Origin of the sequence: Streptomyces sp. TBY4, from assembly GCF_024213195.1 — a bacterium.
Classification (GTDB): Bacteria; Actinomycetota; Actinomycetes; order Streptomycetales; family Streptomycetaceae; genus Streptomyces.
In genome coordinates, this window is record NZ_JANAVF010000002.1 from 1 (window position 1) to 115,343 (window position 115,343).

General features: G+C 72.2%; 96 protein-coding genes, 1 pseudogene and 1 riboswitch (1 of these 98 running past the window's edge). Of the genes and pseudogenes, 50 read left to right on the top strand and 47 right to left on the bottom strand.

Features of this window, described 5'->3' with window-relative positions; genetic code table 11:
- Positions 1-191 precede the first annotated feature (191 nt).
- The gene (locus NLX94_RS04360) at positions 192-488 is read right to left on the bottom strand and encodes a dsRBD fold-containing protein (protein ID WP_254381240.1); all 297 of its coding nucleotides are present in this window, start codon (positions 486-488) and stop codon (positions 192-194) included.
- 242 nt (positions 489-730) lie between these two features.
- On the opposite strand from NLX94_RS04360, the gene NLX94_RS04365 reads away from it, so the two are divergent.
- On the top strand, positions 731-4,696 hold the full coding sequence (locus NLX94_RS04365; RefSeq protein ID WP_254381241.1) for a Pls/PosA family non-ribosomal peptide synthetase: 3,966 nt from the start codon (positions 731-733) through the stop codon (positions 4,694-4,696).
- Positions 4,697-4,772: 76 nt separating this feature from the next.
- Complete coding sequence (locus tag NLX94_RS04370) at positions 4,773-6,119, top strand: M1 family metallopeptidase (protein ID WP_254381242.1); 1,347 nt, start codon at positions 4,773-4,775, stop codon at positions 6,117-6,119.
- On the opposite strand, the gene NLX94_RS04375 is transcribed toward NLX94_RS04370, so the two are convergent.
- The 4 genes from NLX94_RS04375 to NLX94_RS04390 form a co-directional block, all read right to left on the bottom strand.
- Positions 6,116-6,460 carry a hypothetical protein gene (locus NLX94_RS04375; RefSeq protein ID WP_254381243.1) on the bottom strand — a complete coding sequence of 115 codons (345 nt, stop codon included), beginning with the start codon at positions 6,458-6,460 and terminating at the stop codon, positions 6,116-6,118. The genes NLX94_RS04370 and NLX94_RS04375 overlap by 4 nt on opposite strands.
- Positions 6,461-7,050: 590 nt before the next feature.
- Positions 7,051-7,536, bottom strand: a complete 486-nt coding sequence (locus NLX94_RS04380; protein ID WP_254381244.1) for an FxLYD domain-containing protein — start codon at positions 7,534-7,536, stop codon at positions 7,051-7,053.
- Positions 7,533-7,964: a hypothetical protein gene (locus NLX94_RS04385; RefSeq protein ID WP_254381245.1), complete on the bottom strand. Its 432-nt coding sequence runs from the start codon at positions 7,962-7,964 to the stop codon at positions 7,533-7,535. Before NLX94_RS04385 ends, NLX94_RS04380 begins: the two co-directional genes overlap by 4 nt.
- 86 nt (positions 7,965-8,050) lie before the next feature.
- Positions 8,051-8,542, bottom strand: coding sequence for a DUF1269 domain-containing protein (locus NLX94_RS04390; protein WP_254381246.1), 492 nt, complete (start codon positions 8,540-8,542; stop codon positions 8,051-8,053).
- Positions 8,543-8,756: 214 nt separating this feature from the next.
- Here NLX94_RS04390 and NLX94_RS04395 point away from each other — a divergent pair, with 214 nt between their 5' ends.
- Positions 8,757-9,179: a hypothetical protein gene (locus tag NLX94_RS04395; RefSeq protein ID WP_254381247.1), complete on the top strand. Its 423-nt coding sequence runs from the start codon at positions 8,757-8,759 to the stop codon at positions 9,177-9,179.
- 59 nt (positions 9,180-9,238) lie between these two features.
- On the opposite strand, the gene NLX94_RS04400 is transcribed toward NLX94_RS04395, so the two are convergent.
- Positions 9,239-10,795, bottom strand: coding sequence for an aldehyde dehydrogenase family protein (locus NLX94_RS04400; protein WP_254381248.1), 1,557 nt, complete (start codon positions 10,793-10,795; stop codon positions 9,239-9,241).
- 266 nt (positions 10,796-11,061) lie between these two features.
- Between NLX94_RS04400 and NLX94_RS04405 the strand changes: the two genes are divergently transcribed.
- From NLX94_RS04405 to NLX94_RS04415, 3 genes are all read left to right on the top strand, one after another.
- Positions 11,062-12,405 (top strand): OFA family MFS transporter, encoded by a 1,344-nt coding sequence (locus NLX94_RS04405; RefSeq protein WP_254381249.1) that lies wholly within the window; start codon positions 11,062-11,064, stop codon positions 12,403-12,405.
- A 92-nt stretch (positions 12,406-12,497) separates the two neighbouring features.
- Entirely contained in the window at positions 12,498-13,730 is a 1,233-nt protein-coding gene (frc, locus tag NLX94_RS04410) for a formyl-CoA transferase (RefSeq protein WP_254381851.1), read from the top strand.
- A 3-nt stretch (positions 13,731-13,733) separates the two neighbouring features.
- Positions 13,734-14,273 (top strand): carbonic anhydrase, encoded by a 540-nt coding sequence (locus NLX94_RS04415; protein WP_254381250.1) that lies wholly within the window; start codon positions 13,734-13,736, stop codon positions 14,271-14,273.
- A gap of 10 nt (positions 14,274-14,283) precedes the next feature.
- Here NLX94_RS04415 and NLX94_RS04420 read toward each other — a convergent pair whose 3' ends face one another.
- On the bottom strand, positions 14,284-14,973 hold the full coding sequence (locus NLX94_RS04420) for a GntR family transcriptional regulator (protein WP_254381251.1): 690 nt from the start codon (positions 14,971-14,973) through the stop codon (positions 14,284-14,286).
- A 198-nt stretch (positions 14,974-15,171) separates the two neighbouring features.
- Between NLX94_RS04420 and NLX94_RS04425 the strand changes: the two genes are divergently transcribed.
- From NLX94_RS04425 to NLX94_RS04445, 5 genes are all read left to right on the top strand, one after another.
- Positions 15,172-15,630, top strand: a complete 459-nt coding sequence (locus NLX94_RS04425) for a formate dehydrogenase subunit gamma (protein WP_254381252.1) — start codon at positions 15,172-15,174, stop codon at positions 15,628-15,630.
- Complete coding sequence (locus NLX94_RS04430; protein WP_254381253.1) at positions 15,627-17,237, top strand: NADH-quinone oxidoreductase subunit NuoF; 1,611 nt, start codon at positions 15,627-15,629, stop codon at positions 17,235-17,237. The genes NLX94_RS04425 and NLX94_RS04430 overlap by 4 nt, the downstream gene beginning before the upstream one ends.
- Positions 17,234-20,035 (top strand): formate dehydrogenase subunit alpha, encoded by a 2,802-nt coding sequence (fdhF, locus tag NLX94_RS04435; RefSeq protein WP_254381254.1) that lies wholly within the window; start codon positions 17,234-17,236, stop codon positions 20,033-20,035. Before NLX94_RS04430 ends, fdhF begins: the two co-directional genes overlap by 4 nt.
- Position 20,036: 1 nt before the next feature.
- Positions 20,037-20,249 carry a formate dehydrogenase subunit delta gene (locus NLX94_RS04440; RefSeq protein WP_254381255.1) on the top strand — a complete coding sequence of 71 codons (213 nt, stop codon included), beginning with the start codon at positions 20,037-20,039 and terminating at the stop codon, positions 20,247-20,249.
- Positions 20,250-20,322: 73 nt separating this feature from the next.
- Entirely contained in the window at positions 20,323-21,258 is a 936-nt protein-coding gene (locus NLX94_RS04445; protein ID WP_254381256.1) for a LysR family transcriptional regulator, read from the top strand.
- A 19-nt stretch (positions 21,259-21,277) separates the two neighbouring features.
- Here NLX94_RS04445 and NLX94_RS04450 read toward each other — a convergent pair whose 3' ends face one another.
- On the bottom strand, positions 21,278-22,882 hold the full coding sequence (locus NLX94_RS04450) for a FadD7 family fatty acid--CoA ligase (protein WP_254381257.1): 1,605 nt from the start codon (positions 22,880-22,882) through the stop codon (positions 21,278-21,280).
- Positions 22,883-23,147: 265 nt separating this feature from the next.
- Here NLX94_RS04450 and oxc point away from each other — a divergent pair, with 265 nt between their 5' ends.
- Positions 23,148-24,896: an oxalyl-CoA decarboxylase gene (gene oxc, locus NLX94_RS04455; RefSeq protein WP_254381258.1), complete on the top strand. Its 1,749-nt coding sequence runs from the start codon at positions 23,148-23,150 to the stop codon at positions 24,894-24,896.
- A 27-nt stretch (positions 24,897-24,923) separates the two neighbouring features.
- Positions 24,924-26,180, top strand: a complete 1,257-nt coding sequence (gene frc, locus NLX94_RS04460) for a formyl-CoA transferase (RefSeq protein WP_254381259.1) — start codon at positions 24,924-24,926, stop codon at positions 26,178-26,180.
- A gap of 74 nt (positions 26,181-26,254) precedes the next feature.
- Here frc (NLX94_RS04460) and NLX94_RS04465 read toward each other — a convergent pair whose 3' ends face one another.
- The 3 genes from NLX94_RS04465 to NLX94_RS04475 form a co-directional block, all read right to left on the bottom strand.
- Positions 26,255-26,692 carry a PAS domain-containing protein gene (locus NLX94_RS04465; RefSeq protein WP_254381260.1) on the bottom strand — a complete coding sequence of 146 codons (438 nt, stop codon included), beginning with the start codon at positions 26,690-26,692 and terminating at the stop codon, positions 26,255-26,257.
- 107 nt (positions 26,693-26,799) lie between these two features.
- Positions 26,800-27,648 (bottom strand): formate dehydrogenase accessory sulfurtransferase FdhD, encoded by an 849-nt coding sequence (gene fdhD, locus NLX94_RS04470; RefSeq protein WP_254381261.1) that lies wholly within the window; start codon positions 27,646-27,648, stop codon positions 26,800-26,802.
- Between the two features lie 5 nt (positions 27,649-27,653).
- A complete protein-coding gene (locus NLX94_RS04475) occupies positions 27,654-28,622 on the bottom strand; it encodes a 2-dehydropantoate 2-reductase (RefSeq protein WP_254381262.1) in 969 nt (322 codons plus the stop codon).
- A gap of 225 nt (positions 28,623-28,847) precedes the next feature.
- Between NLX94_RS04475 and NLX94_RS04480 the strand changes: the two genes are divergently transcribed.
- Both NLX94_RS04480 and metE read left to right on the top strand, forming a co-directional pair.
- On the top strand, positions 28,848-29,522 hold the full coding sequence (locus NLX94_RS04480) for a GntR family transcriptional regulator (RefSeq protein WP_254381263.1): 675 nt from the start codon (positions 28,848-28,850) through the stop codon (positions 29,520-29,522).
- A 96-nt stretch (positions 29,523-29,618) separates the two neighbouring features.
- A riboswitch (cobalamin riboswitch) is annotated at positions 29,619-29,845 on the top strand.
- A gap of 177 nt (positions 29,846-30,022) precedes the next feature.
- Positions 30,023-32,335 carry a 5-methyltetrahydropteroyltriglutamate--homocysteine S-methyltransferase gene (gene metE, locus NLX94_RS04485; protein WP_254381264.1) on the top strand — a complete coding sequence of 771 codons (2,313 nt, stop codon included), beginning with the start codon at positions 30,023-30,025 and terminating at the stop codon, positions 32,333-32,335.
- Between the two features lie 81 nt (positions 32,336-32,416).
- Here metE and NLX94_RS04490 read toward each other — a convergent pair whose 3' ends face one another.
- Together NLX94_RS04490 and NLX94_RS04495 are read right to left on the bottom strand one after the other, a co-directional pair.
- The gene (locus NLX94_RS04490; RefSeq protein WP_254381265.1) at positions 32,417-33,817 is read right to left on the bottom strand and encodes a nucleobase:cation symporter-2 family protein; all 1,401 of its coding nucleotides are present in this window, start codon (positions 33,815-33,817) and stop codon (positions 32,417-32,419) included.
- Positions 33,818-34,148: 331 nt separating this feature from the next.
- The gene (locus NLX94_RS04495) at positions 34,149-34,868 is read right to left on the bottom strand and encodes a helix-turn-helix transcriptional regulator (protein ID WP_254381266.1); all 720 of its coding nucleotides are present in this window, start codon (positions 34,866-34,868) and stop codon (positions 34,149-34,151) included.
- Positions 34,869-35,198: 330 nt separating this feature from the next.
- Between NLX94_RS04495 and NLX94_RS04500 the strand changes: the two genes are divergently transcribed.
- Positions 35,199-36,626: a nucleobase:cation symporter-2 family protein gene (locus tag NLX94_RS04500; RefSeq protein ID WP_254381267.1), complete on the top strand. Its 1,428-nt coding sequence runs from the start codon at positions 35,199-35,201 to the stop codon at positions 36,624-36,626.
- Here NLX94_RS04500 and NLX94_RS04505 read toward each other — a convergent pair.
- The gene (locus tag NLX94_RS04505; protein ID WP_254381268.1) at positions 36,592-37,797 is read right to left on the bottom strand and encodes a DUF2254 family protein; all 1,206 of its coding nucleotides are present in this window, start codon (positions 37,795-37,797) and stop codon (positions 36,592-36,594) included. The two genes, NLX94_RS04500 and NLX94_RS04505, sit on opposite strands and share 35 nt — an antisense overlap.
- A 203-nt stretch (positions 37,798-38,000) precedes the next feature.
- Here NLX94_RS04505 and NLX94_RS04510 point away from each other — a divergent pair, with 203 nt between their 5' ends.
- The 3 genes from NLX94_RS04510 to NLX94_RS04520 all read left to right on the top strand — a co-directional run bounded on the left by NLX94_RS04510 (position 38,001) and on the right by NLX94_RS04520 (position 40,332).
- A complete protein-coding gene (locus NLX94_RS04510) occupies positions 38,001-38,471 on the top strand; it encodes a hypothetical protein (RefSeq protein WP_254381269.1) in 471 nt (156 codons plus the stop codon).
- Between the two features lie 112 nt (positions 38,472-38,583).
- Complete coding sequence (locus NLX94_RS04515; RefSeq protein ID WP_254381270.1) at positions 38,584-39,318, top strand: hypothetical protein; 735 nt, start codon at positions 38,584-38,586, stop codon at positions 39,316-39,318.
- 138 nt (positions 39,319-39,456) lie between these two features.
- Positions 39,457-40,332, top strand: a complete 876-nt coding sequence (locus tag NLX94_RS04520) for a 2OG-Fe(II) oxygenase (protein ID WP_254381271.1) — start codon at positions 39,457-39,459, stop codon at positions 40,330-40,332.
- Positions 40,333-40,414: 82 nt separating this feature from the next.
- On the opposite strand, the gene NLX94_RS04525 is transcribed toward NLX94_RS04520, so the two are convergent.
- The gene (locus tag NLX94_RS04525; RefSeq protein ID WP_254381272.1) at positions 40,415-41,362 is read right to left on the bottom strand and encodes a glycoside hydrolase family 16 protein; all 948 of its coding nucleotides are present in this window, start codon (positions 41,360-41,362) and stop codon (positions 40,415-40,417) included.
- 406 nt (positions 41,363-41,768) lie between these two features.
- Here NLX94_RS04525 and NLX94_RS04530 point away from each other — a divergent pair, with 406 nt between their 5' ends.
- The 3 genes from NLX94_RS04530 to NLX94_RS04540 all read left to right on the top strand — a co-directional run bounded on the left by NLX94_RS04530 (position 41,769) and on the right by NLX94_RS04540 (position 45,773).
- The gene (locus NLX94_RS04530; RefSeq protein WP_254381273.1) at positions 41,769-42,296 is read left to right on the top strand and encodes a hypothetical protein; all 528 of its coding nucleotides are present in this window, start codon (positions 41,769-41,771) and stop codon (positions 42,294-42,296) included.
- Positions 42,297-42,327: 31 nt separating this feature from the next.
- Complete coding sequence (locus tag NLX94_RS04535; protein ID WP_374683900.1) at positions 42,328-44,484, top strand: bifunctional polysaccharide deacetylase/glycosyltransferase family 2 protein; 2,157 nt, start codon at positions 42,328-42,330, stop codon at positions 44,482-44,484.
- A gap of 89 nt (positions 44,485-44,573) precedes the next feature.
- Entirely contained in the window at positions 44,574-45,773 is a 1,200-nt protein-coding gene (locus tag NLX94_RS04540; protein WP_374683916.1) for an acyltransferase, read from the top strand.
- A gap of 33 nt (positions 45,774-45,806) precedes the next feature.
- Here NLX94_RS04540 and NLX94_RS04545 read toward each other — a convergent pair whose 3' ends face one another.
- The 3 genes from NLX94_RS04545 to NLX94_RS04560 form a co-directional block, all read right to left on the bottom strand.
- On the bottom strand, positions 45,807-46,745 hold the full coding sequence (locus NLX94_RS04545) for an alpha/beta hydrolase (RefSeq protein WP_254381275.1): 939 nt from the start codon (positions 46,743-46,745) through the stop codon (positions 45,807-45,809).
- Between the two features lie 119 nt (positions 46,746-46,864).
- Positions 46,865-48,886, bottom strand: coding sequence for a calcium-binding protein (locus tag NLX94_RS04555; RefSeq protein WP_302168817.1), 2,022 nt, complete (start codon positions 48,884-48,886; stop codon positions 46,865-46,867).
- Positions 48,887-49,292: 406 nt separating this feature from the next.
- Positions 49,293-50,174 (bottom strand): hypothetical protein, encoded by an 882-nt coding sequence (locus tag NLX94_RS04560; RefSeq protein ID WP_254381276.1) that lies wholly within the window; start codon positions 50,172-50,174, stop codon positions 49,293-49,295.
- Positions 50,175-50,525: 351 nt separating this feature from the next.
- Here NLX94_RS04560 and NLX94_RS04565 point away from each other — a divergent pair, with 351 nt between their 5' ends.
- The gene (locus NLX94_RS04565; RefSeq protein ID WP_254381277.1) at positions 50,526-51,176 is read left to right on the top strand and encodes a sortase domain-bontaining protein; all 651 of its coding nucleotides are present in this window, start codon (positions 50,526-50,528) and stop codon (positions 51,174-51,176) included.
- A 457-nt stretch (positions 51,177-51,633) separates the two neighbouring features.
- On the opposite strand, the gene NLX94_RS04570 is transcribed toward NLX94_RS04565, so the two are convergent.
- Together NLX94_RS04570 and NLX94_RS04575 are read right to left on the bottom strand one after the other, a co-directional pair.
- A complete protein-coding gene (locus tag NLX94_RS04570; RefSeq protein WP_302168819.1) occupies positions 51,634-52,041 on the bottom strand; it encodes an FKBP-type peptidyl-prolyl cis-trans isomerase in 408 nt (135 codons plus the stop codon).
- A 38-nt stretch (positions 52,042-52,079) separates the two neighbouring features.
- Positions 52,080-54,674: an AMP-binding protein gene (locus NLX94_RS04575; RefSeq protein ID WP_254381278.1), complete on the bottom strand. Its 2,595-nt coding sequence runs from the start codon at positions 54,672-54,674 to the stop codon at positions 52,080-52,082.
- A 214-nt stretch (positions 54,675-54,888) separates the two neighbouring features.
- Here NLX94_RS04575 and NLX94_RS04580 point away from each other — a divergent pair, with 214 nt between their 5' ends.
- The 3 genes from NLX94_RS04580 to NLX94_RS04590 all read left to right on the top strand — a co-directional run bounded on the left by NLX94_RS04580 (position 54,889) and on the right by NLX94_RS04590 (position 58,624).
- Complete coding sequence (locus tag NLX94_RS04580; RefSeq protein ID WP_254381279.1) at positions 54,889-55,908, top strand: iron ABC transporter substrate-binding protein; 1,020 nt, start codon at positions 54,889-54,891, stop codon at positions 55,906-55,908.
- Between the two features lie 197 nt (positions 55,909-56,105).
- Positions 56,106-57,593: an iron ABC transporter permease gene (locus tag NLX94_RS04585; protein ID WP_254381280.1), complete on the top strand. Its 1,488-nt coding sequence runs from the start codon at positions 56,106-56,108 to the stop codon at positions 57,591-57,593.
- On the top strand, positions 57,590-58,624 hold the full coding sequence (locus NLX94_RS04590; RefSeq protein WP_254381281.1) for an ABC transporter ATP-binding protein: 1,035 nt from the start codon (positions 57,590-57,592) through the stop codon (positions 58,622-58,624). The genes NLX94_RS04585 and NLX94_RS04590 overlap by 4 nt, the downstream gene beginning before the upstream one ends.
- 110 nt (positions 58,625-58,734) lie before the next feature.
- On the opposite strand, the gene NLX94_RS04595 is transcribed toward NLX94_RS04590, so the two are convergent.
- Positions 58,735-59,013: a hypothetical protein gene (locus NLX94_RS04595; protein WP_254381282.1), complete on the bottom strand. Its 279-nt coding sequence runs from the start codon at positions 59,011-59,013 to the stop codon at positions 58,735-58,737.
- Positions 59,014-59,133: 120 nt separating this feature from the next.
- Here NLX94_RS04595 and NLX94_RS04600 point away from each other — a divergent pair, with 120 nt between their 5' ends.
- From NLX94_RS04600 to NLX94_RS04630, 6 genes are all read left to right on the top strand, one after another.
- Positions 59,134-60,117, top strand: a complete 984-nt coding sequence (locus tag NLX94_RS04600) for a hypothetical protein (RefSeq protein ID WP_374683917.1) — start codon at positions 59,134-59,136, stop codon at positions 60,115-60,117.
- A gap of 485 nt (positions 60,118-60,602) precedes the next feature.
- Positions 60,603-62,000 carry an FG-GAP-like repeat-containing protein gene (locus NLX94_RS04605; RefSeq protein ID WP_254381284.1) on the top strand — a complete coding sequence of 466 codons (1,398 nt, stop codon included), beginning with the start codon at positions 60,603-60,605 and terminating at the stop codon, positions 61,998-62,000.
- Positions 62,001-62,101: 101 nt separating this feature from the next.
- Positions 62,102-63,409 carry a VCBS repeat domain-containing M23 family metallopeptidase gene (locus NLX94_RS04610; protein ID WP_254381285.1) on the top strand — a complete coding sequence of 436 codons (1,308 nt, stop codon included), beginning with the start codon at positions 62,102-62,104 and terminating at the stop codon, positions 63,407-63,409.
- Positions 63,410-63,602: 193 nt separating this feature from the next.
- The gene (locus NLX94_RS04620) at positions 63,603-64,778 is read left to right on the top strand and encodes an FG-GAP-like repeat-containing protein (RefSeq protein ID WP_302168820.1); all 1,176 of its coding nucleotides are present in this window, start codon (positions 63,603-63,605) and stop codon (positions 64,776-64,778) included.
- Complete coding sequence (locus tag NLX94_RS39270; protein ID WP_254381286.1) at positions 64,775-66,838, top strand: VCBS repeat-containing protein; 2,064 nt, start codon at positions 64,775-64,777, stop codon at positions 66,836-66,838. Before NLX94_RS04620 ends, NLX94_RS39270 begins: the two co-directional genes overlap by 4 nt.
- Positions 66,839-66,975: 137 nt before the next feature.
- The gene (locus NLX94_RS04630; protein WP_254381287.1) at positions 66,976-67,785 is read left to right on the top strand and encodes a CPBP family intramembrane glutamic endopeptidase; all 810 of its coding nucleotides are present in this window, start codon (positions 66,976-66,978) and stop codon (positions 67,783-67,785) included.
- A 134-nt stretch (positions 67,786-67,919) separates the two neighbouring features.
- On the opposite strand, the gene NLX94_RS04635 is transcribed toward NLX94_RS04630, so the two are convergent.
- Positions 67,920-68,492, bottom strand: coding sequence for a hypothetical protein (locus tag NLX94_RS04635; protein WP_254381288.1), 573 nt, complete (start codon positions 68,490-68,492; stop codon positions 67,920-67,922).
- Between the two features lie 327 nt (positions 68,493-68,819).
- Between NLX94_RS04635 and NLX94_RS04640 the strand changes: the two genes are divergently transcribed.
- The 5 genes from NLX94_RS04640 (at position 68,820) to NLX94_RS04660 (ending at position 73,542) form a co-directional block, all read left to right on the top strand.
- The gene (locus NLX94_RS04640) at positions 68,820-69,494 is read left to right on the top strand and encodes a hypothetical protein (RefSeq protein WP_254381289.1); all 675 of its coding nucleotides are present in this window, start codon (positions 68,820-68,822) and stop codon (positions 69,492-69,494) included.
- Between the two features lie 249 nt (positions 69,495-69,743).
- Positions 69,744-70,352 carry a copper resistance CopC family protein gene (locus NLX94_RS04645; RefSeq protein WP_254381290.1) on the top strand — a complete coding sequence of 203 codons (609 nt, stop codon included), beginning with the start codon at positions 69,744-69,746 and terminating at the stop codon, positions 70,350-70,352.
- Positions 70,342-72,375: a cytochrome c oxidase assembly protein gene (locus NLX94_RS04650; protein ID WP_254381291.1), complete on the top strand. Its 2,034-nt coding sequence runs from the start codon at positions 70,342-70,344 to the stop codon at positions 72,373-72,375. Before NLX94_RS04645 ends, NLX94_RS04650 begins: the two co-directional genes overlap by 11 nt.
- Before the next feature lie 7 nt (positions 72,376-72,382).
- Entirely contained in the window at positions 72,383-73,051 is a 669-nt protein-coding gene (locus NLX94_RS04655) for a thioredoxin domain-containing protein (protein ID WP_254381292.1), read from the top strand.
- Between the two features lie 29 nt (positions 73,052-73,080).
- On the top strand, positions 73,081-73,542 hold the full coding sequence (locus NLX94_RS04660) for a DUF3093 domain-containing protein (protein WP_254381293.1): 462 nt from the start codon (positions 73,081-73,083) through the stop codon (positions 73,540-73,542).
- A 26-nt stretch (positions 73,543-73,568) separates the two neighbouring features.
- Here NLX94_RS04660 and NLX94_RS04665 read toward each other — a convergent pair whose 3' ends face one another.
- The 7 genes from NLX94_RS04665 to NLX94_RS04695 form a co-directional block, all read right to left on the bottom strand.
- The gene (locus NLX94_RS04665) at positions 73,569-74,312 is read right to left on the bottom strand and encodes a DUF1775 domain-containing protein (protein WP_254381294.1); all 744 of its coding nucleotides are present in this window, start codon (positions 74,310-74,312) and stop codon (positions 73,569-73,571) included.
- Between the two features lie 68 nt (positions 74,313-74,380).
- A complete protein-coding gene (locus NLX94_RS04670; protein ID WP_254381295.1) occupies positions 74,381-75,352 on the bottom strand; it encodes an antibiotic biosynthesis monooxygenase in 972 nt (323 codons plus the stop codon).
- The gene (locus NLX94_RS04675; protein WP_254381296.1) at positions 75,349-78,075 is read right to left on the bottom strand and encodes a molybdopterin-dependent oxidoreductase; all 2,727 of its coding nucleotides are present in this window, start codon (positions 78,073-78,075) and stop codon (positions 75,349-75,351) included. Before NLX94_RS04675 ends, NLX94_RS04670 begins: the two co-directional genes overlap by 4 nt.
- Positions 78,072-78,899 (bottom strand): FAD binding domain-containing protein, encoded by an 828-nt coding sequence (locus NLX94_RS04680; protein WP_254381297.1) that lies wholly within the window; start codon positions 78,897-78,899, stop codon positions 78,072-78,074. The genes NLX94_RS04675 and NLX94_RS04680 overlap by 4 nt, the downstream gene beginning before the upstream one ends.
- 116 nt (positions 78,900-79,015) lie before the next feature.
- A complete protein-coding gene (locus tag NLX94_RS04685) occupies positions 79,016-80,827 on the bottom strand; it encodes an NAD-binding protein (RefSeq protein WP_374683901.1) in 1,812 nt (603 codons plus the stop codon).
- A gap of 183 nt (positions 80,828-81,010) precedes the next feature.
- On the bottom strand, positions 81,011-81,676 hold the full coding sequence (locus tag NLX94_RS04690) for a response regulator transcription factor (RefSeq protein ID WP_254381298.1): 666 nt from the start codon (positions 81,674-81,676) through the stop codon (positions 81,011-81,013).
- Entirely contained in the window at positions 81,673-82,626 is a 954-nt protein-coding gene (locus NLX94_RS04695) for a sensor histidine kinase (protein ID WP_254381856.1), read from the bottom strand. Before NLX94_RS04695 ends, NLX94_RS04690 begins: the two co-directional genes overlap by 4 nt.
- Positions 82,627-82,905: 279 nt before the next feature.
- Here NLX94_RS04695 and NLX94_RS04700 point away from each other — a divergent pair, with 279 nt between their 5' ends.
- Positions 82,906-83,376, top strand: a complete 471-nt coding sequence (locus tag NLX94_RS04700) for a cation:proton antiporter regulatory subunit (protein ID WP_254381299.1) — start codon at positions 82,906-82,908, stop codon at positions 83,374-83,376.
- Between the two features lie 5 nt (positions 83,377-83,381).
- Positions 83,382-84,636, top strand: a pseudogene (locus NLX94_RS04705) (cation:proton antiporter).
- Positions 84,637-84,692: 56 nt separating this feature from the next.
- Here the strand turns inward: NLX94_RS04705 and NLX94_RS04710 are convergent.
- The 7 genes from NLX94_RS04710 to NLX94_RS04740 form a co-directional block, all read right to left on the bottom strand.
- A complete protein-coding gene (locus NLX94_RS04710; RefSeq protein ID WP_254381300.1) occupies positions 84,693-84,974 on the bottom strand; it encodes a DUF3040 domain-containing protein in 282 nt (93 codons plus the stop codon).
- A gap of 23 nt (positions 84,975-84,997) precedes the next feature.
- Positions 84,998-86,296, bottom strand: coding sequence for an ArsB/NhaD family transporter (locus tag NLX94_RS04715; protein WP_254381301.1), 1,299 nt, complete (start codon positions 86,294-86,296; stop codon positions 84,998-85,000).
- Between the two features lie 137 nt (positions 86,297-86,433).
- Positions 86,434-86,721, bottom strand: coding sequence for a hypothetical protein (locus tag NLX94_RS04720; RefSeq protein WP_254381302.1), 288 nt, complete (start codon positions 86,719-86,721; stop codon positions 86,434-86,436).
- A 109-nt stretch (positions 86,722-86,830) separates the two neighbouring features.
- Positions 86,831-88,354, bottom strand: a complete 1,524-nt coding sequence (locus NLX94_RS04725; protein WP_254381303.1) for an aldehyde dehydrogenase family protein — start codon at positions 88,352-88,354, stop codon at positions 86,831-86,833.
- Between the two features lie 55 nt (positions 88,355-88,409).
- Complete coding sequence (locus NLX94_RS04730) at positions 88,410-89,783, bottom strand: GAF domain-containing protein (RefSeq protein ID WP_254381304.1); 1,374 nt, start codon at positions 89,781-89,783, stop codon at positions 88,410-88,412.
- Between the two features lie 181 nt (positions 89,784-89,964).
- Positions 89,965-91,257, bottom strand: coding sequence for an SWF or SNF family helicase (locus tag NLX94_RS04735; protein WP_254381857.1), 1,293 nt, complete (start codon positions 91,255-91,257; stop codon positions 89,965-89,967).
- Complete coding sequence (locus NLX94_RS04740; protein WP_254381305.1) at positions 91,257-94,229, bottom strand: DEAD/DEAH box helicase; 2,973 nt, start codon at positions 94,227-94,229, stop codon at positions 91,257-91,259. Before NLX94_RS04740 ends, NLX94_RS04735 begins: the two co-directional genes overlap by 1 nt.
- 212 nt (positions 94,230-94,441) lie before the next feature.
- Between NLX94_RS04740 and NLX94_RS04745 the strand changes: the two genes are divergently transcribed.
- Positions 94,442-94,624 (top strand): hypothetical protein, encoded by a 183-nt coding sequence (locus NLX94_RS04745; RefSeq protein WP_254381306.1) that lies wholly within the window; start codon positions 94,442-94,444, stop codon positions 94,622-94,624.
- 20 nt (positions 94,625-94,644) lie between these two features.
- Complete coding sequence (locus NLX94_RS04750) at positions 94,645-95,199, top strand: MOSC domain-containing protein (RefSeq protein WP_254381307.1); 555 nt, start codon at positions 94,645-94,647, stop codon at positions 95,197-95,199.
- A gap of 85 nt (positions 95,200-95,284) precedes the next feature.
- Here the strand turns inward: NLX94_RS04750 and NLX94_RS04755 are convergent, their stop codons facing one another.
- The 4 genes from NLX94_RS04755 to NLX94_RS04770 form a co-directional block, all read right to left on the bottom strand.
- Positions 95,285-95,671, bottom strand: coding sequence for a hypothetical protein (locus NLX94_RS04755; RefSeq protein WP_254381308.1), 387 nt, complete (start codon positions 95,669-95,671; stop codon positions 95,285-95,287).
- 111 nt (positions 95,672-95,782) lie between these two features.
- Positions 95,783-96,262 carry an SAM-dependent methyltransferase gene (locus NLX94_RS04760; protein ID WP_254381309.1) on the bottom strand — a complete coding sequence of 160 codons (480 nt, stop codon included), beginning with the start codon at positions 96,260-96,262 and terminating at the stop codon, positions 95,783-95,785.
- A 39-nt stretch (positions 96,263-96,301) separates the two neighbouring features.
- A complete protein-coding gene (locus NLX94_RS04765; protein ID WP_254381310.1) occupies positions 96,302-97,090 on the bottom strand; it encodes a hypothetical protein in 789 nt (262 codons plus the stop codon).
- 139 nt (positions 97,091-97,229) lie between these two features.
- A complete protein-coding gene (locus NLX94_RS04770) occupies positions 97,230-97,853 on the bottom strand; it encodes a class I SAM-dependent methyltransferase (RefSeq protein WP_254381311.1) in 624 nt (207 codons plus the stop codon).
- A 167-nt stretch (positions 97,854-98,020) separates the two neighbouring features.
- Between NLX94_RS04770 and NLX94_RS04775 the strand changes: the two genes are divergently transcribed.
- The 5 genes from NLX94_RS04775 (at position 98,021) to NLX94_RS04795 (ending at position 103,097) form a co-directional block, all read left to right on the top strand.
- Positions 98,021-98,839, top strand: coding sequence for an MHYT domain-containing protein (locus NLX94_RS04775; protein WP_254381312.1), 819 nt, complete (start codon positions 98,021-98,023; stop codon positions 98,837-98,839).
- Between the two features lie 76 nt (positions 98,840-98,915).
- Positions 98,916-101,618, top strand: coding sequence for a nitrate- and nitrite sensing domain-containing protein (locus tag NLX94_RS04780; protein WP_254381313.1), 2,703 nt, complete (start codon positions 98,916-98,918; stop codon positions 101,616-101,618).
- The gene (locus tag NLX94_RS04785; protein ID WP_243340590.1) at positions 101,618-102,061 is read left to right on the top strand and encodes a roadblock/LC7 domain-containing protein; all 444 of its coding nucleotides are present in this window, start codon (positions 101,618-101,620) and stop codon (positions 102,059-102,061) included. The genes NLX94_RS04780 and NLX94_RS04785 overlap by 1 nt, the downstream gene beginning before the upstream one ends.
- A gap of 11 nt (positions 102,062-102,072) precedes the next feature.
- Positions 102,073-102,459 (top strand): DUF742 domain-containing protein, encoded by a 387-nt coding sequence (locus NLX94_RS04790; RefSeq protein WP_267757296.1) that lies wholly within the window; start codon positions 102,073-102,075, stop codon positions 102,457-102,459.
- Entirely contained in the window at positions 102,459-103,097 is a 639-nt protein-coding gene (locus NLX94_RS04795) for an ATP/GTP-binding protein (protein ID WP_254381314.1), read from the top strand. Before NLX94_RS04790 ends, NLX94_RS04795 begins: the two co-directional genes overlap by 1 nt.
- An 18-nt stretch (positions 103,098-103,115) precedes the next feature.
- Here the strand turns inward: NLX94_RS04795 and NLX94_RS04800 are convergent, their stop codons facing one another.
- Positions 103,116-103,544: a PPOX class F420-dependent oxidoreductase gene (locus tag NLX94_RS04800; protein ID WP_254381315.1), complete on the bottom strand. Its 429-nt coding sequence runs from the start codon at positions 103,542-103,544 to the stop codon at positions 103,116-103,118.
- 106 nt (positions 103,545-103,650) lie between these two features.
- Here NLX94_RS04800 and NLX94_RS04805 point away from each other — a divergent pair, with 106 nt between their 5' ends.
- Together NLX94_RS04805 and NLX94_RS04810 are read left to right on the top strand one after the other, a co-directional pair.
- The gene (locus tag NLX94_RS04805; protein ID WP_243340556.1) at positions 103,651-104,049 is read left to right on the top strand and encodes a roadblock/LC7 domain-containing protein; all 399 of its coding nucleotides are present in this window, start codon (positions 103,651-103,653) and stop codon (positions 104,047-104,049) included.
- A 107-nt stretch (positions 104,050-104,156) separates the two neighbouring features.
- Positions 104,157-104,975, top strand: a complete 819-nt coding sequence (locus NLX94_RS04810) for a DUF6397 family protein (RefSeq protein WP_254381316.1) — start codon at positions 104,157-104,159, stop codon at positions 104,973-104,975.
- Here NLX94_RS04810 and NLX94_RS04815 read toward each other — a convergent pair.
- The 3 genes from NLX94_RS04815 to NLX94_RS04825 form a co-directional block, all read right to left on the bottom strand.
- Complete coding sequence (locus NLX94_RS04815) at positions 104,939-105,340, bottom strand: YchJ family protein (RefSeq protein ID WP_254381317.1); 402 nt, start codon at positions 105,338-105,340, stop codon at positions 104,939-104,941. The two genes, NLX94_RS04810 and NLX94_RS04815, sit on opposite strands and share 37 nt — an antisense overlap.
- A 35-nt stretch (positions 105,341-105,375) precedes the next feature.
- Positions 105,376-106,278, bottom strand: coding sequence for an acyl-CoA thioesterase II (locus NLX94_RS04820; RefSeq protein ID WP_254381318.1), 903 nt, complete (start codon positions 106,276-106,278; stop codon positions 105,376-105,378).
- A 106-nt stretch (positions 106,279-106,384) separates the two neighbouring features.
- Complete coding sequence (locus NLX94_RS04825; protein WP_254381319.1) at positions 106,385-108,907, bottom strand: DEAD/DEAH box helicase; 2,523 nt, start codon at positions 108,905-108,907, stop codon at positions 106,385-106,387.
- Positions 108,908-109,052: 145 nt separating this feature from the next.
- On the opposite strand from NLX94_RS04825, the gene NLX94_RS04830 reads away from it, so the two are divergent.
- The gene (locus NLX94_RS04830) at positions 109,053-109,844 is read left to right on the top strand and encodes a metal-dependent hydrolase (RefSeq protein WP_254381320.1); all 792 of its coding nucleotides are present in this window, start codon (positions 109,053-109,055) and stop codon (positions 109,842-109,844) included.
- Positions 109,845-109,888: 44 nt separating this feature from the next.
- Here the strand turns inward: NLX94_RS04830 and NLX94_RS04835 are convergent, their stop codons facing one another.
- The gene (locus tag NLX94_RS04835; protein ID WP_254381321.1) at positions 109,889-111,670 is read right to left on the bottom strand and encodes an ABC transporter ATP-binding protein; all 1,782 of its coding nucleotides are present in this window, start codon (positions 111,668-111,670) and stop codon (positions 109,889-109,891) included.
- Positions 111,667-113,577, bottom strand: a complete 1,911-nt coding sequence (locus tag NLX94_RS04840) for an ABC transporter ATP-binding protein (protein ID WP_254381322.1) — start codon at positions 113,575-113,577, stop codon at positions 111,667-111,669. The genes NLX94_RS04835 and NLX94_RS04840 overlap by 4 nt, the downstream gene beginning before the upstream one ends.
- Positions 113,578-113,813: 236 nt before the next feature.
- Between NLX94_RS04840 and NLX94_RS04845 the strand changes: the two genes are divergently transcribed.
- Positions 113,814-115,094, top strand: coding sequence for a sulfite oxidase (locus tag NLX94_RS04845; RefSeq protein ID WP_254381323.1), 1,281 nt, complete (start codon positions 113,814-113,816; stop codon positions 115,092-115,094).
- A gap of 25 nt (positions 115,095-115,119) precedes the next feature.
- Here the strand turns inward: NLX94_RS04845 and NLX94_RS04850 are convergent, their stop codons facing one another.
- A protein-coding gene (locus tag NLX94_RS04850; RefSeq protein WP_254381324.1) for an FAD-binding and (Fe-S)-binding domain-containing protein crosses the window boundary here: on the bottom strand, positions 115,120-115,343 show its 3' end. Its footprint extends 2,713 nt past the window's final position; the window shows 224 of its 2,937 coding nt (coding positions 2,714-2,937); the start codon falls outside the window, past its right edge — the gene reads right to left on this strand; the stop codon is at positions 115,120-115,122.

Below are 115,343 nucleotides of genomic sequence, written 5' to 3' on the forward strand. Positions count from 1 at the left end.
CGGGAGCCCCGGCAGCACGGCGAGGCACGGCACCGGACGACGCGGGCCTGACCGGCAAGATCCGAAAGAGACGGCCTAGCCGCCCGCGTCACCGCTCACGGGGCAGTCAGCATGGACCGTCCGGGTGGCCGTTCGCACCTGGTTCAGCTAATCCTTGGTTAACAACTATGTGGAAAATAGGGGTAGTTGGCTCACTGTGCGGAGTCTTCCGGCCATCCGTAGGCCGTGCGGGGCGCGGGGGGTACGGCGCCCGCCGCGGCCAGATCCCGGTCCGCGGCGCGCATCAGCTGGCCGGCGAGGTCGCGCATCGCCCGGCTCGCGGCGAGCTCGTCGCCGATCGCGGGGACCTCCACGTCCTGCGGATTGCAGCGCGCCCTGCCGCGGCCCACCATCATCGACTTGCCGTCGTCGAGCACCGCCCGCGCCTTGGTCGTTCCGTCCTCTTCGATCAGGTAGAGGCCGACCTTCCACTCCTCGGCGTGTGTCATGACAGCCCTCCTCACACCCCGGTGCCGTGCTGTCTCCAGGATCCGTCCGCGTGTCGGCCGCCGCACCCCGTACCGGCGCGGCCTTGTACCGTCCCTTCCCGGCCACGCGCAAGCCTTGAACCGGAAAATCCTCGATGTCGCACTAGACTGGCGGGCTGTTTGGCGCTGGACCGGAACAACCTGGGCAGACCCGGGCTCCGCCCGGCGACCCGGAGGCTTCCGGGAACACGACGCGAGGGCCGATGGCAGCCACACCAGAGCACGGTGAAGTCACTCTGCTCGACGACGGGACCGGACTGGGCGACGGGGCCGGACCGTTCGGCGAAGTGCCGGCCCCCGACGCGGGGGAGGGGCCCGGGGACTCCGGGAAGTCGGCCCTGTTCTCCGCCGGGCCCGCCGCCCCGACCCGTACCCTCCTCGACGTCTTCGAGGCCTCCGTACGGGCCCACCCCGACGAGCTCGCCCTGGACGACGGCGCCACCCGGCTGACCTACCGGGCGCTCGCCGCCGAGGTGGAGCGCCGGCGCCAGGCCCTCGCGGCCGCCGGGGTGGGGCTCGGGGACCGGGTCGGTGTACGGGTGCCGTCCGGTACCAACGAGCTGTACGCGGGCATCCTGGCCGTCCTCGCGGCGGGCGCCGCCTACGTGCCGGTCGACGCCGAGGACCCGGACGAGCGGGCCGACCTGGTCTTCGCCGAGGCCGGAGTACGGGCCGTACTGGGCGCGGGCCAGCGCATCGAGGCCGCCGCACCGAGCGGGAGCGCCGCCGCCCCCGCCGCCCGCCCCGGCCCCGAGCACGACGCGTGGATCATCTTCACCTCCGGCTCCACCGGCAAGCCCAAGGGCGTCGCCGTCAGCCACCGCAGCGCCGCGGCCTTCGTGGACGCCGAGGCCGCGCTGTTCCTCACCGAGGACCCGATCGGCCCCGGCGACCGGGTCATGGCCGGACTGTCCGTGGCCTTCGACGCCTCCTGCGAGGAGATGTGGCTGGCCTGGCGCTACGGCGCCTGCCTCGTGCCCGTCCCGCGCTCCCAGGTCCGCAGCGGCGCCGACCTCGGCCCCTGGCTGGCCGAGCAGGAGATCACCGTGGTCTCCACGGTGCCGACCCTCGCCGCGCTGTGGGAGCCCGAGACCCTCAACGAGGTCCGGCTGCTGATCTTCGGCGGCGAGGCCTGCCCGCCCGAGCTCACCCAGCGCCTGGTCACCGAGGGCCGCGAGGTCTGGAACACCTACGGCCCCACCGAAGCCACCGTCGTCGCCTGCGCCTCCCTCCTCACCGGAGAGGAACCGATCCGGATCGGCCTCCCCCTGAACGGCTGGGAACTGGCCGTCGTCGACGAATCCGGCGAACCGGTGCCCATGGGCGGCAGCGGCCAGCTCGTCATCGGCGGCGTCGGCCTGGCCCGCTACCTGGACCCCGAGAAGGACGCGGAGAAGTACGCCCCGCTGGAATCCCTCGGCTGGGAGCGCGCCTACCGCAGCGGCGACCTGGTCCGCGCGGAACCCGAAGGCCTGGTCTTCCTGGGCCGCGGCGACGAGCAGATCAAGCTCGGCGGCCGCCGGATCGAGCTGGGCGAGGTGGACGCGGCCCTGCAGGCCCTGCCCGGGGTCGCCGGCGCGGCCGCCGCCGTCCGCACGGCGCGCAGCGGCAACCAGCTCCTCGTCGGCTACCTGGTCACCCAGGACGGCTGGGACCACGCTGCGGCCGTGACCCGGCTGCGCGCCGAGCTCCCCGCGGCCCTCGTACCGCTGCTCGCGCCGGTCGAGGAGCTGCCCACCCGCACCTCCGGGAAGGTGGACCGGGCCGCCCTGCCCTGGCCGCTCCCCGAGCTGGAGACCAGCGGCCCCGCCGAGCAGCTCTACGGGACCGAGGCCTGGCTCGCCGAGCAGTGGAGCGAGACCCTGGGCGTGGCCGTCACCGCAGCCGCCGACGACTTCTTCGCGATCGGCGGCAACAGCCTCGCCGCCGCCCAGCTCACCACCCGGCTGCGCACCCGCTACCCGAGCGCGGCCGTCCTCGACATCTACCAGCAGCCCACCCTGCGCAAGCTGGCCCGGCACCTGGAGAAGTCCGCGCAGGACGACGGCGCGGTCCGCACCATCGCGCCCGTCCCGGCGCGGACCAAGGTGATCCAGTCCCTGCTGCTGCTCCCGCTCTTCACCCTGGTCGGCCTGCGCTGGACGGTGGCCGTGCTCGCGCTGGGCAACGTACTGCACTGGTTCGGCGCCTATCCGTGGGCGCCGGCCGCCTCCTGGTGGCTCGTGGCCGCCGGCGCCGCCCTGCTCTTCAGCCCGCCCGGCCGCCTCGCGATCGCCGCGGGCGGGGCCCGGCTGCTGCTGCGCGGGGTGAAGGCGGGGCGCCACCCGCGCGGAGGAAACGTTCACCTGCGGCTGTGGACCGCCGAGCGGCTCGCCGAGTACTCCGGCGCGACCTCGCTCACCGGCTCCTGGCTGGAGCGCTACGCGCGCGCCCTGGGCGCCAAGATCGGCCCCGAGGTGGACCTGCACTCGCTGCCGCCCGTCACGGGCATGCTCAAGCTCGGCCGGGGCTGCGCCGTGGAGTCCGAGGTGGACCTCTCCGGCCACTGGCTGGACGGCGACCGGCTGGAGATCGGCGCCGTGAAGGTCGGCGCGGGCGCCGTGGTCGGCACCCGCAGCATCCTCTTCCCCGGCGCCCGCGTCGGAAAGCGCGCCGAGGTGGCCCCCGGCTCCGCCGTCGTCGGGCAGATCCCGACCGGCCAGCGCTGGGCCGGAGCCCCCGCCGGAAAACTCGGCAAGGCCAAGCGGAACTGGCCCAAGGAGCGCCCGCCGCGCGGCCTGCCCTGGCGCGCCGCCTACGGGGCGGCCGGCTTCTGCCTCACCGCCCTGCCCGTGCTCGCGGCCCTGCCCGCCCTCCTGGTGGCCGGCCGGTTCGTGCCCGCCGACGCCGGGCTCGGCCGGGCCCTGGCCGGAGCCCTGCTCGCCGTGGTGCCGGGGGCGCTCGCCTTCGGATTCGCGTACGCCGCCCTGATCCTGGTCTCCGTACGGCTCCTCAGCCTCGGGCTGCGCACGGGCACCCATCCGACGCACAGCAGGATCGGCTGGCAGGCCTGGACCGTCACCCAGCTGATGGACCTCTCCCGGGAAACCCTCTTCCCCCTGTACGCGGGCCTGATCACCCCCGTGTGGCTGCGGCTCCTCGGCATGAAGATCGGCCGGGGCGCCGAGGTGTCCACGGTGCTCGCCCTGCCGAGCCTCACCACCGTCGGCGAGGGCGCCTTCCTCGCCGACGACACCCTGACCGCCCCCTACGAGCTCGGCGGCGGCTGGCTGCGCATCGGCCACTCCGAGATCGGCCGCCGGGCCTTCCTCGGCAACTCCGGCATGACCGCCCCGGGCCGCTCCGTACCCGACGACGGGCTGGTCGGCGTCCTGTCCGCCACCCCGAAGAAGGCCAAGAAGGGCAGCTCCTACCTGGGCCTGCCGCCGGTCCGGCTGCCGCGGTCCGCCGCCGATGCCGACCAGAGCCGGACGTACGACCCGCCCGCGCGGCTGCTGTGGGCCCGCGGGCTGGTCGAGCTGTGCCGGCTCGTCCCGGTGTTCTGCTCGGCCGCGCTGGCCGTGCTGACCGTGGCGGCGTTCTGCGCGCTGGCCGCGGGGGACGGCCCCGGGCCGTGGGGGACCGCGCTGCTGTCCGGAGCGGTGCTGCTCGCCGCCGGGGCTGCCGCATGCGTGGTCGCGGCGGCCGCGAAGTGGCTGCTGGTCGGCCGGCACCGGACGGGCGAGCACCCGCTGTGGAGCGGCTTCGTGTGGCGCAACGAACTGGCCGACACCTTCGTCGAGGTCCTGGCCGTGCCCTGGCTGATCGGCTCGGTGCCCGGCACCCCGGTGCTGTCCCTGTGGCTGCGCGCGCTCGGCGCCCGGATCGGCCGGGGCGTGTGGTGCGAGAGCTACTGGCTGCCCGAGACCGACCTGGTCACCCTGGGCGACGCGGTCAGCGTGAACCGGGGCTGCGTGTTGCAGACGCACCTCTTCCACGACCGGATCTTGAGGACGGATACTGTGGTCCTGCGTGAGGGCGCCACCCTGGGCCCGGGCGGAATCGTCCTGCCCGGGAGCACGGTCGGGGCCCGCAGCACACTGGGTCCCGCCTCCCTCGTGATGGCCGGGGAATCCGTTCCCGCCGACACCCGCTGGCTGGGCAACCCGATCGAGGCGTGGCGGTCCTGAAGGGCGGGTCCGGCGGTACGGGGGCCCGGCACCACCAGCACGTCGTACGAGCACAACGCAGGGAGCGGAAGCGGCAGTGAACGGCCAGAAGACAGCGGTGTCGGACCCGTACTTTCCGGCCAACGGCGACCCCCGTTACCGCGTGCACCGGTACGAACTCGCTCTGGAGTACCGTCCCGGCCCCAACCGGCTCGCCGGGACGGCCCGGCTCAGCGCGATCGCCGGCCGGGCGCCGCTCACGGAGTTCCACCTCAACCTGGCCGATTTCAAAATAGGCCGGGTCCTGGTCAACGGCAGGGCGCCGCACTACAGCCACCGGGGCGGCAAGCTCCGGATCCGCCCGCCCAAGCCGCTGCCCGCCGGCGCCGCCTTCACCGTGGACGTGCACTGGGCGGGCAATCCCACACCCGTCCGCAGCCCCTGGGGCGGCCTCGGCTGGGAGGAACTGACCGACGGCGCGCTGGTGGCCAGCCAGCCCGTCGGCGCGCCCTCCTGGTACCCGTGCAACGACCGGCCCGCGGACAAGGCCTCGTACCACATCTCGGTCAACACCCCCTCCGCCTACACCGTGGTGGCCGGCGGCCGGCTGCTCACGCGGACGACCCGGGCCTCCACGACGACCTGGGTGTACGAGCAGCCCGCGCCGACCTCCACCTACCTGGTCGGCCTGTCCATCGGCATGTACCAGACGGTGCTGCTCGGCGACCCCGGGCTCGGCGGAGTCCCGCAGAGCGCCCACGTACCGGCGCACCTGCTGCCCCGCTTCTCCCGCGACTTCGCCCGGCAGCCCGCCATGATGCAGCTCTTCGAGGAGCTGTTCGGCCCCTACCCCTTCGGCGAGTACGCGGTGGTCGTCGCCGACGAGGAACTGGACGTGCCGGTGGAGGCCCAGGGCCTCTCCCTGTTCGGCGCCAACCACGTGGACGGCGTACGTGGATCCGAGCGGCTCATCGCCCACGAACTCGCGCACCAGTGGTTCGGCAACAGCGTGACCATCGCCGACTGGCGGCACATCTGGCTCAACGAGGGCTTCGCCAAGTACGCGGAATGGCTCTGGTCGGAGCGCTCCGGCGGCCGCACCGCGCACGAACTGGCGGCCGCCGCACACCGCTTGCTGTCCGGGCAGCCGCAGGACCTCCTGCTGGCCGACCCGGGACGCAAGCTGATGTTCGACGACCGCCTCTACCAGCGCGGAGGCCTCGCCGTGCACGCGATCCGCTGCGCACTGGGGGACGGCCCGTTCTTCCGCATGCTGCGGGAGTGGGGCACCGTGCACCGCCACGGCGTGGTCACCACGGCGGGCTTCACCGCCCACGCGTCCCACTACGCGCTCGAACCGCTGGACGACCTCTTCAGGGCCTGGCTCTTCGAGCCCTCCCTGCCGCCGCTGCCCGCGCCGGGGCCTTCGGTCCCGCCGGCCTAGAGCCACCCCTTCTTCTTGACGAAGGCGAAGGTGCCCAGCGACGCGGCGAGGACGGTCCCGAGGAGGACCGGCAGGGCGAAGAAGTTGTCGAAGCCGTACTCGTTGAGGTGCTCGAAGTTGGCACCCGGGATCGCGGCGAAGGTGGACGGAATGACGAACATCAGGGTCAGCGCCGTCAGCTTGCGGTTCTCGACGGTGGACTTGACCTGATCCTCGGTCAGGGCGTTCAGGCGGTCCATGTCCTTGTTGAAATCGCGCAGTTCGTCGCGGATCTCGTGCAGGACGGCCAGGGCCCGGTCCTGGTCGGTGGTCGTGGTGTTGGTGTTGGTGCTGATGGTCATGACAGTGCTTCCTTCTGGAAAAGGGGTACGGGGCATGGCTGTGCGTGCAAGGTCCGCGACATAGGAGTGCGCGGACAGGACAGAGCGGCCATGGGGCGCCCTGGAAAAGGGGTGGGTGGAAGAGCCCGGAGCATGCCGGAGGAGCCCGCCGGAAGGGCTGGGCGCGTGGCTGCCGGGACGGGGAGGGGGAGCTCGGGCTACGAGGGGACGCGGCTCAGAGCGCGGCGGAGGACGAGGCGGTGCGGCGCGGCTGGGTCAGTGGACTCGGACTGTGATCCATGGGGCGATCGCCTCCTCTCGGCAGGGCGTAGGTCATACGCGGTCGCGGCCATCAGCGGTCAGTCATCGGACGGACGGGCGGGCACAGTGCACTCGCGGGCGGCGACACCTCAACGCTAACAGCAGCTCAGGGGCACTCTCCGGGCCCTTGGTCCCATCGGCAGGGCCGAAGGTCCCGGCGGCCCCGGTGCCGGGCACGCCTTCGCGGCAGGCCCGGCACGGCGGACGCCCCGCCCGGCCCGCTGCTCCCGGACCGGAATCCGGTGGGGCGCGCGGGGTCGGACGGGGCGTGTGGTGGCGGGACTCGGGGCTCAGTGGCGCAGGGCGGCGGCGACGGTGGTGCGCACCTCGCCCGAGAGCTTGTGGGTGCTGCGCGCCGTCGCGTCCTCGGACTGCCCGGCGGGCACGTCGGAGACGGTGACGACCACCGTGTCCAGCAGGTTGCCGGAGGCGTCCTTGTAGTCGACCTGGACGGCGAAGGACTTCGCCGAGCCGTCGGTGTTGCGGGCGGTGACGGTCACGGCCGACAGCCCGTCGCCGTCGGTGCTGACGCTGCCCAGCGTCACCGCGTCCTTGGCGTCGACCCCGTCCTTGACCTCGTCGAGCTGCTTCTTCGCGGCCGCGGTGGCCGAGTCGACCGCGTCGGCGGCCTGCGACTGGACCGAGGCGGCGGCCGAGGCCGCCTTGGAGACCCCGTCCGAGACCTTGCCGTCGGAGTCCGAGCAGCCGGCCGTCGCGGCGAGCACCGCCACCGTCAGCAGTGCGCCGCAGGCCCCGCGGATCCGCGTACGGGTCACGGGCACGTGACGCCGACCGAGGCCGCGACGAGGGTCTCGTCGAGCTTCTGGATCTGGGGCTTCAGCTGGGTCAGGGCATCGGATCCCGTGGTGTCGCCCGGCAGGTTCCCGAATCCGGACTTCAGATCGCCGGCGGCGGAACCCACCGCCGACCGCTTCGCGGAATCCAGGTCCTTGAGGGAGGAGGAGACCTTGTCCCAGTCCGACTGGACCGCATCGACGGCGTCCTTGACCTGGTCCTTCGTCGCGGAAGCCGGGTCCAGCGCCGCCAGCTTGGCCTGGTCCGCCTTCAGGGTGGAGAGACCGGTGCAGAGCTCCGAGGCGGCCTGGGTCGCCTGCGCCTTGGGGCACGGGTCGTCCGAGGAGCAGGACGTGAGGAACAGGGCCGCAGCCGCACCCAGGGCAGCGGTGATCGGGAGACGCTTCATGGAAATCCTTCTGATGTCGGAACGCCCGGGACCGGGGGAGGACACCACCGGTCCCGGGCCACGGAGTCCACTCGGGCCGTGCGTGCTCAGGCCGCGAAGACCTCGCGGAGCTGCTGCTCCTGCGCGCCGGAGAGGTTGGAGCGGACCAGCTGCGCCTGGCCGCCCGGGAAGGCGCCGCGGACCCGCTCGACCACCGCGTCGGAGGAGAGCAGGAACAGGGCGGAAGTGCCGGGCTTCACCTCGGCCTTCACCTCGTCGATGAACTGGTCGTCGATGCCGACGTCGGACAGCGATCCGCCGATGGCCCCGGCCGCCGCACCCACGGCGGCGCCGAGCAGCGGCACGAAGAACAGGAGCCCGAAGAGCATGCCCCAGAAGGTTCCGGAGAGCGCGCCCGCTCCCGTGAGGCTGTTCAGCTGCTGGGTCTTCGGCTTCTTGGCGTCCTCGCGCCAGGTGACGACCGCCGCGTCGTGCACCTGTATCAGCTGTTCCTTCTGCAGGGCGAGCAGGACGGATTCCGCCTGCTGCGCTCCCTCGGGAGTGGGGAACTTCCAGACGGTGAGAGTGGTGGATGCCACGTAACGCTCCAGTTCCTGGACGGTGTTGCTGGCGTCCAGTACAACCCACAATCGGACAATCCACCACAATTAGCATTAAACTAACCCTGCGTTATCTGTTGGGTCGTCAGCGTGATTCGCCCGTTCGGCCCACTCCGCTGTCCGGGCGGGCGGATCCGCCCCAAGGGTGGGGAGGGCGCGGCGCACCGAGCCCCGCTGGACGAAGGAGTTCTCCATGGCACGGACCACAACCCCGACGGGCGCCGGGAGCGCATGGGCCGCGGGCGGCACGATGTTCGCCGGAGTCGTCCTGCTCGTCGACGGGGTCATCGCCGTCCTCAAGGGGATCGCCGGGATCGCGGAGAACGACGTCTACGCCACCGTGGGCAGCTACGTCTTCGCGTTCGACGCCACGGCCTGGGGCTGGATCCACCTGCTCCTCGGCATCGTCCTCGGCGTCGTCGGATGGGGCATCCTCAAGAACGCCCCGTGGGCACGGGCGACGGGCGTCGTCCTGGCCGGACTCAGCGTCGTCGTCAACTTCGTGTGGCTGCCCTACGCCCCGGTCTGGGCCCTCGTCTCGATCGCCCTCGGCGTCTTCGTCATCTGGGCCCTGTGCACTGCGAGTTCGTCCCCGTCGGGGGACTCCGTCCTCTGAGACCGCGGTGCCCGGCGGGTGGCGCCCCCACGGCGGGGCGCCACCCGCCTTCGCTCAGTTCACGGCATGAGGTGGTAGTCGGGGAAGTTGCCCGGCAGCCGTTCGCCCGCCGGCCCCAGGGTCACCGCGCGGACCAGCAAGTCACCGCCCACGAACGCGCCGCGCCACGAGGCGCCGAAGCCGCCGAACAGCTCCTCGCGGTCCCCGCGGGAGCGGGGCGCGCCGTGCCCGACCTTGAATGCGCGGATCTGCGGCGCCAGCCGGTCGTACGTGGCCCTGTCGTCCGTCGACAGGGTGGCGACGAGCGCGCCGTTCGAGGCGTTCATGGCGGCGAGCAGCTCGGCCTCGGTGTCGACCAGGACGACGGAGTCCACCGGGCCGAAGGGCTCCGCGTGGTGCAGCGGTGAGGACGGGGGAGGGTTCAGGATCGTGACGGGCTGGACGTACGCCGAGGTGTCCTGGCCCGGCAGGAACCGGGCGTCCTCGACCCGGCCGCGGTGCAGCGGGACGGCGCCCCGGTCGATCGCCTCGGCCACCTGGTCGTGCAGCTCCTTGGCCTTGGCCGCGTTGATGAGCGGGCCGAAGTCCAGTTCCGGGTACGGGTCGTCGGGGTGCTCGACCGCGAGCGGGTGCCCGACGCGCAGGGTGCGGGCCGCCGGCAGGTAGGCCGTCAGGAACGCGTCGAACAGGGAACGCTGGACGACGAACCGCGGGTAGGCCGTGCAGCGCTGCTTGCCGTAGTCGAAGAGTTTGGGGATCACCGCCGCCAGGGAGTCCCAGTCGGTGTGGTTCCAGATGCCCCAGGTGTTGAGGCCCTCCTGCTCCAGGATGTGCCGTTTGCCGAGGTCGGCGACGGCGGTGGCCACCGCGGCGCCCGTGTCGCGCCCGCCGACGAAGGAGACGCAGCCGATCTCGGGCGCGCGGACGAGCGCCTGCGACAGCTCGCCGCCGCTCCCGCTGACCAGGGTGAGGGGGATCCCCTCGCGGGCGGCGAGCGCGCAGGCCAGGGTGAGGCAGGCGACGCCCCCGTCCGTCGGGGTCTTGGCGACGACCGCGTTGCCCGCCAGCGCCTGCACGAGCATCGCGTGCACGAGCACGCTCATCGGGTAGTTCCAGCTGGCGATGTTGGACACGGGACCGTCGAGCGGCGACCGGCCCGCCACCATCGGCTCGATGCCGTCGACGTACCAGCGCACCTCGTCGATGGCCCGGTCGACGTCGGCGAGGGCGAGCCGCCACGGTTTGCCGATCTCCCAGACCAGCAGGAGCGCCAGCAGCTCGCGGTGGGCCGCCAGTGCGTCGAGGGTGGCCGCGACGCGGGAGCGGCGCTCGGCGAGCGGCACGTGGCGCCAGGCGCGGTGCTGATCGAGGGAGGCGCGTACGGCCTGCCGGGCCGTGGCGCCGTCCAGGCGCGGCGGGCCCGCGACGGGACTGCCGTCGACGGGGCTGGTGGCGGGCAGCGCCAGGCCGTCCGCCTGCCAGGAGGAACCCCAGAGGTTCAGGACGCGGTCGTCCCGGAACGCCTCGGGTGCGACCCGGAGGCAGCGTTGCCATGCCTCGGCCCAGCTCGTACCGGATTTCACGACGAGGTGGGCGGGATTGCGGGTGGTTGCCATTCGGTCTCTCCGCTCTCGGTGCACGGTCGGGGGCGGGGCGCCGACCTCAAGTCTCCTTTCGTTAAAAGTTGTTGCACGCCCCCTGGACATCACCCATGGGATACGGGATAACAATCCTTCATACAGTATTCGTCGACTGTATGCAATGTACAGATGCCGGGAGGCGGGTCCATGACCTGAGGCCGCGCAGGACCGCGAGCGCACGGAAAGGCACGGGGCAGGGGGCGCTGTCCAGATCCTTCGAACGCAAGGGGTGCTCGACACACATGACAACCACCGACTACGCAACGCCCGTCGCCTACAGGGAGGTGACGGACGCCGGAGGCCGCCTCTACCGCATCGGGGAGACCGATCGCGACATCATGGGGCGCCCGCGCTGGACGATGGTGCTCTTCCCCTGGATGGGCATGATGGGCATCAGTTCCTCGGAGTACGCGTTCACTTCGGCCGAGGAGACGCTCAGCGAGGCCCATCTCTGGTCGAGCGGCCACATCTTCTGGCTGATGGGCGTCTGGGTCTTCTTCCAGGCCGCCGTCGCCTTCCCCGCCGGCCAACTGCGCGAGAGCGGACGGCTGCCCGCGCGGTACGCCATGATGCTGGGCGCCCTCGGCACGGTGCTGGGCTATCTCTCCCTCGCGTTCGCGCCGCACGTGATCGCGGCCTACATCGGCTTCGGCATGTTCAGCGGCATCGGCGCCGGCCTGGTCTACGCGACCTGCGTGAACATGGTCGGCAAGTGGTACCCGGAGCGCAAGGGCGGCAAGACCGGCCTGGTCAACGGCGGTTTCGCCTACGGTTCGGTGCCGTTCGTCTTCCTGTTCACCCAGGTGCTGGACCTGCACAACTACCAGGTGCTCTTCGTCTGCGTGGGCTTCGGCCTGTGCGCGCTGGTGGCGGGGGCGGGCTGGTTCTTCAAGGACCCGCCCAAGGGCTGGTGGCCCGCCCACGTGGACCCGCTGAAGGTGTCCGACGACCCGCGGATCCGGCGGGCCCTGGCAGTGAACCCGCCCGCGGTGAAGCAGTACACGCCGAGGGAGGCCGCGCGCACCCCGCTGCTGTGGATGATGTGGTTCTGCCTGCTCTGCACGGCCGGCATCAACATCTTCGGGATCGCCTTCCAGGTGCCGTTCGGCAAGGACATGGGCTTCGCGGGAGGCATCGTCGCCACGGCGATGTCGCTGAAGGCCATCGTGAACGGCACGGGCCGCGGGGTGATCGGGTGGATATCCGACCGCTACGGCAGACGCAACACGCTGATCATCGTCTGCCTGGTGCTCGGCACCGCCCAGTTCGGGGTGCTGGTGTCGGGAACGATGGGCAGCATGCCGTTCTTCCTGTTCTGCTCGATGGTCTCCGGATTCGGCGGCGGGGCGATCTTCCCGCTCTTCGCCGCCATGACCGCCGACTACTTCGGAGAGAACAACAACGCCTCCAACTACGGGATCGTCTACAGCTCGAAGCTGATCTCGGGCCTGGTGGGCTCCGGCGTGGGCGCGGTGGTGGTCGCGGCGTGGGGCTACGAAGGAGCCTTCGTGATCGCCGGATGCGTCGGACTGATGTCGGCCGTACTGGCGGTGTTCCTCAAGTCCCCCGGCCGGCCGCGGGGATGACCTGAACGACGGTCCTGACGCCGCCGCCGGCGTCAGGACCGGGCCCGTACGAGCAGTCCCGCACAAGAGACGACCCCGCAACCGAGGTGGCGATCATGAAGAAGGCCCTTGAAGGCGTCCGCGTCCTGGACATGACGCACGTGCAGTCCGGCCCCTCCGCGACCCAGATCCTCGCGTGGCTCGGTGCCGACGTGGTCAAGGTCGAGCCCCCGGGCGGCGACATCACCCGGCGCCAGCTGCGCGATCTCCCCGACGTGGACAGCCTCTACTTCACGATGCTCAACAGCAACAAGCGCAGCGTCACCCTCAACGCCAAGACCGCGCGCGGGAAGGAGATCCTGACCGGGCTGATCCGCCGCTCCGACGTCATGGTCGAGAACTTCGGGCCGGGCGCGCTCGACCGGATGGGCTTCACCTGGGACCGCGTCCGCGAGATCAACCCGCGCCTCGTGTACGCCTCCATCAAGGGCTTCGGCGAGGGCCCGTACACCGACTACAAGGCGTACGAGGTGGTCGCCCAGGCCATGGGCGGCTCGATGTCCACCACCGGGTTCGAGGACGGCCCGCGGCTCGCCACCGGCGCTCAGATCGGTGACTCCGGCACCGGGATGCACGCCGTCGCCGGCATCCTCGCCGCCCTCCTCCAGCGCACGCACACCGGCCGCGGCCAGCGGGTCAACGTGGCCATGCAGCACGCCGTGCTCAATCTCTGCCGGGTGAAGCTGCGCGATCAGCAGCGGCTCGCGCACGGACCGCTCGCGGAGTTCCCGAACGAGGACTTCGGCGACGCGGTCCCGCGCTCGGGCAACGCGAGCGGGGGCGGCCAGCCGGGGTGGGCGGTGCGGTGCGCGCCGGGAGGGCCGAACGACTACGTGTACGTGATCGTGCAGCCCGCCGGCTGGCAGCCGATCAGCGAGCTCATCGGCAGGCCCGAGCTGGCCGGGGATCCCGAATGGGCCACGCCCGAGGCCCGGCTGCCCCAGCTCGGCAAGATGTTCCAACTCATCGAGGAGTGGACGAGCACCCTCCCCAAGATGCGGGTGCTGGAGGCCCTCAACGCCCACGGCATCCCCTGCGGGCCGGTCCTGTCCACCAAGGAGATCATCGAGGACGCCTCCCTCAGGGCCAACGAGATCGTCGTCGAGGTCGAGCACCCGGAGCGCGGCTCGTACGTGACGGTCGGCAGCCCGCTGAAGCTGTCCGACTCCCCGGTGGAGGTGCAGCGCTCCCCGCTGCTCGGCGAGCACAACGAAGAGGTCTACCTCGGGGAGCTGGGCCTCCCGCCGGAAGAGCTGCCGCTGCTGAAGAGCCAGGGGGTGATCTGACCGGTGGCCGCCCCGCGCACACCTGCCCCGCGCACACCTGCCGCCAGGACGGCCACCGACCGGCTCGTGGAGTCCAACCGGGCGTACGCCGCCGGATTCGCCGGCCCCGGCAGGGGAGCCCGGCCGGTCCTCGGCGTCGCCGTGGTGACCTGCATGGACGCCCGGATCGACCCGCACGCCGCGCTGGGGCTGGAGCTGGGGGACTGCCACACCATCCGCAACGCGGGCGGTGTGGTCACCGACGACACCATCCGCTCCCTGACGATCAGCCAGCGCGCCCTCGGGACGGGCGGCATCGTCCTGATCCACCACACCGGCTGCGGTCTGCAGAGCCTGACCGAGGACTTCCGGCTCGATCTGGAGGCCGAGGTCGGCCAGCGGCCCGCCTGGGCCGTCGACGCCTTCCGGGACGTGGACCAGAACGTACGGCAGTCGATGCGGCGGGTGCGCAGCTCCCCGTTCCTGCCCCGTACCGACGACGTGCGCGGCTTCGTCCTCGACGTGGAGACGGGACTGCTGCGCGAAGTGGCCCCGGAGTCCTAGACCGGGGGCGTCAGCCCTGGGCGGCCCGGGCGGCCAGCTGCTTGCGGTAGAAGCCGGTGGTGCGCTCGGTGTGCTTGCGCATGACCTCGCTCGCGCGCTCCGCGTCCCCGGCGGCGATCGCCTTGATCAGCTGGGCGTGCTCGTTCCAGGCCTCCTTGCCGCGGGGCTGCGCGATGGGGGCGTAGTACCAGCGCACCTTCTGGCTGACCACCGAGATCAGCTCGGCGAGCACGGCGTTGCCGCCCATCGCGGTGATCGCCGTATGCAGCGCGGTGTTGGCCGCGACCAGGCGCGCGACATCGCCCTGGGCGAGCGCCTCGACCCCTTCCCGCTGCAACTCCCGGAGGCCTTCCACCTCTTCGGGCTTCGCGTTCTCGGCGGCGAGCCGGGCCGAGTAGGTCTCCAGCACGGCGCGGACGCTGAGCAGCTGGATCGCCTCCTCGTCGGTGGGGGAGTGGACGAAGGCGCCCTGGGCGGGGCGGAGGTCCACCCAGCCGTCGGTCTGCAGCCGCTGCAGGGCCTCCCGGACCGGCTGGCGGCTGACGCCCAGGTACTCGGCGAGCTCGGCCTCGACCAGGTGCTGGCCGGGCTTGAGGGAGCCGCTGACGATCAGCTCGGTCAGCGCCTCGTAGACGGCCTGGCGCAGCGGTGCCGGGCGGGTGACCCGCAGGGAGGCGGCGGCGGTGAGTGCCTCGCGCATGATTGCCCCTCGTGTGGAGACCGCCGGGAGGGTTGCCGACGGGCGGCTTAGCATACAGGTTTTGGTATGCAAAATGGCGGGGAAGGGGGGAGGGGGCGGGAAGCGGTGCCCCATCCTGAATGAAGACTGTATACAGAAGCCTGTATGGGGTATGTTCACACTCCCCTGCACGCAGCGGCATCGACCAGCGGGAGTGACGTGACAGTCGAGAACGTGGTCCGGAGAGTGGCGGCCGGTCATCGGGGTGAGCGGGGGGCGCTGCTGCCCGTACTGCACGCCGTCCAGGCCGAGTTGGGGTTCATCCCGCAAGAGGCGATCCCGGTGCTCGCCGACGAGTTCAACCTCTCCCGCGCGGACGTCCACGGAGTCGTGACCTTCTACCACGACTTCCGGCGCGAGCCTGCCGGCCGCACCGTGGTGCGGATCTGCCGCGCCGAGGCCTGCCAGGCCCTGGGCGCCGCGGAGTTGGTGGAGTACGCCCGCGCGGCCGGACTCTCCCTCGGGGAGACGACCCCGGACGGGGCGCTGACGCTGGAGCAGGTCTTCTGCCTCGGCAACTGCGCGCTGGGGCCCGCGCTGGAGATCGACGGACGACTGCACGGACGGGTCGGCCCGGCCGAACTGGGCGCACTCCTGGAAGGAGCGGTCTCGCCGTGAACGGATCCCCGGTGAAGGTGAAGGTCTACGTCCCCCGCGACTCGGCGGCCCGGTCCGTCGGCGCGGACGCGGTGGCGGACGCCCTGCGCCAGGCCGCAGCCGCTAGCGGCGCCGCCGTCGAGCTGGTGCGCAACGGTTCGCGCGGCATGCTCTGGCTGGAACCGCTGGTCGAGGTGGTGACCCCGCAGGGCCGGGTCGGGTACGGACCGGTCTCCCCCTCCGACGTGCCGGGCCTGCTCGCGGCCGGCCTGCTCGACGGCGCCGCACACCCGCTGCGGCTCGGCATCGTGGACGAACTGCCCTGGCTGGCCCGCCAGACGCGGGTCACCTTCGCCCGGATCGGCGTCACCGATCCCCTGTCGGTGGCGGACTACCTGGCCCACGGCGGCCTGGTGGGGCTGCGGACGGCCCTGGAGCGCGATCCCGCCGACGTGGTCGAGGAGGTCACCGCCTCGGGACTGCGCGGCCGCGGCGGCGCAGGCTTCCCGGCCGGCATCAAGTGGAAGACCGTACTCGGCTGCGCCGGCCCGCTGAAGTTCGTCTGCTGCAACGCCGACGAGGGCGACAGCGGCACCTTCGCCGACCGCATGGTCATGGAGGGCGACCCGTTCATGCTCATCGAGGGCATGACCATCGCGGCCCACGCCGTGGGCGCCACCGAGGGCTACCTCTACATCCGCTCGGAGTACCCCGAGGCCGTGGCCACCATGCGCGCCGCGATCGGCATCGCCCGCGAGCAGGGCTGGCTCGGCAGGGCCGTCCTCGGCTCCGCCCTCGACTTCGACCTGCACGTACGCGTCGGCGCCGGGGCGTACATCTGCGGCGAGGAGACCTCCATGCTCGAAAGCCTGGAGGGCAAGCGCGGCACCGTCCGCCCGAAGCCGCCGATCCCCGCGATCGAGGGACTGTTCGGCAGGCCGACCGTGGTGAACAACGTCCTCACCCTGGCCACCGTCCCCGTCGTCCTCGCGGCCGGGGCCGCGGCGTACCAGGAGCTCGGCGTCGAACGCTCCCGCGGCACCCAGGTGTTCCAGCTCGGCGGCAACATCGCGCACGGCGGCATCGTGGAGACCGCCTTCGGCGTCACCCTGCGCGAGCTGGTCGAGGAGTACGGCGGCGGCACCTACTCCGGGCGCCCGGTGCGCACCGTCCAGGTCGGCGGCCCGCTCGGCGCCTACCTCCCGACCTCGATGTTCGACCTGCCGATGGACTACGAGGCCTTCGCGGCGGCCGGAGCCATGGTCGGCCACGGCGGCGTGGTCGTCTTCGACGACCGCGTGGACATGGCCGCCCAGGCACGCTTCGCGATGGAGTTCTGCGCAGAGGAGTCCTGCGGCAAGTGCACGCCCTGCCGGGTGGGTTCCGTACGCGGTGTCGAGGTGATCGACAAGATCGTCGCCGGTGAGCACCGCGACGAGAACCTGGCCCTGCTCGAGGACCTGTGCGACCTGATGACCGAAGGCTCCCTGTGCGCGATGGGCGGGCTGACGCCCCTGCCCGTACGCAGTGCCCTCGCGCACTTCCCCGACGACTTCCTCGGCGGCCGCCGGAGCCTGCAGATCCACCCCGTACGCCCGACCGGCACGAAGGCGGAGGACCCGGCATGACCCTGCTCAAGGAACCCGACTACGGCACCCCGGAACGCCCCGGCGCGGCGACCGTCTCGCTGGAGGTCGACGGGATGCCGGTGTGCGTCCCGGAGGGCACCTCGGTGATGCGCGCCGCCGCGCAGGCCGGGATCGACATCCCGAAACTGTGCGCCACCGACAGCCTGGAGCCGTTCGGCTCGTGCCGGCTGTGCGTGGTGGAGATCGACGGCAGGCGGGGCACCCCGGCGTCCTGCACCACCCCGGTGGCGGAGGGGATGCGGGTGAGCACGCAGACCCCGAAGGTGGAGAAGCTCCGCCAGGGCGTCATGGAGCTCTACATCTCCGACCATCCGCTGGACTGCCTGACCTGCCCGGCCAACGGCGACTGCGAACTGCAGGACATGGCCGGCGTGGTCGGCCTGCGGCAGGTGCGCTACGGCTACGAGGGCGAGAACCACCTCGACGCCGAGAAGGACACCTCCAACCCGTACTTCGACTTCGACCCGGCCAAGTGCATCAGCTGCTCCCGCTGCGTCCGGGCCTGCGGCGAGGTGCAGGGCACCTTCGCGCTGACCATCGAGGGGCGCGGCTTCGCGTCCAAGGTCTCGGCGGGGGCCGGCGAGACCTTCATGGACTCCGAGTGTGTCTCCTGCGGGGCCTGCGTACAGGCCTGCCCGACCTCCACGCTGCAGGAGAAGTCCGTCGTCGAACTCGGCATGCCCACCCGCTCGGTCATCACCACCTGCGCCTACTGCGGCGTCGGCTGCTCCTTCAAGGCCGAACTGCGCGGGGACCAGGTGGTGCGGATGGTCCCCCACAAGGACGGCGGCGCGAACGAGGGCCATTCCTGCGTGAAGGGCCGCTTCGCCTTCGGCTACGCCTCGCACCCCGACCGGATCCTGAAGCCCATGGTCCGCGAGCGGATCACCGACCCCTGGCGCGAGGTGGAGTGGGACGAGGCGATCGGCACGGTCGCCCGGGGGATGCGCGCGCTCCAGGAGCGGTACGGGCCGAGCTCGATCGGGGCCATCTCCTCCTCGCGCTGCACCAACGAAGAGGTCTACGTCGTCCAGAAGATGGTGCGCGCGGCCTTCGGCAACAACAACATCGACACCTGCGCCCGGGTCTGCCACTCCCCGACGGGATACGGCCTCAAGCAGACCTTCGGGGAGTCGGCCGGCACCCAGGACTTCCGCTCGGTGGCCGAGGCCGACGTGATCATGGTGATCGGGGCCAACCCCACCGACGGGCACCCGGTGTTCGCCTCCCGGATGAAGCGCAGGCTGCGCGAGGGAGCCGAGCTCATTGTGGTCGACCCGCGCCGCATCGACCTGGTCCGCTCCCCGCACATCCAGGCCGCGCACCACCTCCAGCTCAGGCCCAGCACCAACGTGGCGGTCGTCAACGCGATGGCCCACGTGGTGGTCACCGAGGGCCTGGCCGACCTGGCCTTCGTGGCCCAGCGCTGCGAGGGCTTCGCCGAATGGGCCGAGTTCGTGGCCCGCCCCGAGCACAGCCCGGAGGCGACCGAGGCGATCAGCGGCGTACCCTCCGCGGAACTGCGGGCCGCCGCCCGGCTGTACGCGGCCGCGCCCAACGGGGCCATCTACTACGGCCTCGGCGTCACCGAGCACAGCCAGGGCTCGACCATGGTGATGGGCATGGCCAACCTCGCCATGGCCTGCGGCAACATCGGCCGCGACGGGGTCGGCGTGAACCCGCTGCGCGGGCAGAACAACGTCCAGGGTTCCTGCGACATGGGCTCCTTCCCGCACGAACTGCCCGGTTACCGGCACGTGTCGGACGACGCCGTGCGCGAGGTGTTCGAGAAGCTCTGGGGCGGCACGATCCTGTCCGAACCGGGACTGCGGATCCCCAACATGTTCGACGCCGCGATCGACGGGACCTTCCGGGGCCTGTTCGTCCACGGCGAGGACATCGCCCAGTCCGACCCGAACCTGGGACACGTCACGGCCGCGCTCGAGGCCATGGAACTGGTCGTGGTCCAGGACCTGTTCCTGGGCGAGACGGCCAAGTTCGCGCACGTCTTCCTGCCGGGGGCCTCGTTCCTGGAGAAGGACGGCACCTTCACCAACGCCGAGCGCCGCATCAACCGGGTGCGCGCGGTGATGAAGCCGAAGACGGGCAAGCACGAGTGGCAGATCATCTGCGAGATCGCCACCGCCATGGGCTACCCCATGTCCTACGCGCACCCGTCCGCCATCATGGACGAGATCGCCGCGGTCACCCCGACCTTCACCGGCGTCTCCTTCGAGGTCCTCGACAAGCTCGGCAGCGTCCAGTGGCCGTGCAACGCCGCGGCGCCGGAGGGCACCCGGGTCATGCACGTCGACGAGTTCGTCCGCGGCAAGGGCCGGTTCGCCGTCACCGCGTACGTCCCGACGAACGAGCGCAGCACCCGGCGCTTCCCGCTGGTCCTGACCACGGGACGGATCCTCAGCCAGTACAACGTCGGGGCGCAGACCCGCCGGACCGGCAACGTCGCGTGGCATCCCGAGGACGTGCTCGAACTGCACCCGCACGACGCCGAGACCCGCGGCATCCGCGACGGGGACCTGGTGACGCTGGCCAGCCGGGTCGGGCGGACGACGCTGCACGCGGAGATCTCCGACCGGATGCCGGCCGGTGTCGTCTACACCACCTTCCACCACCCCGTGACCGGGGCCAACGTGGTGACCACCGAGAACTCGGACTGGGCCACCAACTGCCCGGAGTACAAGGTGACCGCCGTACAGGTCGGCCTGGTCCACCCGCTCCCGCAGGACGGCGCCGCGCAGGACGCGGTGGTGAACTGAGATGGCGGGCACCGTGCCACCCGAGTCCAGGATGGCGAACGACATCGCCGCCCATCACGGCCACCTCACGCCCGCCGCGGCCGCCGAGGCGATCGCGGGCCACCTCGGACTGTTCTGGGACCCGCGCATGCGCACCCGGCTGTACGCGTACGTGGACGCCGGCGGGGAGGGGCTCCACCCGCTGGTGGTCGCCGCCGTGGGACTGATGCGCTGACCGGCACCCCTGTCGACGAACCGGGGCCGCCGGTACCCTTGGCCGCCCCACGGCACCCAGCAAGGAGTCGCGCATGCTCTTCCGCCAGCTCGAGTACTTCGTGGCGGTGGCCAGGGAGCGGCACTTCGCGCGGGCGGCGGAGTCCTGCTACGTCTCGCAGCCCGCGCTCTCGGCGGCGATAGCCAAGCTGGAGCGGGAGCTGAACGTCACGCTCATCAACCGGGGCCACAACTACCAGGGCCTGACCCCGGAGGGCGAACGGCTCGTCGTGTGGGCCAAGCGGATCCTCGCCGAGCAGGACGCCTTCAAGGCCGAGGTGGCCGCCGTCCAGTCGGGCATCACCGGAACCCTCCGGCTGGGCACGGACCCGACGGCGTCCACCACCCTGGCGCTCCCCGTGGCCGCGTTCTGCGCGGCGCACCCGCTGGCCAAGGTGCAGGTCCGCTCCCGGCTGTCCACGAAGGAACTTCACCGCCAGTTGCGGGAGTTCGAGCTCGACGTGGCGATCGCCCACTTCGACCCCGGGGACCAGGAGGGCTTGCAGGTCGTCCCCCTGTACCAGGAGCGGTACATGCTGCTCATCTCGGCCGACCAGCTCACGCCGCAGAGCGCCACCACCATGACCTGGGCGGAGGCGGCGCAGCTGCCGCTGGCCCTGCTGACCCCCGACATGCGGATCCGGCAGATCATCGACCGGGTCTTCGCGGAGAAGGGGCTCGTGGTGAGCCCGCAGGTGGAAACGGACTCGATCGCCTCCCTCCACGCGCACGTGGGGGGAGGCGGCTGGGCGAGCATCGTGCCCCACGCCTGGCTGAGCGCGATGCCGGTCATCGGCAGGACCCGCGCCCTGCCCCTGGTCGACCCGGAGGCCGGCACGCAGATCTCGGTGGCCATCCACGCGGCGACCCCCGGTTCGGTCGCCGCCCGGGCCTTCGTCGACGCGGCGAAGGGGCTGGCCCTCGACGAGTTCTTCGACCGCCCCGGGCAGGCCGGGCCAGGCGTGGGGTGAGCGGGAGGACCGGCCCGCCTCAGCGCGCGTACCGGGCCTCCACCGCCCGCCGGTCGAGCGCACCCTTGGCGGTGTGCGGCAGCTCGGTCACCAGGTCGAGCCGGTCGGGCACCTCGAAGTCGGCGAGCCGGTCCCGGGAGTACCGCAGGATCTGCCCGGGCCCGAGGTTCTCCCCTTCCCGCACGACCACGACGGCGCCGACCCGCTGCCCGTAGACCGGGTCGGGGACGGCGAACACCGCCACCTCCGCGACTCCGGGGCATCCGGCGATGATGTCCTCGACGTGCTCCGGCGAGATCTTCTCGCCGCCGCGGTTGATGAGGTTCTTGATGCGCCCGGTCAGGGACAGGTACCCGTCCTCGTCCAGCGAGCCCAGGTCACCCGTGCGCAGCCACCCCTCCACGAAGCTCCGGGCGGTCTCCGCGGGGTTGCCGAGGTAGCCCCGGGTGACCGTCGGACCGTGCACCCACACCTCGCCCTGGGTGCCGGGCGGACAGCTGCGCCCGTGCGCGTCGGCGATCCGCAGCTCCACCCCGGAGGACCGGCCGACCGACCCGTGCTTCAGGGGCCCGCGCGCCGGCAGCGGCTCGCTGGCGGCCTGGTGCGTGGACTCCGTCATGCCGTACGCGGACAGCAGGGGCGCGCCGAACGTGCGCTCCAGCGCCCGCTGCGTGGCCGTGTTCAGGGGAGCGCTGCAACTGCGGATGAACTTCAGCCGCGGCGCCCGCGCCCCCGGGAACTCGGTCGCTGCCCGGTTCAGCAGCACCTCGTGGATGGTCGGGACCGCGGTGAACCAGGTGGCGTCCACCGCCCGGACGTCCTCCCAGAAGGTGCGTGCCGAGAACCGTCCCCGCGCGGGCAGCAGCACCCGTCCGCCGCCGGCCAGGGAGGCCAGGAGCGCCGCGAACAGCCCGTGGCCGTGGAAGAGCGGCATCACCGCGACCGTCCCGTCGCCGGGCCCCAGCTCGTACGTGGCACAGATGCCCCGTACCGAGGCGGCCACGTTGGCGTGCGTCAGCGGGACCATCTTGGCTCCGGCGGTGGTGCCCGCGGTGAACAGCACCAGCGCGTCCTCGGCCGAGAGCCCCCCGGCGGCCCCGAGCCCGGGGCCGGCCGGCGGCGTCCCGGTGTCCAGGGCGAGCGTTGCCGTACCGGCGCGGGAGGCGCTCACCCGCAGCGGCCACGTCGGTACGGCTACCCGCGCGGCCGGCCTGGCCCCCGCCGCGGCCGGGCCCAGCAGGAGGGCCCGCGCGCCGAGCGCTTCGAGGCGGGCGCCCAACTGGCCTCCGGGCAGCGCCGGGTCGAGCGGGGCGACCACCAGTCCGGCCCGTGCGGCACCGAGCAGGCCCACGACGAACTCGGCGTTGTTGGCGCAGAGCAGTCCGACCGGATCGCCGGGCCGCAGGCCGGTCGAGCGGAGCCGGGCGGCCACCTCGTCGGCCAGGGCCGCGAGGGCGCGGTAGGACAGGTCCACCCGGTCCCCGGTGACGACGAGGGCCCGGGCGTGCGGCCGCGTCCGCACCTGCCGGTCGAGCAGATCGGCCAGCCCCGTGATCGGGGGCGGCCGGTACCCGCCCTGCTGCCCGGCCCCGTCGCACACGGATGTCGTCGCCGGAACGGCCATGACCCCACCTCCCACGCCACGTCTCAACAACCAGTACCCAGCGAGCCTGCGGCCGGGCGGGGAGCGCGTCCAATACGCAACGGCGAACGCGCGATAACGGCCGCCTATCAAGGGAGTTCGGGGGCGCGGACGGGGGCCTTTCGCGGCTGTCGATAGACGCCGGTTATCAGCTGGTCGCCGATGCGTCTTGGACGCGGGGAGCGCAGGTCAGGAAGGTGGGACGAGCAGCCGCACCGCAGGACCCGCCCAAGGAGGACCTCGGATCATGACCGCCCCCTCGACTCCGGAGACAGCGGCGACCGCCGACGTCCCGACCGAGCTCACCGACGGCTACCACCTGGTCGTCGACGCGCTCAAGTTGAACGACGTGGACACCATCTACGGAGTGGTCGGCATCCCGATCACCGACCTGGCCCGCCTCGCCCAGGCGCGGGGCATCCGCTACATCGGGTTCCGCCACGAGAGCAACGCGGGACACGCGGCGGCGGCGGCCGGCTACCTCACCAAGAAGCCCGGCGTGGCCCTCACGGTGTCCGCGCCGGGATTCCTCAACGGGCTGGTCGCGCTGGCGAACGCCACCACCAACTGCTTCCCGATGGTGCAGATCTCGGGCTCCAGCGAGCGCCACCTCGTCGACCTCAAGCAGGGCGACTACGAGGAGATGGACCAGCTCGCCGCGGCGCAGCCCTTCGTCAAGGCCGCCTACCGCGTGAGCCGGGTCGAGGACATCGGCCGCGGCATCGCCCGCGCCCTGCGCACCGCGATCTCCGGCCGTCCCGGCGGCGTGTACCTCGACATCCCGGCCGCCGTGCTCGGCTCCATCATGGACGCCCGGGCCGGCGCCGCGACCCTCAGCCGCCTCGTCGACCCCGCGCCCCGGCAGCTTCCGGCGCCCGAGGCGGTGGACCGGGCGATCGAGCTGCTGGCGGGGGCGCGGCGGCCGCTCATCGTGCTGGGCAAGGGTGCCGCGTACGCCCGGGCGGACGACCGGATCCGCGAGTTCGTGGAGTCCACGGGGATCCCGTACGTACCGATGTCGATGGCCAAGGGGCTGCTGCCCGACGACCACCCGCAGTCGGCGGCCACCGCCCGCTCCCTGGCCCTGAAGAAGGCCGACGTGGTCGTCCTCGTCGGCGCCCGGCTGAACTGGCTGCTGGCCCACGGCGAGGCCCCCCAGTGGAACCCGGAGGCACAGTTCGTCCAGGTGGACATCGAGCCCCGGGAACTGGACAGCAACCAGCCCATAGCCGCCCCGCTCGTCGGGGACATCGGATCCGTGCTCGAAGCGGTCGCGGAACGGACCAAGCCCGGCCGGATCGCCGCCCCCGCCGCCTGGCGGGAGGAACTTGCGACCCGCTCCGCGCAGAACGTGGCGAAGATGGCGCAGCGGCTGGCGGCCGACCCGCACCCCATGCAGTTCATGGGCGCCCTCCGGGCCGTGCGCGACGTCCTGCGCGAGCGCCCGGAGACGTACCTCGTCAACGAGGGCGCCAACACCCTGGACATCGCGCGCAACGTGATCGACATGCACGTACCGCGCCACCGCCTCGACAGCGGCACCTGGGGGGTCATGGGCATCGGCATGGGGTACGCGATCGCCGCCGCGGTCGAGAGCGGGGCGCCGGTCGTGGCCGTCGAGGGCGACAGCGCCTTCGGGTTCAGCGGCATGGAGCTGGAGACGATCTGCCGCTACCAACTGCCCGTGGTGACCGTGGTGATGAACAACGGAGGGGTCTACCGGGGCGACGACGTCAACCCCCTCGACGACGCCCCCTCCCCGACGACGCTGATGCTCTCCGCGCGCCACGACCTGATGATCGAGGCCTTCGGCGGCAAGGGCTACCGCGCCACCACCCCCGCCGAGGTCACCGCCGCCCTCACCGAGGCCCTGGCCTCCGGCGGACCGGCGCTCATCGACTGCGCGATCGACCCGTCGGCCGGCACCGAGAGCGGCCACATCGCCCACCTCAACCCCAAGGGCATCACCGTCGGCAACATCACGCCGGCGAAGTAACTGGCCCTTCACGAGAAGGAATAGGACATGACTGAACTGCCGCTCGCCGGAATCAAAGTGATCGACTTCACCGGGGTCCAGGCCGGCCCCGCGTGCACCCAGATGCTCGCCTGGTTCGGCGCCGACGTCATCAAGGTCGAGCGCCTCGACGGCGGCGACGTGACCCGCCGTCAGCTCCGCGACATCCCCGACCTCGACGCCCTCTACTTCACCATGCTCAACAGCAACAAGCGCTCCCTGGCCATCAACACCAAGTCCCCCGAGGGCAAGGAGGTCATGGAGAAGCTGATCCGCGAGGCGGACATCCTGGTGGAGAACTTCGCCCCGGGGGCGATGGACCGCATGGGCCTCGGCTGGGACCGGATCCACGCGCTCAACCCGCGGCTCATCTTCGGCTCGGTCAAGGGCTTCAACGACGACTCGAAGTGGAACGACCTCAAGGTCTACGAGAACGTGGCCCAGGCCGCCGGCGGCGCCGCCTCCACCACCGGCTTCTGGGACGGCCCGCCCACCATCAGCGGCTCGGCCCTCGGCGACAGCAACAGCGGCATGCACCTGCTGATCGGCCTGCTGACCGCGATCATCCAGCGCGACGCGACCGGCCTCGGCCAGAAGGTGTCGGTGTCCATGCAGGACGCCGTGCTCAACCTGACCCGCGTCAAGCTCCGGGACCAGCAGCGCCTGGAGCGGACCGGCTACCTGGAGGAGTACCCGCAGTACCCGAACGGCGAGTTCGGCGACGCGGTGCCCCGCGGCGGCAACGCCGGCGGCGGCGGCCAGCCGGGCTGGATCCTGAAGTGCAAGGGCTGGGAGAACGACCCCAACGCCTACATCTACTTCACGATCCAGGAGCAGAACTGGGTCCGCACCTGCGAGGCCATAGGCAAGCCCGAGTGGACCGAGGACCCGCGGTACACCACCGCCTCGGCCCGCCAGCCGCACATCATGGACATCTTCGGCGAGATCGAGAAGTGGCTCGCGGACAAGACCAAGTACGAGGCGGTCGACATCCTGCGCACCTTCGAAGTCCCCTGCGCGCCCGTGCTCAGCATGAAGGAGCTCGCCGCCGACCCCGACATGCGCAAGAGCGGCACCATCGTCGAGGTCGAGCAGAAGGAGCGCGGCACCTACCTGACCGTGGGCAGCCCGATCAAGTTCTCCGGGTTCACGCCCGAGATCGAGGGCGCCCCGCTGCTCGGCGAGCACACCGACGAGGTGCTCGCGGACCTCGGCTACGACGCGGACGCCATCCGCCGGCTCCACGAGGGCCGGGTCGTGGCCTGAACCCACCCCGGAAACTCAGATGCCCTGCACGCGGTCCTCGCGTGCAGGGCATCTGCTCGTGTGCGGGTCGGCCCTCAGGCCGGCGGGGCCTCACCGGCCTCCCCGCGCCGCATCCGTGCCTTCTCCCGGGCCCGCCGCGCGGTGACGTCCCTGATGACGGCGCCGCAGTGGGTGGCCACGCCGTCGGGACCGGCCAGCAGCACCACGCTGAACTCGATGGACAGCCTGCGGCCGTCCGCCCTCACGGCGGGCACCGCCAGCAGATCGGCCTCCCCGTACCTGCTCGCCCCCAGGGCCATCGCGGTCACGAAGCCCTCCCCGTGCCGCGCGCGGTGCTTCTCGGGGATGATCAGGTCCAGGCTGCGCCCGGCGACCTCCTCGGCGGAGTACCCGAAGATGCGCTCGGCGCCCCGGTTCCAGTAGCGGATCAGCCCTTCGCGGTCGACGATCACCAGTCCGTCGGGTGCCCGGGCGGCCATGCCCAGCACGACCGCGGGATCGAGCTCTGTCATGTCTCCTCTTTCCTTCTTCATTTCCTCATGGCTGTGGCGGGGCCCCTCCGGCGCAGGGGGCGCTCCCCGCCGGACGAGACCCCGCCACCGTGCCGCGGGGGAGCGGGTCAGCCCTGGGAGGCCGGGGCCCGCAGGGCGATGCGGTGCTCGCCCGCGTACACGTTCATGGAGGTGCCGCGGAGGAAGCCGACGAGGGTCAGGCCCGTCTCCACGGCCAGGTCGACCGCGAGGGCCGACGGGGCGGAGACCGCGGCGAGCACCGGAATGCCCGCCATCACCGCCTTCTGCGCCAGTTCGAAGGAGGCCCTCCCCGAGACCAGCAGCACCGTCCGCGACAGCGGCAGCAGGCCGCCGCGCAGGGCGCGGCCGACCAGCTTGTCGACCGCGTTGTGCCGGCCCACGTCCTCGCGGACGTCGAGCAGCTCGCCGTCCTCGGTGAACAGGGCGGCCGCGTGCAGACCCCCGGTCCGGTCGAACACCTGCTGCGCCGCCCGTAGCCGGTCGGGGAGGCGGGCGAGCAGTGCGGCGTCCAGCCGGACCGGGGGAGTGTCGAGGATCGGCCAGCGGGCCGTCGTGCGGACCGCGTCCAGGCTGGCCTTGCCGCACAGACCGCAGGACGAGGTGGTGTACACGTTCCGCTCGAGGGTGATCTCGGGCAGGACGAGGCCGGGAGCCGTGCGGACGTCGACGATGTTGTACGTGTTGGCCCCGCCGGCCGTGGCTCCCGCGCAGTACACGATGTTCCGCAGCTCCTCCGCGCTGCCCAGCACCCCTTCGCTGACGAGGAATCCGGCCGCGAGGGCGAAGTCGTCGCCCGGTGTGCGCATCGTGATGGCGAGGGGCCTGCCGTTGAGCCGGATCTCCATGGGCTCCTCGGCGACGAGCGTGTCGGGCCGGGCGGAGACCGCGCCCTCCCGGAGGCGGAGCACCCTGCGCCGTTCCGTGACCCGTCCCACCGCGATCACGCGGTCCGCAGCGCGAGCAGGTCCGAGATGGCGTGGACGGTCCGCAGCGTCCGTACGGGGACCCCGGTGATCTCCGCCAGTTCCACCACGGCCGCGAGCAGCACGTCGAGTTCGAGCGGCTTGCCGCGTTCCAGGTCCTGGAGGGTGGAGGTGCGGTGGTCGCCGACGCGTTCCGCGCCGGCCAGCCGGCGTTCGACGGAGACCCCCACCTTGCAGCCGAGGGCCTCGGCGACCGCGAGGGTCTCTCTCATCATGATCTCGATGACCTCGCGGGTGCCGCCGTGCCGGCACATCTCCCGCATCGTGGCCCGGGACAGCGCGCTGATCGGGTTGAAGGAGATGTTGCCGAGCAGTTTGAGCCAGATGTCGTTGCGCAGGTCCTGTTCGACCGGGCATTTGAGGCCGCCCTCCTGCATGGCCCCGCTGAACGCCAGGCAGCGCTCGGAGAGGGACCGGTCGGGCTCGCCGATGGAGAAGCGGGTGCCTTCGAGGTGGCGTACGACGCCCGGGCCCGCCAGCTCCGTCGCCGCGTACACGACGCAGCCGATGGCCCGTTCGGGGGCGAGGACGGCGCTGACCGCCCCGCCGGGGTCGACGCTCTCGATGCGGTGGCCCTCGTACGGTCCGCCGTGCCGGTGGAAGTACCACCAGGGGATGCCGTTCTGGGCGGCGATGACCGCGGTGCCCTCGTGCAGCAGCGGCTCGATGAGCGGCCCGCACGCCGCGTACGAGTTGGCCTTGAGGCCGAGGAAGACGTAGTCGACCGGACCGATCGAGGCCGGGTCGTCGGTGGCGTGGGCGCGGGCGGTGAAGTCCCCGCGGGGGCTGAGCACCCGGACCCCGTGCTCCCGCAGGGCCGCCAGATGGGGTCCGCGGGCGACGAGGTGCACATCGGCGCCTGTGCGGTGCAGCGCGGCGCCGACGTAGGCGCCGATCGCACCGGCGCCCAGAACTGCGACTTTCACTGTGCGGCACTCCGTTCGGTCGAGGGTACCGAGGAACTGCCGAACGTTGTCGACGAAATATTGTCTACAGGATGTAATCCTGGGCGGCAAGGGCTGACGCAGGCCGGGGGAAGGGGAGTTGGCCGTCCGGGGTGGCCGGGACGGTGCGCCGTAGACTGTAGGCGAAAGACAATCCATCATAGGGTTTCGCGAAGCGGCGGACGGCGCTGCCCAGAAGGGACCGTGATGTTGTCGACAGGACTGCCGCAGGGGGCGGTGCCCAAGCTGGAGCGGCCCGGCCCGCTGCGTGACCGCGTCTACGGGGCCCTGCTGGAGCTCATCACCACCCGCGCCCTCCAGCCGGGGCAGCACCTCGTCGAGAGCGAGCTCGCCGGACACCTCGGGGTGTCCCGGCAGCCGGTACGGGAGGCGCTGCAGCGCCTGAGCACCGAGGGATGGGTCGATCTGCGGCCGGCCCAGGGGGCGTTCGTGCACGAGCCCACCGAGGAGGAGGCGGACCAGCTCCTCACGGTCCGCACGCTCCTGGAGGCCGAAGCGGCCCGGCTGGCCGCCGCCCACGCCGGCGCCGAGGCGGTCGCCGCGCTCGAGGAGCTGTGCGCGCAGGGGGAGCGGGCCGTCGCCGCCGACGACGTGGACGCCGCGGTCGAGACGAACGCCCGGCTCCACGCGAAGATCATGGAGCTGGCGGGCAACGCCGTCCTCGCCGAACTCGCCGCACAGGTGGACCGGCGCGTCCGCTGGTACTACACCCCCGTCGCCCGGCAGCGGGGCCGCCAGTCCTGGGTCGAGCACCGCGAGCTGATCGCGGCCATCGCGGCCCGCGACGGACAGGCCGCGACGGAGATCATGCGCGCGCACACGGAGCACACCCGCAAGACGTACCACGAGCGGGAGAAGTAGCCCGTCCGCGAGGCCGAGTTCGTACGCGACCGGCTCCGTGTCTCATTTCACCGTCCGACATGTGGGAAGTCGTGTTCATTTCCCGGTCGGCCGCCTTACTGTGGCCTCGCAGCTGGTTCGCCCCCGTCCGCCAGGCGGGAGGCGTCGTAAGAGGGAACCCGGTGGGAATCCGGGACTGCCCCGCAGCGGTGAGCGGGAACGACCGCCGTCATACGCACTGGGACCGGAACCGGTCCTGGGAAGCGACGGCCATTAGGTGCCCGCCGGGAGACCGGCAGGCGTGCCCGCGAGTCCGAAGACCTGCCCGTTGCCCGTGCGCGATCGACCGCGCACGGCTTCCCGGTGACCTCGTGGGCGGGTCGGCGTGCTTCAGGCGGATCCTCCGTCGCGTACCCCTCGCCTCGGCGTACGCGGTCCCGGCGGTCCGCCCGTTCCGGCACCCTTCGCCCTCCGCGAGCCCCCACCGGGTTCATGGAGACACGCTCGCGAAGGAGAGTTCCGTGACCACCGAGTCCGCAGCCACCGTGTACGGCTACCCCCGCCAGGGACAGCACCGGGAACTGAAGAAGGCGATCGAGGGGTACTGGAAGGGCCGCGTCACCGCCGAAGCCCTCCAGGACACCGCCCGCGACCTGCGCCGCAGCAATTGGCAGCAGCTCGCAGAGGCCGGCATCACCGAGGTCCCGACCGGCGACTTCTCCCTGTACGACCACGTCCTGGACACCACGCTCATGGTCGGCGCGATCCCCGCACGCCACCGGCCCGCCGTCGAAGCGGACGCCCTGGACGGGTACTTCGCGATGGCCCGCGGCACCCAGGACGTGGCCCCGCTGGAAATGACCAAGTGGTTCGACACCAACTACCACTACCTGGTCCCCGAACTCGGCCCCGACACCGTCTTCACGGCCGACCCGGCCCGGCAGACCGCCCAGTTGAAGGAGGCCCTGGCCCTTGGGCACACGCCCCGCCCGGTCCTGGTCGGACCGGTGACCTACCTCCTCCTCGCCAAGCCCGCGCCCGGCACCGCCGCCGGATTCGAGCCGCTCGCCCTGCTCGACCGGCTGCTGCCCGTCTACGCCCAGGTCCTCGCCGAACTGCGCGCGGCCGGCGCCGCATGGGTCCAGCTCGACGAACCGGCCCTGGTCCAGGACCGCACCCCGGCCGAACTGAACGCGGCGGCCCGGGCCTACCGCGAGCTCGGCGGCCCCGCCCTCACCGAGCGCCCCCGGCTGCTCGTCGCCTCCTACTTCGACCGGCTCGGCGAAGCCCTGCCCGTCCTGGCGAAGGCGCCCGTGGAGGGACTCGCCCTCGACTTCACCGACCGGGCCGAGGCCAACCTCGACGAGCTCGCCGCCGCCGGCGGCATCCCCGGAAAGCGGCTGGTCGCCGGCGTGGTCAACGGCCGCAACATCTGGATCAACGACCACCAGAAGTCGCTGACCACCCTCGGCACCCTGCTCGGCCTCGCCGACCGCGTCGACGTGGCCGCCTCCTGCTCCCTGCTGCACGTCCCGCTCGACGCCGACGCCGAACGGGACACCGATCCGCAGATCCGGCGCTGGTTCGCCTTCGCCCGCCAGAAGACCGCCGAGATCAGCACGCTGGCCCGCGGACTGGCCCGGGGCACCGACGCCATCGCCGCCGAACTCGCCGCGAACCGGGCCGACCTGGCCTCCCGTACCGCCTCCCGCATCACCCACGACCCGGCCGTCCGGGCCCGCACCGCGGCCGTCACGGACGCGGACGGCCGCCGCGCACAGCCCTACCCCGAGCGGGCCGCCGCCCAGCGCGCCCACCTCGGCCTGCCGCCGCTCCCCACGACCACCATCGGCTCCTTCCCGCAGACCGCGGACCTGCGCACCGCCCGCGCCGACCTGCGCGCGGGGCGCATCGGCACGGAGGCCTACGAGGAGCGGATCCGGGCCGAGATCCGCGAGGTCCTCTCCTTCCAGGAGAAGGCGGGCCTCGACGTGCTCGTGCACGGAGAGCCCGAACGCAACGACATGGTGCAGTACTTCGCGGAGCAGCTCACCGGCTACCTCGCCACCCAGCACGGCTGGGTCCAGTCCTACGGCACCCGCTACGTCCGCCCGCCGGTCCTCGTCGGCGACGTCTCCCGTCCCGACCCGATGACCGTCCGCTGGACCACGTACGCCCAGGCGCAGACGGCCAAGCCGGTCAAGGGCATGCTCACCGGTCCCGTCACCATGCTCGCCTGGTCCTTCGTACGCGACGACCAGCCGCTCGGCGAGACCGCGCGGCAGGTCGGTCTCGCCCTGCGCGACGAGGTCGGCGACCTCGAAGCGGCCGGGACCGCGGTCATCCAGGTCGACGAGCCCGCCCTGCGCGAAACGCTGCCGCTACGGGCCGCCGACCACGCCGGATACCTGGAGTGGGCCACGGAATCCTTCCGGCTCACCACCAGCGGCGTCCGGCCGGACACCCAGATCCACACACACATGTGCTACGCGGAGTTCGGGGACATCGTCGAGGCCATCGAGCACCTCGACGCCGACGTCATCAGCCTGGAGGCGGCCCGCTCCCACATGCGGATCGCCGACGAGCTCGCCGGCGCGGGCTACCCGCGCGAGGCCGGCCCCGGCGTCTGGGACATCCACTCCCCCCGCATTCCCTCGGCCGGGGAGGCGGCGGCCCTGCTGCGCAAGGGACTTGGGGCCATCCCGGCCGAACGCCTCTGGGTCAACCCCGACTGCGGTCTGAAGACCCGGGGCTGGCCGGAGACGAGGGCCTCCCTGGAGCACCTCGTCGAGGCGGCCCGCCAGGTCCGCGCGGAGATCTCGCCGCGCGCCTGATCCCCGCGGGACCGACGGCCGGCACCCGGGACGTCCGGGTGCCGGCCGGTGGTGCGGGGCGGTGGTGCGGGGCGTCGGGCGTCAGTGCACGGGCACGGCCGGGGCGGACTCTCCTTCCGGGGCGTCGTCCTTGTCCCTGCGGCCGAGGTGGTTGAAGGCGAGGTTCAGCAGGACCGCGGCGACGCAGCCGGTGCTGATGCCGGAGTCGAGGATGATGCGCATGCTCTCCGGGAAGCCGTGGTAGAAGCCCTCGCTGGCCATGGGGATCACGCCGACGCCTAGGCTGATGGCCACGATGAGGACGTTGTCGCCGCGCTCCAGGCCGGCCTGGGCGAGGGTCTGGATGCCGCTGGCGGCCACGGTGCCGAACAGGGCGAGTCCGACGCCGCCGAGGACGGGCTGCGGCACCAGGGAGACGACCGAGGCGAGGAACGGGCACAGGCCGAGCAGGATGAGGATGCCGCCGCTCGCGGCCACGACGTACCGGCTGCGGACCTTGGTGATGGCGACCAGGCCGACGTTCTGCGCGAAGGCGCTGGCGGCGAAGCCGTTGAAGAGCGGGCTCAGCGCGGTGCCCAGGCCGTCGGCGCGCAGCGCCGCGGCCAGGGTCTTCTCGTCGGCGGGCTTGTCGACGATCTGGCCGAGGGCGATCACGTCGGCCGTGCTCTCGGTCATCGAGACGATCATCACGATCATCATGGAGACGATCGCGGCGGCCGCGAACTGCGGGGCGCCGAAGTGGAAGGGGGTGGGGAACCCGATCACGTCGGCATCGGCGACGGCGCTGAAGTCCGCGAGCCCGAGGGGGAGGGCGATCAGGGTGCCGACGAGGAGGCCGAGCAGGATGGATATCTGCTTGAGGAAGCCGGTGAGGACCCTGCGGAGCACGACGGTGATCAGCAGGGTCACCGCGGCGAGACCGATGTACTTGACGTCCCCGTAGTCCGCGGCCGACGGGTTGCCGCCCTGGGCCCAGTTGAAGGCGACGGGCAGCAGGGACAGGCCGATCAGCGTGATGACGGTGCCGGTGACCACGGGCGGGAAGAACCGGATGAGCTTGCAGAACCAGGGGGCGAGGAGGAAGCCGAAGACTCCGGCCACGATCACGGCCCCGTAGATCACGGGCAGCGCGTCCTCGGGGCCCTCGGCCTTGGCGATGGCCAGCATCGGGGCCACGCCGGCGAAGGAGACGCCGTTGACGAAGGGGAGGCGTGCGCCGATGTTCCAGAAGCCGAGCGTCTGGAGCAGGGTGGCGATGCCGGCGGCGAAGAGGCTGGCGCTCATCAGGAACGCGATCTCGGCCTGGCTCAGCCCCACGCCGATGCCGACGACCAGGGGCGGGGCGACGACGCCCGCGTACATGGCCGCCACGTGCTGGAGGCCGGCGCCGAGGAGCTTTCCGAACGGCAGGGTCTGGTCGACCGGATGCTTCTCGGCGGGGGTGGGTGTGGTGGTGGACGACGTGGATGACGTGGATGACACGGAGAGTCCTCCAGGACTGCGTGCGGACTGCGTGCGGAAGGGTGCGAGGACGCAGTCGAGCGGTCGGCAGGAGGGACCGGGGGCATGGAGGTGCCCTGAGCGACGGGGAGCCCGTCCTCTTGGGGGACCAGATCTCTGGTGAATCCAGGGGGAGTTGCCCGAACCGGGGTGCCGTGGGGTGAGCGAGCCCCGACGGCCCTGCCGAAGACTGCATGAACGGATCGTCCACGATGCGGAAAGCAGTTTCCGTGCGGCTGGGTGGCTCTAGTGGCTCACGCGGAGGGGAGCGTGTCAAGACCCGGGATCCGGGACCTCCGGGAGGCGGGCGGGGTCAGGTGCCCTGTGGACGCAGTCGCTGCCACAGCTGCTCGTCGATCCGGTCGAGGAAGGCCAGGGCCTCGCGTTCGACCGCTTCGGCGGCGGCGCCGGTGCGGCCGTGGTTGTCGATCCGCTGGTACTCCAGGTGCAGTTGCTCCAGGGCGCGTTGGATCTCCGGCGGCTCCACGGGCACGATCTTCGCGACGGGCCGCACGTAGTTCGGCCACCACCCGGTGACCGCCTCGCGCAGCAGCACGCGCAGCTGCCCCGTCCTGCCGGAAGCCCCGACGAAACAGGCGGGCGACGGCCGCAGCACCTCGAACAGGGCCTGGGTCTGCCGCGCCGACCCGCGCCAGCGGTTGCGCCGTTCCGCCTCGGCGTAGCGGTCGCGGGTCATGCCGACCCCCACGGCCGCCTGCTCCACGGTCAGCCCGAGGAGCGTCCGGCACTGCAGGAGCGTGGCCGGCTCGCCGAGCAGATCACCCGGCGCACACCACAACGCGGCGGCCAGCGCCTTGATCTGATGGACCGTCGGGATCTCTGTGCCCTGCTCCCAGGCAACCAGCGTGCCGGGGTGGAGCGGGTGTCCCTGGAAGGCCGAAACGGCCCAGGCGACCTGGCCGTGGGTGAGGCCGAGCCGCTCGCGCACGGCGGTGGCGCGGCGCGGCTCCAGCGGGGGATAGGGGGATATTTCGCCCTCGGAGGGGCTGCGGAGATCGTCTCGGGATGGCATAGCCGCACACCGTAGGGCGAGGGGGCGTTCCAGCCAAGGCCCTCGGGTGTCGGCGTCGATTGTGCGTACATCCAAAGAATCGCAGGAATCGAATCGCCTCCCTGGATGAGTTGACGGCCGGGGGGTCGGTTCGTAGGGTCGCTGTCGTCCACAGTGGAAAGTAAATTCCGCAATGAGGAATCTGGCCGTTCTCCCCACCCCGGAAAACAGCACGATCTCCTCTTCCCTCCGGGCAAGTCCGTCCACTTGTCCGGCTCTTCAGGCCGTGCTTCGCCCCCGACCGTCCCCGCCGCCCGCCGGCCGGGAGGTCTCTCGGAGGGACTGTCCCTTTTGCGCTCCCCTACGCTCTTCCCGCACGAACGCCCCGCCCCGCCCCTTCCCGTCCATCCCGCCGACGAGGTCCTGCCCCTGCGGCGGATGATCCCCGCCGCCCTCCAGCACGTGGCCAGCATGTACGCCGGCCTCGCGGCGCCACCGCTGATCATCGGCGGCGCCCTCGGCCTGACCGCGGCCCAGCTCACCGTGCTGCTGGCCGCGAGCCTGGTGGTCGCGGGCCTGGCCACCGTCGCCCAGACCTTGCGCTTCTTGGGTGTGGGTGCAGGGCTGCCCGTCACCAACGGGGTCTCCTTCGCCGTGGTCTCCCCGGTCCTGGCCGCCTCCGTGTCACGCGGGCAGGACACCCTGCCCCTGGTGTTCGGCGCCACCCTCGTCGCCGGGGTCGTCTGCTTCCTCCTGGCTCCGGCCTTCTGCCGGCTCCTGCGCTTCTTCCCTCCCGTCGTCAGCGGGTCCGTCATCACCCTGGTCGGGCTCTCGCTGCTGCCGGTGGCCGGACAGTGGGCCCGCGGCGGCGACCCCGCCTCCGCCGGCTACGGCTCGCCGTCCAACCTGGCGCTCGCCGCGGGCACCCTCGCCGTCACGCTCCTCCTCCACCGGCTCCTCAGCGGACGCTTCCTGCAGCGGGTGGCCATCCTGCTCGGCCTCATCGCCGGCACCGCCGCCGCGATACCCATGGGCAAGGTCGATCTCCAACCCCTGTCCCAGGCGCCGCTGTTCGCGCTCCCGGAGCCGTTCGCGTTCGGTGCCCCGCAGTTCGAGGTGCCGGTCATCGCCACCATGCTCGTCGTCATGCTCGTCTCCATGACGGAATCCACCGCCTCCCTGATCGCGGTGGGATCGGTCGTCGACCGCCCGGTCGACGCCCAAGTCATCGCGGGCAGCCTGCGCGCCCAGGGACTGGGCACCGCACTCGGCGGAGCCCTGGGCGCCTTCGTGAGCTGCGCCTACGCGCAGAACACCGGCCTGGTCGCGATCAGCCGCATCCGCAGCCGGTACGCGGTCACCCTGTGCGGAGCGATCCTGGTGCTCATGGGGCTCGTGCCGGTCCTGGGCTCGCTCGTGGCGCTCGTGCCGCTGCCCGTACTCGGCGGGGCGGCGGTCGTCTTCTTCGGCTCGATCACCGTCGCCGGGATCCGGACCCTGGCCAAGGCCTCCCTGGCCACCGGGCACAACGGCATCATCGTGTCCGTGGCCCTCGCCTTCGGTCTCTTCCCCGTCGCCTCGGGCGATTTCTACGAGCGGCTCCCCGCGCCCGTGACCATGGTGCTGGGGTCGGGCATCACGGCCGGATGCCTCGTCGCCGTCCTGCTCAACCTGCTGCTGAACCACTTCGGACGCGGGAGCGAGGCGAACGAGAGCCACGTTCCCACCGCCCAGGTCGACGCCTTCAGCGGGATCGACGGGGTGCGGCCGTCCAGATGAGGGGGTACCTCTCGCTCCCCGTCCGGTCGGCCCACAGGAGCCGTTCCCGTACGATCCCGCACCGCTCCTCCGGGATCCGCTCCGCCAGCCCGCTCAGCAGGTCGCGCATCCTGCGGAGCGCCATCGGGGAACCGGTGGCGCAGAAGAGCAGCTCGTCGACGGCGGTGCGCACGTAACCCTCCCAGTCCGGCACCGGGACCGTCACCCGCAACCGGCCGCCGCCGTCGGTGAACCGGCCGGTGTCCAGCTCCAGGCAGGCGAGCCGGGTCAGCAGGTCCTCGATGCGGTCCATGCTCTCCACCGCGGTGGCCGGGTCGTTGACCGCCGGGGAGAGGGCGCGCAGCCCGATGTCGGCGAGGAGCCGGAAGGGCAGGTCGGGATCCTGGTCGAAGGTCCGCTCGACCCCGGTCTCCAGGGCGCCGCGCAGCGCCGCCTCGGGCAGCTCGCCGCCGGTCACCTCGGCCAGCGGCATGCCGCGCGACACGGTAGCCCCCGGGGAGACGAGGAAGGCGACGGAGTAGCCGCGCTGCTCCGCCAGGCCGACCAGGGCGCGTACGTCCATCCGCTGGACCACCACCGCCGGCCCGGACCAGAGGACGGCGGTGGTGGAAGCCGCCGGGGGCGGTGCGGCGGCGACGGCCGCGGCCGCCCGGTCCGGGTCGTACGGGCGGGCGTACAGGGTGTCGAACATCCGGTGCGCGCGCGTGGCGATGGCGGTCAGGGAGTGGCCGAGCTGGATCGAGCGGAACGCTCTGGCCTGCAGGGCCCGCATGAGGGCGAGCGCGACCAGGGTGAGCACCATGGCCGTCCCGGGAACGAGGGTGGACACGGTCGTCCTGCGGGCACCGATGGCCAGCCCCGAGGTGATGCTGAAGACGAACACGCCGACGGTGAAGGCGAAGGCGCGCCACACGATCGGGTCGTCGCGGAAGAGGCCGAGGCGCGGGGTGAAGGTGCTGGCGGAGAACTGGATGACCAGGAACAGCATCGAGTAGATGATGCTCACCAGGCTGATGACGCCGAACCCGACGGTGAACAACAGTGTCACCACCGGTCCGGCGTCCAGCTGGGGCCCCAGCGAGAACCTGGGGAGCAGAACGCCCAGGGCCACCCCGGCCACCGCGCAGACCAGCTGGGCGAGATCCCGGCGCACCGCGCGCGAGCCGGACATCCAGCCTCCTCCAGGTCCCGGTGAACGGACTCCACCGATGAGGATGCAACCACGGGAACCGGGGGAGCGGTCGGCGAAATGCCGGGTGCGTGTGATTTTGGGGTGGGGCGGTCGGCGGGTGGCGGGAAACGGACCGCGGCCGTACGCCTCGCGTCAACGGGGCTGCCATGCGGTGGATTCCGGCCGCCGGATAGAGTCCCGGCATGATCACGGCCCCAGCTGCCTCCAGCGCGAAGCGGGCCCGCCGGCCGGCGGGTGCGCTGCGACTGGTGTGGCTGGCCGCCCTGCTGTTCGCGTTCCTCTACACCCACGCCGCCGGAGCCGACAGCGCCACGGCGCACGTCGCCCGCGGCGCGGCTCCCGTCGCCCACCTGGATGCCATCGGGGCCGACGGCGCCGGTCTCCACGACGGCGGCGACGTCCCGGGCGGGCACGAGCGCGGCGGCGACGTCCCCGGCGGGCACGAGCACGGCGGCGGGCACGCGCACCCCGCCGAGGCGTGCGCCTCCGGGCACCCCCAGCAGGGTGCGGAGCTTCCCGCGCCCTCGCTGCTTCCCCTCGGCGATCTGTCCCCCGCCGTCGGCGCGACGGGACCGGCCCGGTGGGAGCGGACCGTTCCGTCCGGCCTTCCTCCCCTGCGAAGTGCCCTCGGCTCCGTGGTGCAGCGGGTATAGATCCGGGCTTTTCGCCCCGATCCGACCCGATTCTCATCGCAGACCCGGCCCGCCGCCCTCACGCGGCCGACCGGGCGATGAGCCATGCACACGGCATCAAAGGAACACGCACGTGACTTCGCCCCAACTCCTCGGCACCCGGACCGCGGACACCGCGCCCGCCTCTCCTGCCACGGGACGCGCCGCCCGGCGCAAGCACCAGGCCGGTGAGGCCCGGACCAGGTCCCTGGCCGCCCGGTACCTCGGCTACGTCGGCTACTTCGTCGGCGCCGGCCTCATCAGCGGCGCCGTCGTCCACCACCCGCTCGACCCGGACCGCTACACCCGCATCGCCGTGTACGGCGCCCTCGTCTTCCTCTGCGCGACCGTCCTCAACGAGTTCGTGCTCACCCGGGAGCGTCCGGGAATGCCCCGGCTGCTGCTGGTCATGGGTGCCTCGCTGCTGCTGTCCTTCGGGATCGGCATGCTCAGCGGCGGGCTGCAGCACTTCGACGACTTCCCCGCCCGCGGCGCCGTCCTCGTCCCGGCCGGACTCGTCGTCTCCTTCGTCGCCTACGTGATCAAGGACGCCGACACCCCGGTGCGCCGGATCTTCGGCCTCGTCGGCCTGGCCGTCCTCGTCACCGCCGCCCTCGCCTTCCTCGGCCTGCGGGAAGTCGCCGCCTCCTTGGAAGAGAGCGCGCCCGGCGGCGGCCACAGCCACGGCAGCTCCGAAGAGGCCCCGGCGGACGAGCACGCGCCCGCCGGCACCCCGGAGAGCCCGGCGGCGCCCGCCCCCGGTGCCTCGTCGACCGCGAAGCCGGCTCCTTCGTCGGCTCCGCACACCGACGGACACGGCGGGCACTGAGCAGCCGGGGAGGGGCCGGGTTCGCCCGCCCCCTCCCCGGGAGGGGTGGTGTGCCGACGCGCGGGGCCTGCGTGTACTCCCGTGCGCCCCCATGTGCCCCTTCGAGGGCACCGGCCGTTCCGTTTACGGTTCCGGGCCATGAGCGGATACGCGAAGGAACCGGCCATGCCGACGGAAATCAGCACCCGCGACCTGCCTCCCTCCGACCGCTGGTCCCCGCCCCTGGTGATACCGGCCCCGGTCTGCCGTCTGGAGAACTTCCTCGGGGCCGAGCGGGCCGCCCGCCTGCTGAGCTACGCGATCTCCCGGCAGTCCGACTTCCACGCCGGCACGGTCGTGGACCCGCTGTCGGGCCAGGTCTCCCGCAAGGGGCGCAGCTCCCTCGTCCTCCCCGTGACCAGCCCCGTACTGAGCCGGCACCTCGCCGACTGCCTGCCGCTCGTGCAGGAGGTGCTCGGCCACCGGGCCGCGCTCACGCACACCTCGACGGTCATGACCGCGCACGGTGAAGGGGGCCACTACGGCATGCACACCGACGCCTCACGGGTCCGCGACGTCGGCACGGCCCTGTCGGCCGTGTACTACCTCCACCGCAGGCCCCGCGGCTTCGAAGGCGGCCAACTCCGGCTGTACGACACCCTGATCAGGGGCGGCCGGGCGCAGCCCGCGGAGTCCTACCGCACCGTGGAGCCCGACCACGACACCATCGTCTTCTTCCCGGCCGGCGCCTTCCACGAGGTCGTCCCCTCCACCTGCCCCAGCGGGCAGTTCGCCGATCACCGGTTCACGCTCACGACGTGGATCAGCGGTGCCCGGTCAGCGGAGACGGCGCACGGTTCCTCGTCCGGGGTCCTGGAGTGGATGGCCCGCGCGGCCGAACACACCCGCCCGCTCAAGGACATCGACGACGACGACCACGACCACGACCACGACGGAGCCGGCCCCGTCGCGCTCCCGGCCGCATCCGAGACCGCCCGGCTCTCCCTCCCCGCACCTCCGCCGCGCGCCGTCTGAAAATGCGGCCGGCGCAAGGCGGTCTGTTCCTGACGTTCCTTCACCATTACGCTGTCGGGGCGCTGTTGGGCCGGCGTCGGGGTCAGGACTTCGGCACGGTGTTGATGTGGTGGGTGCCGGCGCCGTAGAAACCCTCCACCGTTTTCAGGACGTCGGCCTGGGAAACCGCTTCACCGGCCTTGTGGTAGAACCAGTTGACCTTCATGTCCCAGGTGCGCGCGCCACCGGTGAAGGGAAGGTCGATGAACCAGTTGCTGAAATGCATGTCCATCTTCTCGCGCGGGACGTATTTGCCGGTACTCGTGAACAGGTCCTTGCCGTCCAGCGAATAGGTGGCCTTTCCGTCCACGAAGGTGATCATCATGATGTGCCAGCCTTCGAGGCGCTGCTTCTTGAGCGCGCTGTTGACCCGGTCCGGCGGATCGGCCTTGAACCAGCTCACGGTGTCGAGCTGCGGACCGGGCGAACCCCAGCCGCCGTTCGGCAGGTACTCGAAGTCGAGTTCGCTGTAGTTCTCCGAGGAGTCCGAGGCGGAGATCGGGAAGAAGGTCTCGACGACGTGGTCCCCGTTGCGGCCGCTGCTGGGCTTGTCGCTCAGGTGGACCCGGGCGGCGTAGGTGCCGGTGAAGAGCGGGGTGCCGGTGGTCTGTATCTCGACCTGCCGGGTGCCCTGCTTGGTGCCGTCGGTGGAGGACTGCAGCTGGAGGGCCCGGCCCCCCTGGGCGGTCGTGTCGGAGGGGAAGCTCGCGCCGGCGGCGGACCAGGTGTCCTTGATCCCCGGGCCGCCCCCGCCGGTACGGACCTCCCAGCCGTTGGCATCGAGCGCCGGGTCGTCGGGGCCGCTGTAGTGGAAGTCGTCGAACAGGGTTCCCGGCGGTCCGGCCAGGGTCGGCGAGGCGCTGGGCCTGTCCTTGGACGCGGAGGCGACGCCGGCGGGACCGCCGGAACACGCGGCGAGCACGCAGAGGAGGGCGGGCAGCGTGAGCGCGGTCCACGCGCGGCGACGAGGGGTGCGGCGGGGCTGACTCACACGGGCTCCTTGGGGCGGGCGTAGAGGCGGTACGTGGACACGCCCTCGAACGATGAAGCGATGAAACGATGATCGGCAGATCAGGGGCCGATCACATGAAGGGTCATCCTAAGGTTCGCGGAAAGCCGCTCATCCCCGGACTCTGACCGTATGCATGTTGATCATTTACCGGAAACCGGGCGTACAGACTTACCTACCAGTACCACTAATTGGCATTTCAATCCGATTACGACGGCGGATCAGATCACGTCAAAACCGCCCATCGGGCCCAAGTCGTTCCAGTTCGGTGCACTAGCGTTCGCCCTGCCATCCAGCGGTCCCCGTGCCCTGCAATGAAAGGCCTCGCAAGGTGCGCTCAGTCATTGGTTCCATTGATCGCGGATCGGTGCACCACATAGAACCCGAAATGTCCGAGTCGGGTTCCGAGGAGCCCGCTCCGGCCCCGGTCTTCGTCGACCAGTCGGGTCTGCGCGGCCGTCTGCTGCGCGGGCTCGGCTGGCCGGTCTCCCTGGTCGGCGCGGTGCTGGCGGTCGCCATGGGAAGCAGCCTGATCGGCATGCAGGCGGACGCCCCGGCGATGGGCATACCCGCGCAGCCCGCGGGGACGCCCGGCTCGCCGCCTTCCGCGGCGCCCCAGCCCACCCCGTCGGCGTCACCCGCGCCGTCCGCTTCGTCCTCACCCCGGACGACCACGCCCTCCGCGACACCCCGGACGGCTTCGGCGGCCACCCCGTCGAAGCCGGCCGCCACGCCGTCGAAACCGTCGGCCGCCCCGTCGAAGTCCTCGGCCGGCGAGCCGAAACCACCGGCGTCGAAGCCGAAACCCACGGCCTCCAAGCCGAAGCCGATGGCCGCCACGCCCGACGCCCCGGACTCCCCGGCCACCGCGCCGCCCGGAGCGAGCCCTTCGGGCCCGCCGGCCGGCAACCCCTGATCTTCCGCACCACCCATCTCCAGGAGCGTCATTGTCCCGCCATCAGCGCCGCCGGCAGTCCCTGCTCAGGCCGCGCCGACTGGCCGCGCCGCCGCTGCGCTTCTTCATGCCGCTGTCGCTGCTGGCGTGTCTGCTCGCACTGCTGGTCCTGCGCGGCCTAGCCACCAACGAGGCGTTCCACGACGACCGGATCGCGATCTCGGTCGACAAGACGACCGTGCCGCAGCACCTGCTCAAGGGCGGTCCGGTCATCGACGCGCGCGGCAGCAAGAACGCGAACCCGGTGAGCTACCGGATCCCCGACCGCACCGCGGTGCTGAGCTTCGACGACGGCCCCTCGCCGAAGTGGACTCCGAAGATCCTCGACGTGCTCGCCTCCCGCAACGTCCCCGCGGACTTCTTCGTGACCGGCGCCATGACCACGCGCCACCCGGACTTGATCCGGCGGATCGTCGCGGACGGCCACGAACTCGGCGTCCACACCTTCACCCACCCCGACCTGGTGTACCAGTCCCCGACCCGGATCAGCTGGGAGCTGGCGCAGACGCAGCTGGCACTGGCCGGCGTCGCGGGTGTGCACAGCGCGCTGTTCCGCCCGCCGTACTCCTCCGACGCCACGGCGATGGACGACTGGAACTACCCGGTGATCAAGTACGTGGGTGCCCGCGGCTACCTCACCGCGTTCATCGACCGGGACACCGACGACTGGAAGCGTCCCGGTGTCGAGCAGATCGTCAATGCGGCGATGCCGGCCACTCCCGGTGCGGGCGCGCTGATCCTGCTGCACGACGCGGGCGGCGACCGTACCCAGACCCTCGCCGCGCTCGAGCAGATCATCGACAGGCTGCAGGCCCAGGGCTACCGCTTCACCACCATCTCCGAAGCGCTCGGCGCCTCCAGCGCCACCGTGCCGGTGCACGGGTACCAGCTGTGGGCGGGCAAGGGGTACCTCTGGGCCACTCAGTTCGCCGTGCAGACCCTGCCGGTGCTGGTCGCGCTGCTGGCCCTGGTCGGCTTCCTCAACTTCGGCCGGTTCGGGCTGATGATCGTCCTCGCGCCCATCCACGCCCGCCGCTCCAAGCGCCGGGACGCCTGGGGGGAGCCCGTCACCCGGCCGGTCACGGTCCTGGTCCCGGCCTACAACGAGCGCGAGTGCATAGCCAACACCCTCAACTCCCTGGCCCTCAGCGACTATCCGATCGAGGTCATCGTCATCGACGACGGCTCCTCGGACGGCACCGCGGACATCGTCGAGGAGATGAACCTGCCGTTCGTCCGGCTGATCCGCAAGGCCAACGGCGGCAAGTCCAGCGCGCTCAACGCCGGCATCGCGGCCGCCTCGTACGACATCATCGTGATGATGGACGGCGACACCGTCTTCGAACCGTCCACCGTGCGCGAGCTGGTCCAGCCCTTCGGGGACCCGGCGATCGGCGCCGTCGCGGGCAACGCCAAGGTCGGCAACCGCGACAGCCTGATCGGCGCCTGGCAGCACATCGAGTACGTCCTCGGCCACAATCTGGACCGCCGGATGTACGACATGCTGAACGTCATCCAGACCATCCCCGGCGCGGTCGGTTCCTTCCGCAAGGAGGCCCTGAGCCGGGTCGGCGGCATGAGCGACGACACCCTCGCCGAGGACACCGACATCACCATCGCGGTGCTCTGCGACGGCTGGCGGATCGTCTACGCCGAACGCGCCCGCGCCTGGACCGAGGCTCCCGCCAGCCTCCAGCAGCTCTGGTCCCAGCGGTACCGCTGGAGCTACGGCAGCATGCAGGCGATGTGGAAGCACCGCCACGCGGTGACCTCCCGCGGACCGGCCGGGCGCTTCGGCCGGATCGGGCTGCCGCTCGTCGTGCTGTTCGGCGTCGTCGCCCCGCTGCTGGCGCCGCTGGTCGACCTGTTCCTGCTGTACGGCGTCCTGTTCGGGGACGCCCAGCTCACCCTCGCGAGCTGGGGCGGCTTCATCCTGATGCAGGCCGCACTGTCCTGGTACGCCTTCCGGCTCGACGGCGAGAAGCCCTGGCACCTGATCAGCCTGCCGGTCCAGCAACTGGTCTACCGGCAGCTGATGTACATCGTCCTGCTGCAGTCCGCGATCACGGCGATGACCGGCGGCCGGCTGCGCTGGCAGAAGCTCCGGCGCACCGGTGAGGTCGCCGTACCCGTGGAGGTCCGACCGTGACCGCGTTCATCGACCGGGGGCGCACGCAGGACACCGTCCAGCTCAGGACCATCGCCGTTCCGCAGCAGCCCGGGCCGGAGCGGGAGCAGGTGCCGGCGCCATTGCCGGCGCCCGAGGCGGGGCCCGAGGCCCCGGCTCCCCGCAAGGGCGGCCGGGACCGGTACCTCGACCTGCTGCGCGCGCTGGCCCTGCTCCGCGTGATGCTCTACCACCAGTTCGGCTGGTTCTGGCTGCCCCTCGTCTTTCCGTCGATGGGCGTCATGTTCGCCCTGGCCGGCTCCCTGATGGCCCGCTCGCTCAGCCGTCCCGCCCTCGGCGTGATCCGCGGCCGCCTGCGCCGCCTGCTGCCGCCGATGTGGCTGTTCGGCGCCGTCCTGCTCACCCTCCAGATCCTCGACGGCTGGGGCCCCGACTCCGACGGTCACCCCACCTGGTGGTGGACCAAGCTGGCGTTCTGGATCCTGCCGCTGAGCACCCCGCCGTACGCGGAGTCCCTGCCCGGCTTCGGCCTCGTGAGCGAGACCTGGGCCCTGCAGATCACCGTCCCGCTCTGGTACCTCCGGGCCTACCTCTGGTACGTCCTGCTCTCACCGCTGATGCTGAAGGCGCTGCGCCGCCTTCCGGTGGTGACGCTGTGCGCCCCCCTGGCGGTGCTCGTCGTCATGCACACCTTCTTCGCCGACCAGGACTTCGTCTACAGCCGGGTCTGGGAGAACGCCAACGACTTCGCCATGTTCGGCTCCTGCTGGATCCTCGGCATGGCCCACCAGGAAGGGCTGCTCAAGAAGATCCCGCAGTACGTCCTGCCGTCCATCGCCCCGCTGGTCATGGTGGCCGGCCTCTGGTACCTGCAGACCCGGCCGGTCGACCCGACCGTACCGACGGACATCGAGTCCTGGCCGATCGCCCAGGCCCTGTGGTCCCTGGGCTTCGTCGCCCTGCTGCTCCACATCAGCCCGTCCTGGGAGGTGTGGCCCAGGGTGCTGGAGCGGTGGAACGGCCTGGTCAGCTTCCTCAACGCACGCGCCGTCAGCGTCTACCTGTGGCACCAGGTGGCCCTGGTGGCCGCCATCCCGCTGGTGGACCCCCTCTGGAGCGTGGAGTTCTTCTACGAGAACTTCCAGTGGCTGCTGGCCAGCATGTGGTTCACGCTGCTGGTGGCGATCCCGCTGGTCGGCCTGCTGGTGCTGGCCTTCGGCTGGGTCGAGGACGTGGCCGCCAAACGCCCGCCGCGGCTCCTGCCGTACCCGCGCCGCAAGCGGGGCAGGCGCCGGGCGGCCACCGACTGACCGGCACCCGGCCGGCCGGCACCCGACCGACCGTCACCGCAGGCGGTCCCCGAACTCCTCGATCATCTCGGCGACCGCCGCCTCCGCGCCCGCGGAGACGGCGAACATGTTGAGGAAACCGTGGACCAGGCCCTCGTAGGTGCGGACGAACACGTCCACTCCGGCGTCCCGCAGCGCACGGGCGTAGGCCAGGCCCTCGTCGCGGAGCGGGTCGAGGGCGGCGGTGGCGATGACGGCGGGAGCCAGCCCGCCGTGGCTCGCCGCGTGCAGCGGGGAGGCCCGGAAGTCCGTGGCCGCGGAGGCGTCGCCGTCCAGGAGGATCGCCGTGAGGTCCCGCAGGTCCTGGAAGGTGAGCAGGTAGCCCTCCGCGTTCTCGGTGTACGAGGGGTAGTCGGTCAGTGTGCGGTCCGTGGCGGGGTAGGCGAGCAGCTGGGCCGCGAGCGGTTCCCCGGCGTCGCGGAAGGCGAGGGCGACGGAAGCGGCGAGGGCCGCGCCCGCGCTGTCGCCCGCGACGGCCAGCCGGTCCCGGCGGCCGCCGTACCGGTCGATGCGGGCGCCCGCCCACCGTGCCGCGGCGAGGCAGTCGTCGAAGGCGGCCGGGAACGCGTGCTCCGGGCGCCGCCGGTAGTGCACAGCGACCACGACGGCCCCCAGGTCGCGGCAGAGGCGGCGGGCGACGTGGTCGTGGGTGTTGAGGTCCCCCACGATCCACCCGCCGCCGTGGAAGAAGACGACGGTCGCGCCGGGCCCGTCCCCGTCGGGCCGGTAGACCCGTACGGGGACGGGCCCGGCGGGGCCCGGGACGGCTTCGTCCGTCACGGACCCGACGCCGATCGGCGTCACCGGCGCCACCAGCCGGTTCGAGGCGCGCTCCGCCTCCCGCAGCTCCTCGGGCCGGGCCGCGCCGATGCGCTTCCCCGGCACCGAGGCCGCCTGCTCCAGGAGCGCGGCGAGGTCCGGATCCAGGGTCATCCCGCACCACCCGCCCGATCGGGTGCGTACTCCCGGCCGGTGGCCCGGGCCGTGTCCGGTCCGAGGTCGAGCATGGTCGTGTCGGTCATCTGCCGCTCCTTCGGGGCCGGGGAAACCGCTCAGGGGCAGCTGATGCGGGCGTCGCCCGGGTCGGTGGTGCAGGTGTCGGAGCCCATGCCGCCGTTGGCGGTGTCGTTGGCGTTGACGCCGTCGGTGGTGCTCAGGCGGTCGTTGCCGTAGTAGCCGGTGAGGGTGTCGTTGCCCGGGCCGCCGTTCAGGGTGTCGTCGCCGTAGCCCCCGTCGAGGTTGTCGTTGCCGGGGCCGCCGTGGACGGTGTCGTTGCCGTAGCCGGCGCGGACGGTGTCGTTGCCGCTGAGGGCGCAGACGACGTCGTTGGAATAGCCGCCGTTCAGGGTGTCCGTACCGCTGGTGCCGATGATCGTGCAGCCGCGGGAGTTGTTGATCGAAGTCGAGGCACCGGCGCTGTTGTTGCCCGGGTTCGGGTCCTGGGCGGGGGCGGTGGCGGAGGCGTTGTTCGTCAGGGTGCCGGTGGCCCGCGGCTCGGCCGTCACCGTGACCGTGGCGCTCGCGCCGGGGGCGAGGCTGCCGAGGGCGCAGTTCGCCCCGGTCGCCGTGGTCGTGCAGGTGCCCTGGGAGGGGACCGCCGACAGGAGGGTGCCGCCGGCACCCGAGAGGGTGTCGGTGAGCGTCACGCCCGTCGCGGTCACGGTGGAGGCCGCGGCACTGGAGACCCGTACGGTGTACGAGGCCTGGTCGCCGATGCTCACGGTCGTCGTGCCGGTCTGCGTCACCGACAGGTCGGCGGCCGGCGGGGGCGGCGGCGGGGTGGTGCCACCGCCTTCGTAGCGGGCGATGCCGAAGGCGCCCAGTCCGGCCAGGCCCGCGGCCACGATCTTCCCGTCGGGCTGCACGAGCAGCCCCCGGATCTCCTCCCCGCCCAGCATGCCGGTGTACACCCGGCCGTCACCGCCGCCGAAGCCGGTGTCCAGGCCGCCGTCCGGAAGGTAGCGGGCGAGGGCGAAGTCGGAGGCCTCCTGGCTGTCCGGGTCGTCGGCCGTGCCGCCGACGAGGATCTTCCCGTCCTGCTGGAGCGTCATGTCGTACGCCACCGCCGTGCTGAGGGGCCAGACGGTGGTGACCCGGCCGCCGGTGCCGAAGGCGAGGTCGGGAGCTCCGCCCGCGGTGAACCGGGCCAGCGCGAAACCGGTGTTGGTCGAACCGGCGGCGACGACCGCGCCGTCGGACCGGACCGCCACGGCCCGGCCGAAGTCCGTACCGCCGAAGTCCGCGGTGGCCATGCCGTCGCCGCTGAAGGAGGTGTCGAGGCTGCCGTCGGACAGGTAGCGGGCCACGCCGAAGTCGAAGGCGGTACTGCCCACGTGGCCGACGGCGACGAACCTGCCGTCCGGCTGCAGCGCCAGGCCGGTCGCCTGCCCGCCCGCGTCCCCGGGGAAGGCGGGAGCGAATCCCGCCACCACCGTGCCGTCCCCGCCGAAGGAGGGGTCCGGACTGCCGTCCGGGTTGAGGCGGGCCAGCGCGAAGCCCGCTCCGCCGCTGAGGCCCACGGCGAGGATCTTCCCGTCCGGCTGGACGACCAGGTCGGCGGCCCCCGAGGCGCCGCCGAACGACTCGACGCGCACCAGGCCCGCCGAGCCGAAGCCCAGGTCGGGGGAGCCGTCGGCGTGGTAGCGGGCGACGGAGAAGAAGCAGCAGCCTCCGCCTTCCTCCACGACCTCCGTACGCCCGGCGACCACGATCTTCCCGTCGGAGGGCTGTACGGCCACCGCCTCGGCCTGGTCGTCGCCGCCGAAGTCGCTGGTCACCCGGCCGTCTCCGCCACCGAATCCGGTGTCGACGGAGCCGTCGGCGCCGTACCGGATCAGCGCGATGTCGAATGGGACGCCCGGCCCCGTGACGCGCCCGGCCACGACCAGCTTGCCGTCGCCCTGCCGGGCGACGTCCAGGCCCTCGGCGTAGTCCCACGGGCCGCCGTTGTCGGGGAAGTACGTCTGGGTCCGGCCGGAGTCGGCGAACGAGGGGTCCAGGTCCCCCGGAGCCGCCAGCGCCGTGCCGGGCAGCGCGAGGACCAGCGCCAGGGCGGCCGCCGAGGCGGCCGACATCACCCTGGCCGCCCCTCCGCCGTGCCGCAGGGGGCGGCGGTGCCCGTGAGGTGGTCGGGGGTGTGAGTGCGTCATGGGCGTACGGCCTCCGAGTCGCGCCGGGAAATCAGCAGGCAGCAGCTTGGTGCCGGACGCGCGCCGCACGGCCGAGGCGCGGGGCGCGCTGAGCCCTCTGCGGGCGTGATCCACCCCTGCGGGCGAACGCTCGCGGTGGGCGTGGGCTGCGGATGTCCGTGCGGGCCGTGCCGCGGCCGCCGGGCGGTCAGGAGCGGGACCGCCCGGCGGCTGTGACGGGCGGTCAGGAGCGGGACCGCCTGACGGTTGTGACGGGAGGTCAGGAGCCGGACCGCCCGACGGTTGTGACGGGAGGTCAGGAGCGGGACCGCCCGGCGGCCGTGACGGGAGGTCAGCCCCGGGACCGGCTGCGCCGCACCATCGCGAAGCCGAGGCCCGCGGCGCCGACGGCGGCCAGGCCTGCGCTGCCCGCGATCACCGGGGTGTTGCCGGAGGAGTCCTCGACGCCCTCGGCGCCCGCCTTCACGCCGCCCTTCGGGGGAGCGGGCTTGGCGGGCTTGTCACCCGTGCCCTTGTTGACGGCCGGGAAGTCGTAGAACTTCGTCTTGCCCTCGAGGGTCACCTTCAGCTGCGGCTTGGCGCTGTCGGCCTTGACGATCTCGAACTTCTGGCCGTTGTTCTCGAAGCGCGGGCTCTTCTTCGTCAGGGTGGCCTGGACGTGGCCGGCCTTGAACCCGGCGGGGGCGTCCTCGGGACCGACCCGCAGCACGGCCTTGGGGCCGTCGGTGGCGGTGTGGGAGAGCTCGGCCAGCGTGTTGCCGCCCACGCTGATGCCCGCGACCTTCACCTTGTCCGGGCTCGGCTTCGGCTTCGGCGTGGTGGAGTCCTTCTTCGACGTGACCTTGCCGTCCGCGGACAGGGTGAAGGTGTAGCCGCCGTGCTGCGCGGAGGCGCTCTTGCCGAACGCCTTCAGGGTGAGGAGCGGGCCGCTCTTGGCCTGGGTGATCTCGGCCTCGTAGCCCTTGACCGTCAGATCCATCGTCGGGCCGTTGCTGAGGTGCTTGTAGAGGGTGGCCTTGTAGCCGTCGGCCAGCTGCTGCTCGCCCGCCGCCTCCTTCTTGGTCTCGGACTTGCCGGCCTTGTCCTGGGTGCCGGTGGAGGGCGAGGCGGCGGGAGTGGGGCTGTCGGCGAAGGCGGCACCGGCCGGAACGGCAAGGCAGACGATGACACCGGCGGCGACGGCGGCGGTACGGAGACTACGGGTGGCACGCATGGAGGTGGATCCCCTCTGGGTCGGAGCGTCGCCCGAATGGTCCGGCGATTGCCGGGGCGACGACCAACAAGCTAGGAGGGCAATCCATAGGTAATGCGTAGGCAATGTAACGCCCGGCGCGACACGTTGTTGCGACCGGGTAAAAGGACGTCGGCCTCCGATCATCGCAGGTCAAAGGTCCTGCAGCCGGGCCGTTTCGCGGAATCTCCGGGGGTGTGACCGAATTGAGGAGCCGCGTGGGGGCGGCCGTTACATTGCCTAGCCATTACCTCAACATTGCGTTCGTAACGTGGTGTCCACACCGCGTCGAACGCGGATGCATGTCCCGCCCCGCGCCCACCGGAGTACCCGATGACCAGCACCCTCACCCCCACCTCCGCCCCCGTGCGTACGGGCATCCCGCGCCACCGCCGGATCGTCACCACCGCCGCCGTGGCCCTCGTCGCGACCGGATGCCTGAGCGCCTGCGGCGGTGGCGGCAAGCTGCCGCCGGACCCCAAGGTCGGCAGTACCGCCTCCGCCCCAGTCAGGGACGTCGCGCAGGAACTGCCGAAGTCCAGGCCCACCGGCATGAAGATCGACGCGGCCGGTGTCGACGCGAAGAAGATGCTCGACCTCACGACCGACGCCAGCGGCGAGCTGGGCGTGCCGAACGCCGACACGGACGCCAACACCCCGGGCTGGTGGAGCGACGGGGTCACCCCCGGGGAGAAGGGCGCCTCCGTGCTCGTCGCGCACTTCGACACCAAGCACGGCCCGGCCCTGATGAAGGACGTCAAGAAGGTCAAGCTCGGCGACACCATCGAGGTGCCGCGCGAGGACGGCCGGACGGCCAAGTTCAAGATCCGTGAGATCGAGGACGTCAACAAGAAGGACTTCCCGACCGACAAGGTCTACGGCGACACCAACCGCTCCGAACTGCGCCTGCTCACCTGCGGCGGCGAGCTGAAGAACGGCCACCGCACCAACAACGTCATCTTCTACGCCGACCTCGTCGCGTGACCCGCAGGCGGACGCACCGGCGACGAGACGGAAACCGGCCCCCCTGGTCCTGCTCCCCGCACTCGTCCCGGCGCTGCTGGGCTGCGGCACCCATAACGGTCTGCGCGCGGCGGACCAGGGCGCTCCGGCACCGCGCGCCCAGGGCCCGTACCGGCTCTGGCCCGAACGCCCGCCCGCCCCTCCCGCACCGGACGAGGGGCTCGGCGCCGACATCGGACGGGAACTGCGGGAACTGGCGGACCTGCCCGGTGACGCGGCCGCACAGGACGACCTCGGCAGCCTGATGCACGGCGCGATCAGCGCCCGACCGTGGAGGTGGCCCGGGAGCGGTCGCTCGCCCGGCTGGACCGCATCGCCCAGGCGTACGAGGGCGCAACCCCCCTCAGGGCGGGGCGGAGGCCCGCATCGGTCTCGCGGCATCCGAAGTCGGCACGTCACGGGGGAGGGGCGGCCGGGATCACCCGGTGCTGCTCCACCCGGTCGTCCTGGAGAACGAGTCGAGCAGGTCCACCACGAAGACCAGGGTCGAGCCCGCCGGGATCAACGGCGAGGGCGACTGCTTGCCGTAGCCGAGCCGCGGCGGAACGATGATCTCGCGCCGGCCGCCGACCTTCATCCCCCGCACCCCCCGGTCCCAGCCCTTGATGACCTTGCCGCTGCCCAGGGTGAACTTGTAGGGCTCGCCCCGGTCCCAGGAGGCGTCGAACTCCTTCCCGGTTTCGAAGGTCACCCCGACGTAGTGGACCCGGACGACCATGCCCGGCTTCACCTCGGCCCCGTCCCCGACGACCAGGTCCCGGACGGTCAGCTCGGTGGGAGCCGGCCCCTCCGGAACGCCGACCTCGGGCTTCGTCAGTTCACTCATCGCTCTCCGTCGGAAGTCTCGGAAGTGGAAGTCCCACGCTACCGAGAAGGAGAGAGCAGGAAGGGACGCCGGGGCAGCGAGGGCAGTCCGCGCATCAGGCGGTTCGCCGCGGTGGCGTAGGCGATGCCGAAGACCAGGGAGGCGAGGAAGGCCAGGTGCCGGGAGAAGCCGTCGATCAGCGGGAAGATCTGCCAGTGGGTCAGGTAGATGTACAGGGAGCTGGTGGCCAGGAGGCCGGCGACCCGGTTGACGCGTTCGAGGCTGGGAAGCGTCGGCACCCACACGAGCAGGGCGAACGTGGCGATGATGATCGCCTCCCGTCCGGGATCGCCGGGGAAGAAGCCGGGCACCGTGGCGAGCGCGGCGGCCGTGACCAGGATCCGCTGGGCCCTCGTACGGGCCTTCGCCGCCGCCCAGCCGAGTGCGAACAGCCAGAACACGGTGACCGCGTCGGGCATCAGGGTGCGGTCGGGGAGGCCGACCAGGTCGTAGCGGGTGAGCAGGCCGAGGGCGGCGAGCGCCAGGGGCAGCCCGTAGGGGAACCGGCGCTCCGCCCGGTCCGCCAGGGGGAGCGACAGCAGGGCCACGGCGACGACGAGGATGTACACCAGAGCCTCGATGAACCAGAAGTGCATGCCCGTTTCGCTGCCCTCGGGCCCCAGCACGCTGTCGAGGAGCAGGAGGTTGGCCAGGGTGTAGTCGTCGTTGAGGAGCAGCACGAAGCCGACCCAGATCATGGACGGCACTGCGACCCGCGCGATGCTGAGGCAGGCCCGCCGGACGCGTTCACCGCGTGCGGCGGTGGTGAGGTGGAAGCGGGCGAAGTTGTAGCCGGCGACCGCGAGGAGCAGGTGCGCACCGCCCTTGATGCCGAAGACGTGGACGTGCGAACCGACGATGCAGAAGATCGCCATGGCGCGCAGGGCGACGCTGGTCTCCACGGCCCGCCCGCGCGCGGGGGCCTCCTCCCGCGCCGGCCCGAGGTCGCGGATCGGCGTGGTGTGCCAGTCGGCCGGCAGCCGGCCGAGCCGCTCCTCGAGGTGGAGGGACATCTCGACGTACGAGAGGGAGTCGCCGCCCAGGCCGACGAAGGTGCTGTCCGGCGTCACTCCGGGCCGGTCGAGGATGCGGGAGTACAGCCGGCACAGGTCCTCGGGGCCGTTGCCGCGGTCCCGCGCCGGTGCGCCGGAGCCGGAGCCGGCGTCGGCGTGGGCGTCGGCGTCGGCGGCGGCCGGGCGGGCCAGTTCGCGTACGGCCCGGTAGTCGGGCTTGCCCGACGGCAGGCGGGGGAGATCCGCCACGAGGCGGACCCGGACCGCCCGGGCCGGCAGACCGCACTCGCCCGTCACCAGCCCCCGTATCCGGCGCGCGGCCGCGGTGCCCGCGGCGACGGCGGCGATGGCGAGGGCCTCGTCGTCTCCGCTGCACAGGGAGGTGAAGCCGTGCCGCGCGAGCATCGCCTCGACCTGCGCGGGGTCGATGCGCAGGCCGAGGATCTTCGCGAACCGGCTGCGGCGGCCGATGATTTCGTACAGGCCCTGGTCGGTGCGGCGCGCTATGTCGCCGGTGTGCAGCTCGTCCACCGTCCGGCCGAGGGCGAGGTCCTCGGGGGTGCGGGCGTAGCCGAGCATCACGTTCGGCCCGGCGTAGACGAGTTCCCCGGTGTTCTCCCCGGGCCACTCGGGCAGCGGCTGGAGCCGGAAGGATCCGCCGGGGACCGGCACGCCCGCCGCCTCGGGGTGGGTTTCCGCGAGGCCGGGCGGCAGGTAGGCCATGCGGGCCGTCGCCTCGGTCTGGCCGTACATCGCGAACAGCTCCCAGCCGGCGGCGCGTCCGAGGGCCGCGAAGCGGCGGACCCGGTCGGGCGCGAGCCGGCCGCCGGCCTGGGTGACGTAGCGCAGGTGGGGCAGGTCCATGGAGGCGAAGCCGACGCGGTCGAGCAGGTCGAAGGTGTACGGGACGCCCGCGAAGGTCGTTCCGCCTCCGGTGCGGAACATCTCCCAGAAGCAACTGTCGGCGACGGAGAGGTCGGTGAGGATCAGGGCGGCGCCGCGCAGCAGGTGGCTGTGGATGACGGACAGGCCGTAGCAGTAGTGCATCGGCAGCGTCGTGGCCGCGCGGTCGGTGTCCCGGATCTCCAGATAGCCGGCGATGGATTCGGCGTTGGCCTGGAGGTTCTCGTGCGAGAGCCGCACGAGCTTCGGCGAACCGGTCGATCCCGAGGTGCTCAGCAGCAGTGCGAGATCCGGGTGCAGTTCGTGCGCCGAGCCGGGGCGCCGTTCGTCGAGCACCCACTGCCCGCCGTCCGGGTGCGCCACGACGTCCGGGTCGTACGCGTCGACGAGCGACCGCACGGCTTCGGGGTGGTCGCCGGGCACCAGCAGGACCGGGTGTCCGGCCGAGAGCGCCGCGAGGTGGACGACGAGCGCCTCGACGGTGTTGGCGCCGACCAGCAGGATCAGACGGCGCTCGTGCCCCAGACGGCCGGCCGTCTCTTCCACCCGGGCGGCGAGTTCGCGGTAGGTCAGGGTGCCGTCGGCGGTGAGGACCGCGGTGCGGTCGCCGTGGCTCGCGAGACGGGCGGCGAAGGGGACGGTCTTGGTGCCTGGCAGGAGGGCGGAAGGGGCTGTCACGGACGCATCTTAGGAATGCCTTACCTCATTGGAAAGTCACAGGAAAGTCACAGATGGGACAGGGAAGATCCATAGGGAAATCACAGGTAAGGTCGGCTCCGCCGAATGCCCGGCGCGCCGGATCGTTGCGTACGTCACCCTTGACCTTTAGGTAAGCATTGCCTTACTTGTAGGGCGTTCACCGGTTCTCGCTGCACGTGCAGGAAGGCTTCTCATGCGACGCCCCACGGCCCACCGTCTCGCCGCGTTCTCCGCGGCGGCGCTCCTCCTCCCCGTCCTCGCGGGCTGCGGTGTCGACGAGGACGATGCCGGGCTCGTGATCTACTCGGGCCGCAACGAGAAGCTGGTCAAGCCGCTCCTGGACGAGCTGGAGAAGGCCGTCGGCACCACGGTGGCCGTCCGCTACGGCGAGAGCGCCGAACTCGCCGCCCAGATCCAGGAAGAGGGCGACAAGACCAAGGCGGGCCTGTTCTTCTCCCAGGACGCAGGCGCGCTCGGAGCCCTCTCCACCAAGGGTCTGCTGGAAAAGCTGCCCCAGGCATCCCTGGACAAGGTCGACCCGGCGTTCCGCGGTGGCGCGGGGGACTGGGTCGGCACCTCGGGGCGCGTCCGCGTCCTCGCGTACAACCCCGGCCAGGTGTCCAAGGCCCCCGACAGCGTGCACGACCTGGTCAAGCCGGAGTGGAAGGGCAAGATCGGCTACGTCCCGACCAACGCCTCCTTCCAGGCCTTCGTCACCGGCATGCGCGTCCTGGAGGGCGACGACGCCACCCGCACCTGGCTCAAGGGTCTGAAGGCCAACGAGCCGAAGGTCTACGACAACAACCTCAAGGTCCTCGACGGCGTCGGCAAGGGCGAGGTCTCGCTCGGCCTGATCAACCACTACTACTGGTACGAGCAGGTCGCCGAGAAGGGCGAGGGCAAGGTCAAGGCGAAGATCCACTTCCTGCCGGGCGGCGACCCGGGCTCCCTCGTCAACACGGCCGGGGTCGGCATCCTCAAGGGCAGCGACCAGGCTCCCGCCGCGCAGAAGGCCGTCGACTTCCTGCTCTCGGAGAAGGCGCAGAAGTACTTCGCCGACGACACCAAGGAGTACCCGCTGGCCGCCGGCGTCACCAGCACCGTCAAGGGCCTGCCGCCGCTGGCCTCCCTCGACGCCCCCAAGATCGACCTCGGCAAGCTGGAATCGCTTCAGGAGACCCTGAAGATGCTCCAGGAAGCCGGGATGGTCTGACCCTGATGCCCTCCACGGATCCCGCCGCTCCTGCGGATCCCGCGGCAGCCCCGGATTCCTCCGCGTCCGCGGGTTCCCCGGCGCCGTCGGATCCCGCCGCGCCGGCGGATTCCCCCGCACCCGCGGATCCCGCAGTCCGTCCGGCAGGCGCCGCCGCGTCCGCCGGGCGGTCGCGTGCCGGGCGCCGGCCGCCCGCCGTGCTGCTCGTCCCCGCCGCCCTCGCGGCCGTGTTCGCGCTGCTGCCGCTCGGCTACCTCGCCGTCCGCTCCCTGGAGCGGGGCCCCGCCTTCGCCTGGGACGTCGTCGCCGACGAGCGCACCGCCCAGCTCCTCGGCCGCAGCCTCGGGCTGGCCGCCGTCGTCGTGGCGGCCTCCCTCCTGCTGGGCGTGTCCCTCGCCTGGCTCACCGTACGAACCGCGCTGCCCGGGGCCCGGGCCTGGTCGGTGCTGGTGACCCTGCCCCTGGCCGTGCCCAGCTACGTCGCCGCCTTCGCCTGGCTGTCCGCGTTCCCCGCCCTCGAGGGCTTCGCCGGCGCCGCCCTCGCCCTCACGCTGGTGAGCTTCCCGTACGTCTACCTGCCCGTCACCGCCGCACTGCGCGGGGCCGACCCCGCACAGGAGGAGGTCGCGCGCTCGCTCGGCCACGGGCCGCTGAAGACCTTCCTGCGCGTCACGCTGCCGCAGCTGCGCCCCGCCGCGGCCGGCGGAGCCGTGCTCGTCGCGCTCTACGTGTTCTCCGACTTCGGCGCCGTCTCCCTCATGCGGTACGACACCTTCACCCGGGGTATCTACACCTCCTACCGGGCCAGCTTCGACCGCACCCCGGCCGCCGCCCTCAGCGTCGTCCTGGTCGTCATGACGATCCTGCTCGTCGCCGCCGAAGCCCGTACCCGCGGGCGCGCCGGCCACGCCAGGACCGGATCCGGCACGGCCCGCCCGGCCGTCCCCGCACCGCTGGGCCGCTGGCGGACACCGGCCCTGGCCTGGTGCGCCGCGGTCGTGTCCGTCGCCGTCCTCATGCCGCTGGCCACCCTCGGGTACTGGCTCGCCGTCGGCAACTCCGCCACCTGGGACCCCGCCCGGCTCCTCGACACCGCCGGCACCACCCTCGGCGTCGCCGCCGCCGGAGCCGCGCTCACCACCCTCCTCGCCCTGCCCGTCGGCGTCATCGCCGCCCGCCACCGGGGCCGGACCGCACACCTGCTGGAACAGTCCGCCTACGCCGGGCACGCGCTGCCGGGCATCACCGTCGCGCTGTCCCTGGTCTTCTTCGCCGTCCGCTACGCCGAACCCCTCTACCAGGAACTCCCGCTCCTGGTCTGCGCGTACGCCGTGCTCTTCCTGCCCGTCTCGGTGGCCGCGACCCGCGCCGCCGTCCTGCAGTCCCCGCCGGTGCTGGAGGACGTGGCCCGCTCGCTCGGCCGCAGCCCCCTGCGCGTCCTGCGCGAGATCACCGTGCCGCTCGCAGCGCCCGGGGTCGCCGCCGGAGCCGCCCTGACCTTCGTCGTGTGCATGAAGGAACTCCCCGCGACGCTCCTGCTGCGCCCCACCGGCATGGACACCCTCGCCACCCGGCTCTGGACGGAGACCGGGACCGGCTCGTTCGCCGCCGCGGCCCCCTATGCCGCCGCGCTGATCCTGCTGGCGGCCATCCCCTCCTACCTTCTCGGGCGGCACCGCACATGACCGACGTACAGATCACCGGCGTGGAGAAGTCCTACGGTCCCGGGGCGCCCGTCCTGCGCGGTCTCGACCTCACCGTCCCCGCCGGAACCCTGGCCGCCCTCCTCGGCCCCTCCGGCTGCGGCAAGACCACCCTGCTCCGCATCGTCGCCGGATTCCTGCGCGCCGACGCGGGCACCGTCACCGTTGGCGGCCGCACCCTGTCCGGACCGGGCCTCCACCTTCCCCCCGAGCGCCGCCGCATCGGCATCGTCCCCCAGGAGGGCGCCCTCTTCCCGCACTTGAGCGTGGCCCGCAACGTCGCCTTCGGCCTGACCGGACACGAAGGCGCCGAACGCCGGCGCCGCACCGAGGAGATGCTCGACCTCGTCGGACTCGGCGGCTACGGCGACCGGATGCCCCACGAGCTGTCCGGCGGCCAGCAGCAGCGCATCGCCCTGGCCCGGGCCCTGGCGCCCGAACCCGCCCTGGTCCTGCTCGACGAACCGTTCAACGCCCTCGACAGCGCCCTGCGTTCCGGTGTCCGGGCGGACGTCCGGGCCGCCCTGCGCGCCACCGGAGCCACCGCCCTGCTGGTCACCCACGACCAGCAGGAAGCCCTTTCCACCGCCGACCTCGTCGCCGTCGTGCGCGACGGCCGCGTGGCCCAGTGCGACACCCCGCAAGAGGTCTACCGCCGCCCCGCCGACCCCTGGGTGGCGGGCTTCGTCGGCGACGCCGTGCTCATCCCCGGCACCGCCGACCACGGCGCCGCCGCGACCGCCCTCGGCCGCCTCCCGCTTGCCGCGCCCCCCGCGGGCCGGAACGAGGGCACCGTCCTGCTGCGGCCCGAGCAGCTCCGGCTCACCGACACCGCGACGGCCGCCCAGGGCACCGTCACCGACGTGACCTTCTACGGCCACGACGCGATGGTCACCGTCTCCGTGGACGGCCTGGACACCCCGGTGGACATCCGCGTCGCCGGCCCCGTCACCGTGGCCCCGGGCAGTCGCACCGGCATCCTCGTCCAGGGCGAGGCGACCCTGCATCCCTGAACCGGGAGCGCGCGCCGGCCTGCAGACCGGTCAGGAATCGAGAAGCCCCAACCACCCTGCAACGCATAGCGTGTTGGGCATGGGAACACGACAGGCGGATGCCGGCGGGCTCACAGCGCGCCGGCTACCCGCGTGATCTCCCAGCCGCGGAATTCGGGGCGCAGCTCAAGGGCGCGCCGGCATACGGCGTACGTGCGACTGACGGCCTGCTCCAGATCCGGCGCGCGGCAGAAGAAGACGCCCCGGGCGCCGGCCCGCGAGGTATGGACGCGAATGTGCTCCACCCCGTCCTGGGGCAGACATGCGGACCGCAGCGCGTCCAGGGAGGCGTGCTCGCGTGCCTGCGGTGCCGTGCGGGGTTTGGTCAGGAGGAACTCGACGAGATACACACCGCGAACTATGCAGGCGTCCGGAGCGTGCACGTCGGATTGTCGCGCGACACCTTCATGCCTTGGCACAAACATGGCAGGAGGGGTGCGGGACGCACGGGGAGAGTGGGGGACTTGGCAGTGTTGGGACCGCTGGGGCTCGACGAGGGCACGGAATTGGTGTACCGGTTCATCCTGGAGAACCCGTCCATGGGGATCGACCGCATGGGCGAAGTCCTGGGGTGGGAGCGATCCGCGCTGAACACGGCGCTCGACCGGCTGGCGGACCTCGCTCTGCTGCGGCCTTCGCTGAACGATCCGGGTCATCTGCGTGCGGTGCCGCCGGAGTTGGCGCTGGAGGCGCTGCTCGCCCGCCATCAGGCCGAACTCGCTCGCAGGCAGCAGGAGATCGAGCAGAGCCGGGTGGCCGTCGCGGGGCTGCTCGCCGACTATTCGGTCCTGCGCGTCGGACAGCCCTCCGGAGGGGTGGAGCGGCTGGTCGGCCTGGACGCCATCCGCACCCGGCTGGAGGAACTCGCCTACCGCGCCCGGCGCGAGGCCCTCGCCTTCGCACCGGGCGGCCCCCAGCCCGCCGCGAACCGGGAGGCGGCCAAGCCGCTGGCGCAAGCGACCCTGAAGCGGGGCGTCGGACTCAGGACCGTGTACCTGGACAGCGTCGTCAACGACCCGGGGAGCCGTGAGCACGCACAGTGGCTCGTCGCCTCGGGCGCGGAGATCCGCACGGCGCCCTCACTTCCGATGCGCATGCACGTCATCGACCGGGAGGTGGTCCTGGTCCCGCTCGATCCGCAGGATTCCTCGGCGGGCGCGGTCGTGATCCACGAGGCCGGGGCCCTGGCCGGGTTCTGCGCGCTGTTCGACCAGGTGTGGGCGTCCGCGACCCCGTTCGGCGAGGCGCCGGCCCGCGGCGGCCCGGAGATGACCGCACAGGAGACCACCTTGCTCAGGCTGCTCGCGGACGGCATGACCGATGAGGCCGCGGCCCGCAAGCTCGGCGTCTCGCTCCGCACCGAGCGGCGCATGATCACCGAGCTGTCGAACAGGCTGGAAGCGGGCAGCCGCTTCCAGCTCGGCCGGCGCGCCGCTGAGCTGGGGCTGCTCTGAGCGCCACCGGCCCAGCGCTGCAGTACCCCTGACAGGACGCCTGACACGAAAGTGTCAGGCGTCTTTCGTGCCACCTGAATTCTCTGGTCGTGGACTTCCGTCCACGACAAGATATTCATCAGCGGGCCGGAGCGGCGCGTGGACGGAACAATCCAGGGGTGGGAAAGAAATGAACGCCATGAAGTCATTGATCGTCGTTTCCACCGGCGACGACTGGGGCTGGAGCTGACAGCTCGGAATTCCCCGGCATGACGTGACCCCACGTCGCCACGGAGTGGACTTTCCCCAGCCGGGGAAGGTGTTCCGCGCCACGCACCGTTCGCTCGCAGCCTTCGTACCGGCTCAGCTGCTTTCTCGGCGGCCTTCTCCGTAACTTTCTCCGCGATTTTCTCTGCGGCCCCTCCATGCCCTCTTCTCGCATGGGTCATTCCCGGGCCGATTCTCGCGACATTCACTTCCTCATCGAATTCAGAGGTGGCTTCACCATGTCTTCTTCCTCTTCTTCCTCTTCTTCCTCTCCTTCGGCGGCTTCGGCGTCCTGGTTCTCCCGCACCTTCCGCGGCAAGCGCAGGCTCACCGGTATGGCCCTGGCCGCCGCCGTCGCCGCGCCCCTCCTGACGGTGTCGGGGGCCACGTCGGCGTCCGCCACCGCACCCACGGTCGCCTCGATCGCCCTGAGTCAGGTGGGCAACAACTGCTCGCCGTACTACGGCTGCAACCATCCGACCGCCTGGTGCTCCGACTTCGCCCGCTGGGTGTGGGGCCGGGCGGGTGCCGAGGGCACCGGCACGCTCAATGCCGGCGCCATCAGCTTCAACACGTACGGCAGCCAGAACGGCACCTTCCACTCGACCCCCGAGGTCGGTGACGCCGTCCTGTACGACACGGACGGCAGCCTCAGTGACGACGAGGCCAACCACGTCAACCTGGTCGTCGCGGTCTCCGCCGACGGCCGCAGGATCAAGACGGTGGGCGGCAACGAGAGCGGCGGCGTCCGCCACCACGACTGGTTCGACTGGCGTACCAACAGCAGCCCGGTCGGATCCAGCGCCGGCAAGGTGCTCAGGTTCATCGGCCCGAAGGGCATCGCCAACAGCCCCGCTCCCGTTGAGGAAGCGGCTCCGGTGTCGGCGGTCGGGGACCTGACCGGTGACGGGAAGCCCGATCTGCTGGCCCGCTCCGCGACGGGCGCCCAGACCCTGTGGATCTATCCGGGCCTGGGCAACGGCCACTTCGGCGCCCGCGTCGACAACGGCGGCTGGTCGTCGATGGAACGCGTCAGTGGAGCCGGTGACGTCACCGGCGACGGCAAGGCCGACGTCCTGGCGGTGGAGAAGTCGACCGGCAAGCTGTGGGTCTACCCCGGCCAGTCCAACGGCCACCTCGGCGCCCGCATCGACAACGGCGGCGGCTGGGGCGACATCCGCATCGCGGGCAGCCGTGACCTGACCGGCGACGGCCGGGGCGACCTGCTGGCCGTCGAGGAGGAGACCGGAAAGCTCTGGGTCTACCCGGGCCAGACCAACGGCCACTTCGGCGCCCGCGTCCAAGCCGGGGCGAACTGGGACTCGATGAGCTCGGTCGGCGGGGCCGGCGACCTGAACGGTGACGGCAAGGGCGACGTCGTCGCCGTGGAGGAAGCCAGCGGCAAGCTCTTCGTCTACCCGGGCCTGGGCAACGGCCAGCTCGGCGCGCGCGTCGAGGCCGGTACGGGCTGGGGTGCGATGTCCAGCGTGAGCGGCGCCGGCGATTACACGGGTGACGGCAAGGCGGACATCGTGGCCCGCGAGAGCAACGGCCATCTGTGGATCTACCCGGGCCTGGGCAACGGCCAGTTCGGCGCCCGCGTCGACAACGGCGGCGGCTGGAACTTCACCGGCTGACCCCTGCGGGGGCCCGGCTTCACCCCCGGGCCCCCGCCCCCCTCTCTCTCTTCTCGAACCTCTCCTCGCACTCCTCCCTGCCCGAAAGCGGTCAGTCACCCATGTCCAAGCGTCTGCTCCAGTCCACCGTCACCGCGGCCCTCGCCCTCGCCGCCGCGGTCATCACCCTCCCGCCGGCCGCCCAGGCGGCCGAGCGCCCCGACTTCCAACTGCCCGCCTCCTGCGGGGAAACCTGGTCGGCCACCACGTACCCCAACCACAACCCCCAGTACTCGGTCGACCTGAACCACTACCCGGGTGACGACACGGGCCGCCCCGTGGTCGCCAGTGCCGGCGGAACGGTGTCGGTCGCGGGCAACAGCGAAGGCTGGGCCGGCATCCACGTACGGATCGATCACGGCGGTGGCTGGACCACGCACTACGCGCACCTGTCCCGTACGGAGATATCCGCCGGTGCCACCGTCCAGGCCGGCCAGCTCATCGGCCGCGTCGGGAACACGGGCAACTCCACCGGCGCACACCTGCACTTCGAACAGACACTGAACGGTGTGGGCCGGCCCCCCGTCTTCGACGGTGTGACGTACACGGGTGGCAGCCGTACGTTCACCAGCGCCAACTGCGGTTCCCCCGAGACGCCTTCGCCGGCTCCGGTGTCGGCGGTCGGGGACCTGACCGGTGACGGGAAGCCCGATGTACTGGCCCGTGCCGGGACGGGCGACAAGACCCTGTGGATCTATCCGGGTCTGGGCAACGGCCACCTCGGGGCGCGGATCAACAACGGCGGCTGGGGGAGCATCGACCAGGTCGCGGGCATCGGCGACGTCACGGGCGACGGCAAGGCCGACGTCCTGGCGGTGGAGAAGTCGACCGGCAAGCTGTGGGTCTACCCCGGCCAGTCCAACGGCCACCTCGGGGCCCGCGTCGACAACGGCGGCGGCTGGAACACCATGCGCATCGCCGGCGCCCGCGATCTGAACGGCGACGGCCGGGGCGACCTGCTGGCCACCGAAGAGGCGACCGGCACGCTCTACCTCTACCCCGGTCAGGCCAACGGGCACTTCGGCACCCGCACCGCCATCGGTTCCAACTGGGACGCGATGAGCACCGTGTCCGGCACGGGGGACCTGAACGGTGACGGGAAGGGCGACGTCGTCGCCGTGGAGGAGGCCAGCGGCAAGCTCTTCTTCTACCCGGGCCTGGGCAACGGCCAGCTCGGCGCGCGCGTCGAGGCCGGTTCGGGCTGGGGCGTGATGTCGAGCGTGAGCGGCGCCGGTGACTACACCGGTGACGGGAAGGCCGACATCGTGGCCCGCGAGAACGACGGGCACCTGTGGATCTACCCGGGCCTGGGCAACGGCCAGTTCGGCGCCCGCGTCGACAACGGCAGCGGCTGGAACTTCGACAACTGAGCACGTCACCGGGGCCCGGCCGCACGCCGGGCCCCGGCCGGCCGGTCCCTTCCGGACCGGCCCCTTGCGAACCGGTCCCTTCCGTGACCGGCGCCGGGCCCCCACGGCTCACCCGTACGGCCCCGTGACGCCGCCCATCGAGCGTGCCCAACGGCCCATCGGGCGTGCCCAACCGTCCTAGGAGAACAGCACGATGACAGCACGACAGCTCCGCCCTCGATCTGCCGCCGCCCTCACGGCCGCGGCCCTGGCCCTCCTCACCACCGCGACCGCCCTCACCGGCGCGATCAACGCGCCCACCGCCTCCGCCGCTTCCGTCGCCACGTGGGACAAGATGGCCGACTGCGAGGCGAGCGGAGACTGGAGCTACTACCGGGAAGGGCATGCCTACACCGGAGGCCTCCAGTTCGACGACGCCACCTGGCGGGCCTACGGCGGCGCCCAGTACGCGCCCCGTGCCTATCAGGCGACGAAGATGCAGCAGATACTCATCGCGGAGAAGGTGCTCGACGGCCCGCAGGGCGAGGGGGCCTGGCCCAACTGCTCCAAGCTGTACCACCCCGCCGCCGACCCGGCGGATCCCTACCCCGACACCCCGGAAGCGGGCCCCGTCTCCGCGGTCGGCGACCTCACCGGCGACGGCCGCCCCGACCTCCTGGCCCGGGCGGCCTCGGGCAACGGCACCCTGTGGATCTACCCGGGTGCCGGAGCCGGCCGCTTCGGCGCCCGCGTCGACAACGGCGGCTGGTCCGCCATGGCGCAGGTCACCGGCGTCGGAGACGTGACCGGCGACGGCAAGGCCGATGTGGCGGCCGTCGAGGGCACCACCGGCAAGCTGTGGATCTACGCCGGCCAGTCCAACGGCCACCTCGGCGCCCGCGTCGACAACGGCGGCGGCTGGGGCGGGATCCGCATCGCGGGCAGCCGTGACCTGACGGGAGACGGCCGGGGCGACCTGCTGGCCGTGGAGAAGTCCACCGGAAACCTCTGGGTCTACCCGGGCCAGACGAACGGCCACTTCGGAGCCCGCATCGAGGCCGGTACGAACTGGGACGCGATGAGCACCGTCGGAGGAGCCGGCGACCTGAACGGTGATGGCAAGGGCGACGTCGTCGCGGTCGAGGCCGGTTCGGGGAAGCTGTTCACCTACCCGGGCCTGGGCAACGGGCGGCTGGGGGCCCGTATCGAGGCCGGTTCGGGCTGGGGCGTGATGTCGAGCGTGAGCGGCGCCGGTGACTACACCGGTGACGGGAAGGCCGACATCGTGGCCCGCGAGAAGGACGGGCACCTGTGGGTCTACCCGGGCCTGGGCAACGGCCAGTTCGGCGCCCGCGTCGACAACGGCGGCGGCTGGAACTTCACCCCGTGAGCGCCCACCCGCCCACGACCAGGGCTCAAACGACCTCGACCTCGACCTCGACCGCGACCACGACGGCGCCGCGCCGGTCCCGTTCCCCCCGGCGCACCCGGGCCACGGCCCTCGCGGCCCTCGGCACCCTCCTGTGCGCCGTCGCCGGCATCCTGACCGCCTTTCCCGCCACCGCGGCCGTCCCCCACGTCGCCGACGCCTCGATCGCCACGCACAACGTGATCACCAGGACCGCCACCACGGGGATGGGCCTCAAGGACCTCAGCCGCACCGACGAATCCAGGGTGGACGCCTACCCCGCCACCCACCCCGGCGTCACCCGCGCCACCCTCTCCGACGTGCTCGCAGACACGGCGAACACCACCCCCGCAAGGCCGCTGTGCCACACCACCCACATCGACGGAGCCCAGGGCTTCTGCTGGTCGGAGCCGGACGACGCCACCACGCAGTGGTATCCGCAAGGGGTCACGCACGGCACCGTGGGAAGCCGCAAAGCCGTTCTGACCAGCTGGTACGGGCCGGGCGGCACCGAGCGCATCAGCGTCGCCGACGCCACGAACCCGTCCGCCGTCCGCTACCGGAACGTCCAACTCGTCGCCCTCACCGCGGACGGCAGCGGCTACACCGCGATCCGCGACGGCCACGCCAACGGAGTCGTCTGGGCCGGCACCCGCCTCTACGTCGCCAGCATCGGAAGCTCGCTGGACGTGTTCGACACCACCAGGATCTGGCGCACGGACTCCGGTACGTACGTACTGCCCCGGGTCGGCAGTTACGCGTACACGGGCGCCGGAACCGGCTGCGGCACCTACGCGCCCGCTTCGCTGCCCCAGCGCCCCTGCATCTCCGCGCTCTCGCTCGACCTGTCGGGGGCCGACCCGGCCCTGGTCACCGCGGAGATGGACCCCGGGAACGTGGGCGACCGCTTCGACCGGTCCGCGTCACCCGTCGTGCGCTGGCCCATCGACCCCACGACCGGGGTGCTGAAGGCCACCGCCGGCGTCGTTCCGGCACGGGACGCGTACCGCTCACCCATCGGGGGCATCCAGGGCGTGGCCATGAACAACGGCCGGTTCGTCCTCTCGGCGCCCTGCCCCGAATACGTCGACGGCGGAGCCACGCACCTTCCGAGCTGCCTCTACCAGGGCGCGCCGGACGAGCCGGTATGGCTGATGACGCGCACCGGGATCTACACCCAGAACCTCTCCTACCGGCCCGACACCGGGGAGCTGTGGATGGTCAACGAGCGTCCGGGAGACCGCATGGCCTACCGCACCACCTGGCCGGCCGCCCCCACCCCCGCCGGCATGGTCCACCTCACCGCCGCGGACTTCACCGGGGAGGGCCGGGCGGACGTCGTCGGCGTAGAGGCGGCCACGGGCAAACTGTGGCTCTACCCGGGCAACGGCGACGGTTCCCTCGGTGCGCGCACACAGATCGGCGTCGGCTGGGGCACCATGGCCAAGCTGGCGGCCGGCGATCTCACCGGTGACGGCAAGGCCGACCTGATCGCCGTGGAGAAGGCGACCGGCACGCTCCAGCTGTACCCGGGCAACGGCCAGGGCACCCTGGGCGCGCGGTCGCAGATCGGCACAGCCTGGGGAGGCAAGCGGGACCTGACCGTGATCGACTTCGACCGCAACGGCAGGCCCGACCTGCTCGCGATCACCCCGGAGGGTGCCCTGATGGCCCACCCCGGCAACGGGAACGGCACGCTGGCCCCTCCGTCCCCGATCGGATCCGGCTGGGACACCATGAACGAACTCACCGCCCCCGGCGATATGACCGGCGACGGCAGGGCCGACCTCGTGGCCGTCGACCGCCAGGGCCTGCTGTGGGCCTACCCCGGCAACGGCACCGGCGGATTCGGCGACCGCACCCAGATGGGCAGCAGCTGGCAGGTCATGCGCCAGCTCGCCGGCGCCGACTTCAACGCGGACGGCAAGGGCGACATCATCACGGTCCAGGCCACCGCCACCACCGGCGGCCCCCTCTACCTCTATCCGGGAACAGCCACGACCACCCTGGGCCCACGGATCCAGATCGGCTCGAACTGGTAACTGCGTTCCTCTCACGGTTGACCCGGGACAGCCCAATCGAGTGCCATAAGTCGGTTAATATCCGACTTGGCATCGGTTTGGGGGAGAGGGTCTGACTGTCCCCGACGGCGCCGGAGTCGTCGTCGAAGGGAATGCGCATGTACGAGACGGAGCCGGTCGCGAGGCCGGGGCGGAAGCTGACCTGGCCGTGGTTCCTGGCCGTGGTCGTGGCCTATGTCGCGGTGCTGAAGCTGGCCGGGCTCCTGGTCGGGGTGGACACCTCGGGATCGGACAGCCAGTTCCCGACGACCGCGGCGGTGATCCGCAACGGGCTGCTCCCGATCGGCCTGTCGGTGGTGTTCGCGGCGGCGGTGGTCACCTGGCTCGGCTGGTGGGGCGAGGTGATGCGGTACCGGGTGCCGGTGCGGCGGTGGGTGTGGTTCGTGCCGGTCTCGATGCTGGCGGTCGCGCTGCTGGGCGTGAACTACCCGAACCTGGCCGCCCAGAAGGCCTCCCTGGTCCTGGCGTTGGCGGCCATGGCGGCCTGTGTCGGGATCGCGGAGGAGCTGATGTTCCGCGGGATCGGCGTCCAGGTCTTCCGGCGGGCCGGCTTCAGCGAGGGCAAGGTCGCCCTGTACTCGTCGGTGATCTTCGGGCTCGTCCACGTCAGCAACGCGTTCGGCGAAGGCTCGCAGGCCCTCGTACAGGCGGCCGTCGTGTCGACGTCCGGGTACTTCTTCTACCTGTGCCTGCGGGCCGGCGGCACCCTCCTGCTGCCGATGGCCGTGCACGGCCTGTGGGACTTCGGGCTCATCTCGAACTCCGTCGGCCAGGACCCGAAGCTCTCCGCCGGCATGGTCCTGCCGATCCTCCTCCAGGTGGTGCTGATCGTCCTCCTGCTCATCAGGCACCGCTCGATCGACCCCGCCACCCGGCCGACGCCCGCATCCACCGTCCCGCCGATGTGACGGTCGCAGGACACCGTGTTCAACGTTCGCCCGCCGACACCGGCACCGCAGTCGATGACACGGAGACACAGGGACAGGGGGGAGTACGGGCGAGGCGGAGGCCGGGCCACGACGGTGCTTCTGCGCCGTCCGGTTCAGCGCTGGCTGTTCAGGAAGCCGATGGCGGCCGCTCCCCACCAGGCGGCCTGCGACACGGAGGCCGTCAGGGCACCACGGACCATCAGCGAGCGGGGAACGGTGACGCCGTCGGTGGCGGCGAGCCGGCGGTGCAGGGCGGAGGCCTGGACGCCGTTGAGCGAGAGCACCAGGACCAGACCGAGCTTCACGCACGTCAGGGGCGAACTGAGATCGGGGTGGAGGAAGGCGCCGCTGAAGAGCAGGCCCCCCAGGCCGGCCCACACGGGCACGTGCAGCGGAGCAGTGAAGTCGAGCACCTCACTGAGGGTCTTGCGGCCCGTGATCCACAGGGCGCCGTAGTAGTCGATGGCGAGGACCGCACCGAAGCCCAGCACCAGCGAGGCGAGGTGCACGAACAGGGCCGCGGTGTGAAGGGTCGTGTCCGCCTTCAGGTGCAGGGCGATCCACGTCGTGGCTGCCCAGCCGAGGAACACCGCGAGGGACGCCGCCGTGGTTCCGCACCAGCCGGGGAGCCGGAGAAGCTCTGCCTCCCGTCTTCGCGGGGTTGCGGTGACATCGGCGGCGGACATTGCTGCTCCAGGGTTCCGTAAATGGGGGGTACTGCCCCCATTCAGGGAGCGAGCGAAGGTAAGGCTGACCTAAGTGTCCGCGGTCGTCAAGGCGGCCGTCCGCCCAGTGGGCACGGTCCTGTCAGGCCAAGGCCCGTGCCCTCCCGTGGGGCGGTGGCAGGCATTCCGGTTGGGGCGGGCAGCGGCCCGGCCTCCCGGGCTCCGGGGGCCGAACCGGATCCGGGTGCGGGCAGGCCGGAGTGACCGGGATACCCTGCCGGTGGTCCTCGGACCCTGCGCGAGTCGCGGGGTCGCCCCCGGAACACCTCCCCGAAAGCGCAGCAGCCCATGTCCGCCACCCTCGTATCGCGGCCGCCTTCACCGGCCCGCGGAATGGTGCGCGGTCTACGGGCCGGCGCCCTGGCGGCGTTGTGCGTCCTGCTGCCGCTGGCGGGCCACCTCCTCGCGCAGGGGCACATGCCCCGGTGGGCGCTGCTGCTGGGAATGGCCGCGATCGCCGTGCCCAGTGCGGTGCTGCTGACCCGGCACAAGCTCTCCGACACCCAGCTCATGGCGGCCTTGGCCGGTGCCCAACTGGCGTACCACGCGGCGTACTCGCTGCCGGGGGCCTGCGCGGCGGCGACCGGTTCGCGGGACCCCATGGCGCTGGTCGAACACGCCTCGGCGGCGGGTGTCCCGCCGGAGGTCTTCTTCGCCGGGCACCTGGTCATGCTGGTGCTCGCCGCGCACCTGTTCGGGCTCACGGAACGGCTGCTGTGGCGCGGCAAGCCCGTCCTCGAGGCGCTGCGCGCCCTGCTGGTGTTCGTCTGGCCGCTGCTGCCCGCGGGCAACGGGCCGAAGGCAGCCCTGCGGGATCTGGAGCCGGGCGCGGCGCCGCCGTCCGCGATCGTGGTCCGGCTGCACGCCGGACGGGCACCGCCGCTGTCCGGGCGCGCCGTGCTGTGGCGTGCCCCTCTCCCGACGACCGGGCTGACGTCCGGCGGAGGTTTCTGCGCGGCCTAGGCCGTCTCTTTCGGATCTTGCCGGGCCCGCGGCGTCTGGCACCGCGCCTGGCCGCACTGCCAGGGCAACCGAGTACGTCCAGTACGCGGACGCCCCGACAGCACGGCCAGGCACGGCGCCAGACGCCGCGGGCTCGGCCGACAAGATCCGAAAGAGACGGCCTAGCGGCCCGGCGGAGGGGCCGTCCGCGGGCGGCGGCGTGTCCTGCTCCGGCTGGTCCGGGGACCACAGAGAGACCTCTCCCTTCCCATGCATTCCCTTTCCCGGCGCGCCGCCCGTACGGCGGCCCGCACCCTTGTCGTACCTCTCGGCGCCGCACTCCTGTGGGCCGGGGCTCCGGCCGCGTCGGCGCACACCGACCTGACCTCCAGCACCCCGGCCGACGGCGCCACCCTGGACGCCCTGCCGGCGAACATCGGGCTGACCTTCAGCGACGACATGACGCAGGAGTACGCCAAGGTCGCCCTGACCGCACCGGACGGAACCCCGGCGGGCGCCGGGCAGCCGCAGGTCGACGGCAAGAGCGCCTCCCTCGCCGTGAAGCCGGGTCTGCCTCCGGGCAAGTACACCGTCGGCTACCGGGTGGTCTCGGCCGACGGCCATCCCGTGTCCGGGTCCTACAGCTTCACCCTCCGGGCAGCCGCCCCGAGCCCCGCACCGGTTTCGCCGACACCGACTGCGGCGGCAGTAGCCGGGGCAGCCGGTCCGGCGCCGAAGCCGAGCGCCGGCTCCTCGTCGGAGTCGGACGGCAACGGCAGCGGCCCCGTCGTCGGCGGACTGCTCGTGGCAGGCGCCGGCGCCGCTGCCGGTGCCGCGCTGGTCTTCGTACGCCGCCGGAAGGCGCACCGTGCCGGCTGACCTCGTCCTGCGCGGAGCGGGCCGCCTGCCGCTGATCCTCGTCTCCTCCGCCGTCCTGGCCGTGAGCATCACGGTCGTCGGGATGTGGGCGGCCGGGTCAACGGCGCAGCAGGTGCCGGGCATCGAGGATGCCGGCCCGCTGACCTCCTGGGGTCTGCCCCTGTCGCGCGTCGTCGTGGACATCGCGGCGGTGGCGACGGTGGGCGCCCTGCTGCTGGCGGGCGTCCTGCTGCCCGGCGGCCGCGACCTCGGCCGCACACGGCTGCCCTACCTGATGGGGGCGGCGGTCGCCGCCGGGCTGTGGGCGCTGTCGTCCGCCGCCCTGATGGCCTTCACGCTGTCCGACCTGTTTGCCCGGCCGGTCGCCGAGGTGCTGGATCCGGCGACGGTGGCCGACTTCGCCCTCACCTCCGCACAGGGCCGCGCCTATGCGGCGATGGCCGCGGCCGGACTCGTACTGGCGACGCTGTGCGCGGGGGTGACGACCGTACGGTGGGCGCGCGCCGCGCTCCTCCTGGCCGTGGCGGCCGTGCTGCCGCCCGCGTTCACGGGTCACTCGGCGGCCTCCGCCGACCATGACGCGGCCGTCACCAGCCTCGCCCTGCACGTGGCCGGGGTCGCCGTATGGGCCGGCGGGCTGCTCTTCGTCCTGGTAGCCGCTCTGCGACGGACCGACGGAGCCGCCACCGCGGCACGGCGGTTCAGTCCACTGGCCGGCGGCGCGTTCCTGACCGTCGCCGCGAGCGGCCTGGTCAACGCCCTCGTACGGATGCCCCTGTCGGGAGCCTGGTTCACCACCGGGTACGGGCGGATGGTGCTGCTGAAGGCCACGGCGCTCCTGCTGCTGGGGACGATCGGCTGGTGGCATCGGCGCCGGACCCTCACCGCGCTCACCGACGGCGCCCGTCGCCCCTTCGCCAGGCTGGCCGCGGGCGAACTGCTGGTCATGGCCGCGGCGACGGGCCTGGCCGTCGCCCTGTCCCGTACCCCTCCTCCGGGCACCGGAAGCGGCTCGCCCACCCCGGCGGAGGAGCTCCTCGGATTCCCGATGCCGCCCCCGCTGGGCGCCTTCCCCTGGACTCCGCTGTTCACCCAGTGGCACTTCGACCCCGTGTTCGCCTTCGGCACGGGCGCGGCGGCCGCGCTCTACCTCGCCGGCGTGCTCCGGCTCCGCGCCCGCGGCGACCGGTGGCCGGTCGGGCGCACCGTCGCCTGGATGCTCGGCCTGGCCGTCACCGTCCTCGCGACGATGAGCGGGCTCGCCGTGTACGGGAAGGTCATGTTCAGCGTCCACATGGGGCAGCACATGATCCTCGCGATGACCGTGCCGATCCTCCTGGTCCTGGGCGCCCCGGCGACCCTGGCCCTGCGCGCCCTCCCCGCGGCCGGGAAGGAGGGGACGGCCGGTCCGCGCGAGGTGCTGATGTGGCTGCTGCACAGCCGCTACCTGCGGGTCCTCTCGCACCCCGCCGTGGCCGGCATCCTCTTCATCGGCAGCGCCTTCGCCGTCTACTACACCTCGTGGTTCGAGACGCTGATGGGCAGCCACCTGGGCCACATGGCGATGCTCATCCACTTCCTGGCGGTCGGCCTGCTGTTCTTCTGGGTGATCATCGGCGTCGACCCGGGTCCACGGCGCCCGCCCCACCTGGGCCGGCTGTTCGTGCTCATCCTGACCATGCCGTTCCACTCGTGGTTCAGCATCTCGCTGATGAGCTCCACCGACATCATCGGCTCCGGCTGGTGGGAGGCGGTGGGCCGCACCTGGGGGCCGGACCTGGCCCAGGACCAGTACAACGGCGGTGCGATCGCCTGGGCCACCGGCGACATCCCCGTCCTGATCACCACGATCATCCTGGCCGTCCAGTGGGTCCGCTCCGACCGCCGTGAAGCCCGCCGGATCGACCGGCGGATCGACCGCGGGGACTCCGGGGACCCGCTGGCCGCCTACAACGCCTACCTGGCGAGCCTGCACGCCCGAGACCGCCGCCTGCAGCAGCGGGCGAACGACCGGACCACCTAGAGGAATCATGACGAAACTCAAGAAGAACCTGCTGGCCCTCGCTGCCGTAGCGGCCCTTCTGGCAGTCGCTTTCGGTACGTTCCTGCTCGTCAAGCCGGACGCTGCGGCCACGGCGGCTCCGTCCCTGCCCGCGGCGGGCGAGGCACAGGTCGTACGTGAGGACAGCCACCGGCTGACCGAGCCCGCGCGCAGCGAGCTGACCCTGGTCGAGTTCCTCGACTTCGAGTGCGAGGCGTGCGGGGCCGTCCACCCGACGGTCGAGAAGCTCCGCGAGGAGTACGGCGACCGCGTCACCTTCGTGGCCCGCTACTTCCCGATGCCCGGCCACCGCAACAGCCGGACCGCGGCCGTCGCCGTCGAAGCCGCCGCCCAGCAGGGCAAGTTCGAGGACATGTACAGGAAGATGTTCGCGACCCAGAAGGAGTGGGGCGAGCTCCAGAGCTCTCAGGCGGACCTCTTCCGTACGTACGCCGGGCAACTCGGCCTCGACATGGCCGCGTACGACAAGGCGGTGAAGGATCCGGCCACCGAGGAGCGGGTCAAGGCCGATCAGCGGGACGGCATGGGCCTGAAGGTACAGGGCACTCCGACCTTCTTCCTCGACGGCCGCCCGATCCAGACGCCCCGCACCTACGAGGCGTTCAAGGCCCTGCTCGACGAACGGCTCGCCAAATGACCGCCTCCCACGAACGAGGACCTCATCCCATGACCGCACCCGCACCGCTCAGCTACGACGAACGCCTCACCGCTCCCAAGACCTGGTGGCTGATCGCCGTCGCCGTGGGCCTTGCCGGGGCGCTCATCGTCATGCCGTACGGAGGCCTCGCGGCCCTGGGCGGCTTCGCCGTCGGCACCCTCATCGCCTGCATGTGGGTCAGCGCGCAGGGCTCCTCCCGCATCCGTGTCACGAGCGGTCTGCTGGTCGCCGACGACGCACGGATCCCGCTCGGCGCGCTGGGCGAGGTCCACGTCCTGGAGGCCGAGGAAGCACGGGCCTGGCGGACGTACAAGGCGGACATGCGGGCCCACATGCTGATGCGCAGCTACATCACCGGAGCGGTCCGCATCGAGAACACCGACCCGGCCGACCCGACCCCGTACGTCTACCTGTCGACCCGCACCCCGCAGGCACTGGCCGACGCCGTGGAAGCGGCCAGGACCCGGTGAATTCCCGCCGGCCCTGCCCGGTGGAGTCAGGCCCGGCCGCGGTTTCGGCGTACCCACCAGAAGGCGGCGCCACCGAGGAGGAGTACGGCAGCGATCAGGCCGACGACGACTCCGGTGCCGCCGCCGGCATCCGAGTCGCTCGTCGCCTCCGCATTCGCGGACGCGCCGGGCGACGACGGAGCCGCTGAGGGCTGGGCCGCGGAGGCCGAAGAGCTGGGTGTGGACGAGGGGGTGGGACTGGGACTGGGGCTCGGGGTGATCAGCTTGGCGCCGGGAGCGGCGGCCTTCAGCGCGAGCACGGGGGCGGGGTTGTCGACCTTCTCGCCACCGGTGGGCACCTCGATCCAGCGCGAGACCTTTCCGTCGCTGTAGGTCTCCAGGGTCTTGAAGGCCAGGGACTTCGCATCCGGAAGCTGGCGCACGACGATGCTGTACTCGGCGTCCGTCCCGACCGCGAGAGCCGGGCCGCCGAGCGTGTAGCCGTCGGGGGTGGCCGTCAGCTTCCACTCCTTCGGCGCCTCCTTCAGCACCACGGCGTCCGGAGCGATGCCCTGGGGAAGCACCACCCGCAACTCGGCTATGCCGGCGCCGTCCGACTCGGCTTCGGAGGTGAAGGACAGGGTGACGTTCTCAGCGAGTGCACGAGGGTCGGAAGCCGTGACCCCGGCATGTGCGAGGGCCGGTCCGGCGGCGACACCCACGGCCACCAGGGCGCCGGCGGCCACGGCGCCCAGCCGGCGCAGCCGCAGCCCGGTGCGCGATTCGTTCATGGGGGCAGAACCTCTCGGTACGGGGGACGGGCGATGCGTGGCCACATCCTGCCGTACTGCACCCCGGGTCAGGGCAGGGTCCAGAACACTTGCGTGATGAGGTAGAAGACGAGGACCCAGAACACCATCAGCCCGGCGACGATGCTCAGGCCGAGGAGGTTGGTCCGGGCCCGGGGTTCGGCCGGTGGGGGTCTCAGCCACCGCTTGAGCAGCCGGTTGACGTAGTACGGCATCGTGAAGAAGCTCATGATGAAGCTCGACAGCAGGTTGCCCACGAGGAGCCCGAACCAGAGCGGCATGCCCAGCGGATGCAGGACGAGCGTCAGCAGCACGACGGTCGGGTAGAGGCCGACCCAGACCGCGATGGCGGTCTTGGTCTCCGAGGGGGGCGGCGCCTCCTTGCCGTTCTCCTCGAAGGCGAACCAGCTGCCGAACGAGTTGTCGATCGTGCGCAGTCTGAAGTCGTCGAACTTCTCCCCTTCGGCGAGTACCTCCCGCCGCTTCGCCGACGTCAGCCAGGCATCGAGGTGTTCGGCGTTGTCGTAGCGGTACAGGGTGGTCCACTCGTCCTGAACGCCTTCGACGGGACGGAATATCTCCGTGCCCCGAAACCCGGCGAACTTGCCCTCCTCCTGGCTCAGGTGCTCCTGCCACACGAGGAAGTCGTCGACGTTGTCCGGGTGGACGCGGTGGCTCACCACCACGGTCACGAGCGGGTCCGTCGGCTGGGTGCCGCCGCTGATCACCTGCTGGGTGGCAGGACCGTCGAAGTAGTGCGCGCCGAGGTCGAGGAGCCTCTGCCTGGTCCCGCTGTTCATCCAGGCCTGCAGATGGGCCACCGAGTCGAACCGGTAGACGATCACCCAGTCGGGCTGCAGGGCGGTCGGCTTGGTCACCTCGGCGCCGAGGTGACCGGCGTAGCGGGAGGCGGCGGCGTTGACCTCCTCCTGCCACTTCTCGTACGCCCGCTCCATGCCGGGGCGGACCTTCCGGCCGATGATGACCGTCGCCCCGGCGTCCGGCCGGCGTTCGGCCGTCATCGTCTCGTGCCCGTCCGCGCCGAACGGCTCTCCACGAGCCGGCCGTAGATCCGTTCCGGGGTGAGGGGCAGCTCGCGGTAGCGGATGCCCGTGGCGTCACGGAGCGCGTTCGCCAGGGCGGGGGCCACCGGGTTGATGCAGCATTCGGCCATCCCCTTCGACCGCATGGCCCCGACGGAGTCCGAGGAGCCCACCAGGAGGACGTGGGTGCGGGGCACGTCGGCGTAGGTGGGGATGCGGTAGTTGCGGAGGTTCGGGTTGGCCATGACGCCCTCCGCGTCGACCTGGTAGTTCTCGGTCAGCGCGAACCCGATGCCCTGAGCGACACCGCCCTCCACCTGCCCCCGGACCTGCTCCGGGTTGATGAGCACGCCGGCGTCGGCCGCCTGGACGCTGTACAGGATGCGGATCTCACCCGTCACCGGGTGGACGGCGATGCGGAAGCCCTGCGTATTGGAGGTGACGCTGCGGGGCGAGCCGTACGCCTTGCGCGCGGCGGTGAACCGGATGCCGCGCGCCCGGGCCAGGGCGACGAGCGCGGCCAGCGAGACGCGCTCGTCCCCGCAGACGACGTGCTCGTCGTCCATGGAACACATCACCAGGTGGACGCCCGTATGGGCGGCGGCGAACTCCAGGATGCGGTCCCGCACCGCGTTGGCCGCCTGGAGGACCGCATTGCCCGCCACGAAGAGGCCGGCACTCGCGAAGGCGCCGGTGTCGAATCCCGTGCGGTCGGTGTCGGACTGCACCAGACGGATCCGCGACGGGATCGTACCCAGCTGGTTGGCCGCGATCTGGACGTGCGCGGTCGAGGTGCCCTCCCCGAACTCGACGGTGCCGACGGCCAGCTCGTACACGAGGTCGTCGCCGAGCGTGATCCAGGCCTCGGAGATGTGCTCGGTCGGGGGCGCGGTCTCGTGCAGGGAACTGGCGACGCCGACCCCGACGAGCCACCCGGGGCCGGGGGAGGGCTGATCGGCCGTACGGGCCAGCTCTCCGGCCACGAGGTCGATGCACTTGCCGAGCCCGTCCTCGTTGAACATCACGTCGTCGGGACCGTCGTGCAGGGCGACGAGCGGATCGCCGGGGCGCACGATGTTGCGGCGTCGCAGTTCGAGCGGGTCCATGTGGAGTGCGAGGGCCAGTTCGTCCATCGCCGATTCCACGGCGAAGGCCGGCTGGGTCATCCCGTAGCCGCGCAGTGCGCCGCTCGGAACGGTGTTCGTGTAGACGGAGAAGGCGTCGTACTTCTTGTTGGGGCAGCGGTAGATCATGACGGCGGCGCCGCCCGCGTAGAGGGTCTCGCCGCCGTGGTTGCCGTAGGCGCCGGTGTTCGACACGTTGCGGACCTGGAACGCCGTGAGCGTTCCGTCCGACCGGGCACCGAGCTTGACCGTCAGCTTCATCGGATGCCGGGGCGATGCCGTGGTGAACTCCTCTTCGCGCGTGTACTCGAAGGAGACGGGCCGCCCGGTGTCCAGGGCGGCGAGCGCGGCCAGGTCCTCGGAGATGACCTCCTGCTTGCCGCCGAAACCGCCGCCGACACGCTTGCAGAACACGCGGAGCTGGTCCGGGCGCAGCGCGAACAGATAGGCCAGTTTGACCTTCGCGATCGACGGCGACTGCGAACTGGTGCGGACGTTCAGCCGGCCGTCCTCCATCCAGGCGATCGAGCCGTGCGTCTCCAGATGCGCGTGCTGCACCCGCGGTGAGGAGTACGTGGCCTCGTGGATCACGTCGGCTTCGGCGAAGCCGGCGTCGACATCGCCTATGCGGGAGTGGATCTCGAGGAGGAGGTTGTGGACCGAGTCGCGGACGAACGGGTCCTCCGAGCCGTGCAGTTGCGGCGCTCCCTCGGCCATGGCCTCCTCGGGGTCGAAGACCGCCGGCAGGACCTCGTACTCCACCTCCACCTTCCGGCAGCCCTCCTCCGCAGCGCCCACCGTGTCGGCGAGCACCGCGGCGACGCGCTGGCCGACGAAGCGGACCGTGTCGTCGAGGATGTACGTGTCGTCCGGATCGACGAGGTGGTCGGTGTGGATCGCCGTCGTGAAGCGTTTGCGCGGCACGTCCTCCCAGGTGTACACGCGATGCACGCCGGGAACGGCGAGAGCGGCGGTCCTGTCGATCGAGACGATCCGGGCGTGCGCGTGGGGCGAGTGCAGCACCTTGAGGTGCAGCATCCCTTCCATGCGGGTGTCCATCGTGAACTCGGCGCGACCGGTCACCACGTCCTCGGCCGCCGGCGCACCGACGCTCGTTCCGACGGCCCTTCCCGGTGCGGCCGTCTGCACACTGGCGACGCCCTTCACCGCGTCCTCGATGGCCCGGTAGCCGGTGCAGCGGCAGAGGTTGCCCTTCAACGCCCGCGGCAGGTCCGCCTTCTGGGCCTCGGTGAACGTCGCCGAGGTCATGATCATTCCTGCGGTGCAGAAACCGCACTGGAACCCCGGGGCGTCCCGGAACCGGCGCTGCGCGGGATGCAGGTCGCCGGGTGATCCGAGACCCTCGATCGTGGTCACCTCGTGGCCCTCCGCACGGAAGGCGGGGGTGATGCAGCTGTGGACCGGACTGCCGTCCAGCCACACGGTGCACGCGCCGCAGTCGCCCGAGTCGCAGCCCTTCTTGACACCGAAATGGCCGAGCGCACGCAGGAACGTACGCAGACACTGGCCCGGGTCCGGTTCTTCGGCGAAGTCCCTGCCGTTCACGGTGTACGTCATGCCGGGCCCCCAGCCGTGAGTTCATGGCGGATCTCTTCGGCGAAGTGCAGGGTGAGGTGGTGGCGGTGGTCCGGGGTGCCGTTGGGGTCGGCAAACCAGACGTCGGCGGGGATGCCGTTGATGCTCTGCTGCAGGGCGCGGGCATCGGGCATGGTGTCGAAGGCGATGCGCACCGGGCGTGTGGTGCCGGCCGTGACGGTGAGCAGCAGGTCGCTCGTTCCCGGCGTCTGCGTGCCGATGAGGAAGACCGTCGAACGGCCGAGGCGGGTCAGTGCGAAGCGGCGGTGCGCGGTGCGTTTGCGCAGGGCGCGCGCAGGAACGCTGACGCGCCGCAGGATCTCCCCGGGAGCGAGGATGTTCCGGTGGTTCCCGGTCACGAAGTCGAGGGCATCGACGCTGCGCACGGACCCGTCGGGAGCCCACAGCTCGTACGCGGCCTCGAGCGCGACCGTCAGTGTGATCATGGGGCCGGCAGGCAGGGACATGCAGATGTTTCCGCCGACGGTCGCCGAGTTCCAGACCTTGAACGAGGACAGGAACGCCTCGCAGCTCTTCGCGAACAGGGGGCCCGCGATCCAGCCGGCCGGCGGTGCGAAGGCGTACAGGTCGCGGATGGTGCACGTGGCGCCGATCTCGAGGCCCGCGCCGCTCGGCACGAGGGGCTCCCAGCCCAGCGCGGTCAGATCGACCAGACGGCGCAGGTCCGGCTGCTCCGCGGAGAACAGCCACGTCCCGCCCGCGAGCCAGGCATCACCCTCGCGCCAGTCCCTGCCCGGCCGGTCGGACGGACGCCGGACGACTTCGGTGATGGTGTTGAGGTCCATGGAAACACCTGCCCGATCCAGAGCAGAGACCGGTGGCACAAAGACTCTTTTCCAGCGTACTGAGAACGGGCCGGTCCCGCGCGCCCGGGCGAAGCCTCGACCGGTCCTGGACATCGCTACGGTCCGCTGTCGAGCAGCTGGGCGAGGCCTTGTCGGGTGGCGGCGATGATCACTCTGTCGTCGGGTCCGAGGACGTGGCCGGGATGGAGGTCGAAGAGGAGTCCGCTGACGTGGGCCTGGCCGTCGAGGCGGGTGGCGCGCAGGTCGGGTCGGCGGTCGGCCGGGTCGGCGGTGTCGAGGGCGAGGACGCGCCAGTGGCCGGGCCTGGTGGTGTCCGCGATGGTCCGGCCGTCGAGGTGGGGTACGCCCGCCACGTCGATGGCGGCGAAGAGGAGCACACGGCGTTCGACGGGCAGGGCTCCCAGGATCTGGCGTCCCATCATGGCGGCCACGAATGCGGGCGCGGCCAGGGAGGTGACGCTGCGGCTGCGGGTCACCGCCTGGGGGTGGGCGGCGCGCAGGGTGCGGTGGACGGCGGTGGCGAATTCGTCGTCGTACAGGCGCAGTGCCACGCGCAGGTCCGGGTTGATGGTGCGGGCGCAGAGGATCGCTTCGAGGTTGGTGGTGTCGGAACTGGTGAGGGCGAGGAGGGCGTGGGCGCGGTGCACGCGGGCGGCTTCGAGGATTCCGTCCTGGGTGACGTCGCCGAGGATGACCGGCACGCGCAGGCTCCGTGCCATGGGGATGCCGCGGGCTTCGGGGTCTTCCTCCACACAGACGACAGGGATGTCGAGTTCGCGCAGGCGGGCCAGGACGCGGGTGCCGATCTTGCCGAGGCCGAGCAGAACGATGTGGTCGCCGGTGCCACGCGGAGGGCGGCGCAGGGCGGAGGCCGATCGGAAGGATCCGGACGCCTCGAGGACGGCGGCGACCAGGACGGGGAGGAGGAGCAGGCCGACGAGTCCGGTGAACAGCTGGAGGAGCTGGCGTTCGACGGTGTCCTCGACTGCGGGGTCGTTGATGGAGAAGAGGTCCAGGAGGGTGATGTAGGCGGAGTGGGCGAGGGGGTCGCCGGTGGTGATCCAGGACGTGATGGTGATGGCGATGACGGCGGCGGTGAAGCCGGCCAGTGACCAGCGGACCCGGCGCGAGAACAGCTCCATCACCGGGAGACGGGCGGTACTGAGCCTGCGGGGTGCCGGGGACTGGGCGGTGTGCGATACGGCCTCGAGGACGACGGCGCCGCGCTGTGCCGACTGCGCTATCTCCATCGCAGCGGGCAGGAGCCGGGGACCGGCCGGCCCACTGGCGTCCGTCCCTTCGGTGCCGGCGGGATCCTCCGTGGTGGAGGAGAGCAGGGCCAGCGTGCACAGGGCCGGCTCGGAGGCTTCGCGCCGCTGTCGTGGGGTGCGTTCGATCGCACGGAACAGCAGGCCGTCGGCCTGGAGGACCTTGCTCGTGCCGGCGACGACGGTTGCCGCCAAGGCGGGGGCGGCGGTGTCGGCGTCCGAGAGGACCGTGATGGCCGATTCGCCGACCTGGCCCCCGGCCACCACTGCGGCCTGGTCGAGGAGTTCGGCGAGGTAACGGCCGAGCTTGCGGTTGTAGAGGCGGATGACCAGGCGGACCCGCGGGTTGATGCGGTGGGCGGTCAGCGCAGCACGGATGTTGGCTTCGTCGTCCTCGTAGACGAGCGCGAGCGCAGCGGCCCGTGTGATGCCCGCCTCCCGCAGCGCCGCCGCGTCTGCCGTGTCGGCTTCGATGACGTGCGTGGTGGCGGGGGGCTGGGGGCCGATGGTGTCGGCGTCGGGCAGCATGAGCGTGACGGGCTGCCGGTAGATGTCGTGGAGTTCGCCCGCCAGCCGTACGGCGAGCGCGTCGTCACCACAGACGATCACCGGCGGGGGGTTCGAGCCGCTCTGCGTCACGGTTTTCCTCCTGCTCCTGTGCCTCGGACTCTTCCTCAGCCCGCTGCTCCTTGGGCGTCGCCGCCCGCATGTCCCGGGCGCGGGCGAGGGCGGCCGGATGGCGTGCAGACTTCGGTCTGTCCCCGGTCCCCGCCAGGGCGACTGCTGCTACTGATACGGCTACGGCTACGGCTACGGCTACGGCTACGGCTCGATCAGGCCCACGCGGATGGCGTAGCGGGTGAGTTCGAGACGGTCGCGCAGGCCGAGTTTCTGGAGCAGGTTGGCGCGGTGTCGTTCGACGGTCTTGGGGCTGATGACGAGGAGGTCGCTGATCTCCTTCGAGCTGTGGCCCTCGGCGACCAGTTTGAGGATCTCCTCCTCCCGCTCGGTGATCGGCCGCTCCGGCAGCGGGCCGCCCGTGCGGGCGCGGTCGAGGTAGGTACGGATGAGGGTGCTCTCCGCACCCGGGTAGAGGAAGGGTTCGTCGCGCAGCGCGGCGCGGCAGGCCTCGACGAGGTCGCGGTCGGCGACGGATTTGAGGACGTACCCGGAGGCTCCGGCGCGCAGGGCTTCGAAGAAGTACTGCTCGTTGTCGTACATGGTCAGCATCAGGATCCGCAGCCCTGGTTGGAGTCGGGCGAGTTCGCGGGCGGCCTGGAGGCCGGTCTGGCGTGGCATGGAGATGTCGAGGACGGCGAGGTCGAGGTCGAGGGCACGGGCCTGGGCGACGGCTTCGGCGCCGTCGGCGGCCTCGGCGACCACGGTCAGGTCGGGTTCGGCGTCGAGGATGAGGCGCACGCCGCGGCGGACGAGCGTGTGGTCGTCGGCGAGCAGGATGCGGGCGGGCCCGGCCTCCGGCTGACTCATGCGGTTGCCCCCGTGATCTCGTGCATGTCAAGTCGGACCTGGGTGCCGCCGTGCGGACCGGCCCCGACGAGGAGTTCGGCACCGATCAGCAGGGCACGTTCACGCATGCCCTGGATGCCGGCGCCCTCGTGTGCCTCCCCGAGGCCGTGGCCGTTGTCGCGCACCAGGAGTCCGGTGCCGCCGCGGGGCAGGGGCCGCAGGTGGACCTCGACGCGGGTGGCGCCCGAATGCCGGGCGGCGTTGGTCAGTCCCTCCTGCGCGACGCGGTAGATGACAAGTTCGGTGGCCGGATCCAGGTGGGGGAGTCCGGGGGTGATGTGGGCGGTGACGCCCAGGCGCGGCGTGGTGAACTCGGCGGCCAGGGAGCGCAGCGCGCTGTGCAGGCCGAGTTCCTCCAGAACACCGGGGCGCAGCCGGCGGGCGATGCGGCGGATCTCGTCCAGGCTGGCACGGGTGGTCTCCTGGGCCTGGTGCAGATCGGTGCGCACCGGCTCGGGAGCACGGTCGGCGGCGTACTTGATCTGGAGGAGGACGGCGGTGAGGGTCTGGCCGATCTCGTCGTGGAGCTCCTGGGCGATGCGCTTGCGTTCGGCCTCCAGCGCGGTCAGCACCCGGCCGCTGCTGGTGGCCCGCTCGGCTTCGAGGCGGTCGAGCATGGCGTTGAAGGTCCGGGTGAGCGCGGCGACCTCCCCGCCGCCGCTGATCGTCGGGCGGGTGGCGGGCTTGAGGAGGTCGGCGGCCGCCATGGCCCGGTTCAGCCGGGCGAGCGGGGCCAGCCCGACCTTGAGGAGCACCGCGTTGATGATCAGCATCGCGGCCAGTCCGCCGAGCAGCACGAGCGCCTCCCCGAACAGCACCGGCGTGGAAACGGTGACCGGGCCCAGCAGCAGGGCCACCGCGACACACACAACGCCTGCGTTCAGAAGGAAGATCCGCCAGTACAACGACACGGCCACACGCCTTTCCAGCCGGTCCCCCAGCATCTGCCACGGCCGCCCGGCCGCCCCGTCTCCAGGTACGGCGACCTGCGGCGGAACCCACTTCCCCGCTCCATCCTCACGTCGATGGAAGGCTGATGTCCATCCGTGCCGACACCCATATTTCGAAGGCGTGAAAAGTGGCACGATGGGCCGGCCGAGCGGTCCTCTCCTGCCCGAGAACGAGTGTCCGCCGTAGCGGCATCACGTACAGAAACGAACACGAGGGGGACAGCTGTGCCTGCTCCACGGATGAGCACCACACCACTGCCCGGCATCGGGGTCCAGTACGACCTCACCACCCGCGAACACCGCCACCTCTCCGTGGTTGCACACCGCGACGGCACGCGGACCGTGAACCTCTACCGGGCCGACGACCCCGATGCCTGCGCGCAGTCCCTGCACCTGACAGGTGCGGAGACGGCCTCGCTGATCGACGCGCTGATGCCCGCCCACCACAGCCCGAACGTCCTGCACACCACCGATCTCGGCCTGGTCGCCGAGCGGATCGAACTGTCCGCCCACTCGCACTGGAACGGCCGGGTGCTGGGCGAGACCAGGATGCGGACCGAGACGGGCGTCTCGATCGTGGCCGTACTGCGCCGCGCGGAAGCCCGCCCCTCGCCCGCGCCGGACTTCCGTCTGGCGGGCGGGGACACCCTCATCGTGATCGGCACCCGCGAGGGCGTCGACGCCGCCGCCGCGATACTCGGACGGGAGTGACGCCCGTGCACTCCGCTCTCTTCCTGATCGAGTTCGGTGCGATCATCCTCGGCCTGGGCCTGCTCGGCCGGGTCGCCGGACGACTGAAGTTCTCCCCCATCCCGCTCTACCTCCTGGCCGGTCTGGCCTTCGGCACCGGCGGACTGCTGCCCATGGGCGCAAGCGAGGAGTTCGTGGCGATCGGCGCCGAGATCGGCGTCATTCTCCTCCTGCTCATGCTCGGCCTCGAATACACCGCATCGGACCTGGTCTCCAACCTCAAGACCCAGTACCCGGCCGGCCTGGTCGACTTCGCCCTGAATGCCGTCCCCGGTGCCGTGGCCGCGCTCTTGCTGGGCTGGGGTCCGGTCGCCGCCGTGGTTCTGGCTGGAGTCACCTGGATCTCCTTCGTCCGGGGTCATTGCCAAGGTCATGGGCGACCTGGGGCGGGTCGGCAACCGCGAGACCCCGGTCATCCTGTCGATCCTGGTCCTCGAAGACCTCGCCATGGCCGTCTACCTGCCGATCATCACCGCCCTCCTTGCCGGAGTGAGCCTCGCCGCCGGCAGCGCGACCCTGGCCATCGCCCTCGGCGTCGCCGGCGCGGTCCTGTTCGTCGCGGTCCGCTACGGACGCCACATCTCCCGTTTCGTCTCCAGCGACGACCCCGAGAAGCTCCTCCTCGTGGTCCTCGGCCTGACCCTGCTCGTCGCGGGCATCGCCCAGCAGCTCCAAGTCTCCGCCGCGGTCGGCGCGTTCCTCGTCGGCATCGCCCTCTCCGGCGAGGTCGCCGAGGGCACCCACACCCTGCTCAGCCCGCTGCGCGACCTGTTCGCAGCCGTGTTCTTCGTCTTCTTCGGCCTGCACACCGACCCTGCGAGCATCCCGCCCGTACTGCTGCCCGCGCTGGCGCTCGCCCTGGTCACGGCGGGCACCAAGATCGCCACCGGGTACTGGGCGGCGAAACGGGCCGGGATCGGAGTCAAGGGCCGCTGGCGGGCCGGCGGCACCCTCGTTGCCCGCGGCGAGTTCTCCATCGTCATCGCCGGGCTCGCCGTCACCGCCGGCATTGAACCCGCCCTGGGCCCGCTCGCGACCGCGTACGTCCTGATACTCGTCGTGATCGGGCCGCTCACCGCCCGCTACACCGAACCCGTGGCCGCCTGGGTCAGCAGCCGCCGTACCCCACCGGCGGCGGCCACCCTGGCCGCGATGCCGACGCAGCCGGGATCCCGGGAGGATCTCAAGGACCAGGCGCAGGACCCGGCCGGCCGCGCGTGAGTTGGAACTCAATGCCGATCAGGTCTTTGCCCACGATCACCCAGCCCGCCGGCTCCCTAGGGCCTGCGGCGGCGCAGGCGGCGCCGGCGACTGGTGTCGAAGAGGTTCACCGCGAACGCGGCCACCATCAGACCGACCCCCAGCAGGAGCCCGTGGGGCACCATCGCACCGGTGAACACGGCGGACAGGGCCGAGCCCATGGCCAGCCAGGCCCGGCCGTTGCGGTACTCGCGCGGCCGGCGGGGGCGGCCTCTGCCCAGTCCGCGGGCGAAGCGGGGATCGTCGTGCCACAGCACGGCTTCGAGTTCGGCGATCCGCTCATCATCGAATTCCGTCATGGTCGTTGCCTCCTTTCTGTCGGTCAGGCCAGTACGAAGTAGCGCAGCCATACGTAGAGGCCGGCCATGGCAGTGGTGACGGCGGTGACGATCAGGCCGTATCGGCTGAACTGCCAGAAGGAGATGTGGTGTCCGGCGCGGTCGGCGATGCCGACGGTGACGACGTTGGCGGAGGAGGCGATGATCGTGGCGTTGCCGGCCAGGTCCGCGCCCAGCGCGAAGGACCACCACAACACCTGGGCTTTCTCGACTCCTCCGGAGGTGGCGACGATCTCGGAGACGATGGGGCCGGTCGAGGCGACGAAGGGGATGTTGTCGATGACCGCGGACGGCACGATCGATCCGAACAGCAGGGCCATGGACGCGCCGAACAGGTTGCCGTCCAGTGCACGGGCCGCTGCCTGGCCGAGGTCGGTGAGGATCCCCGTCCGGACCATGGCGCCGACCATCACGAACAGGCCGGCGAAGAACGCCAGGGTCTCCCACTCGACGTCGGCCGCGACCTTGCGGGCGCCGAGCCGGGATGCGGCAAGGAGGAGCAGGCCTCCGGAGATCGCCACGACTGACGGCTCCAGGTGCAGGGTGGTGTGCAGGACGAAGCAGGCCATCACGATCACGACGACGATGCCGCTGACGGCCAGCAGGCGGGTGTCGGTGATGGCGTCGCGCTCGCGCATGGCCATGACGTCCGCGGCCCGCTTCGGGTCGTAGGAGAAGGAGCCGCGGAACATCCACCGGGCCATCACCGCGAACACCACGATCAGGACCGTGGTGATGGGTGCCATGTGGAGCAGGAAGTCGTTGAAGGAGAGTCCGGCACGGGAGCCGATCATGATGTTGGGCGGGTCACCGATCAGGGTGGCGGCGCCGCCGATGTTGCAGGCCATCACCTCGGCGATCAGATAGGGCACGACCGGGACGCCGAGCTTGGTGCACACCGCGATGGTCACGGGGGCGATCAGCAGGACGGTGGTGACGTTGTCCAGCCACGCGGAGAGGAACGCCGTCGCGAAGATCAGGAGAACCATCAGCCGATAGGGGCGGCCCTGCGACCGTTTGGCGGCCCAGATCGCGACGAACTCGAACAGGCCGGTGCGTTTGAGGACGGAGACGATCAACATCATGCCCAGGAGCAAGAGGATGACGTTCCAGTCGATGCCGGCCACGTCGGAGAAGAACGCGTGCTCCGGATGGGTCGCGCCGATCAGCAGCATGACCACCGCACCGCCCAAGGCCGCGGCGACCCGGTGGACCTTCTCCGTAGCGATCAGCACGTAGACGGCCGCGAACACCGCCACGGCCAGCCACGCGGTGACGTTCATGGTGGGCCCGCCCAGCCGATGCGGGGGTGACGCGGGGTCGGGGTCGTCATCGGCGCGGCTCCGTTCACAGGTGCTGCCGCGAGCACCCTCGCCCCACGAGGGACGCCCCGAACAGAAGGTGCTCCGGATCCCCACCATCACCTGGCGCCGCAGCCCGGCGCATCGGGGCCAGCACCCATCTTCGCCAACGTGACGACGGAAGACCTTCCCCGGACCAGCCCTGTTGCGAACCACCGGATGGCGCCGGCAACGACGACGGGGATGCCCGAGGCCGGCAGACCGGCCACACCGTAGGCGTTGGCCGGGTCCGCGCCCACGTACTCGTACGCGTTGCGGGCGCCGCCCGGAACGGGGTCCACCTGGAGGAAGCGGCCGGCGTCGGGGTCGTAGATGGCGGTGAAGGCGCCTGCGACGGAGTCGGTCATCGAGGTGGCCAGGCCGCGGGGTTCCTTTGTCCCGGGCTCGGCTCCTGGCGGCTTGACAAAGGTGCCTGACCCGGGGAAACCCGCGGGTCAGGCACCTTTTTTCGTGGCTCTAGAAGAAGCCGAGCTTCTTCGGGGAGTAGGAGACGAGGAGGTTCTTCGTCTGCTGGTAGTGCTCCAGCATCATCTTGTGGGTCTCGCGGCCGATGCCCGACTGCTTGTAGCCGCCGAAGGCCGCGTGGGCCGGGTAGGCGTGGTAGCAGTTGGTCCAGACGCGGCCCGCCTGGATCGCGCGGCCCGCGCGGTAGGCCGTGTTGATGTCGCGGGTCCAGACGCCGGCGCCGAGGCCGTAGGAGGTGTCGTTCGCGATGCGCACCGCGTCGTCGAAGTCCTGGAACGAGGTCACCGACACCACCGGGCCGAAGATCTCCTCCTGGAAGATCCGCATGCGGTTGTCGCCCTCGAAGATGGTCGGCTGGACGTAGAAGCCGCCCGCCAGTTCGCCGCCGTGGTCGATGCGCCCGCCGCCGGTGAGGATCTTGGCCCCCTCCTGCTGGCCGATCTCCACGTAGGAGAGGACCTTCTTCAGCTGCTCCGCGGAGGCCTGAGCCCCGATCATCGTGTCCGTGTCCAGCGGATGCCCCGGCACGATCAGTTCGGTGCGGGCCACGGCCGCGTCGAGGAAGTCGCCGTAGCGGCCGCGCTCGATCAGGGCGCGGGAGGGGCTCGTGCACACCTCGCCCTGGTTGAGGGCGAACATGGTGAAGCCTTCGAGGGCCTTGTCCCGCAGGTCGTCGTCCGTGGTCCAGATGTCGTCGAAGAAGAGGTTCGGGCTCTTGCCGCCCAGTTCCAGGGTGACCGGCTTGAGGTGCTCTGCTGCGTACTGCATGATCAGCCGCCCCGTGGAGGTCTCCCCGGTGAAGGCCACCTTCGCCACCCGGGGGCTGGACGCGAGCGGCTTGCCGGCCTCCTCGCCGAAGCCGTTGACGATGTTCACCACGCCCGGCGGCAGCAGGTCGGCGATCAGGCTCATCAGGTAGTGCACCGACACCGGGGTCTGCTCGGCCGGCTTCAGCACCACCGCGTTGCCCGCCGCGAGGGCCGGCGCCAGTTTCCACACGGCCATCAGGAGGGGGAAGTTCCACGGGATGATCTGGGCGACCACGCCCAGCGGCTCGTGGAAGTGATAGGCGACGGTGTCCTCGTCGATCTGGCTGAGGGCACCTTCCTGAGCGCGCAGGGCCCCCGCGAAATAGCGGAACTGGTCGACGGCGAGCGGGATGTCGGCGGCCAGGGTTTCGCGGATCGGCTTGCCGTTCTCCCAGCTCTCCGCGACCGCGAGCGCCTCCAGGTTGCGCTCCATCCGGTCCGCGATGCGCAGCAGGATCGTGGACCGTTCGGTGATCGAGGTGCGTCCCCACGCGGGCGCGGCGGCGTGTGCCGCGTCCAGTGCGCGCTCGATGTCCTCGGCCGTACCGCGCGCGACCTCGGTGAAGGTCTCGCCGGTCACGGGGGAGGGGTTGGCGAAGTACCGCCCGAGCGCGGGCTCGACGTACTCGCCGCCGATGAAGTGGCCGTAGCGGGACGCGTACGACATGAGCGCGCCTTCGGTACCGGGCGCAGCGTAACGGGCCATGGTGGTCCTCCCCTTGCCGGGCGCCGGCCTCCGTCGGCCGGCGCTCGTGGTGAGGCTAGGGGCGGGCAGGTTGCCGGTACGTTGCACGGCCGCGCGACGAACGGGCCGCGTGCAAGTCAGCTTCCGAAGAGCTGAGTTCGGCCCCGAGACCGGACCCCAGTTCCGCGTCGATGGTCCGTACGCGGGCCAGCGCGGCCCTCCGGCCGGCCGGAGGCAGTACGGCCGCCAGGGCCCGCCAGACGTCGGTGTCCTCGGCGCCCCACGGGCTGCACACCCAGTCGGTCAGCAGCCCCGGGTCGGCCCGTGCGATCACGGCGGCCCGCGCCTGCTCCCCGATGTGCCGTCGGAGCCGGACGACGCCGGGCGCCGTCGATGCGGGCAGCAGCGGGCCCGGATAGCGGGCCAGTGCCGCCGAGACGGCGCCGGAGGCCAGGTGGCGGGTGACGGCGGAGAAATCGGCCTCCAGCGGTGCGGCCGTGCGGTAGGGGCGGGAGAGCAGGGCCCGGGGGCCCAACAGGCCGCGCAGCCTTGACATTTCGGCGCGCAGGGTGACCGGTGACACCGACTCGTCCTCGTACAGGGCGATCGCCAGTTCCTCCCCCGACAGCCCCTCGGGGTGGTGCGCCAGCAGCGCCATGATCTCGCTGTGCCGCCGCCCGAGCCGGACCTCGCGGCCGCCCGGGCCGGTCAGCAGCGCCTCGTCGCGGCCGAGCGCGGTGAGGTCGAGTGCGATGGGGCGGGCCGCAGGCGGCAGGCGGTCCAGGGGCACCGGATCCAGCAGGGCCAGCCGGGCCTCCGCCGCGCACGCCACCGCCCGCACGAAGGCGAGGGAGTGCGGATGGGCCAGCCAGTCGCCCCCGGTGACGTCGATCGCGCCGAGCAGCCTCCCGGTGTGCGGATCGCGGACCGGAGCCGCCGCGCAGGTCCACGGGTGCACCCGGCGGCTGAAGTGCTCGGCGCCGAAGACCTGGACCGGCTCCCCGACCGCCACCGCCGTGCCGGGGGCGTTGGTGCCCATCGCCGTCTCCGCCCAGCGGGCGCCCGGCACGAAGCCGAGGCCCTCCGCGCGCCGCATCGTGGCGGGTTCGCCCTCCACCCAGAGCAGGCTGCCCCGCGCGTCGCACACCGCCAGCAGATGGGCCCCGTCCGAGGCGAAGGCGCCCACGAGGTCCCGGAACAGCGGGAGCACCCGGGCCAGCGGGTGCTGCTCCCGGTACGACCGCAGTTCCGCCCCGGCCAGCTCCATCCGGGGCGTGCACTCCGGGCTGACCCGGGCCCGGGCGCAGCGGCGCCAGGACCTCGCGATGACCGCCCGCACCGGGGCCTCGACCCGCCCGTCCTGGGTGAACGCGGCGTGGGCCCGCCGTAGTTCCCGCGTCCGCTCGGCGGGGTCGGCCCCGCCCGGCAGAGCCACCGAAGGATCGTCCATGTCGCCCTCTCGCGGTGCCTTGGTACCCGGAGCGCCCCATCGTCGTACCGGCCCGCCGCCCCGGCAAGCGGTACGTCGGCCAGTGCGCGGAGCCCGCAGGCCGGTCCCCGCCGGTGCGACGGCTCCTAGGCCGTGGCGCCGGACGACGCGGGCCTGACCGGCAGGATCCGAAAGAGACGGCCTAGGCCTCCGGGTCCTCCGGCTCCAGCGCGGCCAGCGCCGCCGCCGGGTCCGTGGCCGGCGGGCCCGCCGGGAGCCAGTGTTCCGCCGCGCGGCGGTACGGCCACCAGCGGCCGTCCCGGCCCAGCCGGAGCTGGCGGTCGCCGCCCGGCTCCGTCCAGCGGGCCCGGATCCGGCGCAGCACCGGGGCGGGGGCTGCGGGGTCGGCCTCCGCGTCCGCCCCGTCGGGCCGGGCCGTCGCCAGCGCGGCCCGCGCCCGGGCGAGCGACGCCCGGTCCGGGGTCCAGTCCTCCTCCAGCACCGAGACGGCCGGTGCCCCGCCGAAGCCCCAGGCGAGTACGGCCCGGTCCATGGCCGCCCGGTCCCTGTCGGAAGCCGCCGCCAGGCGGGAGCGGACCCGAAGGTCGTGGGCCTGCGCCGTGAGTCGTACGGCATCCTGCGCGAGCGTGGGCCCGGGCTGCGGGGCGCGCTCCGCATGGCCCGCAGCGAGCGCCTCCGCGAGCAGCCCGTACGCCTGCGCCGCGGCCGCCTGCGCCAGGAACTCCACCCCGTCCACGTCCAGGCCCGGCGGCTCCGTCCCCGACTCCGTGTCCAGGGTCGGCGGCTGGCCCGGCGCCTCCGGCAGCCGCGCGGGCGCGGGCAGCGGGGGCAGGGCGGACGCCGCCGCGTAGACCTCGGACGCCGGGACACCGGCGTCCGCCGGGGATTGCGCGGGCTCCGCCTCCGCCGTGCTGCGCTCCTCCAGCTCGGCGAGAAGACCGGCCTCCGCGCGCCCGCGCAGCAGCAACAGCACGAAGGGGTCCCGGTCCAGCAGCCGCGCCACCTGGTAGCAGAGCGCGGCCGTGTGCGGGCAGTGGTCCCACTCGCCGCAGTCGCAGCGCGGGTCGAGGTCGCCGATCCCGGGCAGCAGCTCCACCCCGGCCGCTGCCGCGTCCTCGGCGAGCTCCGGCGGCACCTCCCGGTCGAGCAGCGCCGCGATGTGGCCGGACTCGGCGGCCGCCAGCCCGAGCAGCCGGTCCCATTCCGCTTCCGTGAACTCCTGCACCAGCACGTCGGTCCGGTGCGCCGTCCCGTCCGGGTCGCGCACCACGGCCGTCAGCCCGCCCGGCCGTACGGACACGGCCCCGACCGCGCCCGCACGCGCGTACCGCCGGCCCTGCTTGAGCTGCTGCCCGTCCAGGGCGCTGTCCTCCAGGGCGCGCAGCCAGGCGTGCCCCCACCAGGTGGCGGCGAAGCCGCGCCCGGGGACGGGCGGGAGCGGCGGGAAGGTCTTCTCGTACGGGTCCTTCGCCATCATCGGTGTCGCTCCCCTGCGGCGGCCGGGCGGAGCGCGACGAGTTCGGCCAGCTCCGCGTCGCTCAGTTCGGTCAGGGCGGCCTCGCCGCCCGCGAGGACGGCGTCGGCCAGGGCCCTTTTGCGTGCGAGGAGTTCGGCGATCCGGTCCTCCACGGTGCCTTCGGCGATGATGCGGTGGACCTGGACGGGCTGGGTCTGGCCGATGCGGTAGGCGCGGTCGGTGGCCTGTTCCTCGACGGCGGGGTTCCACCAGCGGTCGTAGTGGATGACGTGCCCGGCGCGGGTGAGGTTGAGGCCGGTGCCGGCCGCCTTGAGGGAGAGCAGGAACACGGGCACCTCGCCCGCCTGGAACCGGTCCACGAGCTCCTCGCGGCGCGGCACGGGCGTGCCCCCGTGCAGCAGTTGGGACGGGATGCCGCGTGCCGTCAGGTGGCGTTCGATGATGCGGGCCATCGTCACGTACTGCGTGAAGACCAGCACGGAGCCGCCCTCGGCCAGGATCGTGTCGAGCAGCTCGTCGAGGAGCTCCAGCTTCCCGGAGGCAGCCCCGGCGGACTCCTTCGAGCGGTGCTGCTCCTTCGTGTACTGGGCGGGGTGGTTGCAGATCTGCTTGAGCGAGGTCAGCAGCTTGACGACCAGCCCGCGGCGCTCCATCCCGTCCGCGCCGGCGATCGCGGCGAGGGTCTCGCGCACCACCGCCTCGTACAGCCCGGCCTGTTCGGGGGTCAGGGACACGGCGTGGTCGGTCTCGGTCTTGGGCGGCAGTTCGGGGGCGATCCCCGGATCGGACTTCTTGCGGCGGAGCAGGAAGGGCCTGACGAGCGCCCCGAGCCGGGCCGCCGCCCGCGGGTCGCGGCCGCTCTCGACCGGCTCGGCGTAGCGCGTGCGGAAGGTGCCGGGGCGGCCGAGGAGGCCCGGGGTGGTCCAGTCGAGGACGGCCCACAGCTCGGACAGGTTGTTCTCGACCGGGGTACCGGTGAGGGCCACGCGGGCGTCCGAGGGGATGGTGCGCAGGGCCCTGGCGGTCGAGGAGCGGGGGTTCTTGACGTGCTGGGCCTCGTCCGCGACGACCATCCCCCAGCGCACGGCGGCGAGTCGGGGCGCGTCCAGGCGCATGGTGCCGTAGGTGGTGAGGACGAAGCCGCCGGCCGGTCCGTCCGCCATCGCGTCGAGGTCGCGGCCGGTTCCGTGGAAGCGGCGCACCGGCGTCCCGGGGGCGAACTTCTCGATCTCCCGCTGCCAGTTGCCCAGCAGCGAGGCCGGGCAGACCACCAGCGTCGGGCCCTCGTGCCCGTGCTCCTGACGGTGCAGGTGCAGGGCGATCAGCGTCACCGTCTTGCCCAGGCCCATGTCGTCGGCCAGGCAGGCGCCGAAGCCGAGTCCGGTGAGGCGGGCGAGCCAGCGCAGGCCGCGGAGCTGGTAGTCGCGCAGGGTGGCACGGAGGGCGGCCGGGGCCTGTACGTCGGCGGGCGGTGCCTGTACGTCGGCGGGCGGTGCCTGTACGTCGGCGGGCGCGGCGGCGTCCCCGTGCGCCGGGGGCTCCGGTTCCGCACGCTCGGGATCCGTGGTGAGGAGCGAGCGGAGCCGTTCCAGCGGACCGGTGGCCTCTACGTCGTACCGCGTGCCGTCGAGCTCCGCCGAGCCGGTCAGTACGGCGGCCAGCGCCTCGGCGGCCGTCACCTCGCGGTCCTGGCGGGCCAGGGCCCGGGCCCGGCGGGCCGCGGCCGGGTCGATCAGGACCCACTGGTCGCGCAGCCGGACCAGGGGGCGCTTCGCCTCGGCGAGCCGGTCCAGTTCCTCGGCGGTCAGATCGCCCTGGTCGCCGAGGGCGTAGCGCCAGCCGAGGGGGTGTGCGGAGGAGGAGAGCGGGCCGGTCAGGCCCGGCAGGTCCGAGCCGGTGGCGGGCCTGCCCACGACGGCCCGCGCGGTGAGCGTACGGGCGAGCCCGCGCGGCCAGTGCACCTGCACCCCGTCGGCCGCCAGCGCGGCGGCGGCCTCCCCGAGCAGCTCCGCGACCTCCTCGTCGGCGAGGTCCACCGCGTCGGGGACGGCGGCGCCGAGCAGCGGTTCGAGCGGCGGCCACAGGCGCGCGGCGCGGCGCAGGGCCCGGAGCGCATCCAGGCGGGCACGGGGCGGGAAGGCGGCCGCGGCGGGTCCGGAGCCGGCCCAGACGTCGGCGGCGTCCGCGACGAGGGCGGCGTCCGCGAGGCCGTGCATCTGCAGGACGGCACGGAAGGCGGGGGGCAGGGCGTCAGGGTCCACCTCGATGCGGAGCGAGACGCGCACCCCGGCGTCGTGCCCGGCCGCGACCTCCGCGGCCCAGTCGCGCAGTTCGGGGTGGAGCCGGGCCGGGCGGGTGGCGTAGGCGGAGCCACCGGCGGCGGCGGGCGCGGCGGGGGAGCGGGGCAGGGTGTCGGCGACGGCGTCGAGGAAGGCGCGCAGCAGGGGCTCCGGCGCGGGCAGCTGGGGCGGGCCGGCGGGGCCGGGATCGTGGCCGGGGCCGCCGTCGGGACCGGGGCCGGGGTTGGGGCCGACCGGTACGCAGTGCGCGTCGGGCGGCATGGCCGCCGCCAGCTCCCGGACCTCCTCCAGATCGGCGGCGTCCAGCGGCCCGAGCCGCCAGGCGTCGTACCCGGCGGGGCTCAGGCCGGGCAGCAGCAGCCCGCGCGCGGCGAAGCGCAGGGCCAGCAGGGCGGCGGCGCCCCAGAACGGCGCGGCTCCGGCGGATGCGGCCGAACGGACCCGGGTCAGCAGGGGCAGGGCCTCGTAGAGGGGCAGGACGAGGGCCGTCACCCGGGTGCGCCGCAGGTCGGGCGTGACCACGGTGAGCCGCTCGGTGGCGCCCCGGCCGTCGAGGGGGAGGCCCTCGGCCGGGTCCGGGTGCCAGAAGGCGATCCGGCCCTCGCGGGCCGGGTCGGCGGGGAGGAAGACGGCGGAGCAGGGGATGAGGCCGGAGATCGTCGGGAGCACGCATTCCTCAAACTTGACTACCGAATACAGGGTGGCCGAGATTAACCCACCGGCGGCCGCCCCGGCCCGCGACGACACCGTGACCCGGGTCACGTCCTCGACTGTTCGCGGTCTCTTCGGCGAGCGGAGACCCGGCCGAGGGTTACGGGAACGCGGGGGCCGGAGCGCGCGTTGTGTGGGGTAGTGGCCGACGGAGAAAGAGGGTGCCGCAGATGTCCACGAGCGGAAAGATCGCGGTTGCCGGTGTGGTGGCAGCCATCGTGCTGTTCTGGTCGGTCGGGTTCTGGGCCGGACTGCTGGTCCTGATCGGCGTCCCGGTGGCGGCCTACCTGCTGTTGGACTCCTCCCAGCGCCGTAGGCTGCGGGGTATATCCAGGAAGCAGATCGGCCGCTGACGGCGGCAGGGGGGTCAGGAATGAACACGGCGAGCGCGGCACAGGTCGCGGCGGTCAGCAGCAACGGGGTCTATTCGTTCACCAAGCCCACGCGCGAGAGCATCAAGCTCGTGGAAGGGCTCGGGGTGGAGGGGGACGTCCACGCGGGGGTCACGGTCAAGCACCGTTCCAGGGTGGCCCAGGACCCCACGCAGCCGAACCTCCGGCAGGTGCACCTGATCCACCGGGAGCTCTTCGAGGAGGTGGCCGGGGCCGGCTACCAGGTCGAGGCGGGCCAGCTCGGGGAGAACGTCACCACCGAAGGCATCGACCTGCTCGCCCTGCCGACCGGCACCCTGCTGCGCCTCGGAGCGGAGGCCGTGGTCGAGGTGACCGGACTGCGCAACCCGTGCCTCCAGATAGACAACTTCCAGCACGGGCTGCTCAAGCAGGTGGTCGGCAGGGACGCCGAGGGCAATCTGCTCCGCAAGGCCGGAATCATGGGCGTGGTCCACCGGGGCGGCACCATCCACCCCGGCGACACCATCGAGGTCACCCTCCCCCCGACTCCGCACATCCCCCTCGAACGGGTCTGACCCACCGAGCGCACGGCCCGGACACGCCATGGTCCGGGCCAGGCCGGGTAGGGCCGATCCGGTTCCGGCGGGGAGCCAGGACCCCTCAACCGATCCATGCGCGCAGGCGCTCGCTGAGCACCACGTCATGGGGCAGCCGCTCCAGCTCGTGCACGGGCACGTCCACCCCGTGCTGCCCCAGGACGCCGGCCAGGTAGCCCCAGTGCCCGGCCGCCATCTGCTCCTGCGTCATGCCGTCGAAGGGCTCGTCCGGCCCGACCACCGTCCGGGCCGTCTCCTCGATGTCCTCGACGGAGGTCAGCGCGGGGATGCCCGCCGGGCCCGAGGTGCTCCAGCCGCGATCGTCCAGCAACACCACACTGCGGCCGTCCGCGAGCACGGCCTCCAGCCGTGCCGACACGGACAGCTGCTGAGCGCTCGTACCGCCGACGTTCAGATCGGTGTAAGTGATCAAGCGGGTCACCACGGTCATGCCGTACTCCTGTCGGCTCGCCCCGAGTCCGGGCGGCCCGTTCCACGGGCTCACGGAATCCCGGAGCCTATATCCGGCCCCCGCCCCGCGCCGGCCCCCACCCCGTGCGACTCAGTAGTAGCCCCGCATCAGCTCCGTCGCCCATTCCGGCTGCCGGTGCTCGCCGCGCGGGCCGAACTCCGTCATGTACGGCTTGAGGTCGAGCACCGGAGTGCCCGCGACCGCGTCCAGCCCCTCCACGTGCAACTCGGGTCCGTCCGCCGCCTCCACGTCCACCTTCAGGACGCGGCAGCGCGAGAGGCCCAGCCGGTTGGGCCGGTTCTTGCCGCGCTGGGCGAAGATGCCGACGAGCGGCCAGTCCGGATTGCCCCGGGGGCGCCGCGCACCCGTCTCGATCCTGTCCTCGGGCACCCGGTCGAAGTGGAAGACCACCTCGACGTGCGAGAAGTCCTCCAGTCCGTACAGGGCTTCCGGACCGAACCGCTCCCGGTCCAGGCGGATCACCGCCGTCTCCCGCCCCCAGTCGTCGTCGACGACCTCCGGACGGCCGCCGACCACCACGCCAACCGGGACCACTTCCACCGGATCCATCAGCACGTCCTTCCCCTCGAACTCAGTACTGCGCGCAGCTCAGACCGGCCGCACGGCGACCCGGTCCAGCGCCTCCAGCAGCTCCGACAGCTGCGGAATCCCCCCGTGGGCCTCGTGCGGTACGGCCAGCACCTCGCTCGGCTCCTCGTCGAGGAGGACGAAGGCGGCCCCGCCCGTACGGGCCACCAGCGACCATCCCGGCCCGTCGACGCGCAGCGTCCGCGCCTCCTCGCCCGCGAAGGACGACCGCACCCTGCCGGGTGGCGGCGGGCTCTGCGTGTACCCGACGGCCTCCTCCAGGGCCCTGGCCAGCCCCGGGTGCGCGGCGGCCGCGGCCCCGCCGTCCGTGGCCACGCGCTCGCTCCAGCCGGTCCACTCCCGGGCGATCTGGTCGGCGCCCATCCGCCGCTGCACCGGACCCCAGGTCTCCGCCGACGGCGGGGCCAGCGGCACCCGTCCCGTGCCGTCCGCGCCCTGTTCGGGATCGTGCGGTTCGGGGATCCCGGCCGTGGCCACCGCGAGCTCGATGGGCCAGCCCGCCAGCGAGACCACGATGGACCGTTCGTCGGGGGACAGGTCGTACTCCATCCCGCAGTCCCACGAGGCGATGGCCACGGCCACGAGCGAGACGTCGTCGACCACGACCGTCCAGCGCGCGCCCTCCTCGTCCTGTCCCAGCACCAGGCCGTACCCGGTGGCCACCGGCGGCACGCCCAGCAGCGAGCAGGCCTCGGGGTAGTCGTCACCCAGGATGCTCGGGAACTGCGCGGGGGTCAGCAGCACGGCGGTCAGCACGTACAGCGAACCGCCGTCCTCCTCTTCGGACACGTGGCCTCCCGGTCGTTCTCTCGTCGGCGCACCCTAACCAGCGAGTAACCACCGCGTCGAGAGCTGGCGGGAGCCGATTTCCGGGCCCGCCACCTGCACGGAGGGCCGGCCGCCCACCACGGAAGCGCAGGGGTCCGGGTCAGGAGGTCCGGACCGCCAGCGCGAGGAAACGGGTGTCCTCGTCGGCGTACGAGGTCATCCGCCAGCCCGAACCGGCCAGCAGCGGGCCGAGGTTGTGCTCCGCGCGCATGTCGTCCGCGGTCAGTTCGCGGCCGTGGCGCGCCGCGAGGGCCGCCCGGCCGATCGGGTGGAACAGCGCGAGCCGTCCGCCCGGGCGGACGACCCGGGCGAGTTCGCGCAAGTTGTCCCCGGGGTCGGGGAGATGGGCGACGAGACCGGCGGCGAACACGGCGTCCAGCACACCGTCGCGCAGCGGCAGCCGGGCCACGTCCGCCAGCAGCAGGGTGCCCTCGGCGTCCCGGCCGGCCTCCTGCGCGGCGGCCAGCATCTGCGGGGTGACATCGGCGCCGAGCACCGTTCCCGACGGGCCGACGGCCGCGCGGAGCGCGGTGAGCGCCCGCCCGGTGCCGCAGCCCGCGTCGAGGACCCGGTCCCCGTGGCGCAGCCCGAACTCGCCCACGGCGGTCGCGAAGGCGGGCCCGTCCCCCGGGAACTTGCGGTCCCAGCCGGCCGCGCGCGCCCCGAAGAACTCCTGGACGTGGCCCCGGTCGCGCGTCTGATCCTGTGTGCGGTCTTCGCTCATGTGCCCATGATCCCTCACCGGGGCTCCGGCACATGCCTGCGGAACGTGTGCAAGGTGGTACGCGGCGTGATCGAAGATGAACGTATCTCTGTCATATTCCAGCAGTTCCAGTGGCTTTCGAAATGCGGCCCGTGTTCGCTCCCTCACCCGGACTAGCTTCCGTGGCCATGGGACACCTGGACCACGCCGCCTATGGCTGGCTTACCCCCGTGCTGTCATACGTGATGGCTTCGATCGGCGCCGCCCTCGGCCTGCGCTGCACCGTTCGCGCGCTCGCCGCGACGACCGGAACCTCCCGCCGCAACTGGCTCCTCACGGCGGCCTCGGCCATCGGCACCGGGATCTGGACGATGCACTTCGTCGCGATGCTCGGCTTCCACGTCACCGGGACCGAGATCCGCTACAACGTGCCGCTGACCATCCTCAGCCTCCTCGTCGCGATGATCGTCGTCGGCGCCGGAGTCTTCGCCGTCGGCTACGGGAAGGACCGCGGCCGGGCCCTGGTCCTCGGCGGACTCACCACCGGCCTCGGCGTCGCCAGCATGCACTACCTCGGCATGGCGGCCCTGCGCCTGCACGGCTCGGTCTCCTACGAGCCGCTCACGGTGGGGCTCTCCGTCGCCATCGCGGTCGTCGCGGCCACGGCCGCCCTGTGGGCGGCCCTCAACATCAAGTCCCCGGTGGCCGTCGCCGTCGCCTCGCTCGTCATGGGCGGTGCCGTCAGCAGCATGCACTACACCGGCATGCTCGCGGTCGCCGTCGAGGTCATCCCCTCGGACGCGGCCCTGCCGGGGGTCACCGCCATGCAGTTCATCTTCCCGCTCGCCGTCGGCCTCGGCTCCTACCTCTTCATCACCTCCGCGTTCGTCGCCCTCTCGCCGACCGCCGACGAGCGGGAGGCCTCCGCGATGGCCTCCGCCGACCTCCGCCTGGGAGGGCGGACCGCCACGGCCGCTGCTTCCGCCACCACTGCCACCACCGGCTGAGGCGCCGCCGGCCCGCGACCGCACCCGCCACCCCGCGACCGCCACCTACGTACGCACCGCCCGGAACGAGGAGCCCATGCGCAGACCCCGCAGAACACCGGAAGCAGCGGCGTCGCGGCCGCCCGCGCCCGCGCCGGCGGGTGGCCGTGCCAAGGGACCGGGCCGCCGGGCGCACGCCGGGCCGCCCGCCGAGGAGCCGGTGGAGCACCTGGCCCCCGACCTGCTCGGGGCGATACCCGGCGGTGGCGGTGGCGGTGGCCGAGGTCCGCGCCTTCGGCTGCGGCCCGCCACCGTCCGGGCGAAGATCGTCTCGCTTCTGATGGTGCCGGTGGTCTCCCTGCTGGCCCTCTGGGCCTTCGCGGCGGTCGACGCGGCCCAGGACGTCGCCCGCCTCAGCCGCGTCCAGCGCGTCGACCGCGAGCTGCGGGCTCCGGTCGAGGCCGCCGTCACCGCGCTGCAGGCCGAACGGCGCACGGCCGTAAGGCTGCTGGCCGACCCCACCGCCGGCCGGGCGGCCGCCGCCCAGACCCCCGGCCAGGCCGTCGCCCTGGAGGAACAGGCGCGCCGCACCGACGGCGCCGTACGGGCCCTGCGGCTCGGCGACCGCCACACCGTCGCCGACTCCGGCGACTACCGCACCGACATCGTCATCCGGCTGCGCACCTTCGTCGCCGCCGCCGAGGGGCTGGGCCCGGCGCGCAAGGACGTGGCGGAGCACCGGGCGACGCAGGAAGCGGCGTACGAGGCGTACACCCGGGTCATCGACGCGGCCCTGGAGGTCGGCGGAGCCCTCTCCGGAGGGGGCCAGGACGCCGAACTGGGCGTCGACGCCAGGATCCTGCTGGAGTTCGCTCGGGCGGGGGAGCAGCTGTCGCGGGAGGACGCCCTGCTGACGGCGCCGGGGCCGCGCTCCGCCGAAACGCTTCGCCGGCTGACCGGAGCCGTCGAGACCCGGCGGGCCCTGACCGCCTCCGCCGCCCGGGACCTGCCCACCGCACAGCAGGACGCCTGGCAGGCCATGGCCAAGAGCGCCGCCTACGCCGACCTCACCGGAGCCGAGGACCGGGCGCTGGCCGCCGCGCCCGGCGCCTCCGCCGCCGGACCGCCCGCCGGCTGGGAGGCCGCGTACACCGCGGTCGCCGGCTCGATGCGGGAGATCGCGGACGCCGCCCACGCGGCCTCCGCGGACCGGGCCGACCCCTTCGGCGCGGGTGCGCTGAGTCCCGCCGGAGCCGCCGTCGTCCTGGGCCTGGCCGCCGTGGCAGCCTCGCTCGTGATCTCGGTCCGCATCGGCCGGGCCCTCGTCGTCGAACTGGTCTCGCTGCGCAACACCGCGCTGGAGATCGCGCACCGCAAACTTCCGCACGCCATGGACCGCTTGCGGGCCGGCCAGGACATCGACGTGTCCGCCGAAACCCCGCGCGGCCCCGTCGCCGACGACGAGATCGCCCAGGTCGGCGACGCGCTGGCCACGGTCCACCGGGCCGCACTGAGCGCCGCCGTCGAACGCGCCGAACTGGCCAGCGGCGTGAGCGGGGTCTTCGTCAACCTCGCCCGGCGCAGCCAGGTCCTGGTGCACAAGCAGCTCACCCTGCTCGACTCGATGGAGCGGCGCGCCGACGACCCGAACGAGCTCGGCGACCTCTTCCGCCTCGACCACCTCACCACCCGCATGCGACGGCACGCGGAGAGCCTGATCATCCTGTCCGGTGCCGCCCCCGGGCGCGCCTGGCGGATGCCGATCCCGCTGACGAACGTGGTACGGGCCGCCGTGTCCGAGATCGAGGACTACCCGCGCGTCGAGGTGCGCCAGCTCGCCGAGGCCGCCGTCGTCGGCGGAGCCGTCGCCGACCTCACCCACCTGCTGGCCGAACTCATCGAGAACGCCACCCAGTTCTCCCCGCCCCACACCAAGGTCCGGGTCAGCGGAGAGCCCGTCGGCGCCGGCTACGTCCTGGAGGTCGAGGACCGCGGGCTCGGCATGGGCCGCGAATCCCTCCAGGAGGCCAACCGCCGCATCGAGCAGTCCGAGGCCCTCGACCTCTTCGACAGCGACCGGCTCGGGCTCTTCGTGGTCAGCCGCCTCTCGGCCCGCCACGGTGTCAAGGTGCACCTGCGCATGTCACCGTACGGCGGCACCACCGCGGTCGTGCTGCTCCCCAACTCCCTGCTCCAGGGCGCCCTCACGGCCGCCTCCCCGCAGCCCGAGCAGGATTACCCCTCAGCACCGGCCCCGGCGTCGACCCCGACCCCGGCTCCGGAGCCGGTCGCCGAACCGCTGCGGGACCGGTTCCGGGAGCCTTCCCAGGCCATCAGCGTCGTACGGGAAGACGTGCGCGGGGTCCCGGTCCCGGACCGGAGCCCCGTACGGGAGGAGCCCCGGCCCTCCCCGGTGGCCCCGCTGCGGCCGCGCGGCTCCGCGGGCGCGGCTCCCCGTACGCCCGCCCCGGCCGTCACGGCGGCTCCCGCGGGCCCGGCGACCCCCTCGGGCCAGGCCGCCACAGTGACCGAACTGCCGCGCAGGGTCCGGCAGGCGAGCCTCGTCCCGCAGCTGCGCGAGGCCCCCGCCCCCAAGGCCCCGGCCGGGGTCAGGGGGGCGGCGGGACCGCCCGGCCGGAGTCCCGAGCAGGCGCGCGAGCGGATGGCCGCGTACCGGGCGGGCTGGGTGCGGGGCTCGCAGGCGGGCGACGAGTCCGGTGCGGACGGTCCGGCCGGCGCAGGCGGCGCGGGTGGCACGGGCGGGACAGGCAGTACTGGCGAAGGCGAAGGAGCACGATGATGATCGAACATCAGAGGATCGACCTCGACGGCGTCCGCAGGTCGGGCGAGCTCGACTGGCTCCTGGACGACCTCGTGGTCCGGGTGCGCGAGGTCCGGCACGCCGTGGTCCTGTCCAACGACGGCCTGGCGGTGGGTGCTTCCAGCGCGCTCAGCAGAGAGGACGCCGAGCACCTGGCGGCCGTGGCCTCCGGCTTCCACAGCCTGGCCAAGGGCGCGGGACGGCACTTCCACGCCGGGGGCGTGCGCCAGACCATGGTGGAGATGGACGAGGGCTTCCTCTTCGTGGCGGCGGCCGGGGACGGCTCCTGCCTGGCCGTGCTCAGCGGGGCCGGCGCCGACATGGGGCTGATCGCCTACGAGATGGCCCGGCTGGTCAAGCGGGTCGGCGAGCACCTGTACACCCCGGCCAGGTTCGCGGCCCGGCCGCCGGCCGCCGGTTGAGGGCGGCGGCCTTGAGCACGAACGGCCGGTGGTACGACGCCGACGCGGGCCCGCTCGTCCGTCCGTACGCCATGACCGGCGGACGCACGAAGCCGGGGCCCCACGGGGTCCGGTTCGACCTGATCGCGCTGGTCGTCGTGGACCCGGCCGGAACGGACGAGGCGGCCGAGTCGCTGCTGGGACCGGAACACCGGGCGCTGCTCGGACTGTGCCGGGACGAGACCCAGTCGGTGGCCGAACTCGCGGCGGACGCGGACCTGCCCGTGGGCGTGGTGCGCGTGCTGCTCGGGGACCTGCTGGAGGCCGGGCACGTCAAGGTCAGCCGACCGGTGCCGCCCGCACAGCTGCCGGACGAGCGGATTCTGCGTGAAGTCATCGAGGGATTGCGAGCGCTGTGATGGGACTGAACGACAAAGGGCCGGCGCCGGCCGAGGGGGGCGGCGAGGAACTGGCCGCCCTCGCGCTGAAGATACTCGTGGCGGGCGGCTTCGGAGTCGGGAAGACGACCCTGGTCGGCTCGGTCAGCGAGATCAGGCCGCTGCGGACGGAGGAGCTGCTCAGCGAGGCCGGGGAGCTGGTCGACGACACGGGCGGGGTCGACCAGAAGACGACGACCACCGTGGCCATGGACTTCGGGCGGATCACGATCAGGTCGGGGCTGTCGCTGTACCTGTTCGGGACCCCGGGGCAGGACCGGTTCTGGTTCCTGTGGGACGAGCTGTCGCAGGGCGCGCTCGGCGCGGTGGTCCTTGCCGACACCCGGCGCCTGGAGGACTGCTTTCCGGCGGTGGACTACTTCGAGCACCGCAAGATCCCGTTCGTCGTCGCCGTCAACTGCTTCGCGAACGCGCGGCGGTACGCCTCGAACGAGGTCGCGCGGGCGCTGGACCTGGATCAGGGCACACCGGTGGTGCTCTGCGACGCGCGGGACAAGGACTCGGGGAAGGAAGTGCTGATCCGGCTGGTGGAGTACGCGGGCCGGGTGCACACGGCCCGGCTGCTGGAGTCGGTGGAACCGCGGGCCGATTCGGTGTGAACCGGCCCGCGGGGCCCGTCAGTCGGCCACGCCGGCGGCCGAGATCACCTTCTCGATGGCGACGCGCACGAGGAGCTCGCCGGGGACGGCGTTGCGGCGGCCGAAGGCCTCGCCGTTCTCGGCCCCCATGTAGCGCGCTCCGATCCTGGTCGCCCAGGGGAGCATCTCCTCCAGGTCCTCGCTGAGGGTCGCCCGGCCCTGGAGGACCACGTAGGAGAAGGGCGGCCGGTCGTCGTCCACGCAGAGTGCGACGCGGCCGTCGCGGGCCAGATTGCGCCCCTTGACGGTGTCCTTTCCGGTGTTGAACACGAAGGAGTCCCCGTCGAGAACGAACCAGATGGGAGCGATGTGAGGGCTTCCGTCCTCACGGACGGTGGACAGTTTCCCGGTGCGGGTGGAGCGGGAGACGAACTCCCGCCATTCCTCTTGAGTCATCTTCTTCACCATGGGTCCATCCTCCTTGCCCGAAAGCCGCTGGTGGGGAAGGCTGGCGGCACGAGTACGCGGGGTGGGGCGCGGCCGGTACGGCCGCGTCGACGGGGAGGGGCTGTAAATGGCGCTGGACAAGCAGCTTGACTGGCTGCTGGACGATTTGACGCGGCGGGTTCAGCAGGTGCGGCACGCGGTGGTGCTCTCCAACGACGGCCTGGTGACGGGCGCGAGCGCGGGGCTGGCACGGGAGGACGCGGAGCACCTGGCGGCCGTCGCGGCGGGGCTGCAGAGCCTGGCGAAGGGCTCGGGGCGGCACTTCCGGGCGGGCGAGGTCCGCCAGACGATGGTCGAGTACGACGACGGGGTCCTCTTCGTCATGGCGGCGGGCGCGGGCAGCTGCCTGTGCGTGCTGAGCGCCTCCGAGGCGGACATCGGGCACGTGGCCTACGAGATGACCCTGCTGGTGAACCGGGTGGGGGAGCACCTGGGGGTCGCGGAGCGGCGGATCACCGGCGGCTAGGAAGGGTGGCGCGTTCCGCGCCGGTCCGGCTTGTCCACAGGCCCTGCGGGGTGTCGTAGCTCTGGGTTACGTTCTTCACACACAGTAATCACTCTGGTGGGGAGAGCATGATGACGCAGACGATGCCGAGGACGGAGTCCGCACCCGCGGAGTGCGGGGAGGTCGCCGGGCTGATGGGCGGTGGGCGGGCCGCCGAGGAACTGGGTCTGAGCCGCAGCGAGTTCGCCCGCGCCGTCCAGCTGGGCCTGGTGCGGGCGGGACCCCAGGGGTCCGCCCGGGCCCCGCGGTACACCCGGACCGAGCTCGACCGGGTCCGGTCGGCCGAGGGGTTTCCGGAAGCGCTGCGCGAGCGGGTGGAGACGGTCGCGGGAGCGGAGGCGGCCGCCGCCGTTCTGGGGGTCGGCCCGAGCCGGTTCACCCGGCTCGCACGCTGCGGCCACCTCACTCCGGTGGGATACCGGATCAACCGCTACCGGGCGGTGGTGTGGCTCTATCTGACTGCGGAGCTACGGGACTTCGCGTCCCGCGAGCCCGGAATGCTGCGGGGGAGCGCCCCGTCGGCGGACCGGGAGCTGATGGAGGCCAGGGCCGACCTGCGCCCCCGGAAGTGGCGAGAACGGCACGTCGGGCTGTTGCTGAGACGGACCGCCGACCCCTGGGAGCGGGCTGCCGTACTGGCCTCCGTGCTCCCCGAGGACGACGTGCGCGCGATCGTGCCCGACGCGGCGGACCGCATCCTGCTCTGCGCGCTCGCCCCGCCCCCGCCCTTCGGGCACCCGCAGGTTCCGGCGGCAGCCGAGGTGGCGACCCGGCTGCTGCGGGCCGGGTCACCGGACGAGACCGACTGGTACCGCACCAGCCTCGACTTCGCCCTGACCGGAGCGAAGGGTCAGTCGAAGTCGACGGGGGAGAGGGGGCCGACGTAGACCCAGGCCCCGTTCTCCCGGGCGAAGGAACTGTGCTCGTGCAGCGAGCCGGTGTGCCGGCCCTCGCGGTAGTGCGCCCGGAACTCCACCGAGCCCTCCGTCTCGAACATCCCGCCGCGCTCCGTGGCCAGGATCTCCAGCCGTTCCCAGCGCTGCCCGGGATCCAGGTCGAGCACGCCCGGCCGGGTCGACGGGTGCCAGGAGCGCAGGAGGTAGGCGGTGTCGCCGACGGCGAAGGCGCTGAAGCGGGAGCGCATCAGCAGCTCGGCGGTGGGCGCCTGCCGCTCGCCGGAGTGGAAGCGGCCGCAGCACTCCGGGTAGGCGGCGGGCAGCCCGCAGGGGCAGGGGAGGGCCGGGGTGGGCATGGGCACACGCTCAGTTCTTCGAGGACGGGAGGGGACTACTGGGGCGAAACCGCCGGCTTGGCGTCCTTGGCGCCGTAGGGACGGAAGAGCCCCTCCTGCACCACCGACACCAGCAGCCTGCCCTCGAGGTCGTAGATGCGGCCGCGGGCCAGGCCACGGCCGCCGTGCGCGATGGGCGATTCCTGGTCGTACAGGAACCACTCGTCCGTCCGGAACGGCCGGTGGAACCACATGGCGTGGTCGAGGGAGGCCATGTCGAAACCGCGCATGCCCCACAGGGGTTCCACGGGGATGCGCACGGCGTCGAGGAGGGTCATGTCACTGGCGTAGGTGAGGGCGCAGGTGTGCACGAGCGGGTCGTCGCCCAGCGGGCCGACGGCACGCATCCACACCGCGCTGCGCGGATCGGCGTCCTTGAGCTCCTCGGGGGTCCAGCGGAGCCGGTCGACGTAGCGGATGTCGAAGGGCTGGCGGCGGGCCATCCGCTCCAGCGCCTCCGGCAGCGTGCCCAGGTGCTCGCGGATCTCGTCCACGACCTTCGGGAGCGTGTCCGGGTGCGGGAAGTCGAGGCGGGGAGGCAGCTGGTGCTCGATGCTGCCCTCCTCCGGGTGATGGAAGGAGGCGGTCAGATTGAAGATGGTCTTGCCCTGCTGGACCGCGGTGACCCGGCGGGTGGTGAAGGAGCGCCCGTCGCGCACCCGCTCCACCTGGTACACGATCGGCACTCCGGGGATGCCGGGGCGCAGGAAGTACGAGTGGAGGGAGTGGACGGGCCGGTCGCCCTCCGTGGTGCGGCCTGCCGCCACCAGCGCCTGGCCGGCGACCTGGCCGCCGAAGACGCGCTGGAGGGACTCCTGGGGGCTGGCGCCCCGGAAGATGTTGACCTCGATCTGCTCCAGGTCGAGCAGATCGACCAGCCTCTCGGCGGGGTTCGTCATCAGAGGATCTCCACTGTCGGGCCCGGCCGCCGCGAGGGCGCCGGTCGGTTGCGGGTCGGGGGTCGTTCGCGGGCCGGGCGCCCGCCCGGACGGAGCCGGAAGGAGGTCAGAGCTGGCCGAGTTCGCCGACCGAGGTGACGCGCAGGACCGCCCGGCCCTCCTCGTCGGAGGCGGCGAGGTCCACCTCGGCGCTGATGCCCCAGCCATGATCCCCGTTGGGGTCGGCGAAGGTCTGCCGGACGCGCCACAGGCCGTGCGCCGGGTCCTCCTCGATCTGGAGCAGCTTGGGGCCGCGCGCGTCGGGTCCCGTGCTCAGGTCGTCGTACTCGTCCCAGTAGCCGTCCATGGCCTCGCCCCAGGCGTCGGCGTCCCAGCCGGAGTCGCCGTCCAGCTCGCCCAGCACGTTGACGTGGTCCAGGGCCGCCAGCTCCACCCGGCGGAACATGGCGTTGCGGACCAGGACGCGGAAGGCGCGGGCGTTCGCGGTGACCGGCTTGACCTGGTCGGCCTTCTCCTGGGCCTGCTCCGCCGTCTCCACCTCCGGGTTCGCCAGCTGCTCCCACTCGTCGAGCAGGCTGGAGTCGACCTGGCGGACCAGCTCGCCGAGCCACTCGATCAGGTCCTGGAGGTCCTCGGACTTGAGGTCGTCGGGGATGGTGTGGTCCAGCGCCTTGAAGGCGCTCGCCAGGTAGCGCAGCACGATGCCCTCGGTGCGCGCCAGCTCGTAGTACGAGGTGAACTCGGTGAAGGTCATCGCGCGTTCGTACATGTCGCGGATGATCGACTTCGGGGAGACCGGGTGGTCGCGGACCCACGGGTGGCTCTTGCTGTACACGTCGTAGGCGTGCAGGAGCAGCTCTTCGAGGGGCTTGGGATAGGTGATCTCCTGGAGCCGCTCCATGCGCTCCTCGTACTCGACCCCGTCGGCCTTCATCGCGCCCACGGCCATGCCGCGTTCCTTGTTCTGCTGGGCGGCGAGGATCTGGCGCGGGTCGTCCAGCGTGGACTCCACCACCGAGACCATGTCCAGCGCGTAGGAAGGGGACTCCGGGTCCAGCAGGTCGAAGGAGGCCAGCGCGAAGGTGGACAGCGGCTGGTTCAGCGCGAAGTCCTGCTGGAGGTCCACGGTCAGCCGGATCGTGCGGCCCTCGGCGTCCGGGGTGGCGAGCTTCTCGACGACCCCGCCGTCCAGCAGCGAGCGGTAGATGGCGATGGCCCGGCGGATGTGGCGCAGCTGGGCCTTGCGCGGCTCGTGGTTGTCCTCGAGCAGGTGGCGCATCGCCTGGAAGGCGTCGCCGGGGCGGGCGATGACCGACAGGAGCATGATGTTGGTGACCTTGAAGCGCGAGGTCAGCGGCTCCGGGTCGGCGGCGATGAGCTTCTCGAAGGTGGTGTCCGACCAGGCCACGAACCCCTCGGGCGCCTTCTTGCGGACCACCTTGCGGCGCTTCTTCGGGTCGTCGCCCGCCTTGGCGAGGGCCTTCTCGTTCTCGATGACGTGCTCGGGAGCCTGGGCCACCACATAACCGGCGGTGTCGAAGCCGGCCCGGCCGGCGCGGCCGGCGATCTGGTGGAACTCGCGGGCGCGCAGCGTGCGGACCCGGGTGCCGTCGTACTTGGTCAGGGCCGTGAACAGCACGGTGCGGATCGGGACGTTGACGCCGACGCCGAGGGTGTCGGTGCCGCAGATGACCTTCAGCAGACCGGCCTGGGCCAGCTTCTCCACCAGGCGGCGGTACTTGGGCAGCATGCCCGCGTGGTGCACGCCGATGCCGTGGCGGACGTAGCGGGAGAGGTTCTGGCCGAACTTGGTGGTGAAGCGGAAGTTGCCGATCAGCTCGGCGATCTTGTCCTTCTCCTCGCGGGTGCACATGTTGATGCTCATCAGCGACTGTGCCCGCTCGACCGCCTGGGCCTGGGTGAAGTGCACGATGTAGACCGGCGCCTGCCGGGTCTCCAGCAGCTCGGTGATGGTGTCGGTGATCGGCGTCGTGACGTACTCGTACGACAGCGGGACGGGCCGGGTCGCGGAGCGGACCACCGAGGTGGGCCGGCCGGTGCGCCGGGTCAGGTCCTCCTCGAACCGCTTCATGTCGCCGAGGGTCGCGGACATCAGCACGAACTGTGCCTGCGGAAGCTCCAGGATCGGGATCTGCCAGGCCCAGCCGCGGTCGGGCTCCGCGTAGAAGTGGAACTCGTCCATCACGACCTGGCCGATGTCGGCGTACTTGCCGTCGCGCAGCGCGATCGAGGCCAGCACCTCGGCGGTGCAGCAGATCACCGGAGCGTCCGAGTTCACCGAGGCGTCGCCGGTCAGCATGCCGACGTTCTCGGTGCCGAAGAGCTTGCACAGGTCGAAGAACTTCTCCGAGACCAGCGCCTTGATCGGCGCGGTGTAGAAGGTGACCTTGTCCTGGGCCAGAGCCGTGAAGTGCGCGCCCGCCGCCACCAGGCTCTTGCCGGAGCCGGTCGGGGTGGAAAGGATCACGTTCGCGCCGGTGACCACCTCCATCAGCGCCTCCTCCTGAGCCGGGTACAGGGTGATGCCCTGGTCCTCCGCCCACGAGGAGAAAGCCTCGAAGAGGGCGTCGGGGTCGGCGTTCGGCGGGAGCTGATCAATGAGGGTCACACCCCCCATCTTGCCTGGCTTCCCCCCGGATCAGGGAACCGGCGGACAGAAGGAAGATCATCAGCGGTACGCTGTGCCGTCGATGCGGCCCGAACGACACCGTCACCAGGGCCCGACCAGCACACCACCGGGGCGGGAAACGACCATGATGGGTCCGGCGCACTCACTGTCCGGGGCAGCGGCCTGGCTGGGGGTGGGCGCCGCGGCGGCCGCCTCCGGACACCCCATGCCCTGGCCCGTCCTCGTCGTCGGTGCGCTCATCTGCGCCGGAGCCGCCCTCGCCCCCGACCTGGACCACAAGTCGGCGACGATCTCCCGCGCCTTCGGTCCGCTCTCCCGGGGCCTGTGCGAGGTGGTCGACAAGATCTCCTACGCGGTCTACAAGGCCACCCGGGCCCCGCGCGACGCCCGCCGCACCGGAGGCCACCGCACCCTGACCCACACCTGGGTCTGGGCCGTCCTGATCGGCGCCGGCTCCTCCGCGCTCGCCGTCACCGCGGACCGGTGGGGCGTCCTCGCCCTCCTCTTCATCCACCTGGTCCTCGCCGTCGAAGGCCTGCTGTGGCGGGCCGCCCGCATGTCCAGCGACGTACTGGTCTGGCTGCTCGGCGCGACCAGCGCCTGGATACTGGCCGGCGTCCTCGACCAGCCCGGCAACGGCTCCGGCTGGCTCTTCACCGCCCCCGGCCAGGAATACCTGTGGCTCGGCCTCCCGATCGTGCTCGGCGCCCTGGTCCACGACATCGGCGACGCCCTCACCGTCTCCGGCTGCCCGATCCTGTGGCCCCTCCCCATCGCGGGCAAGCGCTGGTACCCCATCGGCCCGCCGAAGATGATGCGCTTCCGCGCCGGCAGCTGGGTCGAGCTCAAGGTCCTCATGCCGGTCTTCATGCTCCTGGGCGGAGTAGGCGGAGCCTCAGCCCTCGGCTTCTTCTGACGCCCCCGACGCCCCGCCCGCCTGCCCGCCCGGCCGGGCGTCGGTCAGCCGTGCCAGGAGTGCCACAGGGCCGCGTACGCGCCGTCGGCTTCGACCAGGGCGTCGTGCGAGCCGAGCTCGGTGATGCGGCCGCCCTCGACCACCGCGATCACGTCCGCGTCGTGCGCGGTGTGCAGCCGGTGGGCGATCGCGATCACCGTGCGACCGTCCAGCACCCGGGCCAGCGAACGCTCCAAGTGCCGTGCCGCGCGCGGGTCCAGCAGCGAGGTCGCCTCGTCCAGCACCAGCGTGTGCGGATCGGCCAGCACCAGCCGGGCCAGCGCGATCTGCTGCGCCTGCGCCGGGGTCAGCGCCGCCGCGCCCGAGCCGACCTCCGTGTCCAGACCGGCGTCCAGCGCCCGCGCCCAGTCCTCCGCGTCGACGGCGCCGAGCGCCGCCCACAGCTCGGTGTCGGAGGCCTCGGTGCGCGCGAGCCGCAGGTTGTCCCGCAGGGAGCCCACGAACACGTGGTGCTCCTGGTTGACCAGGGCCACGTGCTCGCGCACCCGCTCCGCCGGCATCCGCGACAGCTGCGCCCCGCCGAGGGTGATCTCGCCGGTCCGCGGCGCGTAGATGCCCGCCAGGAGCCGCCCCAGCGTGGACTTGCCGGCGCCCGAGGGCCCGACCAGGGCCATCCTGGTGCCCGGCGGCACCGCCATCGACACCTGGTGCAGGACGTCGACTCCCTCGCGGTACCCGAAGTGCACCTGGTCCGCCCGGACGTCCCGGCCGGCCGGGGAGACGCCCGCGTCACCCGCGTCCGGCTCGATCTCCCGCACGCCCACCAGCCGCGCCAGCGACACCTGCGCGATCTGCAGCTCGTCGTACCAGCGCAGGATCAGGCCGATCGGGTCGACCATCATCTGCGCGAGCAGCGCGCCCGTGGTCAGCTGCCCCACCGACATCCAGCCCTGGATCACGCAGTACCCGCCGATCATCAGCACCGAGCCGAGGATGGTCACGTAGGTGACGTTGACGACGGGGAACAGGACGGTCCGCAGGAACAGCGTGTACCGCTCCCACGCCGTCCACTCCTTGATCCGCCGCTCCGACAGCTCGATCCGGCGACCGCCGAGGCGGTGCGCCTCGATGGTGCGGCCCGCGTCCACCGTCTCGGTGAGCACGGCCGCGACCGCCGCGTACCCGGCCGCCTCGGAACGGTAGGCCCGGGGCGCCCGCTTGAAGTACCAGCGGCAGCCGATCACCAGCACCGGCAGCGCCACCAGCGCGGCGAGCGCCAGCGGCGGCGCGGTCACCGCGAGCGCCCCGTAGAGCAGTCCCGCCCACACCACGCCGATGGCGAGCTGCGGCACGGCCTCGCGCATCGCGTTGGCCAGCCGGTCGATGTCCGTGGTGATCCGCGACAGCAGGTCACCGGTTCCCGCGCGCTCCAGCACGCCCGGCGGCAGGCCCACCGACCGTACGAGGAAGTCCTCGCGCAGATCGGCCAGCATCTCCTCGCCGAGCATCGCCCCGCGCAGCCGGACCAGCCGCACGAACACGGTCTGGACGGCGAGTGCTACCGCGAACAGCAGCCCCACCCGGCCCAGATGGAGTTCCCGGGACCCCTCCGCGAGCCGGTCCACGACCTGCCCCAGCAGGTACGGGCCGACCATGGAGGCGATCACCGCGACCGTGTTGACCCCCACCAGGACCAGGAAGGCCCGCCGGTGGCGGCGGAACAGGCCGCGCACGTAGCCCCGTACCGTCGCGGAACTGCCCACGGGCAGGGTCGCGGCCGTTTCCGGGGCGGCCGGATCGTAGTCCGGCGGCGCCACGCCGATCATGCGGTTTCCTCGATCTCTGTCAGGAAGGGCTCTGCCAGTTCAGGCTCTGCCATTTCAGGCTCTGTCAGTACGGGCTCTGTGTGTACGGATTCCAGCCGCGGGAGCCGCTGTTCTTCCTCGGTCTCGCGGGTGACGACCGCCCGGTAGCGCGGGTCGCCGTGCAGCAGCTCGCGGTGCGTGCCGCTCGCCGCCGCCTTGCCCTCGTGGATCAGGACGACCCGGTCGGCCCGGTCCAGCAGCAGGGGCGAGGAGGCCAGCACCACCGTCGTGCGCCCGGCCCGCAGGGCCGAGATCCCCTCCGCGATCCGGGCTTCGGTGTGCGAGTCGACCGCCGAGGTCGGCTCGTCCAGCACCAGCACCTCGGGATCGGTCACCAGGGACCGCGCCAGCGCCAGCCGCTGGCGCTGGCCGCCGGACAGCGAGCGGCCGCGTTCGGTGATCCGGGCGTCCATCGGGTCGTCCACCCCGGCCGGGGCGGACTGCAGCAGGGCGTCCAGCACGTCCGCGCACCGGGCCGCGTCGAGTGCCGCGGAGGGTTCGACCGCGCCGGAGGCCGGTACGTCGAACAGCTCGCGCAGCGTCCCGGACAGCAGCACCGGATCCTTGTCCTGTACGAGGACCAGCGTGCGCGCCTCGGCGAGCGCGAGCTCGTCCAGCGCGACCCCGCCCAGCAGGACGGAGGGCCCGGCCCCGAGGTCCAGGGGGTGCCCGCCCAGGCGCTCCGCGAGCCGGCCCGCCAGGTCGGGATCCCCGCACACCACGGCGGTCAGCCGGCCCGCCGGGACCAGCAGCCCGGTCTCCGGGTCGTACAGGTCACCGCCGGGGGCCGGGGTCTGTACGACCCCGGAAGCCACCACAACTCCCGCGCCGGCCTTGGCGCCAGCATCGACCTCCGCCTCCGCCATCGCTTCGGTCCGGGTCAGCGACAGCACCCGGGCGGCCCGCTTCGCGGAGGGACGGGAGAAGGAGTACGCCATCGCGATCTCCTCGAAGTGCCGCAGGGGGTAGAGCATGGTCGCCACCGCGCTGAAGGCGGCGACGAGTTCGCCGACGTCCAGCCGGCCGTCCAGGACGAGCGAGGCCCCGTACCAGACCACCGTGACCAGCAGAGCGCCCGGCAGCAGCACCTGGATCGCGGAGATCAGCGCCCACATCCGGGCGCTGTGCACCGCCGCCTCGCGAACCTGCTGCGAGGCCTCGCGGTAGCGGCCGAGGAAGAGCTCCTCGCCGCCGATGCCGCGCAGCACGCGCAGCCCCGCCACGGTGTCCGAAGCGAGTTCGGTGGCCTTGCCCGCCTTCTCCCGCTGGACGTCGGCACGCCGGGTGGCGCGCGGCAGCAGCGGCAGGACGGCCAGGGCGAGCACCGGCATGCCGACGGCCACGACCACGCCGATCGTGGGCGCGTAGAAGAGCAGGACGACACAGCCGACGACCAGGGTCAGGGCGGCGGCCAGGAAGCGGGAGACCGCCTCGACGAACCAGCCGATCTTCTCCACGTCGCCCGTGGAGACGGCCACCACCTCGCCCGCCGCGACCCGCCGGGTCAGGGCGGAACCCAGCTCCGCGGTCTTGCGGGCGAGCAGCTGCTGGACCCGCGCGGCCGCGGTGATCCAGTTGGTGACGGCCGTACGGTGCAGCATCGCGTCGCCGAGCGCGATCGCCACGCCGAGCAGCGCGAGCAGACCGCCGACCTGCAGCAGCCGGGCGCCGTCGCCGTCCACGACCGCGTCGATGCCGAGGCCCACGGTGTACGGAAGCCCCGCGACGCCGCCGAAGTGGAGCAGCCCCCAGGCCAGGCTTTTGGCCTGTCCGCCGAGTTGGCCCCGCCCCAGCCACCAGAGGAAGCGGGGGCCGGAGCGCGCATCGGGTACCCCGGGGTCCGGATACGGAAGATCGCTGATCTGCATGACGCCCCATGACTGGTCGAGTGTTCCAAACCGTGCAAGGTTCGCGTTCCGGACCGGCCCGGGGCAATCGATTTTCCGTTGGCCAAGGCTTTCCGCGGGCGGTGCTGCGGCCTGGCGGCGGCCGCCCGTCATTGCGGCCGTGTTGCAGGTTCGTGGCCATCGGGGCGAGGAGGTTCCCGCAGGTGGGGCCGGGCTTCTACGGTCCGTCGGGAATCGCGACCAAGGAGTGCCCCGCCATGCCCCTCGACCTGTCGGACGAGAGCCAGTACGACCGCCTGCGCCTGAAGCAGTGGGCGCGCGACCGCGCCCGCTCCGCCGGAGTGGACCGCCGCGACCTGCTCAAACTCTTCGCGGCGGGAACCGCGGCCGGCTCCCTGGGCCTGGGCGCCGCCGGAACCGCCGCGGCAGCCACCGGCGGCGCGACGGCCGCCGCCGTGCTGCCCGGGACCGTGAAGCCGCTGCCGCCCGAGCTGTTCACCCTCCGGGGCACCAACGCGGAGACCAACTTCGCCGCCCTGCGCGGCACGGGTCCCCTGACCCCCCTCGACCGGTTCTTCGTACGCAACCACACCGTCACCCCGCGCCTCGAGGCGACCGACTGGCGGCTGAAGGTGTGGGGCGACGCCCTGTCCGGCGGGCCGGTGGAATTCTCCTACGACCGGCTGCGCGCGCTGCCGGCGGTCGAGCGGACCCTGTTCATCGAGTGCGCGGGCAACGGCCGCAGCTTCTACACCACCCAGCAGGGCCAGCAGGTGAGCGGGACCGCGTGGACCCTCGGCGCGATCGGTGTGGCCCGCTGGCGCGGTGCCCGGCTGTCCGACGTCCTGAGGCGGGCGGGCGTGACCGGCGCGGCCGTGGACGTCCTGCCCCGCGGGCTGGACGACGAGGTCGTCACGAACGGGGTGAACCTGGGCCGGGTGCGGCGCCCGCTGCCCGTCTCCAAGGCCCTCGACGACGTGATCCTCGCGTACGAGATGAACGGCGAGCCGCTGCCGCCCGACCACGGCGGTCCGGTCCGCGTGGTCGTACCGAACTGGATCGGGATCTCCTCGATCAAGTGGGTCGGGGACATCGAGGTGAGCGCGGAGCCCCTCTACACACCGTGGAACACCGACCTGTACCGGCTGTTCGGGCCCGGCCAGCCGCCGCAGGGCAGTGCCCCGCTGACCCGCCAGACCCTCAAGAGCGCCTTCGAGCTGGAGCTGGGTGCGACCGTTCCCGTCCGCCGGACGCGGCTGCTGACCGGGCGCTCCTGGTCGGGCGCGGCTCCCGTGCACCGGGTCGAGGTCAGCACCGACGGCGGGGCCCGCTGGCGGCGGGCCCGGCTGCACGACGTCCCGCACCGGGGCAGCTGGGTGCGCTGGTCGTTGCCGTGGACCCCGCGGACCACCGGTCCGACCGCGCTGCTGGCGCGGGCCACCGACACCACCGGGCGGACCCAGCCGGCGACCGCGGCCCACAACACGCAGGGCTACTTGTTCGACGCGGTGGTGCGCCACCCGGTGACCGTGGTCTGACCGGCAAGGTCCGGCACGGGACGGCCTACGGCCGGGTGGCACGCTCCAGTTCCAGCAGGGCCGAGTAGTAACTGCGGCCCGTGGCCCGGTCCATGCCCACCTCGCACATCCGGTTCGCCGACAGGTGCGCGTCGAACTCCCGCGCCGTCACCTCGGCCGCCTCGCGCGCCGTCGCCGACTCCGTCAGCTCCGGGTGCAGCATGCCGCGGTCGCCCGCGAAGGCGCAGCAGCCCGCGTCGTACGGGACCA

Coding starts and splice junctions, on each gene's coding strand:
- NLX94_RS04590 (WP_254381281.1), top strand. CDS start 57,590: ATGACCGACGTACAGATCACCGGCGTGGAGAAGTCCTACGGTCCCGGG.
- NLX94_RS04405 (WP_254381249.1), top strand. CDS start 11,062: ATGACAACCACCGACTACGCAACGCCCGTCGCCTACAGGGAGGTGACG.
- NLX94_RS04450 (WP_254381257.1), bottom strand. CDS start 22,882: ATGGCCGTTCCGGCGACGACATCCGTGTGCGACGGGGCCGGGCAGCAG.
- NLX94_RS04835 (WP_254381321.1), bottom strand. CDS start 111,670: ATGATCGGCGTGGCGCCGCCGGACTACGATCCGGCCGCCCCGGAAACG.
- NLX94_RS04465 (WP_254381260.1), bottom strand. CDS start 26,692: ATGACAGAGCTCGATCCCGCGGTCGTGCTGGGCATGGCCGCCCGGGCA.
- oxc (WP_254381258.1), top strand. CDS start 23,148: ATGACCGCCCCCTCGACTCCGGAGACAGCGGCGACCGCCGACGTCCCG.
- NLX94_RS04815 (WP_254381317.1), bottom strand. CDS start 105,340: ATGCCCACCCCGGCCCTCCCCTGCCCCTGCGGGCTGCCCGCCGCCTAC.
- NLX94_RS04720 (WP_254381302.1), bottom strand. CDS start 86,721: ATGACCGACTCCGTCGCAGGCGCCTTCACCGCCATCTACGACCCCGAC.
- NLX94_RS04675 (WP_254381296.1), bottom strand. CDS start 78,075: ATGACGTACACCGTGAACGGCAGGGACTTCGCCGAAGAACCGGACCCG.
- NLX94_RS04645 (WP_254381290.1), top strand. CDS start 69,744: ATGCATTCCCTTTCCCGGCGCGCCGCCCGTACGGCGGCCCGCACCCTT.
- NLX94_RS04420 (WP_254381251.1), bottom strand. CDS start 14,973: ATGCGCGAGGCACTCACCGCCGCCGCCTCCCTGCGGGTCACCCGCCCG.
- NLX94_RS04630 (WP_254381287.1), top strand. CDS start 66,976: ATGTACGAGACGGAGCCGGTCGCGAGGCCGGGGCGGAAGCTGACCTGG.
- NLX94_RS04610 (WP_254381285.1), top strand. CDS start 62,102: ATGTCCAAGCGTCTGCTCCAGTCCACCGTCACCGCGGCCCTCGCCCTC.
- NLX94_RS04565 (WP_254381277.1), top strand. CDS start 50,526: ATGACCAGCACCCTCACCCCCACCTCCGCCCCCGTGCGTACGGGCATC.
- NLX94_RS04360 (WP_254381240.1), bottom strand. CDS start 488: ATGACACACGCCGAGGAGTGGAAGGTCGGCCTCTACCTGATCGAAGAG.
- NLX94_RS04690 (WP_254381298.1), bottom strand. CDS start 81,676: ATGAGTCAGCCGGAGGCCGGGCCCGCCCGCATCCTGCTCGCCGACGAC.
- NLX94_RS04735 (WP_254381857.1), bottom strand. CDS start 91,257: ATGGCGAAGGACCCGTACGAGAAGACCTTCCCGCCGCTCCCGCCCGTC.
- NLX94_RS04745 (WP_254381306.1), top strand. CDS start 94,442: ATGTCCACGAGCGGAAAGATCGCGGTTGCCGGTGTGGTGGCAGCCATC.
- NLX94_RS04635 (WP_254381288.1), bottom strand. CDS start 68,492: ATGTCCGCCGCCGATGTCACCGCAACCCCGCGAAGACGGGAGGCAGAG.
- NLX94_RS04510 (WP_254381269.1), top strand. CDS start 38,001: ATGATCACGGCCCCAGCTGCCTCCAGCGCGAAGCGGGCCCGCCGGCCG.
- NLX94_RS04715 (WP_254381301.1), bottom strand. CDS start 86,296: ATGAACGTCACCGCGTGGCTGGCCGTGGCGGTGTTCGCGGCCGTCTAC.
- NLX94_RS04480 (WP_254381263.1), top strand. CDS start 28,848: ATGTTGTCGACAGGACTGCCGCAGGGGGCGGTGCCCAAGCTGGAGCGG.
- NLX94_RS04670 (WP_254381295.1), bottom strand. CDS start 75,352: ATGACGGCCGAACGCCGGCCGGACGCCGGGGCGACGGTCATCATCGGC.
- NLX94_RS04770 (WP_254381311.1), bottom strand. CDS start 97,853: ATGAGCGAAGACCGCACACAGGATCAGACGCGCGACCGGGGCCACGTC.
- NLX94_RS04710 (WP_254381300.1), bottom strand. CDS start 84,974: ATGACGGAATTCGATGATGAGCGGATCGCCGAACTCGAAGCCGTGCTG.
- NLX94_RS04785 (WP_243340590.1), top strand. CDS start 101,618: ATGATCGAACATCAGAGGATCGACCTCGACGGCGTCCGCAGGTCGGGC.
- NLX94_RS04775 (WP_254381312.1), top strand. CDS start 98,021: ATGGGACACCTGGACCACGCCGCCTATGGCTGGCTTACCCCCGTGCTG.
- NLX94_RS04605 (WP_254381284.1), top strand. CDS start 60,603: ATGTCTTCTTCCTCTTCTTCCTCTTCTTCCTCTCCTTCGGCGGCTTCG.
- NLX94_RS04800 (WP_254381315.1), bottom strand. CDS start 103,544: ATGGTGAAGAAGATGACTCAAGAGGAATGGCGGGAGTTCGTCTCCCGC.
- NLX94_RS04820 (WP_254381318.1), bottom strand. CDS start 106,278: ATGACGAACCCCGCCGAGAGGCTGGTCGATCTGCTCGACCTGGAGCAG.
- NLX94_RS04400 (WP_254381248.1), bottom strand. CDS start 10,795: ATGGCAACCACCCGCAATCCCGCCCACCTCGTCGTGAAATCCGGTACG.
- NLX94_RS04580 (WP_254381279.1), top strand. CDS start 54,889: ATGCGACGCCCCACGGCCCACCGTCTCGCCGCGTTCTCCGCGGCGGCG.
- NLX94_RS04830 (WP_254381320.1), top strand. CDS start 109,053: ATGATGGGTCCGGCGCACTCACTGTCCGGGGCAGCGGCCTGGCTGGGG.
- NLX94_RS04760 (WP_254381309.1), bottom strand. CDS start 96,262: ATGGATCCGGTGGAAGTGGTCCCGGTTGGCGTGGTGGTCGGCGGCCGT.
- NLX94_RS04665 (WP_254381294.1), bottom strand. CDS start 74,312: ATGAACGAATCGCGCACCGGGCTGCGGCTGCGCCGGCTGGGCGCCGTG.
- NLX94_RS04805 (WP_243340556.1), top strand. CDS start 103,651: ATGGCGCTGGACAAGCAGCTTGACTGGCTGCTGGACGATTTGACGCGG.
- NLX94_RS04385 (WP_254381245.1), bottom strand. CDS start 7,964: ATGAAGCGTCTCCCGATCACCGCTGCCCTGGGTGCGGCTGCGGCCCTG.
- NLX94_RS04780 (WP_254381313.1), top strand. CDS start 98,916: ATGCGCAGACCCCGCAGAACACCGGAAGCAGCGGCGTCGCGGCCGCCC.
- NLX94_RS04725 (WP_254381303.1), bottom strand. CDS start 88,354: ATGGCCCGTTACGCTGCGCCCGGTACCGAAGGCGCGCTCATGTCGTAC.
- NLX94_RS04700 (WP_254381299.1), top strand. CDS start 82,906: ATGAGCACCACACCACTGCCCGGCATCGGGGTCCAGTACGACCTCACC.
- NLX94_RS04730 (WP_254381304.1), bottom strand. CDS start 89,783: ATGGACGATCCTTCGGTGGCTCTGCCGGGCGGGGCCGACCCCGCCGAG.
- NLX94_RS04810 (WP_254381316.1), top strand. CDS start 104,157: ATGATGACGCAGACGATGCCGAGGACGGAGTCCGCACCCGCGGAGTGC.
- NLX94_RS04395 (WP_254381247.1), top strand. CDS start 8,757: ATGGCACGGACCACAACCCCGACGGGCGCCGGGAGCGCATGGGCCGCG.
- NLX94_RS04570 (WP_302168819.1), bottom strand. CDS start 52,041: ATGAGTGAACTGACGAAGCCCGAGGTCGGCGTTCCGGAGGGGCCGGCT.
- NLX94_RS04375 (WP_254381243.1), bottom strand. CDS start 6,460: ATGACCATCAGCACCAACACCAACACCACGACCACCGACCAGGACCGG.
- NLX94_RS04660 (WP_254381293.1), top strand. CDS start 73,081: ATGACCGCACCCGCACCGCTCAGCTACGACGAACGCCTCACCGCTCCC.
- NLX94_RS04365 (WP_254381241.1), top strand. CDS start 731: ATGGCAGCCACACCAGAGCACGGTGAAGTCACTCTGCTCGACGACGGG.
- NLX94_RS04840 (WP_254381322.1), bottom strand. CDS start 113,577: ATGCAGATCAGCGATCTTCCGTATCCGGACCCCGGGGTACCCGATGCG.
- NLX94_RS04845 (WP_254381323.1), top strand. CDS start 113,814: ATGCCCCTCGACCTGTCGGACGAGAGCCAGTACGACCGCCTGCGCCTG.
- NLX94_RS04505 (WP_254381268.1), bottom strand. CDS start 37,797: ATGTCCGGCTCGCGCGCGGTGCGCCGGGATCTCGCCCAGCTGGTCTGC.
- NLX94_RS04560 (WP_254381276.1), bottom strand. CDS start 50,174: ATGCGTGCCACCCGTAGTCTCCGTACCGCCGCCGTCGCCGCCGGTGTC.
- NLX94_RS04520 (WP_254381271.1), top strand. CDS start 39,457: ATGAGCGGATACGCGAAGGAACCGGCCATGCCGACGGAAATCAGCACC.
- NLX94_RS04680 (WP_254381297.1), bottom strand. CDS start 78,899: ATGGACCTCAACACCATCACCGAAGTCGTCCGGCGTCCGTCCGACCGG.
- NLX94_RS04795 (WP_254381314.1), top strand. CDS start 102,459: ATGGGACTGAACGACAAAGGGCCGGCGCCGGCCGAGGGGGGCGGCGAG.
- NLX94_RS04445 (WP_254381256.1), top strand. CDS start 20,323: ATGCTCTTCCGCCAGCTCGAGTACTTCGTGGCGGTGGCCAGGGAGCGG.
- NLX94_RS04640 (WP_254381289.1), top strand. CDS start 68,820: ATGTCCGCCACCCTCGTATCGCGGCCGCCTTCACCGGCCCGCGGAATG.
- NLX94_RS04555 (WP_302168817.1), bottom strand. CDS start 48,886: ATGTCGGCCGCCTCGGCGGCCGCCCTGGCGCTGGTCCTCGCGCTGCCC.
- NLX94_RS04620 (WP_302168820.1), top strand. CDS start 63,603: ATGACAGCACGACAGCTCCGCCCTCGATCTGCCGCCGCCCTCACGGCC.
- NLX94_RS04440 (WP_254381255.1), top strand. CDS start 20,037: ATGGCGGGCACCGTGCCACCCGAGTCCAGGATGGCGAACGACATCGCC.
- NLX94_RS04495 (WP_254381266.1), bottom strand. CDS start 34,868: ATGCCATCCCGAGACGATCTCCGCAGCCCCTCCGAGGGCGAAATATCC.
- NLX94_RS04655 (WP_254381292.1), top strand. CDS start 72,383: ATGACGAAACTCAAGAAGAACCTGCTGGCCCTCGCTGCCGTAGCGGCC.
- NLX94_RS04755 (WP_254381308.1), bottom strand. CDS start 95,671: ATGACCGTGGTGACCCGCTTGATCACTTACACCGATCTGAACGTCGGC.
- NLX94_RS04545 (WP_254381275.1), bottom strand. CDS start 46,745: ATGACCCTGGATCCGGACCTCGCCGCGCTCCTGGAGCAGGCGGCCTCG.
- fdhF (WP_254381254.1), top strand. CDS start 17,234: ATGACCCTGCTCAAGGAACCCGACTACGGCACCCCGGAACGCCCCGGC.
- NLX94_RS04750 (WP_254381307.1), top strand. CDS start 94,645: ATGAACACGGCGAGCGCGGCACAGGTCGCGGCGGTCAGCAGCAACGGG.
- frc (WP_254381259.1), top strand. CDS start 24,924: ATGACTGAACTGCCGCTCGCCGGAATCAAAGTGATCGACTTCACCGGG.
- NLX94_RS04530 (WP_254381273.1), top strand. CDS start 41,769: ATGTCCGAGTCGGGTTCCGAGGAGCCCGCTCCGGCCCCGGTCTTCGTC.